The following is an 88,601-nucleotide window of genomic DNA, read 5'->3' on the forward strand; positions in this document are numbered from 1 at the left end:
GACGATCCTTCCCCATTTCGCCTCCCGCATGCTCGGCAGGAGGCGCCTAATGATCCTGACGGCTGCAAGGACGTTTCGATCGTAGCCAACCGCCCAGGTCTCGGCGCGCGTCGTTACCCAGTCCTCCGTCTCGCCAGAGCCACCCGCGTTGTTGATGACGATCTCGATGGGTTTAACGAAAGCCTGCGCCTCGTCGACGAGGCGTTCTACCTCGTCTTCATTCGTCAAGTCGCCGATGACAACATAGGCATGTCCGCCATGAGCGATAATGTCGTGAGCGACTTCCTCTGTCTTCGTCTTGTTCCGGCCATGGACGATGACGATCGCCCCCTCGCGCGCAAGTCCTCGGGCTACGCCTTCACCGATGCCCTTGCTGCTGCCTGTGACCAGCGCAACTTTCCCATCCAATTTCAAATCCATCACTTAATTCCCATGTTAGCATCATGACCTTATGAGGACAGGACGATGAGCGAGGCAATTACGCACTTAAAAGTGCCTGTCGACCGGGAGGAAAGAGACGGTTGCCTCGGCCCGGATGGTTCGGTTGCCCATGTGACCAGAGTGCTTCGCATGATCAGCGGACGATGGAAGCTCCCGATCTTGTTTCGCCTGTTCGCAGAACCGTCGATGCGAACCTCGCAGTTGTTGCGAGATATGCCAGACATCTCGCAGAAAATGCTTACGCAGCATCTTAGGGAGCTTGAGAACGACGGGCTTATAGCGAGACGAGACTTTGGCCAGCAACCACCACGTGTCGAGTACGGTCTTACGAATCCAGGTCGCAGTCTCATGCCGATCCTGATGTCAGCAAGGGAGTTTTCTCGTCTTCATCCCGAGAAGGCTGGTTAGATACCGAGCTGAGCGGATGACCGCTTTATCCACGACCACGAGCGGCGGGCCGGCCTGGCCGGCGCCAATAATGACAGCGTCAAACTGGCGGACCATTTCAGCTTGCCGCCTGGGTGGACTTGCGCCGCGCGTCGCTCACCGTCAGCCAGACAGCGGAGACAAGGAAGTAGAAGGCGCCGAAGGCGGCATAGGGTGCGACATTTGTGATGTCGATCGTCGTCAAACTGCCCGCCATCTTCACAAAGAAAATGCCTGCCAATGCTGACTGAGCGCCGCTCAGCACCATTGCCCACTGCGCGCCAGACTTCCAGCGCCGGATCGCGGTTGCGAGCTGAAAGACGCCCGACAGGACCGCCCAGACGCCGAAGACTGCGAGCACCGCATTCATGCTTTTGCCGAGAGCAATGGCGACTGCCACTGTTGTGATGATGCTGATGACGAAGTTCAGCAGCTGCGTCTTGTTGCGGTTCAAGCCGCCGGTGCGCTGGCCGTCGGTAAAATTGGCCAGCGCATCCCAAGCCGGGTAGGCGACCAGCATGACGGCTGCCAGGGCAGGCATCGCCTTGGCGACCGTGAAGGCCAGGATCACCCAGGCGGCGGAAAAGGCAAAGCGCACAAAATAGTAGCTCTTAAGCCAGGTAGCTGAGGCTCGAACCAGGTTGGTTTCATTCGTGATAGCAAGCATTTCGATTTCTCCTTCTTGTTTATGATGCCTACCTACTAGAAGGTAGATAATATAATGTCAACCGTTTTTCTTGTGCCATCCAAAACGACGGAATCGGTTTCTGGAAGAATTGACCCAGGACCCGGCGCAGTGGTGACCAGGACGCGTCTCCAGATCAATTCAACTGGTTAGCAGCATTGATAACTGCCGGCCGAGCGAAGCTTCAACTCGGCTTGGAGCAAAAAAACATCGCCATCTGAATGGCGAAGGTGCCGGCCGTAGCTTGGGGAAGTGCCGGTGCAACCAGACGAAACTCCTTGGCCACGCTCCGGCCAGTGGAGCGGAGTTTCTCGTCACGGGGCAGCGGACAGAGGCGATTGGCTTTCACCTTCTCGAACCCTGCGGTGATCTTAGACTGCCGCCGCGCGATCCAGGCATTAAAGGCATCCGACGTTATCGAGTTGGTGCGGCAAATTGCGACGCCGGACGATGCCGATGTCGGCCTGATGGCCGAAACCTTCTGTACCGTACCTGTAGTCGAGCGAGAGGCCATGTTCGGACGTCCTTATCAGCATCAAGGTCAGATCATCCGGCGCATTAGTCGGGTGCTTGCTGCCCCGAGGAGCAGCCGGTGCCGCCCGAACCGTGCCGGCTGTGCTTACGAATCAAAACCCTTCCCGCGCTAAGACGGGAGCTGCCGAACGGCGGTCAAAGCGCAATCCCGACCGACTTTCACATCGGCGGGACGACGCCGTCTTTGCCGACAACCACCTGGTGACCGAGCACGCCGCTTGCGGCTTTCTCAGCAACAATGAAAACCACAGCGCCTGTTGCGAGATCGGCCTTTGTGGCACTGGCGATGGTGACAACTGGCGTGCCGTTGGGAATGGCGATTTTCTTTTGCTTGCCTTGGTAGGAAACGGTTACGGTCCGGCCCTGGACGCCCTCAACCGCATCGGCGACCGTGGCATTCGTCATGCTGCTATTGGGCTTGAGATCCCAGCCGTAACTTCCCTCGCCGGCACCCCGCAACGCAGGCGGGAAGATGAGAACCTCAAGCGCGCCGTCACCGCCCTCGGCCCTTGGCTGAGAGGCGATCCCGACAAAGTCGCTAGGCTTGATGTCGGTGACCTGTGCCCGTGCCACGGCGAAGATTTTCCAGCCATCGGCCAAAGCGACGTCAACTGTTGCGCCCTCCCGGGTCTTTACTTTCAGTACCGATGGACTGAAGGTCTCAACTGTCCCCCTGATATGGAGTTCCGGGGCCTTCTGGTCCTCCGCCTGCGCAGTGCGGGTTAGCAGCGGAAATGCAGCAAAGCCCGTGGCGACAAGCGCGGGCAAAATTTTACGGATCATGGTAGTCTCCTTACCTACTGGTTGGTAGTTACTCGACGTATGATAAGCCTTCGGTGGCTGGGGTCGCCGCCGCAGCCGCGCAAATAACTTGTTAGTGGACCTTCGCTGCCAAACGCTGGACGGTCGGCGTCAGGATGGCGTCAAAGAGGGCGGGGTTGCCATAGGCACGCGCCGACAGCATCGCGCCATGAATAGTTGCCATAAAGGTCTCAGCCTCCAACTCCGCAGACCCGGTGAATTTGAGAACACCCTGCTCGGCGCCCCGCTCCATCACCTTCGTCAACCAGGACGACAGAAACCGAAAGTAAGCCCGCACCTCGACCGCAACCTCAGGCGGGAGTGCCGGGAGCTCGCTGGCAAGCAGCGCGCAGACGCAAAACGGGATGCTCGCGTCTTCAATGCATCTTGCCCAGTGCCCAGCATAGGTTTGAAGCAGTGCAACCGGGTCAGGGACTTTGCTTTCCAGATCCGCCATGCCGGCCTCCGCACGCTCGCGATGGCGCTCCACAAGAGTACGGACAAGGTCGACTTTGCTCGGGAAATGGTGGTGGATGCTCGCCTTACGAATTCCCACCACCTCAGCGATATCAGCATAGCTGAATCCGTTGTAGCCACCCGATACAATGAAGTTCTGCGCGGACGCTAGGATCTGGTCGGAGGTCATTCCAAGATTGCTCATATTGCCACGTGCCTTTTCGCTGTATATCTGATTTAGCGTGATACCTACCTTCTAGTAGGACCGTTGTCAATGCAGGATTGCCGAAGGGGCAGTTACATTGTCGGAGAATCCGGCGGGCGGGTTCCGTACGTCCGGTCTTGCGTCATTCGATAGCAAGGCTGTGATCGTCCGGGACGGACGCCCGCCCCTTTCTGAGCAGGAAGACAAGCGGCATAGCAGCGAGCGACAGCAGCATCAGGAGTTTGAAATCATCCAGATAGGAGATCAGCGTAGCCTGCTGGGTGATGATGCTGTCAAGTTGAGCCAACCCGGACGGTGTCAACGGATTAAGATACTCGTGGAAGTTCGGCTGATCGAATATCCTGTTGTAGGGCGTCACAGAGGCAACGAGAGACTCGTGATTCCGCTGGGTGTTCTCGACGAGCAAGGCCGTCAGCAGCGCGATCCCTACCGATGACCCGATATTGCGCGACAGGTTGAACAATCCAGTCCCTTCACCACGAGCTGCCGGCGAAAGGGTAGAAAAAGCGACTGTGGTCAACGGGACAAACAGGAAGCCGAGCCCGGCCCCTTGAACGAAGCCGACGTAAGCGACGGTCCACTGCGATACATCCAGCGTCCAACCCGTCATGTCGTACATTGCCCAGGCCGTAAGACCGAAGCCGACCAATAACAACAGCCGCATATCGACTTTGCCGATTAGACGTCCCACGACAAACAAACAGAGCATTGTTCCCAGCCCACGCGGCCCAAAGACGAGACCCGCTGTGATGACCGGATAACCCACAAGCGTCTGCAGATAGGGCGTAAGCAGGGCTAGCGACGCCAGATAGGTGATGCCAACGATGAAGATGAAGATCATGCTGAGAGCAAAGTTGCGGTCGAGGAAGAGCCTCGGACTTATAAACGGCTTGTCTGCAGTTAGCATGTGAACGACCAGGACGTAGAAGGCGCTGGCGCCGACTATCGCCTCAATCAGAATCTCGCCGGACGAGAACCAGTCGAGCTGCTCGCCCCGGTCGAGAAACAGCTGCAACGCGGCAATGGACACGCTCAGCATCCCAAAGCCGAACCAGTCGAGGCGGGTGTGGCCGTTCGCCTTGGTTTCCAACACAAAAACGGTGATTCCCCAGTATGCCAAGGCCCCTATCGGCACGTTGATATAGAAGACCCAGCGCCAGCTCAGATTGTCAGTGAGCCAACCTCCAAGTATCGGACCCAGGATTGGGCCGACCATGATCGAAATCCCAAAGAGGGCCATGGCGGGCCCGCGTTCCTTGACGCTGTAAATGTCGAGCAAGATGCTTTGGGCAATAGGAACCAGACACGCACCGAAGACGCCTTGCAACAGCCTGAAACCGACGATCTGCGCTAACGACTGGGCCAGACCGCACAAGATCGAGGCGAAGACGAAACCTGCGATTGCCGTAAGAAGTATCCGTCTGCGACCAAAGCGGGTCGAAAGGAAGCCGGATAGCGGCGTCACAATAGCAGCGGCCACGATATACGAAGTCAAAACCCAATTGATCTGATCTGCCGAGGCTGCGACGCTGCCTTGAATGTAGGGCAACGCGACATTGGCAATCGTTGTGTCCAGGGCCTGCATGATGACTGCCAGGATCACACACGCGGTGATCGCGCCGCGATTGGCTACCGCTGGAGTGTTGGTTAGAGAGACGTCATTCATGGCTACAACTCGCCCTTCTATCTACTAGTTGGTAGCCTAAAGGATCACACCTGAGGCGGTGACTTCTGAAGACCGGCGGACATGCGAGCCCTTCAATTACCTTCTAGTAGGTAGACTGTCAACGTCGATGAGGCTCGACGTTTGGCAGCTTGAACTTGAGGGATACGAAACAGCGAACTTAGCTGCCAGCGACCTCTGACGTCTGCTTTCAGGCGGTGACGTGATGATGAGCGGCGACTTGCGGCGCAAAGCTGACGTTCGCAGCGATCAGGGAAATCTGTGCCCTGGCCAATAGGCGACACGGCTCTGTCCGGCAATCGACCGTTTTCAGGACATGACCAATCTGACATCCACTAGCAATGAAGGCCGGCTTGTTTTTGACGTACGACCAATAAGTGCTTGGTCAGAAATAGGGGGTTCGAGTCCACGTCGTGGGCCTCTTCAGAAAATGGTATAAAAATCAGCCACTTACGTGGTCGTTTTGGTGGGCCCGGAGGGTCATCGTTTTCGACAGGAAATCAATACGTTAGCGGATGGTTCGCCAGCCCATTTCCTTCGTATTCTCTCGTATGGTCTGGCGAACCCAAGGACGATGAACGCGACTAATTACAGGCTTCGAGATATCGCCGATTTAGCCGCAGGTCGCCAGGAACTCCCTTGTGGTGAATGACCAAAATTGGGCCGTTACCGGACCGTCCGGCTTGGATCCAAAGGAGCTGCAAGCTGCCGTTCGGCCGTGACCCCGCCATGCGCCCTGTTTTCTTGGTCTACGCCGTAGCCGATCTTCGAAGGGGTTCCTCTCTCCCCGATTATCGTCTACGCGCCTCGCCGGGCCACACGCTGAGCGATATGACGACGCGCTTACGCCCCCTCTCCTCAAGTTCTTACGGACGAACGCGGATGACCGTCTTCCCCGTGTGTCGCTCGCTCGCGTTGAAGGTTGCAACGGCCTCGTCGAGGGCCGAAACTTTGCCGATGTTCGTCCGCAGTCGCCCGTCCCGCACCCGCTGGACGATCTCACTCCGTTGGGCGCGATCGGACTCGACAACGAAGTCAACCGCCAGGCCGTCTGCGGGCCGCGCCTCGGCCGGGCCGACGACGGTCACCAGCGTTCCTCCGGCCCGGATCAGAGCTGCGGACCGCTTCTGGATGTCCCCGCCGATGACATCGAACACCAGATCGACTCCACCGACGTCTTCCAGGGCGTCGTTCTCGAGGTCGATGAATTCATTTGCGCCGAAATCCAGTGCCTTCTGTCGGTCGGCGGCGCGTCCGGTGCCGATGACATAGGCGCCGGCCTCTCGTGCGAGTTGCGTCACCATCGAACCGACCGCGCCGGCTGCGCCATGTGCAAGGACGCTCTGCCCCGCCTGAAGACGGCCGTGCTGAAAGAGTCCCTGCCACGCGGTCAGACCCGAGATTGGCAGGCTCGCGCCTACTGTGAAATCGACGTCGCCTGGCAGCGGCGCGAGGTTGCGTGCTTCCATGGCAATATACTCCGCCAGTGTGCCGTCGCGATACCAATCCGCGAGACCGAACACCCGCTGTCCCACTGAAAGACCCGTGGTGCCGTACCCCAGGGCAGTGACCACTCCGGCCAGTTCGTGTCCAGGGATCGATGGCGTACGCGCCTGGTCGCGGCGGTCGGTCCAAGTCGAAGGCCACTCCAACTCGGTCGGGACGAAGCCCGACGCATGAACCTGAACGACGACGTCGTTTATCGCTGCCTGTGGCTTGGGCCGCTCCACCAGTGTCATGCCGGCCGTTCCCGCAGACTGGTTCGTCACAATGATCGCTTTCATGGGTGTCGTCTCCTCAGACATTTGTTGGTTCAGGGTAAATTGCAGGCGCGGAAGGGTCTTTTCGATCTCACGCAACCAGTTATCGACTCGACACTTTCCGCGACGACCTTGATGTCAATTTGCTCGTGTGCCGCAGCGACACGGATCGCCATTGGGGAGCGAACCTGCGTGGTTCAAGCACCGGCGGCGACCGAGGGTTAACTCGGCCGCTGCCGCATGATGTTAGCAAAGACTCTAAGGGTGCGCCGTCTTCAGCGCGCGCTCCCCGCTTTCGGGCGCGTTGAGCGCGAAGGTGACGAGGAGAACCGCAGCACCGTTCGCCCAGTAGTACCAGGCGTCCAGCCCCTGCAGGCCGAGCACGAAGGGCACGGCGACGAAAGTAATGCCGACGAGGCGGTCAACCGCGACATGCAGCCCAAATGGCAGCACTCGGACTACACCGGTCCTGTGATTGGTGAACAGGGTCAGAATGAGGGCGGCGACGCCGGTTGCGACCGACACCCAAAGCGCAAGCGGATTGGCATGGCCGAGTCCGAGCAGGAACGGCGTTGCCATCAGGCTCAGCGCGACGGGATAGTCGAGGAAGGCGTGAACGGTCTTTGTGACGAAGCGAATATTCATGAGACTCTCCGGTTGATTAAGGACTGGGGACTTGCACACCGCTCATATGGAAGACTATGGGTGACGCTTGGTGCCAATAACTTTGCTGATCGTCCCGATGGACCCCTTCGCCGCCCTGTTCGCCCATGTAACGCCGACGGCCCGGACGTTCTTCACCGGGAACCTGTGCCAGACGTTGCAGTTCACTGGCGTGGGCCATTTGCACCTGTTCAAGGCAGGCGCGCTCACGGTCACCCAGAACGGACAAGCCGACCTCGAACTCGTTGAGCCGACCCTGCTGTTTTTGCCGCGCGGGCGGACCCACAGTTTCGCAGTTGATCCCGAGCGCGGAGCCGACCTCGTATGCGCGACCGTCGAACTCGGGGGTGCGGAGGGCAACCCGATTGGCCAGGGCCTGCCTGAATGTGTGGTCCTGCCGCTCGCAGCTCATCCGGCGCTGGGCCCGGTTTGTGATCTGCTGGTCGGCGAAGCCTTCTCCGAAGCTGGTGGCCGCCAGGCGGCGCTCGACCGGCTGTTCGACTATCTCCTGATCCTAATCGTGCGTCACGTCGTTGAGAGCGGCGCCATTTCGACCGGCGTGCTCGCCGGGCTCGCCGACCCACGCCTGGCAAAGGCGCTGACCGCGATGCACGAGGCGCCGAAGAAGCCTTGGAAGCTTGAGGATCTGGCCGACGTTGCGGGCATGTCACGCACGCGGTTCGCCGATCATTTTCGGACGCTGGTCGGCCTGACGCCCATTGAGTACCTGACGGTATGGCGCATGACGATCGCGCGCCAGCTTCTCCGCAAGGGCAAACCGGTCAAGAGTGTCGCGGCACAGGTCGGCTACGACAGCGCGGCCGCCTTCTCGCGCGTGTTCAGTCGGGTGACCGGGCAGCCGCCGCGGAGTTCGACGCGCTCCGGGATGGATCTCGCTAATCGATGAACTCGGCACTAAGCGTCCGTACAATCAACGGCAGCTTGTGGAGCTTTGCGGAGGAGAATTGAAGTTAATTGTTCCGCGCCGCGGATGTCCGGTCGCAGGCGCAAGGCCGTCCGACAGCCTTGGGGCCGCAAGCGGAACGTCCGCGTTCGGGATGATTGGGTTAGAAAGCCAACCGTTGCATAGGAGTCTTCTATGGCAACTCGACGGTTTGACATCCAAGACTAAGCGCTAAAGGCGGTAGACAGCATTCTAGGAAAAGTGTTCCTCCAGATAGACACGAAACTCGCGCTCGAACTTCTCCTGCAGCAGTGAGGACATATGGGTGCGGCTGCGCGTCAGGTAGACATGACAGGGAACGTAGGGCAAAAACGGCTTGATGACGAGCGTTCCGCGCCAGCGTTCCGCCGAGAACTTGTCGACGATGGAGACGCCAAGCCCCTCGGCCACAAGAGCACAAGCGGCGTCGCTGTAGTGAGCCTCGAAACGAGTCTCGACGCGAACGCCCGCATCGTCGAGACTGCGGTTGACGGCCTGACGCGATCCGTCCTCGCGCCCCAAGGCGATGAAGCTTTCGTCGCGTATGTCGGAGGCTTCGACCGTCTGCTTCCCGCTCAACGGATGTCCCGCAGGCAGCACGCAGACGGAAGCCGTCTCGAAGATGAGGTCGCAGGTCGTCGCCGGATCGATTACCGGCATCGTCATCAGGCCAATGTCGAGTTGCTTGCTCGCGGCGAGCTCGGCGATCCGCACTGAAGCTTCGGGTTCCAGCGCCAGCCGCAGCTTCGGGTGGCGCCGGGCGAACGCCCCGATAAAGCGGGGTAGCGCGTAGCTGGCCAGTGCCGGATAAGCGCCGATGATCAGCCGACCCGCCTCCAACTGCTGAATGTCGGCCGCTAGACGCCGCAGTCGAGCCATACCCTTTACGACATGACCGGCCTCCTCGTGCAGCAGGTAGGCCTCCGCGGTCGGAGCCAGCCGGCCGCCTTGTCGCACGAACAACTGGATCTTCAGCGTGTGTTCGAGGTTGGCGATGTGGGCGCTAACGGAAGGCTGCGAGATATGCAGGACATTGGCGGCGCCTATCACCGTCCCCGCATCCATCACCGCGCGAAACGCCTGCAACTGTCTGTAGTTCATTTTCTTTGGGTCCAGACATATAGGAAAAAGCTATAGAGAATGAACCTTTTCATATTTGTCAATTGCCCTGGATTTCGCTCTATTCTCCACCTGCTGGAACGAGCTTCCAGCCAAGTTGGCGCCGGGATTGGCCATCGCGGCACCGCAAACAACCACTGCGCAGAGACTATCGCGATTGCGTCACTGCTCTCCGATCGATGGATTGAGGTGGCCTCTTCGCGCGCGCAGCCAAACACAAAGAGGGTAACAATGAAAATGGGACTGTTACGGTGGATGGGCCTTGCGGCCAGCGTGTTTATCTTCCTCACAGGCGCCGCGCATGCGGATAACGCTGGGCAATGGTCGAAGATACGCATCGCGACCGAGGGCGCCTATGCCCCTTGGAACTATACGTCCTCTGACGGCAAGCTCGCGGGCTATGAGATCGACCTCGCCCAGGAACTGTGTCGCCGCATGAAGGCCGAGTGCGAGATCGTGGCGCAGGACTGGGATGGCATGCTGCCGGCGCTCAATGCCGGAAAGTTCGACGCCATTATCGCGTCCATGTCTGTGACGCCCGAGCGGCAGAGGGTTGCTTCCTTCTCAGTACCTTACGCCAAGGCGCCCAACGCCTTCATGATGATGAAGGATAATCCATTGGCCTCGGAGCTTGGTCCCAGGGTCGACTACAGCCTGAAGAAGGACCCGGATGGCGCCAAGAAGGCGATCGAGGCGATGGCCGCTTCGCTCAAAGGCAAGGTTCTCGGTGTTCAGGGCTCCTCGACGGCGGCGACATTCGCCACGGCCGAGTTGAAGGACATAGTTGAGATCCGCGAGTACAAGACAACGGACGAGCACAACCTTGACCTTGCCGCCGGGCGCGTCGACCTGGTCATGGGCAACATCACCATGTTGAAGGCAGCCATGAAGCAGCCCGACCTCGCAGGCGCCACGCTTGCCGGCCCTACCTTCATCGAAGGCGTCCTCGGCAGCGGCACGGCGAATGTGGCCATGCGCAAAGACGACACCGCGCTCAAGGCCAAGTTCGACGCGGCCATCGGCGAGGTCAATGCTGACGGGTTCAATCGCACCCTGACGGACAAGTGGTTTGGGGTCGACATCACGCCCAAGGATTGAATTCAGCCGGGCGGGTCCAAGCTTGCGGCCCGCCCATACTGTCCATCGGAAAAATTGATAGCATGACCCAGTTTGTTGTTGTGGGTGCCGGGATCATCGGCACGTCGATCGCCTATCGCCTCGCCGAGCGGGGACATTCGGTAACAGTTGTGGAGCGCGTCCATCTAGGCGCCGGCACGAGCGGTTCGAGCTTTGCGTGGACCAACTCGAACGAAAAGACGCCTTACAGCTACCACTTGATCAATGCGCTGGGAATGCGTGCGCATAGAGAGCTGGAGAACGAGTTCGGCGACTGCCCATGGCATCATGGCGGGGGCGCGGTCGAATGGCGCTCGAACACGGATGAAGCACAGGAACTCAACGAGCGCGTCGAGCGCCTGATCGGCTGGGGTTATCCGGCCGAATGGATTTCGGCGCAAAGGCTGCACCGGCTGGAACCAGCGCTGGTCCAGGGAGCATCGGGCGATGCGAAGATCGCCTATTTCCCCGACGAAGGCTGGGTGGATCCCAGCGTCTATATAGAATTCTTCCTCGGCAGGGCGCGCTTCCTCGGAGTGAAGCTGCGCTGCGAAACCGTCACCGGCATCGACCTGAAGGCCGACAAGGTCATCGGCGTCAGGACGGCATCTGGCAAGACGATCGGGGCCGACGTGGTTGTCAACTGCACGGGCCGCTGGGCAAACGATCTCGGCCAGGATGTGCGCCTGACTTTCCCATTGGCTCCCACGATCGGCCTTGTCGTGGTGACGGCTCCCGCCGCATCGGGTGTGCGCCGAGTGATCCGGACAAGTGGCATCAATTTGCGCCCCGACGGGGCGGGCCGGATCATGCTGCACAGCGAGCACGACGAACAGGGCCTCACGCTGGAAAGCGGTGCGGACGCGACCGACCCTGTGGCCGCCGCAATGATCGAGCGCGCGGCGAGGCTCTATCCGGAACTCTCGGGCGTCAGGCCAGAGGCGATGCGCCTGTCGCACCGGGCCATCCCCGGCGATGGCGTGTCGGCCGTCGGCCCGGTCCCGCAAGTCAGCGGCTATTATGCCGCCGTCACCCACAGCGGGGCGACGCTGGCGCCCTGGCTGGGGCAAGTGGTTGCCGCTGAACTGGTGGGAGGGGCCCCGGAAAAGGCGCTCCAGGACTTCCGGCCCGCCCGGTTCTACTGACGACGAAACGACGTAACCCCAGCCGTCATCAGAGAGGCAGCATGTTTCGACGACTTTGGGCAGATGACTTGTCTGCGACGATCTTCTTGGACGGGCGGCCCGTGCTATGCCGGCCAGGCGACAGTGTTGCCGCGGCATTGCTCGCGGCCGGCGTCGAGCGATTTCGCACAACGCCGGTCAGCGGGGCCGACCGCATGCCCTATTGCATGATCGGCAACTGCTTCGACTGCCTGATGGAGATCGACGGGCAAGCCGACCGGCAGGCGTGCCTGGTGACTGTTGCTGAAGGAATGCAGGTCTGCTCGCAGTTCGGTACCGGGAGCTTCGGCACCCTATGACCGTCGCGCGCACCAATTGCGAACTTGCCATCGTAGGCGGCGGCCCCGCAGGTCTGGCCGCCGCCGCGCTTGCCGCCGAGTTGGGCGTGGAAACGGTGCTGTTCGACGAGCAGCCGACGCCGGGTGGACAGGTCTACCGCAACATCGAAGCCAACAGCCGCAGGCATGACGCGTTGCGCGATATTCTCGGCGGCGACTACGCCAAGGGACTTGCGCTGGCGGAACGCTTTCGCAGGAGCGGCGCCGGCTACGAACCGCTGACCGCTATCTGGCAGGTTTCGGCTGGCGGCAAGCTCGGCGTCTCTCAGAACGGCAAGGCCTATCTGACGAAGGCCGGCAGGGTCATCCTGGCGACCGGCGCGATGGAGCGCCCGTTTCCAATTCCGGGATGGACACTTCCAGGAGTCATGGGAGCGGGAGCGGCCCAGACGCTCATGAAGGCGTCCGGCATAGTGCCTGACCGGCCGACTATCATCGCTGGCTCGGGGCCTCTTACCTATCTCGTGGCCTTCCAGCTTTTAACGGCCGGAGCACCCCTGCATGGCATTATCGACACCTCCGAAAAAGGCCTGTTCGAGACGGGGCTGGCCGCGCTGCCTTTACTGTCCAGCTTTGCCGGCGATTTGCTCAAGGGCCTGTCCTGGATCGTCGCGCTCGGGAAGGCGCGCGTCCCCTTCTTCAGGGGGCGGAACCTTGCGGCCGAAGGCGTTTCTCGCCTAGAGGCCGTCAGCTTCGACAGCGGCGGCAGGCGGCACAGGCTGCCGGCATCGCTTTTGCTTGTTCACGAAGGCGTGGTCCCCAACAACCAGATCACTGCAAGCCTGCGGTGCAGGCACGTCTGGGACGTGGGTCAGACGGCATGGCATCCGCAGACGGACAAATGGGGCGCGACGAGCACGGAACTTATCGCCGTCGCGGGCGATGGCGCAGGCATTGCTGGCGCCAGGTCGGCAGTGCACCGCGGGCGGCTGGCGGCACTCGATGCTGCCTGTCGCCTGGGCCGCATTTCCCGGACAGAGCGCGACGAACGCGCGCTTCCCGAGCGTCGGGCCGTTCAGCGGGAGAACCGGTTCCGTGCGTTCCTCAACAGCGCCTATCACCCGACCGAGGCTGTACGCTGGCTGGCCGACGACACAATCGCCTGCCGCTGCGAGGAGGTGACGGCCGGCGAACTGCGCGCGCTCATCTCCGAGGGCTTCACCGACATCAACCAGTTAAAATCGTTCTCCAGGTGCGGCATGGGCCAGTGCCAGGGCCGAATGTGCGCAGGCACCGTCGCCCGCCTCATGTCGGACAGCCTGAAAAGCGACATCGAGTCGGTCGGCTATTACCGGCTCCGTCTGCCCATTAAGCCGTTGCCTGTCGCCCAGCTTGCGGAACTCGGCAACGCAGACCGCGATTCCAGACCTTTGCTGCCCGTCGTCGAGGGCGATCCGAGCCAGCGCATTTAAGCGATGCAGAGCGGAAGCGACATGATGAGACGGAATGGAAAGCTACAATGACCGCGACGAACGCAATCGTGATCGGAGGCGGCATCCACGGTTGTTGCACGGCACTCCATCTCGCGCTCCGGGGCATGCGCCCCATTGTGCTGGAGAAGAACACCGTCGGCCGCCATGCCTCGGGCGTCAACGCGGGCGGCGTGCGGCAACTCATGCGCCATGCGGCGGAAGTCCCGTTGTCCATGGCTGCAATGGACAGATGGGAGCGCCTGGACGACCTGCTGGGTCCTAAACTGGCAAAGGACTGTGAATTCATCGGCGGCATCGGGCAGATAGGGATCGCCGCAAGTGAAGCGGAGATGGATTGGTGCCAGACGCGGGTGGCCGAAATGCGCTCACTCGGCCACGCGTTCGAGGAAGTGATCGACGCCAAAGAACTCAGGCGTCTCGTTCCCGGGGCAGCCGATATTTGCCGCGGCGGCATCATCTCGCGCCGAGACGGTCATGCGAACCCTTTCCGCACCACGCAATCCTTCCGCTTGCGTGCCGAACAGCTTGGCGTTCGCATCATGGAGCGGACGCGCGTGACCGGGCTCGAGCAAGGCGACGGCGGCTGGACGGTCATGACGGATAGCGGCGTCCTCAGGTCGGACATCGTGGTCAATTGCGGCGGAGCCTGGGCCTGGCAGGTGGCGGCGATGATCGGTGAGCATTTTCCCAGCACGCATTTCGCCTCAACGCTGATGGTCACATCTCGCATGCCCCACTTCATCGATCCCGTGGTGATCGGCATCGACCGGGTGCTCTCCTTCAAGCAAACGGAAGCCGGCACCGTCGTCATTGGCGGCGGTATCCTCGGCGATCCCGATCTGAATGCCGAAACGGCCGACACGGTTGCAGACCGCATGGTGGTGAGCGCCCAGACGGTCTACGACTTCTTCCCGATTCTGCGCCGCGCGACCATCGTACGAAGCTGGGCAGGGCTGGAAGCATTGATGCCGGACGTCATCCCTGTCATCGGGCCCAGCCAGGTCGCGCGCAACCTCTGGCACGCTTTCGGCTTTTCCGGGCACGGGTTCCAACTCGGCCCTATCGTCGGCTCGGTCATCGCAGACCTCGTCGCCGATGGCCAAAGCGCCATTCCGATAGCCGCGTTCAGCCCGGCCCGCTTCTCGGCAGCCACCGGCACGCCGCGATGACGTACGTTCCTAACCGCAAAGTCACGCAGGTAGCTGGCCATGAATGATTTCAGGCTGACGACCGTCTTTAGCTTTGCTCCCGACGGCTGGGGTCCCGCCATGTCAGCGGCAACTGCCATGACAATCGCGGTGGCGGTGACGGGGTTCATCGCCGGGGCGATAATAGGTGCGTTCGGCGCATGGGCGAAGATATCCGGGAGCACCGTCGTCCGTGCGCTCGCTGATGGTTACACAACAGTCCTGCGCGGAATTCCCGACCTCCTGGTCATCTACCTTTTCTATTTCGGCTCCAGCGCCATCCTCACGCCGATCGGCCGGCTCTTCGGCGCCCAAGGCTTCCTAAGCCTGCCGGCCTTCTTCGCTGGCGCCATGGCGATTGCCATCGTGTCAGGCGCCTATCACACGGAAGTCTTCCGCGGCGCGTACCAAGTGGTCGCGCGCGGGGAGATCGAGGCAGCCTACGCTACGGGTATGTCGCCTGCGCTAGCCTTCCGTCGCATCATCGCGCCTCTGACACTGCGTTTCGCCGTGCCCGGACTTGCGAATATCTGGCAGCTCGTCCTGAAGGAATCGTCGCTGATCTCGGTGACGGGGCTCGTAGAAATCCTGCGTCAGGCGCAGATCGGTGCAGGTTCGACCAAGCAGCCCTTCTCCTTCTTCCTGGCGGCGGCAATCCTCTATTTGCTCATCTCTTCCGCTTCGGGATGGGCGCTGCAATACGCCGAAAGACACTTCACCCGCGGTCTCAGGAGAGGATAATGGATTTTTCCTTCCTTCTCGTTGCCTCTCAGCGGCTGCTGCCCGGCGTTCCGTTGACCCTGCAATTGATGTCCATCTCGGTGGCGCTCGGAATGGTCCTCGCCCTGATCCTGGCGCTGCTACGGCTTTCGGGCATTCGGCCGCTCGAGTGGGCTGCGAGGGCCTACATCTTCGTGTTTCGCTCGACCCCGCTGCTGGTGCAGATCTTTCTGATCTACTACGGCCTCAGCCAGTGCCCGACGCTTCGCTACAGCATGCTGTGGCCGATCCTTCGCCAACCTTACTGGTGCGCTATCATCGCGCTTGCTCTGAACACGGCCGCCTATGGCAGCGAGATAATCCGGGGCGGCCTGCAGTCCGTGCCGGAGGGCCAGATCGAGGCCGCCCGTGCCTGCGGCATGAGCCGCTTCACGGTGTTCCGACGCATCGTCCTGCCCCTTGCCATCCGCCAGGCCCTGCCTGCTTACGGCAACGAAATCATCCTGATGGTGAAGGCGACGGCGCTGGCTTCGGTGATCACCATGATGGAAATCACCGGCCTTGCGGCCAAACTGATTTCCGAAACCTACCGCGCGGTCGAGGTCTTCGTCGTCGCGGGAAGCATCTATCTGATTATCAATTATGTTATCACGCGCGTCATCCACTTCCTGGAACACAGGCTGACGCCGCATCTGAGGTCTGCTCCGAGGCCGATCGTCATCGAGAGGGAAGACGCAGTATGAGTGAAATGCAGTCGCAGCAAAGCCCTCTTGCCGGTGCGGTTCCAGCCGTTCGCATCCGCGACCTGCGGAAAGCCTACGGGGCTTTCGACGTACTGAAGGGCGTTTCACTGGACGCCTGTGATGGTGATGTCGTCTCGATCCTCGGATCCTCCGGCTCGGGCAAGTCCACGATGCTACGCTGCATCAACATGCTGGAAATCCCGACCGGAGGCGAAGTCTCCATCGGCGGCGAGATGATGCGGATGAAGCAGACGAAGTCCGGGCCGCGGCCTGCCGACCGGGCACAGGTCGACCGCCTGCGTGCCCGCATCGGCATGGTCTTTCAGAGTTTCAACCTCTGGTCGCACAAGACGATTCTGGAAAACGTCATCGAAGCCCCGGTTCACGTCCAAGGTCGCCCGCGCGCAGAGTGCGTTGAGGAGGCGAAGGAGCTTCTTGCTAAGGTAGGCATCGCGGATAAGATCAATCACTATCCGATACACCTTTCCGGTGGCCAGCAGCAGCGTGCTGCCATCGCCCGTGCGCTCGGCCAGCGCCCCCGCGTCATGCTGTTCGACGAACCGACGTCCGCGCTGGACCCCGAACTTGTCGGGGAGGTACTGAAAGTCATGCGTGCACTGGCGGAAGAAGGGCGGACCATGCTGGTGGTCACGCACGAGATGGGCTTCGCGCGAGACGTTTCGAGCAAGGTCGTCTTTCTTCATAAGGGGATCGTCGAAGAGCAAGGGCCGCCGGAGGAAGTCTTTAGCTCAAGCCGATCGGAACGTTTCCGGCAATTCTTAACGCGGTGATGAGCAATCCGCGCTTCACCGCTGTCGCCTCATCGGTTGCACATGCGAAATCAGACAAGACGTTTGGATGCCGGCTATGGGGCCGAGAGCCGACTTTCCGCTTCCCGATATTCGACTGGAAAAGCAGCCCTTTCCAAGAAGCCTAATGCTTCAAAATCTGGCTGAGGAACAACTTCGTTCGATCATGGCTCGGGTTGCCGAAAAACGCGTCGGGCGTGCCCTCCTCGACGATCTGCCCAGCGTCCATGAAGATCACCCGGTCGGCGACCGCACGCGCAAAACCCATCTCGTGCGTCACACAGACCATGGTCATGCCGTCGCGAGCCAATCCCGTCATCGTCTCTAGCACCTCGGACACCATTTCCGGATCGAGGGCGGAGGTCGGTTCGTCGAACAGCATGACAGCCGGCTTCATGCACAGGCTGCGGGCGATCGCCACGCGTTGCTGCTGGCCGCCGGACAGTTGGATGGGGAACTTGTTCGCCTGCTCGGGAATGCGGACCCGCTCGAGGAACTTCAGCGCGGTCTTGCGCGCCTCCTTTTCCGACACGCCCTTCACCCACATCGGGCCGGCCATGCAGTTCATCAGCACCGTCATGTGCGGAAACAGGTTGAAGTGCTGGAAGACCATGCCGACGTTGGAGCGCACGGCGGCGACGTTGCCCATCTTGCCATGCAGCGCAACGCCGTTGACGGTGATATCGCCCTCTTGATGCGCCTCCAGGCGATTGAAGCAGCGGATGAGCGTCGATTTGCCGGAACCCGAGGGCCCGCAGATAACGATCCGCTCGCCCTTGTGGACGGTCAGGTTAATGTCCTTCAGCGCGTGGAACTGGCCGTACCATTTGGAAACGGCCTTGGCTTCAATGATGGCCGGAGCGCTCATCGCACCTTGCTCCTGTGGTAGTGCCGTTCGATCCGCGACTGAACCAGTTCGAGGCAGATCGACAACATCCAGTAGATCATGGCTGCCGAAATCAGCATCTCCATGTGCTGGAAGGTCTTCTGGCCGAGGGTGCGCGCTAGGAACATCAGCTCCCAAACGCCAATGACCGAGACCAGCGAGGAATCCTTCAGCATCGAGATGAACTGGTTGCCCGTCGGCGGAATGATGACCGGCAGCGCCTGCGGCAGGATGATCCGGCGCATGGTCAGCGCGAAGCCGAAGCCCATGGAGCGCGACGCCTCCCATTGGCCGTGATCGATGCTCTGTATGCCGGAGCGGAAGATCTCGGTCATGTAGGCGCCGTAGCAGAGCGAAAGCGCCAGGATGCCAGCAGGCACGGCATTGATGACGAAGCCGAGTTGCGGCAGGCCGAGATAGATCAGGTAGACCTGCATGAGCAGCGGAAGGCCGCGGAAGAAGGAGGTGTAGAAGCTGGCGATGGCGTAGGCGAAGCCATTGCTGGAAAGCTTGGCGACCGCGCCGGCGACCGCGATGACGGAAGCGATGACAATCGAGATCGCCGAAACGTAGAGCGTGGTGACAACGCCCTGGCTGATCAGAAACGGCAGCTTCTCCCTGATGAAGGGCAGGCTGAGATGGAAGGTCTCGAAGAAGGCAATGAACAGCAGCAGCAGTTCGAGCCAGACGATGCCGATCTGGAACTTGAGCGGCGCGAAACCGATCAGCACGACGTTCAAGGTGAAGATCACCGCGATGGCGAAGGCAATGGCAAAGCGGCCGTAAAGGCCGCTCACCGACGGTTCGCCGATCACCGGACGCATCAGTTCGGCAAAGCTGGTGCCCGACATGTTGAAAGCCATGAAGAGAAGCAGAACGACGCCGAACATCGTCGCCACGAACCAGGGTTTGTGGACAAGGATTTCGGCTTCGACGGTATCCGGATAAAGCATCTTGAGCACCGGCTGTTCGGCGACCTGCCGGGGCAGGCCGCCTTTTTGAGGGGCTAGTTTGTTTTCGAATAATCCTGCCCGTACCATTTTTCGGAAAGCTTGCTCAGCGTGCCGTCCTCCTTCATTGCTTTCACGGCGTCGGCGATCTTGGCGCAGAGTTCGGGATCGCCGCGTTCGATGGCGACCGCCAGCGGCTCGTAGAAGACCGGATCGCCCAGCTGCTTGATCGGGTAACCGGCCTTCTCGGCATCGAGGATCGACGGCAGCGAAGAGACCACCGCATCCAGGCGCACGCCGTCGCCGAGGCGAAGGTCGTCAAAGGCGGTCGTCGAATTCTCGTAGGAGTGGACCTCCTTCGGGTTGAGCTTGTACTCGAATGGCGGCGCGCCGGCGGCATCGAGTGTCAGATCCTTCTTGGCATAGGCCTCGAAGGTGGAGGTGCTGGTGGCGCCGACCACCTTGCCGTCGAGGTCCGCCGGCGTCTTGGCCTTGCTGTCCTTGTGCACGGCAACGGCCGCCGGTGTGTAATAGTAGACCGCCGGAAAATCGAAGATCTCGGCGCGCTTCTTGGTCGGCGTCATCGAGCCGGCATGCATGTCCCAGCGCCCTGCCCAATGGCCGGCGGTGATGATGTCCCAGCCGGGCGTGATGAACTCGACCTTGACGCCGAGGTGCTTGCCGATCGCTTTGGCGACGTCGACATCGAAGCCGTCCAGCTCGTTGCTGGCATTCACGAAGGACTGCGGCGCCCAGTTGGCATCGGTCGCCACCTTGAGGGTGCCGGCCGCCATCACGCGGTCGAGCACCGCGCCTGCGTGAGCAGGATATGCGCCGAGCGCAAGCGCCACCGCGGCCATCGTCACGTGTCGTCTGTTCCAGATTGTCATGTGCGTATTCCCCTGTTGTTGTTCAGTCCCTTGCGGTCACGATGGTTCAGCCGGTCGTGACTTCGCAATTTCGTGCCGACCAGGTCGGCGTCCTCTCCCAAAGGCTCGCGGATTTAGCGACCTCGCGGCCGGTCCGGTCTTCCGATGCCGCGGAGGATGTTTGCCGTCGCCATTCCCCCGATCACAGGGAAGGGGCCGGCCTGATGCCGGCAAAGTGTCGTGTGAAGCTTGGGGCCGGCGTCGCTCTCCTGCCTCGCGAAGGTTGCTATCCATGGGCCGCCGCCCTCTTGCCACCTTGACCCAACAGAAAAACGTCCATCACCGCGGCAATCCGAGCCGGCGCCTCGATCAGGATCGAATGGCGAAGTCCGGGCAGGATGGCGAGTTGCGACCCTTGCACCTGTTCGTGCATCAGCCGTGCCATGCGCGGGCTGGAACCCTGGTCGTCCTCGCCGGTCACAATCAGCGTCGGGCAGGTGATGCGGTCGAGAACGCCGCCGAAATCGGTTTCGGCCAGAACGCGATAGGCGGCCGCATAGCAGTCGCGGTCGTTTTCAGCGTCACGCCGGCGCAACTCGGCGATGACCTCCGGGTTGCTGTCCTGAAAATCCTCCGTCAGCCAGCGCGACAGCGAGGCGGCATGATGCGCCGAAGCGTCACTCGCCATCAGCGCCGCCAGCCGGCCACGCACCGCGTGCCGTTCCTCGGGCGTGCGGCCGGCAACCGTCGACAGCAGCACCAGTTTCTGCAGGCGCTCGGCATGCGTCAGCGCCAGGCGCTGCGCGATCAGGCCACCCAGCGAAAACCCCGCCAGATGGAAGGTGGCAAACCCCACATGGTCGGCCAGCGCCAGCGTCTCCTTGACGAAATCGTCGATCTCGTAGCGGCCCTTGACCCGGCTGGAGCGGCCATGACCGCGCAGGTCGAAGGTGAGGACCGCGAAGCGATCTTTCAGTTGGCCCGCCACGCCATTCCAGGCTTCGAGATAGGAGCCGACACCATGGATGCAGACCAGCGGCACGCCGCCCTCACCCTCAAGGCGCCAGTTGAGCAGCACACCCTCGACATCGAGCTGGCCGGAGCGCGCCATGGTCACGCCCTCGCCGCCTGTCGCGCCCTGTCGCGCTCCCGGGCCGCAAAAACCGGCATCACCTCGTCGACCCACAGCTTGATCGTCTTCTTCTGCAGCTCGAATGGCAGGTTGAACGTCAGGCCGAGGCAATATTGGTCGACGCCCGCCGCTTCATAGTCGAGCAGCTTCTCGATCACCTCGTCGGGCGTGCCGAACATCAGGTTGCGGCGGATGTTTTCCGGATTGTAGTTGTCCTTGCCCTTGACGCTCTCGTAGGGGACGGCTTCGGGAAAGCCGTTTTGCACGGTGCCGATGTTCTGGAACAGGTTCTCGAAGGCGCGGCCGTAGTCGATGGCATGCCCGACCGCGATCTCCCAGTCCTGCGCCCGTTCGTAGACGCAGGTGCGCCGCTGCATCATCAGGCGCGGGCGCAGCACCTCCGGATGATCGGCGACGGCCTTGCGGAATTTCTCGCCGAGCACGGCGATCTCGGCCGCCGGCGCCGACAAGGGCGTCGACAGGATCGAAGCGCCGATGCCCACCGCCCAGTCGAAGGTGCCGGGATCACGCGCGGCCACCCAGATCGGCGGATGCGGCTTCTGCAGTGGCTTCGGCACGCCGGCGGCGAGCGGGAACTTCCAGTAATCGCCGTCATGGGCATAATCCTGCGCCCACAGCTTCTTCACCGCCGGCACCAGCTCCTTCAGATAGGCAACGCCTTCCTGCTGTGGCATGCCGCCGGCCATGCGGTCGAACTCGTATTGGTACGAACCGCGCGCGATGCCGAACTCCAGCCGACCGCCGGTCAGGTGATCGCAAAGTGCCGCCTCCCCCGCCAGCCGGATCGGGCTCCAGTAGGGCGCGACCAGCGTCGAGGTGCCGAGCCGGATCTGCTCGGTATGCTGGGCAAGCCAGGTCAGCGTCATCAGCGGGTTGGGCGAGATCGTGCATTCGATCGTGTGATGCTCCGCCGTCCACAGCGTCTCGAAGCCACCCTCATCGGCCAGGCGCGCCAGGTCGAGCAGATTGCTCTTCACCTTTGCCATCGGCATGTCGGGCGAGAAGCGTTCCATGGTCAGCGAAACGGCGAATTTCATGTCGGTCTCCCGGTCGTTGCGTCGTTGGTCAGCGAAGGCGGATGATGAAGGGGTCATGCATGGCGCCGGAGTAGTCGATGACGACGTTCTTCAGGCGCGAGAACTCCTCCATGGCGTCGAAGCCGCCGCGCCGCCCGTAGCCGCTCTCCTTGAAGCCGCCATTGGCGGACATGAAGGAGGAAGCGCGGTAGGTATTGACCCAGACCGTGCCGGCCTCGACATTCCTGGCGAAGCGCAGCGCGCGGTTGATGTCCCGCGTCCAGATACCGGAGGCCAGCCCATAGCGTGTGTCGTTGGCGAGCTGGATCATCTCGTCTTCCGAAGAGAACGGCATGACGCCGACAACGGGCCCGAACAGTTCCTCTTGCATGAAGTCCATGCCGTTATCGGCATCGGTCATCACGGTCGGCTCGAAATACCAGCCTCCGGCAAGCTCGGCCGCCTGCGGCCGCCTGCCGCCGGCAGCGATGCTCGCGCCCTGGCGCACGCCCGAGGCGACATAGGTTTCCACCTTGGCAAGCTGCGCCGACAGCGCCAGCGGACCGATGTCGGTTTCCTCCAGCGTCGGCGATCCGACCCGCACGCGCCTCGTGCGCTCGACCAGCGCCTCGACGAAGCGATCGTAGACGCTGGCCTCGACGAAACAGCGCGAACCGGCGACGCAGGTCTGCCCCGCCGCCGCGAACACACCGGACACGACGCCGTTGACGGCATGGTCGATGTCGACATCGCCGAAGACGACATGCGGCGACTTGCCGCCGAGCTCCATCGAGCAGGGAATGAGGTTTTCCGCCGCATTGGCGGCAATGCGGCGTCCCGTCACCGTCGAACCGGTGAAGACGAATTTGGCGATACCAGGGTGGCGCGTCAGCGCGTCCCCCGCCACGGCACCGGTGCCGGTGACGACATTGACGACGCCGGCGGGAAAGCCGGCTTCCATGATCAGCTCGGCCAGAGCGAGCGTCGAGGCCGTGGCATGCTCGGACGGCTTGACGACCACAGTGTTGCCGAGCGCCAGGCATGGCGCCAGCGTGCCGGTGAGCAGCATCAGCGGCGAGTTCCACGGCGTGATCATGCCGACGACGCCGATCGGCTCGCGCAGGTTGAAGTTGAGCATGTCGAGCTTGTTGACGGGAATCGTGTCGCCGAGCAGCTTGTCGGCCATCCCGGCGAAATAGGTGTAGCTGTCGGGCATGGCGCGCATCTGCGCCCGCATTTCCTTGAGCAGCTTGCCATTGTCGCGTGTCTCGATCAGCGCCAGCTCGTCGGCGTGCTCCAGCACAAGTTCCGCCAGCCGGCGAACGAGCTTACCCCGGTCGGTCTGGGTCATGCGCCGCCAAGCTGGATTTGCGAAAGCGGAACGCGCGGCCTCGACAGCCGCGCCGACATCCTCGGCATCGGCCTCGGCGAACTGGTACCAGGGCTTGCCGGTGGTCGGGTCGAAACTGTCGATGTACTGCCCGCCTTTCGGGGCCACGAACGCACCGTTGATGAACAGGTTCTGGCGTGAGCCTTCGAGCGATCCGACCGTCGTTTTCATGCTGTCTGTCCTGCGTGGAACATCATTCGGACGCGGCCTGCGTCCACGATTGCGACTGGCCGTCGATCATGGCGACGCGGCCGCCGTCACCGGTGTCGATGTAGATGCCGAAGCGCTTGTCCTGGCGCTCGCGCGCATAGCGGCGCAGCATGGCGCGCAATTCATGCGTGGCGATCCGCTCATAGGGCAGCGCGTCGACGGAAAAGAAGGCGTGGCCATCCGGCAGCGCGGCCTGCGCGCTCTCACGGCTCAGTTCGGCGCGGTAGATCAGATAGCCCGGGTCGCTGTCGGCGACGTCGAACACCGAATAGAGGAAGGTGTTTTCAGGGACGAGGCTAAGCGCCTCGCCGCCATCGAGGACGAGCTGGCTGTCGGCCTTGCGGCGCCGCGCCGTCGGCAGCACCCAGCCTCCCTTGCCATCGCTGCGCAAAAGGATGCGGTTTCCGGCTTCGACCAGATAGCCGATGATCATGTCCTGCGAGGCCAGCCAGCCGGCGGGCAGCGGATCCTTCACGCTGGCGTAACGGCCGCGGCAAAATCCGAGCGGCGCCGATGGGCTGGTGCCGAAAGCCTGGACCTGGCCGATCAGGATGATGTGGTCGCCGGCCTCGATGCGGTTGTGAACGGTGCAGTCGAACCATGTCAGGCTGTCGGTCAGGATCGGCGCGCCGGTGTGGGCGCGGTCATGGTTGACCGACTGGAATTTGTCCGCCGCTTTGGACGCGAACACCGAAGAAATTTCGACCTGGCCTTCATGCAGGAAATTGACCGCGAAGGACCGTGTTTCGTTGAAGGCGGGAAAGCTCGCCGCCGCCTTGCCGACGCAGACCAGGAGCAATGGCGGGTCAAGCGAGACCGAGGTGAAGGAGTTGGCGGTCATGCCGCGCGGATTGCCGTCGCAATCGCGCGTGGTGATGACGGTGACGCCGGTGACGAAGGTGCCGAAGGCACGACGCAAGGCGATCGGATCGATCGTCCTTTGTGCCACCGCGTCCGCCATTGCTTTCCTCCATAGTGTCGGATGAAAGCTAGGCAGGAGCCGGCCGGCGTTCTTCCTCCGGTCTGTAGGAAAGATGGCGCAGCGTGCTGCTGTTATCCCGAGCAAGCGCGAGCGCGGCGAACCTGAGCTTGCGGCGGCTCGCATCGCAACAGTGGTGGCGAGGTCAGGAGAGTCTAGCGGGCTGCCGGCACGCGGCTGTCGATGATGCCGCTGAGACGGATCGCCAGTTCAACCGCGAAGCGCTGTTCGGGCGTGTCGAGACGGATCCCGAAGAGTTCCTCGATGCGCGACAGGCGATAGCGCAAGGTGGTGACATGCAGGCCGATTGCGTCGGCGCAGGCCTGGCTGCGGCAGCCCTCGCGCAGATAGGCAAACAGCGTGTCCAGATAGGGCGTGCCGTGCTCGCGGTCATGCGCGATCAGGGCGCCGATACTGTCCTCGACAAAGCCGCGCACGTCGGGAGCGTCGGCGGCGGCGACCAATATCGGCAGCGGGCCGAAATCCTGGCCGGCGAAGACACCGGTGCGCCCGAAGGAACGGCCGATCCGGATCATGCGGCGGCACCGCTCCCAGGCGATGGGATAATCTCCCAGCGCGGCACAGGCCTCGGAAAGCACGACCACCGGTTCGCGTTCGAAATAGCGGCCGAGCTCGGCCGCGATCCTGTGCGGCAATTTCGCGAAGCGCGCGCCGTCCTGCCCGGCATCGGCAGGAACCAGGCAGACAAGCCCATCTTCCACCGCGATTGCCGTGCCGGCAATGCCGGCCTGCTGCAGGAGACGCATGAGCGCATGATGCGGATCGGCAAGGCCGATAGCACCGTCCTTCGCCTGCTCGGCGAGGTCGACGACGATCATCTTCTGCGCAACGCTCAAGTCGAGCCCCAGCCGGCGGGCGCGATTGACGATATCGGCCTCGTCGCGCCAGCGGCGCTCCGCCACCTCCAGGAAAAGCTCGGTTAGCGAACGCGTTTCGAAACGGAAGCGCACGAAGCTGCGCATCATCTGCACGCTGAGCGCGAATTTGGTGCTGTCGAGCAGCATCTGGTCGAGCTGGCCCGATGCCTGCGGCGTCGGGAAAATCATCAGCGCGCCAACCACTTCGGCGTCGATGGTGAGCGGCTCGATGCGCACCGAAAGCTTGAGCTGTCGCTTGCCGTCATCGACAAACAGCGTCTCGGTGTGGCGCCCGTCGGACGCGCTACGCGCTATCTTGAAGATCTGCCGGCTCAGCGTTCCACTCACCGCCTGCTGCCAGGAGGCGATGTCGAAATGCGCCTCGCTCGGGGAACGGCCGGCGACGACTAGATTGGCATGGAAATCGATCACCACCACCGGATTGGGCAGAAGCTCGCTGACCTTTTCGGCGAGCGAGACCACGGACCCGTCCGACAAGGCCTGCTGCAAAAGCGAGGTGTGCGCCGAAAGCGCGCGTTGCAGGCGTTCGCCAGCCTGCTTCTCCTGGCGCAGCCGATGCTGCTTCTCGACCGCGATCTCGCCCAGATGCACGATCATGCCGATGAAGGCGATATCCTCCGCCGTCACTTCGGTGATCTCGCGCGAGACGACGGTCAGCACCATCGGCCGGCCGTCTTCGTCGACGCAGTTCATCGGCATAACCAGCACGCTGCGGTAGTCGCGCTCGAAGGCCTCGCGGCGATAGCCCGGGAATTCCTCTGACACCCGCGCGTCCCTGATATAGACCGGTTCATTGCGGTTGAGCGCGACGATCGAGGGACTGGTGGCCAGTTCCCAGCGGTCCGGCAGCGTGCGGTGAATGAGCGTCGGATCGTGGCGCACGATGACATAGGCGTGGCCATGCGGTGCATCGATGCCCATGATCGAGCCCAACGTCCATTTGGCATGACGGCAGGCCGCCAGCACGAGGTCGCGCAGCACGGACTGGAGATCGCCGCCCGAATTGATGAGGCTGGCGGCGTCCCGCAAGGAGAGAATTTGCGACTCGTGGTCCACGCCTGATCTTCCGCCACTCGCGAAGGGCGAATTTAAGCCGTCGCGGATATACGAACGCTACACCGCTTCCAAGCGGGGCGCACGCCGATTCTTCCTACGAACCGGAGGAATACCCGCCGATTGGCGCTCACTAGATTTGAGCTTCCACGTGGAGAGGCCAAATCATGGAATTGCGAAAAGTCTGTACCTTCATCGAGGAAGTCCACCTTGAAGGCGGCAGGGCGGCCGCCAGGCCGGTGACATCGATCGTCGTCGCCGCCGTCTTGGGCAATCCATGGGCCGGGCGCGGCTTTGTCGAGGATTTGCGGCCGGAGATTGTCGCCATCGCACCCCGGCTCGGGCAGGAACTCACGCGCCGCCTGATTGGGCTGATGCCGGCGGAACGCATCGAAAGCTACGGCAAGGCCGCCGCCGTCGGAACCGCCGGCGAGATCGAGCATGCCTCCGCCATGATCCACACGCTGCGCTTCGGCAATGTTTTCCGCGACGCCGTCGGCGGCACGACCTATCTCGAATTCTGCAACACCCGCAACGCGCCGGGCGCGCTGCTGTCATTGCCGATGATGCACAAGAGCGAGAACGGTCGCCGCTCGCATTTCATCACTGCCAACTTCCAGATCGCCGATGGACCGGCCGCCGACGAAATCGTCGTAGCCATCGGCGCGGCGGATGGCGGCCGCCTCCATCCGCGGATCGCGGATCGTTTTCAGGACATGAAGGAGATGGAGCAGGAAGCAGCGATGTGATGCTTGCGCTGCATCCCCTGCGCTGTCGTCGATGATGTCCGCTTTCGAGAATCGGCGCAGCTGACCTCAACGGCGGACATTGGGCGCGTTGCGGTCCGGCAGCTTTGGGGCCGAGGAACGAACCGGCTGCGCGGGAGGGGCGCTTGCGGTTGAGGTAGAGATCAAGAACCGATCGTCGCGCTCGCGTCGAGCGTCGTTCGGCTGGAGCAGAGCATGGCGGGCTTCTTCAACAAGGAGCCTGACCATGCACCATCCCATTCTCGATGCAGCGATCAGCCCGCTGCGCCAGCGGCTGATCGACGACATGAACATGCGGCGTTTCTCAAACGACGCTTTCGACGAACTTGCCCGCCGCTGGCTGCCCATCCTCAACGATTTCGACGAGCAGGGTGTCGATCTCTGCTTCGAAATCCACCCTTGTGAGGACGTTCACGACGGGCTGACCTTCGAAATGTTCCTCGAGCGCGTCGGCAACCACCCGCGCTGCAACATCCTCTACGACCCCAGCCACTTCGTGCTGCAGGCTTTGGACTATCTGGCGTTCATCGATCACTACCACGAGCGCATCAAGATGTTCCACGTCAAGGACGCGGAGTTTCGGCCCGACGGCAAGACCGGTGCATATGGCGGCTTCCAGCCGTGGTCCAAGCGCGCCGGGCGCTTCCGGTCGCTCGGCGGCGGCCAGGTGGATTTCGGAACCATCTTTACGAAGCTGTCCACCTACGGCTTCGACGGATGGGCAACCCTTGAATGGGAATGCTTCATCAAGAACCCGGAAGACGGCGCGGCGGAAGGCGCCGAATTCATCCGAAAACACATCATCCGTGTCGCCGACCGGGCGTTCGACGACTTTGTGAAATCTGGCGCCAACAAGGACGCTAACCGGGCAATGCTCGGGCTTGACTGAGGCATAGACAGAAATGTCCGACACGACGACGAAGAAACCCCTCCGGCTGGGCATGATTGGCGGCGGCCAGGGGGCCTATATCGGCAACATCCACCGCATCGCCGCTAGACAGGACGGCGCCTGGCAACTCGTCGCCGGCGCGTTCGATGTCGACTCGGCCCGCGGACACGCGTTTGCGGCCCGCGAAGGCCTCGACCCTTCCCGGTCTTATGACGACTACAAGGCCATGATCAAAGGTGAGCTCGAGCGCGACGACAAAATCGACGCCGTTGCCATTTGCACGCCTAACTTCACGCATTTCCCCATCAGCAAAGCATTCCTGGAAGCAGGCTTCGACGTGATTTGCGAGAAGCCGCTGACAGCGACGTTGGAGGACGCCATCGCGCTAGAGAGACTGGTGCGCGACAGCGATAGGTTCATGGGCGTGACCTACACCTATTCGGGCTACCCGATGGTGCACGAGGCCCGACACATGGTCGCCACCGGCCAGCTCGGCAAGATCCGCACCGTTCAGGTCGAATATTCGCTTGAGTGGATGGCGACTGCCATCGAGACGGAGGGTAATGCACAAGCGGCGTGGCGCACCGATCCCAAGAAGAACGGCCGAGGTGGTTCGATCGGCGATATCGGCACCCATGCCTACCACCTGGCGGGTTTCGTATCTGGCCTGAAGCTCGAATCTCTCACGGCGGATCTCGCCACGTTCGTCCAGGGACGTGCCCTCGATGATAATGCTCACGTTCTGCTGCGTTACCAAGGCGGCGCCCGCGGACTGCTGTGGTCCTCGCAAGTGGCGCTCGGATCATCAAATGGCGTGCGTCTGCGCGTCTTCGGCGAGAAAGCTTCGCTGTCCTGGTTCCAGGAGCAGCCGAACGAGCTCGTCCATGCGCGCCTTGGCGGACGAACCGAGATCATCAAGCGCGGCGCCGATGATCTCAGCAAAGCAGCAAAGGCCCGTACCCGCACGCCGCCGGGACATCCCGAGGGATATCTGGAGGCGTTCGCCAACCTCTATGCCGGATTTGCGGAAGCGATCCACGCCAAGCGCGAGAAGCGCGAGCCGTCAGCCATTGGTCGCGATATCCCCACTGCCTATGATGGACTGAAGGGTGTTGCCTTCGTCGACGCTGTCGTTGACAGCGCAAGCGCGCAAGACCTTTCCTGGCTGACGCCTGTGGCTGTGAAGACCTTAATCGCGACGACATGCTAAGTCGCGCGAGCAGGGTTGTGAGCGGCGTACCATGATGTGCCGCGATGTCTTAATCTCCGTAGGCCGGATGACTCACAGCGCCCCGATCCTCGACATTAACCTCGACTAGCTTTGACCTTCAGTTGCTGATTGAGGCTTTGGAGAGCTAAACCGGAGAACGTCAGTTGCGCGCAATGGGGCCGCCTAGAGATGGTTCAGGTCTCCTATGTCCCGCCGGTTTGCACAGCGCCTTCAAGCATCTTGAGCCTGCGGCCGAGTTCAGAACCCGCCTAATTGTACGTCGTTGCCGCCGATCACCGCACGCATCGCTGAAGGGTCTTTCGAAGCCGGGAGTGTTGAGCTACCTGTGACGAGTGCCATCAACGAGACGGAGAAAATTGACGAACGGGCCCAAAACCATTTCACCCAAAGGCAGAGACTTAACCGACAACGCTCAATTCAAACTCAAAGAATTAAGCGTAAGTCACTGATTTAAATAACGATAATGGTGGGCCGGAGGGACGTCGTCTTTTCAACAAAAACAAACAGTTAGCGGGTGGTTCGCCCAGCCATATCCTTCGTATGTTCTCGTATGGTCTGGCGACCCGAAGAAGAGACCCGACTAATGCAGACCCAAAAGCGCGGCCCAGTGGCTCGCGTTATACAGGAGAAATGTACTGGTGATATGGCCCTCTGAGGTTCGATTTATCAGCGCCAACGCAAAAGCGATTTATCAGCCGGACAAGCTCCTCGCCCTGTTCGGCGACGATCTTGCCGCGCTCGTCCGGTCGCGCGTTTGAAAGAGCTTTCCACAGCCGGCTTTGCCGCTCGCAGAGATCCGCGAGGTCGGAGCACTCCTGTACATTTAATTTCAGAAGGTCACGTGCCGTCACCGGTCCAATGCCGGAGGGCGTGGTCACGCCCAGGGAAAGATACCCTTCCGGGACGGTGCCTTTGGCGTTCGTCGCCGATTGGCGGCAGATGACATCGAATATCTGATCGACGGCCTGCCTGGCGCCGGCGACGCGCGAAGGGTGATCCGTATCGGCTGCGGCGTGCGGCAGAAGCTGAAGCTTGCCGCAATGCCTCTCGACCAGGTCAGGGAACTCCTGAACCCCAGCCGGAAGAGAAGCGCGCCCCGGCCGTAAACCCGAAGAAGTCGGTGTTCCCCGATTACATCATCTGCTTGGAAGACGGGAAGAAGTTCAAGTCGCTCAAGCGGCACCTGAGGACGGTCTATGGACTGACGCCGGACACGTATCGCGCGAAATGGGGGCTGCCTGCCGATTATCCGATGGTGGCAGTTAGTTATTCCGAAAAACGTTCAAAATTGGCGAAGGCATCAGGTCTCGGTCGGAAGGCTGCAGTTCGTAGGGGTCTCTTTGAAATTCAAGAGACCCCTATGTCATTGATTTTAAACGACGCAAAATTGCGTCCCGTTAAGTCTTTGATTTTGAACGGTCGAAAATTCGCACCCGACAATGACTCTCCAACTTTGGGGGCTTGGTCGCCGATGCCAACCTTGCTTACTGCAAAGCCGGATACTCCCGCGCCCAATGACAGGTCCTTTACGCCGTCTTGGGCTACTACGTCAAAGTTTGTTGCGAGCCCGTTCTTTCAGTGCTTTAGTCGGCTCTATAAAAATGGGCTGGGGAGCCAAATTAATGCGTATGCGAGTTGGGCCTGCTAAGCGGGAAGGCACGTCTCGAACCATCTTCGATCGACCTTTGATTACTGGCGATGTCAGGTGCGAAACAAGCGGAGCGGTGACCGTGTCGATCGAGGCTGAAGGCGTCTATACCGACGGCTCGAGATACCGATACTCGATTGAATTCACGCTCAATGACCTACAATCTGTGATGGCCGGACGCAGCTGATCGGCTTGCTTTCGGTACGATCGCGTCGCAAACGGTGCGTAGGGGGAACGCTCGGGATGCATGGGAACCACCTCCTTCCGATCCCGCTATGGCGACGAGCAGCAGCTTCCGCGATCGCGCCATTTGTCGTTATTTAGGTTCTGCTAATTTTGGTGCGGCGGAGACCCCTACCCCCGTCAGGCCAGCGCGGCTTACAAGGCAATTGTCTTCACCGGCAACCGCACTGGCCACTGCTACCGCTTCTTGGGCTTCGGGGTGATCTCCTCATCCCGGACCTTGTAGCCAATTTCCGCTCCCAGGGCCAACGCCTTCGCCTTGTCCTTGGTCGTCAACACGGTGCGCCAGAGCGGCTTTTCGAACACGCTCACGACGTAGGTGGTCACGAGATCATCTTCCCGATATCTCTGTACTCCCAAAATCTTTATCCGCACTTTAACTAATGTAGGTAATAATCCTACCAAATGGCGTTCTATCGACTCGCGGGGCTGAGTGGAATGACTGACCTTATCGATGAGGATGAACTTCCAAAAACGATTCCATCCAAACGCTGGCGCACATTAGCTCTGACGACAACGCAGTTCGTCCCACCGATCATTTCGATAGGATGTGCCATGGCAGTCGGTTATTTTGCGTACGCTGTCTCGAACCAAAAGCCGCCAGCCGACATTGCGGCGCTGGCAGTGTCAATCTTAAAGTCCAGCGATGCTTCCCCTGAAATGCGAGACTGGGCAGCGGACGCTCTAGGAATACAGACCGACATTCCAATGCCGGCAAAATCTATCCGGCAGCAATGAAAAACATGCAGAACAACGCAGCCGAATTGCTAGCCGCGCTTGGCGACTGCATCGAAGCCATCAAACTGCACCTTGCTACAATGGACGACGCTCAACTCGAAAAGCTCTTGGATCCCATGCCGAAGAAATCGGCCCCCGGTAGTGCGGAGATGGTGATGCTGGTGATGCTCTATCGGGAGCTCGAATCCCGCAACCATGGGAACGTGCTGCCCTTCCCGGTCGGCAAGGCATAGGCGCACGCGGCCAAACCGAGGCAAACCCCGCCAGTTCACCGCCCGCATAGTGGTGCCCTTTGCACCCGCCGAATGGCCCAGCTTGTCCATAGCGCCCGATGTCGTCGCGAGCGCCCCAGTCCATTCCTCAATTTTTCCCGTGTAAGGAATGTTCACCATCTCATTGATGCGCCTCTGCATAGGAGTCATCGACGCTCTTGCCCATCGTCTCGAATTGCTTCGAGATACCGGCGGTTGACGCTGTAATATCCTGGCCAAGCTGCGTAAGCTGGCGCTTGATGGTGCTGGTGTCCATGCTGATTACAAGGTCGTCGCTGTTGCTGGCCATCGACGCCCCTCACGTCTTCCGCAAGCGCCTCAAGATAGGTCGCCCATTTCTCCTTGGCTTCGCCGAAGACGAAGAGTACTTCGGCGCCTTCCTCGCGGCGGTGCTGGCTGGGTCGACCGACCCGGACAAGCAGGTCATCCAGCGGGCGGCGCGCACGCGAGCAATCAAGCATTGCGGAACCGGATCGAGAGAGCGAAGAGGACCAACCGCACACAGGGCGGTGATGAGAGCGTCATCTGGACTTCCGAGCAGGACCGCGTCCGGAAGGTGGTCGTCAAGAACGCGCGCGGCCACGTATATTACGAGCTGACGGAGGCGATGCTGACCGAACCTAGCCGCGTTTGGTTAGGCCTCTGTGCTGAACGCCGAGCAGCGGACCGCTTTCGACGAAGTGTCGTGGCCCAACACGTGGCCGGAGGTCGGAAGTCGCATGTTGACGCGCCTGCTGACGGGCGAAGACCTCGTTGGCAGTTGGATCATGGTCCAGAAGAGCGTTCATCGCTATGGGGTCACCCAGCGAGACGGAGGGCTGAACACTGCCTGTGAGAACGTATGCGCTTCCGGCCTAGTTTACATTGTCGGGATGGCCCTAGCAGGCGAGGCTCGAACTGCGAGCGGTGACGAAGAGCCAGTGCATGCGCGATAGAGCCGTGGTGATCTCCTCCACCATGCCGTCAGCGAAGTAGTCGTGCGCTGGATCGCCGCTCAATTCTCGAAGGGCAGGACCGCGATCGAGGGTTTGTCAGAAAGCGCTGGCTCCCGGGCCTGAGGCGAGCAGCCTCTCGATGCCCGATGAGATGAATGCGGTCCTCATCGATCACATATCATCGCCGCGATCGTTCGGATGGGGCCGTCGGCATCCGGACCAAGGGCCTTGCGAATAGGCGTCGACGATCTGGCCGTGCTTTCGACGGTGTGTCGGAGCAGTTGTTCAGCCGCCATGTCGCCTTTGAGCCAGGTTTCTCTTTCACGTCTCCGGAAGCCGGATGCGACAGGTGCAAGCGGCCGGCGACGGTGCACATCTTGGTCGAGCCGTACGCCTACGTCTGTCCGGAATGCCTCGAAGACGATCCCGCTCTCACTCAGGACCTGAACGGTTGACGGCGGGTCATCGCTGTCGATCTTTTCCATTCAGGATGGACAGCGGAGAGGATCATCGTATATCGATACTGAGATGCCTCGCGCTCACGGGCATACATGCTTTTGGCGACGAACGTGATTTCCAAGCCGCCGTCAGGGGCCGTTACTGCGTGAGATTAGGTGATCGGTCGGTCGTAAATCGTGGTTGGTTATGTACCTTCGCGCGTCGCAGCGCCGACTTTGACAAGCTTCGAATGGTCCTCCGCTATGGTTGAATCCCCCTTCCCGGTGGGGATGATGGCAACCTAAGATTTTAAGTGTCCAATGCCCGCTGTCATGGGGTTTGCTTCGCGCGTCATTTTAGTTCTTTCTGTAACAAGCTGCTCAACAAGCTCGTCATAGACATCTTCGTGGATGATGGCGCGACACAGCGCTGAGCAAATCTGTCCGGCATGGTAGAAAGCGTCCCAGCGGACGGAATCGACGACCTGATCCAGATCGGCGTCTGCGCGGATGATGGCCGCGGATTTCGAAGCCGTTGCGCCGGTGTCATCCGTGTTCACACTGATGCCGCGACTCGACTTCGCTTCGCCTCCAATGACCGCTTTGGGGCCGTGTATGGACGGCTCTCCGTTGGCAAGGGGTCTTTGAGACTTTGCAGTTGCTGGTTGGTGCGGCCATGTTTCCGACCTATAGGTGCGGCCTGTCATGTGCCGCTGGCCATAATGCCGTTCGCGCGGCTCAGTCCCGATCGAAAGCTCGCACTCGAAGTGCACGGCCCCAGTGGGTTCTCCTGATCCGGCGGTTTCAACCGGCTTTGTGCATTAGCTCCTGTCCGCCTTTTCCAACCTCGTCGGCGATCGCGCGCCTTGTTTCGTTCTATGCGATGACCGGCTCCCTGTAGCGCTCGCCGCCGGTCATCCACGCCCAGACCATGCGGGCTGTCTTGTTAGCCAGCGCAACCGCCGCGACCTTGGTCGTTCGTCGTGCCATCAACTGCACGAGCCATGGCCGCCTGGTCCCGTTCCGCTCAGCATAGCGGATGACCGCCATTGCGCCGGCGACGAGCCACTGGCGTAGATATCGATTACCGGCTTTGGAGATGCTGCCGAGCTTCTCCTTGCCCCCGCTCGAGTTCTGCTTTGGCACGAGTCCGATCCAGGCCGAAAGGCATCGCCCCGACTTGAATGCGTGCGGATCGGCGACGGTCGCGACGAACGCACTCGCCAGCAGCGGGCCGACGCCTGGAATCTCCATCAACCTACGACCCAGCTCGGTCTCTCGCGCACTCGCCCGGACCCGGCGATCGTTTTCGAGGATCTGTTCCTTTACGACCCGGAGCTGTGCCTCCAGCATTTGCAGGCAAAGCCGTGCGTCAGCGGGTATCCTCGCGTCGTTCTCGTCGTTGATGACGGTGAGCAGTTGCTCGATTCCATTGCGTCCGATCGGCGCCACGATCCCGAACTCGGATAGGTGCGCCCGCAACGCGTTAGATATCTGTGTGCGCTGGCGGTTGAGCATCAACCTAACCCGATGCAGCATCATCACACTCTGTTGCTCGGGCGACTTCACCGGCACGAAGCGCATCGTCGGCCGGGTCACCGCCTCACAGATCGCCTCTGCATCTGCAGCGTCGTTCTTCTGCCGCTTCAGATATGGCTTCACATACTGTGCCGGCAGCAGCCGCACATCGTGGCCAAGTGCGATGAGCTCACGAGCCCAATAATGCGACGAACTGCACGCCTCGATCCCGACCAGGCATCGCGGCAGGCTCTTGAAGAATGCCAGCACGCGCCCACGCGTAAGCTTTCTGCGGACGGCAACCTCACCAGCCGCATCCACGCCGTGGACCTGAAACACGGACTTCGCGATATCTAGACCGATCGTCGTAACGTTGCTCATCATAGCGCTCCTCCAGCTCTAATCCCGCGATCATACCGCAGGGAGGGAGGAGAGCCGTCCACCGCACCAAATGCGGACGGTCAACTCTTGGAGTCAGGTGTCTTGAAAGCGGACTTCAGGTCGGCGCGAACAGCATCACGCCGACCCAAACCGCGCGTTTGAGGGCGTCGACGCCGACGGCGATGAAATTCTTTACATAGTCAAGCTGCTTCGCGACGTCTTTTGGCGCGTCTTCACCTGGATGCCGGAGCCTTTTTTGGCTGCCGTCGACGCTGACCAATGTTGGCTTCTGATCCAAAAACGACGACCAGATATCAACTTTCAAGAGGGGACTAGGTTGGCCAGATCCGAAATCGTCCGTCGAATTATCTCTTCCACCTTCGATCGTTCCTCACCGGTGATCGGGTAACGTGGCCTTCGGACATGTTCTGGAGCGCCATAGACCAAGTGCTCAACAAATTTGATGTATTGGACCAGCTTAACGTCGGTATCGAGGTGGAATGCCGGCGTCATCAATCGGTACAAAGGAAGTGCCCCCGCGAAGTCACCGTTGCGTGCCATGTTGAATAACGACACGCACTCTGCCGGCCATGCATTGGTCATGCCGGACACCCAGCCGACGACGCCGAGCGCAAGGCTTTCAAGGATGAGATCGTCGACGCCGCAGAAGATGTCGAAGCGGTCGCCAAAGGCGTTGAACAGGTCGGTTACGCGCCGGATGTCGCCTGTCTCTTCCTTGATGGCGACGATACCGGGTACATCGACCAGCGCCTTCAGGGTTTCGACATCGACATCCACCTTGTAGGCAATGGGGTTGTTGTAGATCATGACAGGCAGATCGCTCGCCTCGGCGACGGCCTTGTACCATGCGACCGTTTCACGGCGATCCGTGCGGTAGGCAAGACTTGGAAAGGTCATCAGGCCCTGCGCGCCGAGCTTCTGATAGTTCCGCGCCGCGGCGATGGCATTATCGGTCGACAGTTCTGCCAGACCTGATAGGAGCGGCACCCTGCCCGCGACAACCTCGCTCGCCGCCGCGACGACGGCGTCGCGCTCCTGCTGCGTCAACGTGGCGTTTTCACCCAGCATCGGCAAGATGATGACGCCCGAGACGCCGTTCTTGATCTGACGATCGATGCTTGCCTGGGTGGCCGGCAGATCGATCGATCCCGATGCCTGCATCTTGGTGGTAACCGCGGGGAAAAGGCCGGTCCAGGTCATGTCTTGATCTCCTCTTGCTCGCGGACGTTTTGCCCGCTTCGTTGAAGTCGAATGGATTCATGGGCTGGCTGAGTCACCCGTTGGTCCCATAATCGGCAGCCGCGCTCGCGGCGGTGATTTTCTCGTTGCGCAGGTCCGTCGCGATCGCCCGGGGATCGCGACGCGCCGGATCGCCCCAGCCACCACCGCCCGCCTGTTCGTGGCGGATGACCGTGTCCTTGCCGATCTCCAGCGTCACCTTGGCCGGCAACACGCGCCATTCGTCGCCCTGCTTGATCAGGTTCCTCGAGCTGGCCGCCGGCCGGCCGCCGAACAGCCCGTAGGGTGGATGCTCGTGACGGTCGGCACGCAATTGCAGGACGGCGGTGTCCGCCAGCGACCGGTATTGCCTGTTCAACCCGAGGCCTCCGCGATACTGCCCGGCGCCGCCGGAATCCACTCGCAGCGAATATTCTTCCATCAGCAAGGGATAGCGTGCCTCGATGGTCTCGATGGGCAGGTTCGACATGTTCTGGCTGGGATTGGTGATGCCCTCGATGCCGTCCTTGTCCGATCGGCCGCCCCAGGCGCCGTTGATCATGTCGACGAAGACGAACGGTTTGCGCTCCGGCCCGTGGTAGCCACCGATAGCGACCACCGTGTTGCCGCCCTCGCCCGCCGCCATCAGCCGCTTCGGTGTGATTTGCGCCAGCGCGCCCATGACCGTATCGACGACGCGATAGCCGGTCAGCGCCCGCGCCGCGACAGGCGCCGGCATGGTCGGGTTCAAGATCGAGCCCTCAGGCGCCGTCACCGTGATGCAGCGGTAGACACCGGCATTGTTGGGTACATCGTGGTCGAGCGCGCAGCGTATAGTGAGATAGGTCGAGGATTTGACGAAGGAAAGCGTCGCGTTGATCGCGCCTTTCACCTGCGGCGATGAGCCAGTGAAGTCGACCCACAGATGGTCACCCTTGACAGTGATCCGACAGACGATCGGAATGGGTACCGGCGAGAAACCATCGCCGTCGATGTAGTCGGTGAAGGTATAGTCCCCATCCAGCCAGCCGGCGATCGCCTTACGCGTCAGCTCCTCGCCATAGTCGATCAGCCGGTCGAAATAGACATCCAGTTCATCGCCGTGGCGTGCGAACAGGCTGAGCATTTCGCGCTCGCCGATATTGCAGGTGGCGTATTGCGCATCGAGGTCGCCGAGCACGAGATCGGGCAGCCGCACATTCTTCTCGATGATCTTGAACAGCGTCTTGTTGGGGATGCCGCGCTCGTAGAGCTTCATCGGCGCGATGCGGAGACCTTCCTGGAAGATCTCGGTCGAGTCGGAGGCATTCGATCCGGGCACGCGACCGCCAACATCGCAATGATGGGCGATGACTACCGAAAAGCCGAGCAGGCGTTCGCTAGAAAAGATCGGCTTGAACATGAAGATGTCGGGAAGATGCATGCCGCCGTCATAGGGATCGTTGAGCACGATCACGTCGCCCGGGAACATGTCGTCCCGAAAGCGCTCGATGATCACGTCCATCGCATCGGGTACGGCACCAAGATGCAGCGCGACCGTCTTGGCCTGGCTAAGGATGCGCCCCTTGGCATCGCAGATCGTCACCGAATAGTCGAGCACGTCGCGCACGATCGGCGAGCGCGCCGTGCGCATAACGGCATAGGCCATATCGTCGACGATGGTGTCGAGGCCGGACTTGATGACGGCGAAGGTGATGGGATCGGTGACGCTCACGAGGCGGCCTCCAAGGTCGCGACGAGACTGCCGGTCGCATCGGGTTCGACCCACGCTCTCGGTGGAATGACGATGGTCGTGTCCGCGCCCTCGATGATCACCGGCCCAGCCACGGTAGCCGTCACCGCCTCGCGCCTTGTGATCGGTGTTTCGGTGGCCGTGATGCGCCCGAAATGCACCATGCGCCTTTCCTCGCCCCGATCGACTTCCGTCAGCGCGGCTTTCAGCGCGGTGAAATCGAGTGGGGCGGAGACACGGGCCTGCGCGTGCAGCCTCAAGGCCACGGCTTCCACCGCATCGATCGGCGTGTAGCCGTAGGTGTTGCGGTAAGCCGCGATGAAGGCCGGTCGCAGCGATGCAGTGTCAAACGGGCCGGAGAACGGGATGGACAGCGACGCATCCTGGCCCTCGAGCCGCAGGTCGATCTGCTCGGTACAGATCACTGTGTCCGCCGCATAACCCTGCGCGACCAGAGCCTCCGTCGCGGCAACGCGCATCTCCTGCCTGAGCGCCGCGACTTGCGACGGGTCCAGACGATCAAGCCTTGCCTGTGCCGATCGCAGTTCATGATGCTCGACGTCGCCGGCAAGCATGCCCATCGCCGTGAACACGCCGGGCGCCGGCGGAAACACCACGCGCACGATGCCGAGTGTCCTTGCCAGGTCGCAAGCGTGTACCGGGCCGGAGCCGCCGAAAGCGAGCAGTGTCAGCTCGCGCGGATCAAGGCCACGCTCGACGGTGACGGCGCGGATGGCTCGAACCATGTTGGCGTTGGCGATCTCGCGGATGCCATAGGCAGCGGCCTCGATGGAAAGGCCAAGCGGTGCGCCGAGCGTCTTGCCAATCGCTTCACGCGCCGCCTCGACATCCAGCTTCAGAGAGCCGCCGGCCAGCCGGGGCGGCAGGTAGCCCAGCACGACATTGGCGTCGGTTACCGTCGGTCGCGAGCCGCCCAAGCGATAGCAGACGGGACCAGGAGCCGCGCCCGCTGAAAGCGGCCCGACGGTCAGCAGGCCCGCCGCATCGATAGCCGCGATCGAGCCCGCGCCATTGCCGACCTCGGCCACATCCACCGTCGGCACCCGCATCATGTAGCCGCCGGCCTTGATGAAGCGTGACGGCACGGACATGCCGGTGCGGAATTCATATTCATGGGTGCGGCTCAGCACGCCGCGATGGACAAGGGCGGCCGAGGCCGTCGTCCCGCCCATATCAAAGGCGACAAGATTCGGCTCCTTGATGACGGCGGCAAGGCGTTCGGCGCCCACGGCACCGGAAGAGCGGCCGGATGAGATGAAGAATACCGGATTCTTCCGTGCGGTGGCGGATGCGGAGAGCCCGCCATTGGAATTGCCGATCAGCAACGGGGCTGTCACGCCGACAACGCGCAACTTGCTTTCCAGGCGGTCGAGGTATCCGCGCAGCGCAGGCAGGACATAGGCGTTGACGACCGTGGTCGAGGTCCGCTCGTATTCTCCGGCTTCCGGCAGCACATCCACGGATGCGGTCAGGGCAATCCGTGGAAACGCCTGCGAGAAGATGCGCGCCGCGATGCGCTCGTTCTCGGGGTTCTTGTAGGAGTTGAGGAAGCAGATGGCGACGGATTCGATGTCTTCGGCCTGGAAGAAGGCGCCGGCCGAGAGCACATCATCCGCGTGTAGCGGAATGCTGACGGAGCCGTCGGCAAGCGTGCGTTCGGCCACCTCCAGGCGGTAGCGCCTGGCAACCAGAGGCTCGGGCTTGTCCCATGTCAGATCGAACATGCCGGGCGTGCGCAACCGCCCGATCTCCAGCACGTCGCGAAAGCCCCTGGTTGTGATCAGGCCGGTGCGCGCGCCAAGCTTCTGCAGGAGCGTGTTCGAGCCAACCGTGGTGCCGTGCAGCACTTCGGTCAGCGCCGCGGGCGCCATGCCGGCCGCAGCGAGGACTACGGCCATGCCCGATATCACCGCGTCCTCGGGCACAGAAGGCGTCGAACTGACCTTGGCCGAGAAGGTCAGCCCATCGCTTGCAAGCAGCACGAGATCGGTGAAGGTACCGCCTATGTCGACGCTGAGCCGCCCTGTCCGGCGCATGGCCAGCTACTTGTCAGCCACCAGCTTCCCGCCGATGCCCCAGTCGTGCTTCTCGACATCCTCGAAGACGATCTCGACCGCGTCAGGCCCACATTTCAGGATGCGGGCAGCCTCGCGCGTCACCACCTCGACGAACTCCCGCTTCTGGTCGATGCTGCGTCCCTTGAGCAGCCTGACACTGATTGTCGGCATGATTTCTCCTCTGATCTATAGCCATGCGTTGACGTGCCAGGGCGCGAACTCGTCGTCGCCATAGCCGAGCAGTTCGCTCTTGGTTGCCTTGCCCGAAGCGGTGGCGATCATCTCGCGAAAGATCACCTCGCCCATCTCTTCGATGGAACAGTCGCCGTCGAGGATCGTCCCGCAATTGATGTCCATGTCCTCTTCCATGCGGGCGAACATCTCGGAATTGGTGGCAAGCTTGACCGAGGGCGCGGGCCGACAGCCGAAGCAAGAGCCGCGCCCGGTGGTGAAGGCGATGAGATTGGCGCCGCTCGCCACCTGGCCGGTCGCCGACATCGGATCGAAGCCGGGCGAGTCCATGAACACCAGGCCTCGTTTGTCGATGGGCCGCCCATAACCGTAGACCTCGACGAGATTGGTGGTGCCGCCCTTGGCCACGGCGCCCAGCGATTTTTCCAGGATGGTCGTCAGCCCACCCGCCTTGTTGCCCGGCGACGGGTTGTTGTCGAAGCCCTGCGGCTCCCTGCTGGTGTACTCGTCCCACCATTCGAGCAGGCCGATCAGCCTCTGCCCGACCTCGTCGCTAACGGCGCGTTCCAGCAGCAGGTTCTCGGCGCCATAGATTTCCGGCGTCTCCGCCAGGATGGCGGTGCCGCCGCAGGCGACGAGCCGGTCGACCGCTGCACCCAGCGCCGGATTGGCGGAGATTCCGGAAAAACTGTCGGAGCCGCCGCATTGAAGGCCGACCATGATTTCACCCGCCGGAATCTTCTGGCGCTGTTTCGTCGCCGCCTTTTCCAGCATGGCTTCGACCATCTCAATGCCGCGCGAGATGCTGGAACGGGTGCCGCCGGTTTCCTGCATCACCAGCTTGGCCAGGCCGTCGCCGAGTTCGAGCTTTTCCTCCTCGATCAACTGGTCGATCTGGTTGTCCTCGCAACCGAGCCCGACAAGCAGCACGCCGGAAAAATTCGGGTGCCGCGCGTAGCCGGCCAGGGTCCGGCGCAACATCTTCATCGACATCGAACCGTCGGCGACGCTGCAGCCGGATTTATGCGTCAGCGCCACCACGCCATCGACGCCCGGATAGGGCAGCAGCCGGCCCGGATCGCGGAAATGATCGGCGACCATCCGCGCCACGAGCGCCGAGCAGTTCACCGAGGTGAGCACGCCGACATAGTTACGCGTGCCGACCTTGCCGTCGGCGCGCAGATAACCTTCAAAGGTCGGGATATCCGAAGGCTCCCTGGCAGGCGCATTCGACAGCCGCGTGCCGATGGCATGCCCGGCCATCGACGCCTCGAAACCCATATTGTGGAGGTGCACATGCGACCCGGCGGCAATCGCGCTGGTGGCGAGGCCGATCGGCTGGCCGAGACGATGGATGACTTCGCCCTGCCCCAGTGGGCGAAGCGCTACCTTGTGGCCGAAGGGGATAGCGGCGGCCGCCCGCAGGTCGAACGGGGCCAGAACTTCGCCGGCAAAGATGTCGCGCAGCGCAACCGCCACCTCGTCGCCGGGCTTCAGCTGCAGCACCGCACTTTTCACTTGCGCCATCACCCACTCCTGTCGGACGTCAATCAAACACAGTTTTGCTTGATTGTCAGCAATCAGCAAACATAAATTTTGATCGAAGCGATAGGCATGGGAACGAGACCGCACATCGCCACTAGGCAAGATCGTTAATTGTCAGCAATGCAGGTTGCGTGGCCATGAGCGGCGGAATATGAAGGGGCATCCGTGGCCATGAGTCGTTTGATGACAAAGCTTACAAGTCTCAAGTCGGAAAAGCGGCTGCTCGATCGCAGAGCCGCCGACCAGATCCGCTCGCATATTCTGGAAGGCGTACTTCCCGCTGGCGAGCGCCTGCTCGAGACCCAGCTTTCCGAGGAGCTCGAAGTCAGCCGCGGAACCGTGCGTTCGGCGCTGGCGCAACTGGCCAACGAGGGACTTGTCCAGCAGGTCGCCTTCACGCGCTGGGAAGTGTCAGGCACCTCCACGGTCGATGCCTGGGAAATCTATACGCTGCGCGGCGCGCTCGAAGGGCTGGGCGCGCGCCTTGCCGCGGCTAACGTGACCGAAGCGGATGGCGCGCGCCTGCGCGGCATCGCCGACGACCTCCTTCACGCCATTCGAGAGGGCCGTTTCCAGGACGCGACAGGCATCGATTTCGACCTGCATACCGCTATAATCGAACTCGCCAAGCATAAGCGCCTGGCTGAACAGCACCGCTTCATCGTCCAGCAGGTTCGCTTCCACATGGTGCAGTCGGGCTTCCTGCCCAACGACTATGAGGAGTTGATCGCCGAGCACAAGGCATTGATCGAAGCGGTGATCGCCGGCGATGCCGACCGTGCCGAAAAGCTCGCGCGCAATCATAACGACGCCGAGGTCAAGCTTCTGGCGAAACTGCTGAAGCAAGGCGGCAGCGCCAAGCCCATTCGCGAAAAGGCATCCTGAAGCTTTCGCTCGTCTGGACCATCTGTCCCTGCAGGCAGCCTAGCACGCCGCCAGCGCCTCGCGCAGATTGTCGCTGAGGATGATCGTCTCCCCGGCAAAGCCACGCAGTGCGGTGCGGATCAGATCCAGATCGATCTCGGCGCTGTGTTCGCGAGAATAACCGCCGAGCGCCTCGGCATCGCCGGGATAGCGTCCGTCAGGGTGCTGGTAGAGGTCCATTCCCGCAACCACGATGCGCTCGGGTTTGAGCGCGGCGGCAATTGCAATCATCAGCGCGCCGTTGGTCGGGATCATCGGCCCGGAAAGATCGGTTAGGGACGGATCGAATTCATCAAGAAAGGCATAGCCAGCCGATGGCGGGCGCATCGCCCTGATATGGCGAGACAAGATGGGTCGGCCGACAGCCGCCGTTGGAAACACGATGACCGGCCGTGCCTCAGGACCGGGAAGATCGGGATCGGCGGTGAACACCACGCCCGGACCGGTCATCCAGCCCCGTCCCCGCCAGTTCCAGTTGACCCTGAACAGCGCGGCATCGCCGAAATCCGCCAGCCTCTGGTCTTCGGATGACGGCCCGTTGCCAAGGCAGATAATCGTTCTTGGCTTTTCGAGCCTTTCGGCAAGACCATCCAGCGAAGCGATGCGCCGACCGCCGAACAGGTCGATCAAGAATGTACCGGTGAAGGACGACTTCCTCGACAAGGCCAGCGGCGGCGGCAGCATCGTCGCAAGCATCGAGGACGTCGTGAGCTGGCTGTTATCGAGAAACCCCGCAGGCCCACTCCTCGCGAGCCAAGTCGGGCCGATCAACAGGACCGCATCCAGTCGCCGTTGCCAATGTTGCATGAAGACGGAATGCGGAACGGGCAGCACGATCTCGTGCGGATAGCGCTTGCGCAATCCATCAACGCCACCGGCGGCGGCCAGGACAAGACGATACTCGGCACGCTGTCTGAGCGCGGCATCCACAGTGGGATAAAGCCGATCTATCTCTTCCGCCGTGCCGGCAAGCACGACCGTCGGCCGGCCCTTGGGCAGAAGCAGCCCGAACCGCTGCAATTCATCGGCAAAACTCATCGCACCGCCTGCGCCGTTGCGGCCAGATTTACGGTCCTGCCGGCAAAGGCGCAATGCCTTGCCGACAGGACCGCGCCCCTGCCCAACGGGAACTCAAGCGTAGTTGACGTAGACGGTCTTCTTCTGGAAGTAGGCGTCGAGCCCATACTTGCCGTCCTCGCCGCCGATGCCGCTGTCGCGGATGCCGGCGTGATACGCATGCACGGCGTCGCCGCCCGGCCTGTTGACGTAGATTTCGCCAAACTTCAGCTCGCGCACCAGGCGCATCACCCGGCGCATGTCCTTGGTGAAGACATAGGCCGAAAGGCCGTAGTTCGATTCATTGGCGAGCCGCAGACCCTCGTCGAAATCGCCGACCGTCATCACCGGCACCACGGGGCCAAAAACTTCCTCCTGCATGATACGCATCTGGTTATCGGCGACCGTCATCACCGTCGGTTCGTACCAGTGCCCGCGCGCGAACTCGCCATCGGTCAGGCGCCGACCTCCCGTCAGCACTTCCGCGCCGGCAGCGCGTGCGGCATCGACCATGCGTTCGACCTTGTCGAGTTCCATGCCGCTGAATTTCGGCCCGACATCGACCATCGTGGTGGGATCGCCGACCTTCAGGGCCTTCACCGCGCGGGTGAATTTGTCCAGGAACTCCTCGGCAACGCGCCGGTGCACATACATGCGTTCGTTGCAGATGCAGATCTGGCCGCAATTCTCGAAACGGGACAGCACCGCGGCACGGACGGCGGCGCCGATGTCGGCATCCTCGGCCACGACAAACGGCGCCTTGCCACCGAGTTCGAGCCGCAGCAGCTTCAGGTCGTCGGCTGCGGCGCGGAAGATTTCCTTGCCGGCGCGCACGCTGCCGGTGAGCGTGATCAGGCGCGGGATGGGATGGCGCACCAGTGCCGCACCTATTCCCTCGCCGGTGCCGCTGACGACATTGATGACACCGGGCGGGAAGTCGAGCTGCGACGATAGTTGCGCGATCTCCAGCGCCGAGATCGGTGTGCCCTCGTGCGACTTGATGACTATGGTGTTTCCCGCCAGCAGCGCCGGTCCCATCTTGCGGCACATCAGCGCCGCAGGATAGTTCCAGGCGGTCAGGGCGATCACGACGCCGTGGGCGACACGCTGGATCCAGATCTGCTCATCGGGCATATCCGAGGGTATGATATCGCCGGTGATGCGGCGGGCCTCTTCCGCGGCATAGGTGAGATAGAGTGCTGCGCCCTCGATCTCGCCGCGCGCCTCCTGGATCGGCTTGCCCTGTTCGGCAACGACGATGCGCGCAAGGCGCTCGCGGTTTTCGAGGATCAGCCGCGCGAGATCCTTCAGCAATTGGCCGCGTGTGGCCGGCGGCAGTGCCTCCCACGCCGGCTGGGCGGCGCGAGCGGCGACCAGTGCGCGGTCGGCGTCATCCTCGCCGCCTCTGGGCACGGAGGCGATGATCGCTTGCGTCGCCGGGTTCTCGACATCGATCCATTCCTTGACGGTGGAATCCACCCACTCGCCATTGATGTAGTGGCGATAGCGGTCGGTGCCCTTAACGAGCTCCTTCATGGCCGGCATGTGCAAATCCTGAACTGGTTCAATGGAACACCCCCTCCGTCACGTAGCCAGCCATTTCCGGCAGCCAGAGCGTGATGTGGGGAACGAAGACGAGGACGAAGAGCGCCACGATCATCATGCCGAGAAGGACCCAGATTTCCCGCAGGATGGCGCCGACCTTGATCCCGGTGATGCCGGAGACGAGATAGAGCACCTGCCCCATCGGCGGATGGATCAGGCCGATCATCATGTTCACCGTCGAGACGACGCCGAAATAGACCGGATCAATGCCGAGTTCGCGAACGGTGGGCATCAGGATCGGTATGACAATCAGCAGCAGCAGCAGCGTATCGAACAGTGCTCCAAGGACGATGAAGAGCAAGGTGACCGCGAACATGAACATGGTCGGGCCCATGTGCAGCGATGCGATCCACACACCGAGCATTTCGGGTAGCTGCTCGGCCGCCACGATATAGTTCATCACCACGGCACCGGCGATGGTGACGGCGACCATCGCGGTCGACTTGGAAGATTCCCGAAGCACCTCGAATAGTTTGCGGGGCGTCATGGTGCGGTACCAGAACACCGCCAGCATCAGGGCGACGAAGGAGGCGACCGCCGCGGCCTCGGTCGGCGTGACCGCCCCGGAATAGATTCCGCCCAGCAGGATGGCTGGCAGCAGCAGCGTCGGCCCGGCGTCGCGGGTCACGGCTATGGCTTCGGCACGCGTCGGCTTGGGTTGCGTCGGAAAATTCTGCAGCCGTGCCTGAACCGCCACGACCCCCATCATCACCAGGGCCAGGAACAGGCCCGGCAGGACGCCACCGAGGAAGAGATAGCCGATCGACGTGTTGGTGACGACGCCGTAGAGCACCATCGGGATGGAAGGCGGAATGATTGGGCCGAGAATGGCCGATGTGGACGTCAGCGCGCCCGCGAAACCCGGCCGGTAGCCGGCCTTGATCATCATGTCGATCGAGATCTTGCCGGGACCCGCGGCATCGGCCAGCGCACTGCCGCTCATGCCCGCGAAGATGACGCTGGCAATGATGTTGACGTGGGCCAGCCCACCGCGGAACCGGCCGACCAGCAGGCTGGCGAAGCCGAACATCTTGTCGGTCATTTCGCCCGCGTTCATCAGTTCCGCCGAAAAAATGAACAGCGGCACGGCCAGCATGACGAAATCGCCATAGATGCCGTTGAGGCTCTGGCTCGCCACCAGCCCGATGTCCTGGCCGGTAATCAGGAAATAGACGATGCCGGATGCAAGCATGGCATAGCCCAGCGGCATTCCGATGAACGTCCAGATAAAGAACAGGACGAACATCACTTCGGCTGCAAAGGACATGAGTGGTTCCTAGAGATGCTGTTCCCAGCCTGGCCGAAAAAGCTGCCAAAGCCGGCGTAACGCATTGACGACGACCGCGACGACGAAGATGAGAAAGCAGCCGAAGACGAGTTGCAGGGGGACATGCAACAGCATCGACCGGCGGCGGCCGAGGAAGGAAATGTAGTCGTATGTCCCTGGGATCGCGGCGAGGAATACCAGCGCCAGCGACAGGCTGATGAAGATTGCGACAGCACGTCTCCCGGCGGGTGGAAACCAGCCATAGATCACGTCGAAGACGATGTGCTGCCGCTCCTTGAGCAGTATGTCGCTGGTCCAGAACACGATCCACACATAGCCGATGACACAGAGCTCATTCGACCAGGCGATCGGCGCGTTGAAAACGTAGCGGGCGAAGATCCCGATCACGAAGCCGGAGAACATCAGGGCAAAAGCCACGACGCTCACCGACTCCGCGAACCGTCTCCAGATGACTGCGAGATTCCCCATCGACCGGTCTTAAGCGGCGCCGATACGGTCGAGCATGCCCTTTGGCCAATTCTTTGAAAAATCTGAATTGACGAAGGCATCCAGCACATGTTTGCGGAAGGCGTCGACATCCGGGGTCGTCACCGTGTTGCCATGCGCCTCGAAGAAGGCCTTGCCGTCATTCTCCGTCGCGATCACGCCGTCGTCGTTTACCTTCTTGGCCGCATCCTCGGCGGCGAGGACCGCTTTCTTCTCGTCTTCGCTCAGCCCGTCCCAGAATGGTTTCGGCATGGTGAAGAAGACATTCGCCACCTGATGACCGGTCAGCACGACCTGCTTCGACACCTCGTAGAACTTCGACGCCATGGCGTCCGGCAGCGGGTTTTCGAGCCCGTCGATCGTGCCTGTCTGCATTGCCAGATAGACTTCTTCGAAAGCCAGTGGCGTGGCGCTGGCGCCCAGCGCGTTGCCAAGGAACTGCCAGGCATCCGAGCCAGGCATGCGCAGCTTCACGCCCTTGAGATCCGTCGGCACCTTGACGGTGCGGGGCGTGCGCAGGATGACATGACGTGTGCCAAGGTATTGGCTTCTGACGATCTGCAGCTTCAGGTCGCTCGCCACCTTGTCCTTGAATTCCTTGCCGACCTCGCCGTCATAGACCGCGTCAAGGTGCTTGGCATCGCGGAACAGATAACCGGTGGTGAAGATCGAGTATTCCGGGATCAACTCCGCGATATCGGACGGTGACGTCAGCGCAACTTCCAGATTGCCGCGCTGCATGGCCTCGATTTCCGACCCTTGGGCGAACAGCGTGCCATTGTAGTGCAGCTGCACATCGAAAGCGCCCGGCATCGACTTGTCGAGTTGCGCCTTGAAGGCCTGCAGTGCCTTCGATTGCCATTCGGTATCGGGACCCGGCGTCGACGCCCGGATGACCTTGCCCGCCGCAAGCGCAAGGCGCGAGACAAAGGGCGCCGCCAAGACGCCGAGGGCGCCGGCAACCACCGTGCGGCGGCCAACGGCTCGATTGAGAAATGAAGTCTCCTGTCTGCTCATGTTCTTCCCCTCCTGCGTCGCTGTTTGGTGCGCCTTAGATGGCGCGCGACCTGACAAGCAGATGTTTTCACTCTCGCCACAAATCGTCAAGCTGAATGTTGACAATAGGCAATCAATCATCATTTGTTTGATCGACGGAGCTCGCCAGCTCCCGCGAACGCGAGTGAATGCTTTGATGAAAACCCTTGCTCTGCCGAGGACCGATTGCCTCATGGTGGCGGCGGCAACGCCATTGACGGCCGACCTTCACCCCGATGTCGGGATGCTCGTGCGGCATATCGGCATGTTGTTCGAGGCTGGCTGCGACGGCATCGCATTGTTCGGCACTACCGGCGAAGGCACAGAGTTCTCAGCCGAGGACCGGATGGGAGGGCTCGACGGCATCATTGGCTCGGGCATCGCGCCGGAGCGGCTTATCGTGTCGGTCGGCGCGCTGTCGATCCCCGACATTGTTAGGTTGGCGCATCATGCGCTCAACTATGCTGTTGACAGCCTGCTGCTGATGCCGCCCTGCGTCTATCGCGGTGGCATCACCGAGGACGGCACCTTTCGGTTCTACGCCACCGTGATCGACCACATCGCGCGGGCCGACCTGAAACTATGCCTCTATCATTTCCCCGATATTTGCGGCGTGCCGCTGACGCCGCGCATCATCCGCAGGCTGGACGAGGCCTATCCGGGCATCATTACCGGCGTGAAGGACAGCGGCGGCGATCTTGATTATACCGAGGCCCTGATCCGCCGCTTCTCGCACCTGTCGATCTATACCGGTTCGGAAATCCATCTGCCGCAGGCGCTGGCGGCGGGCGCACGCGGCACCATATGTGGCCTTGGCAACGCGATGCCACGCCTGATGCGCGCCATGTTGGACGCGCCGACCGCTTTTGATCGCCGCAAGCTGGTGCCGTTGCTCCTAAGTGGCGACGCCATTCTTTCGAGACAGCCTTTCCCGGCGTCGGTGAAGGCCGTGCTCGCGTCGGCAAGTGGCGATGCGGGTTGGAACCGAGTCCTCCCGCCAATGTCGGAAATTGCAATGCCCGACAGAAATTGGCTACTGCAGGATTTCTTCCGCTGGGAGCGAAACCTGCCGCACGAATGGCAGACTTTTCAAGCTAGCGTTCCAGAGGTAGAGTCGCAGGCAATCAAAATCCGGCGGGCCTAGTTGGGTGGTGTATAGCGCAAGATTTCACCGGTAAGAGGGACTTGCCGAGGGCAGCCAGTCTGCTGTGGCCAAACTCCGATACTACAATCTGGTGCATCGAAGTTCGCTTAGGGCATTTCTGATATTCAATCGCGACCCCAAACGAGGTCGACCGTAATGTCCGCTTGTGGCGATGGCCGAGCTAAGTTCAATGGCCAAAATGCGGCGCAGAACGGTCGGCCTCCTAAGTGTTTAGGCCCGGCATTTGATGGATGGGGTCGAGCCTGAAACGTTCGGGCTCTTTTGTCCAGCTCCTGCAGATGAACTCGTAGGGTGTAAGGCCTTTGAGGGTCTTGAGCCTGCGCGCGAAATTGTAGGCTGAGACGAAGTCTGCAAGGTGCTGACGCAGTTGATCGTGATCGTCATAGTGGAAGCGCTTGACGGTCGCTTCCTTGATGGTTCGGTTCATCCGCTCGACCTGACCATTCGTCCAGGGATGCTTGATCTTTGTGAGCCTGTGCTCGATGCCATGTTCGTCGCAGACGCGATCGAAGATGTGCTCGAAGGCGTAGCGGTGGCGTTCCTGGCTCGTGAACTGGATGCCGTTGTCGGTCAAAATGGTATGGATTGCATAGGGCACGGCCGCGATCAGGTCACGAAGGAACTGGGCCACCGCCATCTTGCCCGCCGTCTCGTGCAATTGCGCATAGGCGAACTTGGACGTCCGATCGATGGCAACGAAGAGACGCAGCTTGGTAGCCAAGGGCGGTCGCCGATCAAGAACTCCATCAACGCAATAGCGCCCCGTGTCTGACTCGAACTACCTCACTCTTTAAGACGTCATCGCTCACTACTGCGGACAGCTGAGCGAAGAGACGCTTCGCAACTAGCGTTGCATGTGGATCTTCAGCTCAGCGTCGTAACACTGGGCGAGCGCGCCACTTGGCGTCTTCGTACTGGGCTCATATGCTCAATAAAAAGGCCGGTCTCGATTTCCGCCAGCCAGCTTTGCGGGCGGCCGCTTCAGAGCAAAACCACCGCTCCCCCTTCCAAAGGCTTATACGTGTCTGCCAGTAATATTCCTGTCCGGGGAACATGGTAGATGCGCTCGCCTGTGTTGTAGCTGATATTGCCCTTGATGTTGCAGCCTACGAGAGGTGGGCCGATTTCAAGGGTCAGCAAGCCGGCCAGGAATGCGCCGCCCGCAAAGATGGACACCCACCACGACGGGTTGCCAGAACGACGACGGCGTTTGCCGGCGGTACCCTTGCGCCACTGTCCAGAGCGATTGTCGTAGGGGTGCTTGTCCACGCCCCTCTTCCCCCAGGGCAGAATGCGACCTCTTGCCGTTTGGAGTCCAGATGCGGCTAGTTCACCGGCCCTGTGGAGCGCCAATGCTTGAATGTGGCACCGTGCTTTCATCCCCTACCGCCCTGAATTCCTGTATGCTTGGCGCAAAGGAACGACCAAAAATGGCCTTCACTGTCATCTGGTACGGAAGACAGGGCATCGTCGACAAGGAGACGTTCGACGCCGAGAAGACTGCGAAAGACCATGCAATCTCGATGTTCCAGACCCGAAAAGGTGACGATGGAATCGTCGCCGTTGAAGTTCGTAACGACAACGGCGCTGTGGTCTTTAGCCATGCGGAGAACTAGCGATGGCCATCCGGTCTCGCGCAGTCGCTACCCAACCGTAGGGGCGGCTTCACCGGCCCCGTAGAGCCCTACAAGATCCAAAGGGCGGTCTGGGGACTTCCTTCACCGTTTGCAGAAGCACCTGATTCAGAGCCACCAGTGCACGGTGGCGATCTGAACTGGACGAAATTCTCGGCTACTCTGTTAGCTTGATTTGCCTGCCGGCTGAATGTCGACTTTGACCCAAGCGGACATCGGCACTCATGCCACGACCACCCTACGCGGTAGCGACGCACCACCTCCACGATGCGGCATTGGGGCGGAGAGCCAGCGGTCGGCCTCAATATGTGCTTAGGCTCGTCGATCACGACTCACCGATGTCGACGACGGTCGCTAGGTCGCAGATCATCTGAGAGTGGAACATCACGGGCCGGCCGTCCCGCGGATCAATTCCGAAGGAATGCGTCATGACGGGCTCGAAGGCGCCGAGCGCATCCTGCTCCGCGTTGAGGTTGTCCCAGTCCTCGTAGCGGTGCTCCGCGCCTGCCTTGTCCATCTGCTCCCCCATCCGCCGGCTATCGCAAAAATGACAGCAAGGGCGGCAACGGCCCGGCTACCACAGTCGAATACGCGCCCGGGAGCGGTCGACCCGAACTATGCGCAAGACAGGCATATCTTTCGCAGCTAATGTTCCAGCGCTGCAGGGAGACAACGGCCGATGAAGAGCCAAGAAATTCTGGCCAACACCACCCGTCTCGGCCCAGTTCATCTGCGCGTCGTCGACATTCCAGCCGCCTTACCGGTCTGGCGTGACGTGGTCGGCCTCTCGACCCTGACCAGGGACGGCGGGATCGCCGAATTCGGCGTCGACGGCAAGACCCTTATTGTGCTGCACGCCGGGGCAGCAACCGTCCTGCCGTCAAAGTCTCGCGATCTTTTTCATGTCGCCATCCATGTCACGACACGCAAGGAATTGGCCCGAGTCGCCGCCCGGCTGCGGGCCTCCGGCCTGAGGCACAGCGCCCAGGATCACCTGATCTCGGAATCCCTTTACGTTTCCGACCCTTCCGGCAACGGGATCGAGATCTGCTTCGACACGCCCGGGCGCTTCGCTTCTAGGGAAGAGATGGCTGGCGGCGGTGTTTCGCTTGTCGCCAAGGACGGCACAAGGCATTCCGGGCTCGAACCTCTGGATATCGATCGATTGCTGCGGCAGCTCGACCCGGCGGACCGTGTCAAAGTTCCGCTGGCGGCGGATACCTTCATCGGTCACATTCATATGCGCGCGCGGTCGCCCGAAACGCTGATGGCGTTCTACCTCAGCGTGCTTGGCTTCAGGCCACATATCCAGTCTGCAACGTTTGGCCTGTTCGACTGCGGCACCGAGGAACGCCCACACATGGTGGCGTTCAACATCTGGGCTCGCGACGAGCTGAAGGAGCCACCGCTCGGCGCGGCAGGTCTGGAGCATTTTACCGTCGTGCTTCCCACCCGGGAAGACCTCGCGGCCGTCGCGCGACGTCTCGGCGATGCGCACGTGCCCTCGCTACAAACGGACGGGGCGCTGGACCTCTCCGACCCTGAGGGAAACCGCCTGCGGATGGTGCTCGCAAGCGACTGATCTGACGGCTGTAGGCCTGAACCCGGGGGGGACAATGGCGATAAGGGTAATCGGAACGGGCTTTGGCCGGACAGGAACGGATTCGATGCGCGAGGCGCTGACGATCCTCGGCTTCGGCCCCTGTCACCACATGTTCGAAGTCATGGCCAATGAAGACCAGAAGCGGCTTTGGCGTGCGCTGGCGAAGGGCACGGCACCAGACTGGAACCAGCTGTTTGCGGGCTACGCGTCCTGCATCGACTGGCCCTCGGCGCACTATTGGCGTGACCTGATTGAGTTCTACCCGGACGCCCGGGTCATCCTGACATGCCGATCGCCGGAAAGCTGGTGGAAAAGCTTCGAGAAAACGATCCTGGCAGGCATCAGCCAGAGCACGGATCAGGAGTCGCTGGGTCTTGCCTTGATCTCCAGGCAGGTCTTCGGCGGCCGGCCGCACGATCGCGCCAATGCCATAGCCGTCTACGAAGCCAATGTAAGGGCGGTCATTGCGACAGTGCCGCCGGGTCGGCTGCTGGTCCACAATCTGGGAGATGGGTGGAAGCCGATCTGCCTGCATCTCGGTGTGCCGGTGCCGGACCAGTCCTATCCCAATCGCAACAACACCAAGGACTTTCAGTCGGCTCTTGCACAGAACTAGTCAGACCGTCTGCAAGGGGTGGAAGCAGACCTTCGGATCAAAGGACCGGTGACCGTGATGCGCCCACAAGGAGACGTTCGCTGCTGTCGGGTTGTGCAAGCATCGTAAATTGCACCGTTACTAGGGCAGCCCGGCGGCGCGGAGGGCCTCGCCGAGAGAGACCGCGAGCGCCGGCGCGCAATTCACGCCTGAAAATTGCCTCGCTCTCGGCCCGCCCGTGTCGATGAATTTGCGACCTCAATCTGAGTGACCTATGCTCAAGCAATGCAACATCTCAGTTCGTTGACCGCCAGGCCCCCGCATGGATATTCCGACAAAGAACTCGATGCCTTTGTCAAGTTGGTTGTTTCGGAGGGCGAAGTTTCCCACTATGGGCTGCTTGAACGCATCAAGGGTGCGCGGGGCCTAGTCATGCTCTATGACGGTAAGAAGCTGGTCGGAACTGCCGCGATTAAAAATCCAGAGCCGGACTATCGAACCGCCGTCTTTGCCAAATCGAAATCAAATGCGGACGCCGCCGCCTACCCAGTCGAACTAGTGTATGTGGTCGTCGCAGAAAGCCATCGCCGTCATAAATTGGGCTGGCGTCTCGTCGACGCGGCGCTGTCATTCGCAAGCGGATCAGCCGTGTTCGCTACAACGCACAGCAATAATGCCGCCATGCGGCGAATCTTGCCGGCTCGCGGTTTCACGGCCAATGGGTCTCCCTACCCGTCCACCGAACATCCCGGTCAGGAAATTCATCTGTTCCTTCGTGGGTAAGCGCCCTGAGGACCGAACCTGGCCCTATAGCCCGAGCACGCGGTCTTGTTCGACTTGCGGCAGAAAGCTTAGGATCCCTCGAGGAACGACTGCAGCGCCAACCGCGCCGATCCGCCGGTAACGTGCAGAGCCTACGAGGCGCAGCATGGCTAACCCCTCGCCCCTCATGCAACTGTCGTGGCTGACTGATAGGGTGAGCACATGGTCAAATTTCAGCCCGATGGCTGGCGCACCGTCACACCAAGAATCGTCACCGACGACGTCAGGGGCTTGGTCGAATTTCTCAAAACCGTATTCGACGCGACCGGCGAGTATCGGACTGGGGCGCCGGCAGAGATGAAGATTGGCGACTCTATCGTGATGGTCAGCGGCGATGGCGAACGCGAAGCAATGCCGGCTTTCCTCTATGTGTATGTAGAAGACACTGACGAAACGTACCGGCGTGCAATCGGTGCGGGCGGAGAGTCGATTGAGGAACCTAAGGACACGCCTTATGGCGACCGCCGAGCGATGATGCAGGATGCGTGGGGGAATAGATGGCAGATCGGGACACATCGGGAAGACTTGTCAGTCAACGAAATTTGAGAATGCATGCGCGGAAGCTGACTTGTTCCGGTTGGGATGAGTCCTGTCCAACCGCTCCGCCCTAGCGTGTTAACGCTAATCAGAGGCACGGACACATCAATCTTCTTTAGCGGACTTTTTCAAACCGGCCAGCATCATCGTCCAATTTTTCTTGAGTTCGGCCTTGGTCTTTTCGTCAACCTTGGCAGCAGGACCCATGTCGATCAGCCCCCACGTCACCCTTGTCTTGTTCTCGTCCGAGTCGAGCGCAGCGGAAATCGATCTAGCTCGGATCACTCCTGGCCTTGAAGCGTGCTGCCTCTTCCGAACCGCGGGTGGCGTCTCCCACGCTGTAGGAATGCGCACCGGCGCCGGCGAGCTTGCCGCCATCGACGATCAGATATTCCTCACGGATCGGCCGGCCTTCGAACCAGCATTCGAGAATTTCGCGGGTGCCTGCGGCGTAGCGCGCCTGGGCGGAGAGCGACGATCCTGAAATGTGCGGCGTCATGCCGTGATGCGGCATCGATCGCCACGGATGATCCTTGGGAGCCGGTTGCGGGAACCAGACGTCGCCGGCATAGCCAGCGAGTTGGCCACTCTCCAGCGCGCGGGCGATGGCGTCACGATTGCAGATCTTGCCGCGCGCCGTGTTCACCAGATAGGCGCCGCGTTTCATCCTGGCGATCATCGTCTCGTCGAAGAGGTTCTCCGTCTCCGGATGCAGAGGTGCATTGATCGTGACCACGTCGCAGACGCCGACCATGGATGCGGGATCCTGGTGGAAGGTGGCGCCAAGTTCTTTCTCGACCGCCTCAGCCAGTCGGTGGCGATCGGTGTAGTGCAACTTGACGTCGAACGGCTTTAGCCGGCGCAATACCGCGCTGCCGATCCGGCCGGCGCCGACGGTTCCGATCTGCATGCCCTCGATATCGTAGGAGCGTGCGACGCAGTCGGCGATATTCCAGCCGCCTTTCACGACCCACTGGTAGGACGGGATGTAGTTGCGCACGAGCCCCAGGATCATCATGACCACATGCTCGGACACGCTGATCGAATTGCAATAAGTCACCTCGGCGACCGTGATGCCGCGGTCCATGGCGGCCTGAAGATCGACATGATCGGATCCGATGCCGGCGGTGATCGCAAGCTTCAGTCTGCTTGCCTTGGCTATTCGTTCTTCGGTCAGATATGCCGGCCAGAACGGCTGCGAGATCACGATTTCGGCGTCGACGAGTTCGCGTTCAAAAATGCTGTCGGGACCGTCTTTGTCCGAGGTCACTACCAGGCTGTGGCCCGCGCCTTCGAGAAATTTCCTCAGACCGAGTTCGCCCGACACGCTACCGAGCAAGACCCCTGGTTCAAAGTTAATGGTCTTCGGCGTGGGAAGTGTCTGGCCGCCGGGATAGCGGTCGAGCTTCGGCAAGCCGTCCCGCGCATATTTTGTCGGATAACCGTCGACCGGATCGTCATAGAGGACGCAAACGACCTTTGCCATTGTGTATCTCCCTTCGTCTGACAACGAAGAGGAAGACGCTCTGTTGTTAACGCTGCCGGCCAACTATGGCCGGCACGGCGATGCTCTGTTGAATCGCTGGTGGGGAGCAGACTCATCTGCCGGCGCTTCCTCATTCGGAAAGATGTGCGCTATCGCGTATTACATGGAAGACCCGGGCATGGTTTCAAGTGCTGCGGGCGGCACTGGTGCAGCGTTTGAGCTCCTTTGTTTCAGACCTCGCGCACGGTATGCTGACAACAAATGATTGATGCGGACACTTCAGAAATGCCGAGGTTGGGCACCGTGCATCATGATCACTGACAGGTTCCGACTTCCCAGGCCTCAAGGGCTTCTGCATCCCCCAAAGATTGCAAACAACCTGTTAGTCAGCGCTTATCAAGCAGAGGAATCTCGCATCGCTTGCCGCTCAGACGGTATTGCAGCCAGTTCGCAACGCTCACCGATGTCACCTGGAAATGGCGAAAGTGACGAGACAGACAGGCAGCTTATGCAAGTCCTGATCAAGTTCGAGTTGCGGACGCACTAGCCAGCGCTACAAGGCTAGCCTTTCCACAATGCGGGCCGTTTGTTGTCTTTTTACAGAAGATACGAAAACGCCGCTCGACCGGAAGGGAGCGGCGTTTACCAAGTGTGGTGTCCTACCCTAGACGAAACCCCGATTTGGTCGGGGCCGTCGGACTTGAACCGACGTTTCCAGCTTGTTCGCTATCAGTCTATAAGTGGTGTTTTCCTGTCGTCCTTGCAAGCGCCATCGGCGCAGCTTTGCAGGGTGTGCAAGGATAGTCGGAGTCGATACAATTCCATCCGAATTCCGCAATTGAACGACCGCTGCTTTCCGGCTTCCGTGACGCGCACACTTGCTGGTTCTGCCGTCAGCAACGTCATCAATCGACCGGTCGCGTTCGACGCGGCTCGGAACGGCGATGATGCAACGATATCCTGACTCGCCGTAACGGCAGACGCTGGCCCTGTCGCCTAACTGCTCCGCCACTGTTTTCAGCGGAGCCATAAGCCCGCGCCGAAAAATACTAGAAGCCCCGCTCCTGCGGGGTTTTTCGTTGGGGGAAGCGTTGCGGCGACATCGACGGGTGATCCGCAGGAGAGGGAGCAGCGCCAGAGATCAGCGATGCGGCTTGGTCGGCACAAGACGACGGCAGGCCAACCTCACCAAGCCACTCGTCGTAGTGATGGTTTAGGGCCAACAACAACTCGTCTGGCTGATCCATGCCGCTTTGGAACAACTCGATGATTTGACGGCCAAGACGTTCCCTGGCCGGATCACCCACTGCTATCCCGGCCTGATGGCAATAATCATCGACCACTGTGGCCAGTATTGAAAGCTGCTTTGAGTCCGCTGAGTCATTGAACGTCATTATCGCTTCTCCCTTTGTTGGGCGAAAGCGTGGTGGTCTCTTCCACTCGCCGGCTTGCCGGGAAGGTGCAGGCGACCATCGATATATAGTGTGCCGGTTTGGTACATACGACTCAATTTGAACTCGTTGGCAGCCTTCATGACGATGAAGGCCGGACTGTTGATCAGGTCGTGCGCCCTGAGCAGACGATAGACCGAAGCCTCATCGACGCTCGCCCGCCGCCGGTATCGGCGTCATGAAGTTCGAGCGGCAATACTTCACCATGCCCTCGACCTTGCCCTTGTCGTTCCCCTTTGGCGGGAGCGCACTAGCCGAAGAAGCTCTTTAATCAGTGATCCCACAATATCTCCTGGAGCATTTCCTCGAGCGAGTACGGCGAAATTCCAAGTTCTCCAAATCCCGGCATCTCCGGCGATGACACGTTGTCGACCTGCATCAGTTCCACTTGATTCCGAGTGACGGGCGGGCTCGGGAGCATTTCGGCGAACCAAGCCAGCGCGTGCCAAGCGGCAAATGGGATTGGAATCAGTTTGGGCTTAAGACCGGCTTCGTGCGCAACGGCTCTGAGAAATTCCTTGTAAGAGTAGACGCGAGGACCGCCGCACTCATACGTGATCGCATGCGTTTCCGTCCCCTGCAGCACTCTTGCGGTCGCCTCTGCCACATCGCCCACATAGGCCGGCTGCAATCTCGTCAGGCCGCGACCGAACATCGGATAGATTGGAAGCCGGCGGAGAAGTTTGAGGATAATGGTGAAAAACGCGTCATCCGGTCCGAACATCACCGCCGGGCGGATGATAGTGGCGTCAGCAAACGCGGCACGCACCACCAGTTCGCCTTCGCCACGCTTGCGGATGTAGAGCGACGGCGAGGCAACATCGGAGCCGATTCCTGAAATGTGAGCGAGCCGTTCGACGCCAGCTCGGTGTGCTTGGGCTGCAACCCGCCGAGCTGACTCGACATGCACGGAATGAAAGGTCTCCTGTCCCTGTTCGACATAAAGACTGACCGCATTTACAACACCGTAAGCACCGGCAAGTGCATCGGCGATCGCCCGCTCATCGTGGATATTGGCTTCGACCGATTGAAGTTGCGGATCATCAGAACCAAACAGCTTCTTGGCCCGTTCCGGATGTCTTGATGCAATCCGAACGAAAAACTCACCATCGCGGAGATGCCGAACAACGCGGCGGCCGAGAAACCCGGTTCCACCGAACACGGTGACGACGCGATGGTTCATGGCAGCCATGGCTTAGACTTTGTCAGCTCATGTCGGCCGTCTCGACCCGGCGGTTCAGGTCATGTGGGCGGCACGCCTACTGACCACTATCTATCACCTGGGCTACCTCGTACAGATTGGAATCGATCTCGTCCGGCAACTGATCGAAATGACCCCACTCCTTCCGGAATTCCGGCGATTGATGAGCCGATCGCAAGAGATCGCGATTCTGCCATTGGACGTAGCTGACGATGCGCCGCTCGTCGAAGCTGCGATGCAGGCTGATTGAGATGAAGCCAGGCTGGCGCGCCATAAAGCGCGCCCGCTCGGTCATGACGGACAATGCCTCGGCCTGCTTGTCCGGTTCAGAATTGACGATGGTGATTTGGGTGACGGGTTGATTGTCGGTTCGGATGTGTGGCATAGGGACCTCGCTAGATTGGCAATGGATTTGCCGTGTCACTGCTGGCGGTCGAGGGGCCGCCCCGAGCGATCGAGCACCCGATCGATCTTGCTCGCCATGATGAAATCGTTCTCGTGCAGTCCTTTGATCTTCTTGGTGCTCAGGGAAACCGTCACATAACCCCAGCCGAAGCTGATGTCGGGGTGATGGCCCTCGGTTTCGGCGAGCTCACCGATCTCCTGAACAAGGGCGAGCGCGTCCCGGAAATTGCGGCATCGAAAGCTCCGCTGGATGCGGTGGGCATCGTCACCCAGCTCCCAATCAGGAGCCTGTGCCTGGAAGCGTTGGGCTTCATCACGCGTGAGCGGTGGGACGCCGCCGCGACAAGGCGTACATGTTTTCTCGGCAAGAGGGTCGGTCATGTTCTTGTCTCCAAGACCATTTTTAGCAGCAAAAACGACAGCGACGAGCGCCTATCGATCGATCTCCCCGAACACGATGTCGAGCGAACCGATGATCGCCGAGATATCGGCTCGTAAATGCCCGCGTCGCTGGCCTTCCGTCGTCCTGGCTATAGTTTCAGGCGCCGCTCAGTAGTCCATTCCGCCCATTCCGCCCATACCTCCTGCGCCACCCATAGCGGGCGCATCCTTCCGCGGAATGTCCGCGATCATTGCTTCAGCGGTGATCAGGAGCGCGGCAATCGAGCCGGCATCCTGCAGGGCCGTCCGAACGACCTTGGCGGGGTCGACGATACCGGCCTTGATCATGTCGACGTAGAGTTCGGTCTGAGCATCGAAACCTTGATTGTGATCCTTGCTGTCCATGAGTTTCCCAACGACGATCGAGCCTTCGACGCCGGAATTCTCGGCGATCTGGCGGATCGGCGCCTCGAGCGCCCTCAGCACGATCGAAATGCCGGCCGTCACATCGGCATTGGCTCCCGTCAGCCCGTTAAGCGCCGACCTGGCGCGCAGCAGCGCCACACCGCCTCCGGGCACGATGCCTTCTTCCACCGCCGCACGCGTGGCGTTCAGCGCGTCGTCGATGCGGTCCTTTTTTTCCTTGACTTCCGTCTCGGTCGCGCCGCCGACGCGAATGACGGCAACGCCGCCGGCCAGCTTCGCCAGCCGCTCCTGGAGTTTCTCCTTGTCGTAATCCGAGGTCGTTTCCTCGATCTGCAACTTGATCTGCTGGATGCGCGCTGAAATGCCGGTCTTTTCACCAGCGCCGTCGATGATCGTGGTCGTATCCTTCTCGATGAGCACGCGCTTGGCGCGGCCGAGCATGTCGATGGTGACGTTCTCCAGCTTGATGCCGAGATCCTCGGAAATCATCTGGCCGGCGGTGAGCACCGCAATGTCTTCCAGCATGGCCTTGCGACGGTCGCCGAAGCCCGGCGCCTTGACGGCCGCGACCTTCAGGCCGCCGCGCAGCTTGTTGACCACAAGGGTCGCCAGCGCTTCGCCTTCGACGTCCTCGGAGATGATCAGCAACGGCCTGCCGCTCTGCACCACCGCTTCGAGGATCGGCAGCATCGCCTGCAGATTGCCGAGCTTCTTCTCGTGGATGAGCACGTAGGGCTCTTCCAGCTCGACGCGCATCTTGTCGGCATTGGTGACGAAATAGGGAGAAAGATAGCCGCGGTCGAATTGCATGCCTTCGACGACATCGAGTTCGGTCTCGGCGGTCTTGGCCTCCTCGACGGTGATCACGCCGTCATTGCCGACCTTGTTCATCGCCTTGGCGATCATTGCGCCGACGGACGCGTCGCCATTGGCGGCGATCGTGCCAACCTGGGCGATCTCGTCCGAAGATTTGACTTTCCTGGCCCGGGCTTGAACGTCCTTCACCACGGCAGCCACAGCAAGGTCGATGCCGCGCTTGAGGTCCATCGGGTTCATGCCCGCGGCAACGAATTTGGCGCCCTCGCGCAGGATCGAGGCGGCCAGCACGGTTGCCGTGGTGGTGCCGTCACCGGCGAGGTCGTTGGTCTTCGAGGCCACTTCGCGCACCATTTGCGCGCCCATGTTCTCGAACTTGTCGGAAAGCTCGATTTCCTTTGCGACGGCGACCCCGTCCTTGGTGATGCGCGGCGCGCCATAGGCCTTGTCGATAACGACATTGCGGCCTTTGGGGCCGAGCGTCACCTTCACGGCACTGTTGAGGATCTCGACACCGCGCAGCATCCGGTCGCGGGCATCGCTAGCGAATTTGATTTCCTTGGCAGACATGATTTTACGTCCAGTTCAGTCTAGAAATTAGGAGAGCGCAAATCGCCCGGTCAGGCGGCTTTCTTGGCCGCTTTGGTCTTCTCGACGATGCCCATAATGTCGCTCTCCTTCATGATCAGGAGATCCTCGCCGTCGATCTTGACCTCCGTGCCGGACCATTTGCCGAACAGGATGAGATCGCCGGCCTTGACGTCGAGCGGGATCAGCTTGCCGCTCTCATCACGCGAGCCCGGGCCGACGGCGATCACTTCGCCTTCCTGAGGCTTTTCCTTGGCGGTGTCGGGAATGATGATTCCGCCCTTGGATTTGTTGTCGCCTTCAGCGCGCCGAATGACGACGCGGTCGTGGAGTGGTCGGAATTTCATTGGGGGTTCTTTCTGCCGCCGCACATAGAGCGACTGCAACACTTAAGATAGCCCCTTTGGCACTCGAATGATAGGAGTGCCAAATTTTCCAGGCTTGCCTGGCGACGCGTTCATTCACCTGCCGGCAATCGCCCTGCAGAGTTCGGCGCAACAGATGGTGCAGCTCAGCCCAGCCGACCTCGACGCCGCTCTCGAAAAGGACCTTGGATATTCATGACCGTACCATCCCTCATGCAACGCAGCCTTCCCGCGTGGGGAGAGCTTGCCTGCGCTGCGGCTTTCCATGCGAGCCGCTTCAAAAATGATGCTGCGGAACGGCGCTGGCTTTATCCGAGGAACGCGGCGCGCAACCGAGCGAACACGCCGGGCTGTTTCCCGGCACGCACCGCACGGATGTGACGGGCGGCCGTAGCGGCGGTCACCGTCGCGCCAAAATGACAATAGCAGATGATCTCATGCAATTGCCTGTCGGTCAGTTCGAAGAAGCGCTTTGCTTCGCCGTAGTTGTCGTTTTCCAACCCGGCGGCGCGGAGGACAGGATCCTCGAAAGCGACTGAGATCGGCGAGCCGTCGCCGCGCATGGCCACGCGTGCTCTAACCGGCTGATACTCGGTCTGAGGCAGTGTCGAGAGACGCCGGTCAGGGTTCCGTTCGAGGAGCTCTGCCCAGCGTTCAAGACGTTCGCTGCGCGACATGGCTTGGCGCGGGTAGCCCTGATCGATTTCGGCGACGATCTGCAGTTGCTCGATCGTCTGGTGCTTCATGTTGGCCTCCTATTCGAACAATAGTTGGTCCACGTATTTCCTACTTATACCCTGAGGCCAGCGTGACTCCAGCGGATCGTGAAGTCCAATCACGATGATGCCTGGAGGGCTTCGTTCACGCAGATGTGGAGGCTTCGCAAAGATCCGGCCATTAATTTGGCGAACGCGGTCAAACGCGCGGCTGTTCGACGATGTTGGTCTGGAGTCCGTGCGATCGAGGTGATCGACGGGCAGAGTCTGTGCTGGAGTAGCCCGCTCCATTGCTGGCCGGGCAGCGGGATCGAGGGAGTGGCAGTTTAGCTTCGAAACCGCCGAAGGCCGGGCTGATGTGGAGTTCTCCGCCCGGTCGTTAGGCCCTTGTGGCTCCAGTGTACGACTTCCGGCACGACCTAGCGCCTGGCTACTCAGTAGGATCGCAGTTTGTCCGTGTCGAAACCATTATCGAAGTTACCCGGCCCGATGGCGGAGTGTTGCGGATTGCGCGCGATCCAAGGACCGGTCCGTCCAACAAGTTGAGCGGAAGCCATCTCAAAAGCGGTCCAGGCTGTGCGTCGTCAGGATCGTAGCCGAACCAGCGAAACAGCCAATCAGGTGTCCCTTCCTTCGACCTTTAGAGACTGAGCAGTCAGCTGCCTCCAAGCGAAAATGACGATCGCTCTCACTGCTGTGGCGCTGGTATCGGTGTGCCGCCAAACCAACCAGCCGCATACGCAATCGCGACCAATACCACGATCACGGCTACCACGCCGTACCAGAGGCGCCTGTCCTTGAGATCCATCGTTACCTCCTGCCCGCTACGTGTTGGCCACTGTGCGAATTCCTTGAACCTTTGGCCGTCATTTCCCAGATGAGCGACCCATTTGCCCTCTGGTAGGCACACAGTAGGCTGGATAAGGGTCTTTGAGACGCGCGCAATACGACCGCGCCGGCATGATCGCCAGCGGCCGCGACCGATGCCATCCAGCGCCCGTGTGATCGAAGCGGCGCGCGTTATCCTGATCTTCCAGCACGGCTCCGCGCAGCCGCACCCCTCATTAGACCGTTTCGAGCCGACTGAACCGAACTGGGATGAGTTTCCGAGTCTTGAGTTGCCCTGCCGCATCCTTGTCGATGACAGTCAGCAACTGTACTTTTTCAGATCCCACAGGCAGAACCAGGCGTCCCCCTGGCTTGAGCTGCTCAAGCAAAGCCGGCGGCGTCGGCTCAGCCGCCACCGTGACCAGGATCTTCTCGAATGGGGCGTGCTCAGGCCAGCCACGAGACCCGTCTCCGACACGAATGCCGACATTGGAGGAGCCGAGGCCCTGCAGGAGAGACCCGGCATAGCTTGCGAATTCTTCGATGATTTCGACGCTCCAAACTTGCCCGGCGAGTTCCGCGAGGATTGCGGCTTGGTAGCCCAGGCCGGTGCCGATCTCCAGCACTGCCTCGTGCGGTTGGGGAGCAAGGAGATCGGTCATGAGAGCGACGATGAAGGGCTGCGAGACGGTTTTGTCGAAGCCGATCGGCAGCGGCATGTCCTCGTAGGCATAAGGCGCAAACGGGGCTGGCACGAAGCGATGCCGCGGCACCCGCCGCATCGCTGGCATCACCCGCTCATCGAGCGTCGCCTTGCCGAGTTCTTCGCTTGCAAGGTCGGCCTGGATTGCAATCACCTCGACCATGTGCCTGCGTAGAACCGCGAGGTGCTCTTCGTTCATCGGCTTCATGACGGTGGGGCGTTCCTCAACCAGTCTGCTGCCTGATAGCCTTATACCCTGTTCGTCTTGTCACAGTAACCATGTCGTCGAGAACGCGGCTTCGGTTGGGGCGGGTTGTACCGCCCTGCTATTTCGTCCCCGTCCTTGGTGCTCTCCCGTTCCTCGCACCGGGGGGTGGAACGGCGTGCGCATCAGAAGCTCGCCAGCCAGGCGACAACACCGATATTGCGGATCGCCAGCCAGTTGAGCACCAATAGGCCGAACGCCAAAACGACGCCGAACCCTGCGCTGTCGCTCACCGGCTCCTTCCCGTGCTGATCGTGCGTGATCTGGTGATTGACGATGACCGAACCTGGGCGAGCCAGCAGCGCTATTCGCGCTGCAGGCGAGGCGAGGGCGAACGCCGGCACAGCCGGCGCGGCGCTTCCGTTGCATTTACGCCGCCTCCGGACCGTCACTACGGCGCTGTTTGGATGCGCGTTCCGGCCTCCGCTTCCGCCGAGGCCAGCAGTAGCGGCTCATTTCTCGAGCTTCCACGGACAACCGGAATAAAGCTAAAAATCGCGACTCGGTCCGTAGTCGCCGATTGGCGCGACATGCGAGACCAAGCCGGTCTCGGGCGACCAGGCGTGGAGCGCAAAGCCCGGAGGCTCGAGGATAAATCGGGTGGGCTGGCCCGGGCGAAGATCAAGCGCCAGCTGATGCGCCACTCCGGGCACAACGAAGCCGACCGTGCCGGCCCAGCGACGGGTGATGGGGCGATGGTGATGGCCGGCGACCACGCATTCAATTTCAGGATGGCTTTCGACAAGCCCCGCGAATGCGCTGTCGGTTCGGCACATCGTCGCGTCCATCCCGCTGACACCGGTAACGAAGGGTGGGTGATGCATGAAGACCAGCGTCGGGCGACCGTCGCCTTCAGCGAGACGATCGGCAAACCAAGCCGCTCGTGCGGCGCAGATAGCACCGCCGACCTTTTCCGGCACCACCGTGTCGAGGCCGATGAGCCGAACTGGAAAATCCTCGACAACGTAATGCAGAAAATCCTCAGCTTGGCGCAGATAGGGATAGGCCGCGGCGAGGCCATCGCGCATCGCCTCGCGCCGGTCGTGATTGCCCGGAATAACGAATACCGGCATTGCCAGGCGCGACAAGATATCAACCACGAGACCGTACTCGTCCGGGCTCCCGCTATCGGCAAGATCGCCCGTGACGAGGACGCAATCGGGAACAGGGTCCAGGGCAGCGATCGTGGCAATGGCGCGCCGCGTCATGGCATTGGTGTCGATGCCAGCATATACCATTTGGCCAACGGGATGGACATGGAAGTCGCTAATCTGCGCAACGAGCATGGAAAGAAGTCCAAGTGGAGGGATAAGGGGGCGCCGGTTGGCGCCCGTGCGGTGAATGGAGTGGCGCCGATGCGGATCGGTACCTTACCTGCTCCGAAGCCGTGAGCTTTCGGAGCCCTGCTATCTCATCAGAGCCTGAGTTTCCAGGCAAGGCGTTCGGCCCATCCTCGGGGGGAGACCGGTAATTTTGCGGGGGTAAATTCCGCCCCTTGATCGAGGTAATCCATTCGATCGTCGCGACGAAAACGACCGTGTTGGATCGGACCTTGCTGCCAATCCCTGTAGACACTACCCCAGCAAAATTACCGCTCTCACGATTTACATGTCCAAGGCAACAGCTCCGAGGCACGGCTTTCACCATTTGGCCACATCTGTAGCAGCCGAGGGCCACAACTAAGGGATACTCTTTGTTGCCATCAAGATGATCCTCCTTCGAGCAAACGGGAACGGAAAGATCGTGCGCATGCTGACGACAATCGCCGTCCTTTTGGCACTCGGCTGGCGTCGCCAGTTTACGCTCAATCCCCGGGCGCGCAACTTCCCCAAGATGTAACCCAGGCTCCGGCAATTTCGTGTGACCAGACTTCACGAGCGTAGCGGTCATCGACATCGAGGATTTGCCTCCGGAATAGATCGGAGGTCGATGCCGTGATTGCCCAAACGAGCTCGGAAGAGTGGTATATCCTGCAAAGTTCGATCGATGCGACGCCACCTGCCGTGTCGGTGTCGGCAGCGGTCGGGCTGGATTCGTCGCATGTGGTCGCTCATCGGTAACGATGGCCCAGACGACGACTTGATTTGATCGCCGGTCAGGCGCCGCACTTTGCATCGGGCGTTCGAGATCGACTGCGAATTACGAGGCCGGAAGGATTGCCATGGCCGAGGCCGCAATTCGCAACTTCACCATCAATTTCGGACCGCAGCATCCGGCCGCGCATGGTGTCTTGCGGCTCGTGCTTGAACTCGATGGCGAGGTCGTCAAGCGCGTCGATCCGCATATCGGCCTGCTGCATCGCGGGACCGAGAAGCTCATAGAGCACAAGAACTATCTGCAGGCCCTGCCCTATTTCGACCGGCTCGACTACGTCGCGCCGATGAATCAGGAGCATGCATTCTGCCTCGCCGTCGAGAAGCTGCTCGAAATATCGGTTCCGCGACGCGGACAGCTCATCCGTGTCCTTTTTTGCGAAATCGGCCGACTTCTGTCGCACCTTCTCAATGTGACGACGCAAGCCATGGATATCGGCGCGCTGACCCCGCCGCTCTGGGGTTTTGCCGAACGCGAGAAGCTGATGGTCTTCTACGAGCGCGCTTCCGGCGCCCGCATGCACGCGAATTATTTCCGGGTCGGCGGCGTGCATCAGGATCTGCCTCCGAAGCTTCTGGACGACATCTGGGATTTCTGTGACCCGTTCCTCAAGGTCTGCGACAATCTCGAAGTGCTGCTCACAGACAACCGCATCTTCAAGCAACGCAACGTCGATATCGGCGTGATCGGTCTTCACGATGCCTGGGCTTGGGGCTTCTCCGGCGTGATGGTACGCGGATCGGGCGCGGCCTGGGATTTGCGCAAGGCGCAGCCATATGAATGTTACCCCGAGATGGATTTCGACATTCCCATCGGCAAGAACGGGGACTGCTATGACCGCTATCTCGTCCGCATGGAGGAAATGCGCCAGTCGGTGCGGATCATGAAGCAATGCCTGGAAAAATTACGGTCGCCGGAAGGCCGGGGCCCGGTCGCACTTCCAAATCAAAAGATCACGCCACCGTCGCGTGCCGAGATGAAACGCTCGATGGAAGCGACGATCCATCATTTCAAACTTTACACGGAAGGGCATCACGTGCCCGCCGGGCAGGTATACGCTGCGGTCGAAGCACCGAAGGGTGAGTTCGGCGTTTATTTGATTTCCGATGGCAGCAATGTTCCGTACCGGTGCAAAATCCGAGCACCCTCCTTCGCCCATCTGCAGGCAATGGATTTCTTGTGTCGGGGCCACATGATCGCCGATGTCTCTGCGATCATTGGTTCGCTCGACATCGTGTTCGGTGAGATCGATCGTTAAGCCGAGTTGCACATCTCGGCTGCTGGAAGATAGGCCTACAATCGCAGGATCATCCGTGGTTTATCGAAGTCGGGCAAAAAAAGCCCGCCGGAGTGCGTCTCTCTGGCCTGCTGCCGGTTCAGCGGACAGGCAGCAGGCCAAGTTGACCCTACCCAGCCGTCAGGGAATGACAAATTCGAAAAGAACGGCTCGCCCTTTCACAAGGCGGGCCGTTCCTTCGCTTTTTACAGAAGATACGAAAACGCCGCTCGACCGGAAGGGAGCGGCGTTTATCAAGTGTGGCGTCCTAACCCCTAGACGAAACCCTGATTGGTCGGGGCCGCCGGACTCGAACCGACGTTTCCAGCTTGTTCGCTATCAACCTTTAGATGGTGTTCTCCCGTCGTCCTTGCAAGCGCCATAGCATCCTTCCGAAATCCATCCTTAGGTCTCGTCGACCTCAGCGCCGGCGGCCGGCGGCGCTCCAAGGAAGAACGGCGTATAAGCCGCAGTCCTGCGGGCGTCCGCGACAGCGGACGAATGTCGCACGTAGGACGAAGGAAATTCGCCCCCGCCGCGGGCGGTGAGCAGGACAGCCGTAGGAGCGTCAGCATAGCGCCGGCCGCAGGACGGGACGCGGGACCGACTGTCCCGTCCACGGTGGCCCAAATGTTGTGCGGATTTGCGCTGTTTGGTCGTGGCTGCGACGCGGCGTCCGATTCACAGTGTCGGAGTATCATCCAATATAGCGGTGCTGGAATTCCGAATCTGAGGAACGCGGGGAAAGGCGATAGCGCCCCCCATCATCCACCACATCAATCTCATGAGCCGAAGCATCCTATCCGTCCCGAAAAAGGCGGCCATCGGTCACCGCATCATCATCGAGCAGACTTCAATGGCATTTTTTCCACAGAGGGCGCATCGAAATTGGTACGATCTCTTGTGCTTCCGTAGTGCTTCCGCGCAAAAAACGCGAGGACAATTGTCAAAATCATCCTCAGCTAACTATCTGATATTTATTCTGGGGAACTCTTTCGCATCGACGACGTTTTAGATAAGCAGAAATAGTGCCCCAATCAGAGAGGACTTGGCTATGAAGTTCCTGTCCTGCATGGCGGCCGCCTTAGTATCAACCTTTGCGCTAACAAGCGCTGTTTCGGTTGATGCCGCACCGATGTTCTTGCCTAAGGCACAAAGTGTTCAGCCTGGTGTTATCCAAATTCGGGATGGCGTCAGATGGCGCCACCACTTTCGGGGAAGCGGCAATTATGAACGGTACAGGGGTTACTATCGGCCGGGATACGGCGGATATGACGACTCCTTCCCAAGCGGAATTGTGGCCGGAGCACTGATTGGCAGCATGTATTACGGTGGCGGTTATTACGGCGACGACCCGTATTACGAGGCGCAATATCGTCCGTACTACTACCGATACCACCACCGGCATCACCACCGATACTACTACCACCACCGGTACCACCACCACAGGCACTACTACCACAGGCACTACTACCGCTACTGAAATACGACACGTTATCGCATTTGGCCCGCTACCTCACGGTGGCGGGCCACTGCGTTCGTCGGCGCGTTGAGGTGGACTTGGGATTTTGATCACTAGCCGTTGTTTTCGATAACGACTGGATGGTCCCTGTGGTGATAACGGGTCGAGACGACGACGCTATCTGAACGGTGATGCCGTCTTCCATGATCATCGAAGGCAATCTGGCCGTGGTGGCGGTGATGCAGGCGATGGCCGTCCTCGTTGATCACCACGTCGTTGTTGTTTTGGCGATGATGGTGATGTCGATGGGCCTGGATGACCAAGTCACCCTCGGCTGCAGAAGCGAGTGAAGGCGCGGCCAAGCTCAGCGCCAATGCGGCCAAAATTATTGTTTTCATTGAGAGTTCTCCAAATAGGTCCCCTTCGCCGAGGTAAACCCCATTCGCACACTTTGGTTCCGGAACGCCCAAGAGACAGGCGCGCGGCGCTGGCATGTCGGCCGACTATAACGTTACCAAACTGTAATGTTGCCGCAAAGCGTCAGACAGATCGCCTCGTCACAGTGTCCATGGCCGATACGAGCCAAGTGGAGGAAAATAAAAAATGTACAAGAAACTTCTTTCCGCAGCGATTCTAGTGATTCTCGCAACCGCTCCCGCACTTTCGGCGACAGAATATTTCGTCGCCCAGAAAGCAAGTGACAAGACGTGTTCCGTCGCCAAAATCAAGCCTGACGGCAAGACCGTGATGATGGTCGGCAAGACATCTTACAAAACCGAGGCCGAAGCTACGGCGGCGATGAAAGCAGCCACCGAATGCAAGAAGTAGGGTCCCGAAAAATGCCCGATGGCGCCTGGCGACCTGGCAAGCTCTAGCGCAGCTTTGCTAGCCAACCGAGTGCTCTATCGCTTTGGTCAGGCCCGACAGCCCGATGGCCCACGTCTGAAGGCTGTCGGGCCGCCCTTGTGAGGTGAGGCCCTTCTCGCAACGGAGCGAGCGCGCCCAAATGTTCACATTTATTGTCAAACAGGACGCGCTTTCGAGACAGAACGTCCGACCGAGTGTCCAAAGGGCTAGTGATCCACTGAGATTTAATGCAGAGAATTTTTCTCTGGGAAGCAAGCTGCCGATTGGATGATGCCTATGGTGAAGCGGGATAGAATTTTATCGCTTCGAGATCGGTCATATCCGCTGGCCCTCTCATAACCACATCAACCTCGAAGAAGCAGCCTGGTTTGATCGTGCCACTGAATTCGCCAGCGCAACTGTTCAGAATCTTGGCGTATTCCGAGGCGGGAACCCCTTTGACGGTGAGCACTGGCGCGCCTACCGGATCGCCAGTCTCGTTGACGCATAACAGACCCCGAAGCCGATGACAGCGGTTTCAATAGGGCAAAAAACCCGCTTCGTTTGGCCGATATAGTCGTTCGGAGAGACCGCCAGATCGACCAAGTTTTGTCGCTCCTGGCGCATCCCCGCCAGCGCGGCGACTGTGCAATTCCTCGGATTGAAGGAGGAGAAGGACGTGAGTTGGGTGATGCCAAGGCTTACCGCGCACCCGATCCGCACCTTCAGGGAGCGGGTCAAACTGAGTGCGGGCTTCCCACGGGTGCCACGGACCTACATCAATTGCATCGGCGACAAACCACTTGGCCAGCCAAAGAGCGCGCAAGCCGCTAATATCGAGGACTACCACGAGCTGCGAACGGGGCACGACGCCATGGTGACCGCACCAGACGATGTCGCCGAGTTGCTGAGCCGGATCGCGGAGGACACCACTGCATAGCCCCGGAGCATCAGCGGACGCGCAGCAATCCGCTCGAATCTAAACGGCCGCTCTGCACAATTGCGAAGACGCCACTTTTAGTGACCCAACCCATTATGGTCTGCAGCTTTTTGCTTCCTCAAGGGTCGTAGCCCTGTTCACGCAATTCGAGAGCGTGTCAAAATCGGCCTTCATGGCGTTGAAATTGACCACGAGAGAATTGAATTGGCTCACCTTGTCATCAATCTCTCGGACAGCATCATTGAACTTCGATTTGCAAATGAAGCCGTTATAGTCGCAGGCATACGAGTCGAAGCAGACCGCATCTTTTGAAACGCAGGTCGCATTGCTCTTACAGACGACAGCCCCGTAGTCCAAGCAGGCCGGTTCTCCAATTGAGCATGAGAAGGACTGCTGCCCGAAAGCGTCTGTGGCAATGCACATAAACATGGCCGCCGAGTATACAACCCGCCATATTCCCCGTCTCATCGTCGAACGTCCCCTCCTCCTTCGGGACCGCAGGCCTGGTGATACCGCGCCGCTCAGTTCCCTCAAGGACATGCCCCGCCCATACCGTGCCCTGCAGTCTGTACTCCTCTGCATTGGCTGGCACAAATAAATCGATCGTCCAGACGAAACAAAACTACACCCTCGGTACTGATTTGCTCCACTGCTTGCTCGGGGGAGATCAAATGAAAAAAATATCGTTCGTCGTTAGCGCAGCTCTGTGCATCAGCAGCTGCTCTACAAGTCCTATCGTGTCCAACAGTGATCTCACGGCTATGAATACCGTGACGCTATGTCATGCACTGGCTGCTAGTGCTGACGAGCAGTATCGAAGCAGAGTGGCAGCCCTTCTGGTTCGTCGGGGAGCGACGGCGGAGAAGTGCACTAGACTCATCCAAACGGACAATGCTGTGGCAACCGGGATAGCAGTCGCGGGCGTCGCAGCTGCGGCGGGCGCGGCCGCGAAAAATGGTGGCGGGACCTACTACACTCCCCAGGTCTATGGGGTGGCTTGGGATCAATTCTACGACCAGTATCACAACCTCACATGGCGGTGCCGCGACAGGTCCACAGGGCGGTTTGTCGATGACTACTACTGCAACGGCTTACCTATGGTGGACAGCACATGGCCGGGTTGGTCGGCGTAGCATTGGCTATAATCGATCGCGCGACACGCTAACCCATTTCAGGGAAACGTATTCAGACCTGCCGGCCATCCTGCCCGGCCCTGCCAGCAGCTGGTGGACCGCACGTTAAGGGCTATCTTTGCCGCGCAGAACTCTCGCCGTCCGATAGGGCGGCGGGGCCGGCGCCGCAGGGCGGGCTCGGTCCCGTGATGTTGGCTTTCGTGGGGATAGAGGATCGGCTATGGATCTAGCGCGCTCGTTTGCGGGCGCCAATCGCGCAGCAAAAAAGCGAGCCCGGGAGGATCACCATGCATCTGTCGAACGAGAGCATCATTGTCATATTGGTAGTTGGCCTCATCGCCGGGTGGCTGGCCGGGAAGATCGTACGCGGAGCCGGTTATGGCCTGATCGGGGATATAGCCATCGGGATCATCGGCGCGTTCATCGGTGACTGGCTGCTGCCCAGCTTGGGCATCCATCTCGGGAGCGGAACGATCAGCTCGATCGTGAACGCCACCATCGGCGCGATTGTCCTTCTCCTGATCATCAGGTTGGTTGCTGGTGGAGGCCGTTTCGGTGGCGGATGGGGTCGTCGCTGGCGATAATAAGGATGCGGTTTGCCTTTGGGTCACAACCGACCGTGGCCCTTGTCGCGGCGTTTATAATCTGTCTTGCGCTTACCAATGCCGATGCGGTCGATTGGCGGGATATTACAGCCGCTACAGCAAGAAATTTTCCAAGCTGACCGTCGTGGCGACTTCAAAAGTGCCGCCCATGCCGCCGAAGAATGCGTGACGATGGCATCGGCGGAATCCGATAAATTGCCCTATTACTGCGCATACTACCTCAGCTCCGCACTCAAATTGGGGAAGGGCATTCTTCGCGACCAGAATCGCGCCTTCCCTCTTTTAAAGAGCATCACGGCGAAGGATCTGGACGACGAGGCGGCACTGGCCTTGGTGGAAAACTACCTGGACGGAGCGGGCACGCCTCGTGACGCAATTGAGGCGGGGATTGTGTTTTGGCGGGTTCAGCACGGCGCTTGGTCGATTTACAGCGCCTATTGGGGCATGTGTAACGAATGCGAAGAGTTCCGTAAACACGAGCGGATTGTCGCCTACCGGATCGCACGAGAACTTACGGCGGAGGAGAAGCAAACGGCCGAAAGTCTCGCCATTGCGCGTTTCCCTGCAATAGCAGAGCGAGCCAAGCATCGAGACGCCCAGATCAAGCGGATGCAGGCCCTGATACTGGCCCTGATCGCGGTGGTCGGCTGTCTGATTTGGTGGCGGCGGCGGTCACGTAAACAAAGCTACGTAGCACATTAAAGGCTGAAGGCCTCATTCTCACCCTGCTGTGAACGCCCTTGCTCGCATTTCGGACCCGTCTATTCGTCGCACTGTCTGACGATCGGGTTGTTTGGGATGGATCCGTGATCAGAATTTGTAATTCAGGCCGACGACGGCGGTATGTATCTGTGTTTTGGCGCGGACAAGGCTATCAGTCAGGTAGTCATCCGAACCCAGATCGAAATACTTGTATTCCGCCTTGGCTGTCCAATGCTGGTCGAACGCATATTCGGCGCCCAGGCCGACGGTCCATCCGGCTCTCGTTTTCTTTGTATCGAACGTTGTGCCGCCAGAATTACGGTCATAGATGTCGATGGTCCCGTAACCCAAGCCGCCGGTGCCATAGATCAGCAGATCATTCATAGCCAGCCCGAGCCTGCCGCGAACGGAGCCGAGCATGCTTACCTTGGAACCGCAAGTAAAAGTCGGGTTAGGGCACTCCGTGGAGCCGTTGATGTCGGCAGCCGAGATGTCGGCTTCCACGCCGTAAACGATATTGTCGGTCTGGAAGTTGTAGCCAACCTGCAAGCCACCAAGAGCGCCGCTGCCGTTGTGGTTGGCAGGATTGGGTGCGGGCAGGAAGTCAAAATCGACATGGTCCCAGCCGCCACCGGCATGAACGCCGACATAGGCTCCCGACCAGTTGTATGTTGAAGCCACCGGGACCTCGGCCACAGCGTCCGCCGCCACGGCGCCGGTCGCAAGTCCAGCAAGCATGGTTGCCGCTAGAAGGATCGACTTCATTTAAAACCCCCTCACCAAATCACAAATTAATATAGCAGCTTCTAATGAAGAACCCTCGCGTTTGCCAGCGGCGGTTTCCGGAACGTTACTTTCTGTTGCATATTTGGCACAATCATGCGGCAGGACTTTGCCGATTGACGCGAGATACTACAGAATATGAAACATGGACGTCACGCTAAATGCACTTATCGCATACTGCCGATCGTCCGACGCGCCTCCGCAATCACCGCCGCAATTTCTCTACGCTGACCTATGGCCTCACAAGTAAAGCGGCCGTGCTTGTATAGCCCGTGCCCTGATCCTGTTGGCACTCCACCGCCAGCCCCGTGAAATCGGCAGACGTTATGTCCGCGTTTGGCAGGCGCTTTGCAACCAATTCCACTACGCTTGCTACGCGCCCGGCACCGTGGCGCTGCGTGCGCCTTGTCCATGGGGTTACCGTTCATTTTCTTGACCCACCCCACCCCCATGGGCAACGTTGCCGACGATGGCTTGCCCGCCCTTCTCGATCGTGACGCGCTCCACAATCACCCGCTGCTCGCCTTTGCTGCGATAGCGCTTCAACGCCCCCACCTGGGCCGCAAACGTGTCAAACGGCTCCCAAAACTGACCCTCGATCGGCGTCCAATTTTGACCCCCCTTATGTAATGCGCGGCGGTCAGCGTTCGCCCGGGCGGAGTTGGTCAGGGTTGCGCAGCCCGGGCGAGCGCGGATTGCGCTTGGCTGCTTGATTGGGGTGATCAGGCGCGGCTCTTGAAGCGCCAGGACTCGTTTCCGGTCTCGATGATCTCGCAATGATGGGTGAGACGGTCGAGGAGCGCTGTCGTCATGTTGGCGTCGCCGAAGACGGCGGGCCATTCTCCGAACGCCAGGTTGGTGGTGACGATGATCGAGGTCCGTTCATAGAGCCTGCTGATCAGGTGGAAGAGCAATTGCCCGCCGGCTTGCGCGAACGGGAGATAGCCGAGTTCATCGAGCACGACGAAGTCGAGCCGGGTGAGGTAATCGGCGATACGGCCCTGCTTGCCGGCGCGGTGCTCGGTCTCGAGCCGGTTGACGAGATCGATGACGTTGAAGAAGCGGCCACGTGAGCCGTTGCGGATCAGGGCGCGGGCAATGGCGATTGCCAAATGCGACTTGCCGGTTCCGGTGCCGCCGATGAGCACGGCGTTGCGCTGGTCGGCGACGAAGGTGCCGTTGGCAAGGTCCCGGACCAGCACCTCGTTGACCGGCGTGCCGTCGAAGTCGAACTCATCGATGTCCTTGGCGATCGGCAGCTTGGCGACGGTGAGCTGGTATTTGATGGAGCGGGCCTGCTTCTCGGCGATCTCGGCCGAGAGAAGATCGCCGACGATCCTCGGCGGCTCGTGCTGGCGCTTGATGCCTGTCGCCATGACCTCGTCATAGGCGCCGCGCATCCCGTAGAGCTTCAGCGCCCCCATCAGTTCCAGAACCTGCGCGCGTTCCAACAGCTTGCCCTCCTGAGTCTGTCGTAGCGGGCGCAGTCGGCCTGCGGCTCGTGTTGCAGGCGAAGAGCGTCCGGGGTGAGAATGGTGACGGCCGGCGCCGGATCGCGCTGCCGCGCCAGGATGTTGATGATGACGGCGGATGAGCAGACATTCTGATCGAGCGCGTCCTGGCAGGCAGCCTCCACGGCATCGATGCCGTCGGTCAACACCGTGGCCAGGATCGACACCATCTGCCGATCGCCGTCATGCGCCGCTTTTAATCGGCGTCGGATACGCTCCATCGCTGGTGGCAGAGCCCAGTCCCGGAATGGCGCGCCATTGCGCAGCGCACCGGGCTTGCGGGCAAGTACAGGGACGTAATGCCAGGGATCGTAGACCGTCTCGTTCCGCCCGAAGGAGCGGGCATGTTCGGCGACGACCACGCCGTCCTGGCGGATGACGATCCTGTCGGCATAGGCATGGATCTCGACCGGGCGGCCGACGGCCGTCGATAGGACCGAGTATTTGTTGGTGTCGAAGCGAACCGTGCAGGTCTTCGACACCGAGGCCGGCACCGTGTGGAATCCGTCGAAGGGGCCGCGATACTCGACCAGTTTGCCGCGCTCTTCCTCGAACACGTTCCAGATCGTTCGTTCCGGTTGCTCGACGTGACGGTGCGCCTTGGCGTAGGCGACGCACTTGTCCTGCAGCCAGGCGTTCAGCTCCTCATAGGTCTTGAAGCGCAGCCTGGGCGTGAAGAAGCGCTCGCGCACCAGCCCGACCTGGTTCTCGACCTGACCCTTCTCCCAGCCCGACGCTGGCGTGCAGGCGACCGGCTGCACCAGATAATGGCTGCACATCTGCAGGAAGCGGCGATTGTATTGGCGGTCCTTGCCAACAAAGATCGTTTCCACCGCCGTCTTCATGTTGTCGTAGATGCCGCGCGTGCAGGCGCCGCCGAAGAAGGCAAAGGCCCTGTCATGGGCGTCGAACACCATCTCCTGCGTCTCGCGCGGATAGGCCCTGACGAACATCATGCGGCTGTGGCAGAGCCGGACATGGGCGACCTTCACGGTCACTGTCACGCCGTTGATCAGGACGATCTCGTGGCTCCAGTCGAACTGGTAGGCCTCGCCCGGCGCGAAGAACAGCGGCACATAGGCGTCCGCCGTCGCCGACCCCTGCGCCTTCGCCCAGCTCTTCGCGTAGCGGCGGACGGCGTCATAGCCACCCTCGTAGCCGAGACTGCAAAGCTCTTCGTAGATCCGGATCAGTGTCAGTTGCTCGCGCGCCGCCTTGCCACGGTTGCCATTCAAAAACCCGTCAAGCTGATCCTGCCACGGACCGATCTTCGGCTTGGGCTGCCGCTCGCGTTCGTAGGAGAACGATGTCTCATTGGATCTGAGAATCTTGCGGACGGCGTTCCGCGACACATGCAGTTCGCGGCAAATCCGCTTGAGCGACCATCCTTGCACATGGAATGCGCGCCGAACTCGGGCAATCGTATCCACCGACTTCATCCCCACACCATCCGCTCGCCACGACGAGCTGATGGTCGCAAATCAAAAGCATCAGGGGGGTCAAAATTGGACGCCGATTCCCCGGCTTATGGGGTCAATTTTGCACGCCGATTCACAACCAGGTGCCGATTCCACCGGGCTCATACCTGTCATCATGACGGTCGATGACGGACTCGAGGCTACTATTCCGCGAGACTGGTCCCAACGGAACCCGCCCGTATCGCACGACGACCGCGCAATTCGGAGACGCCATAGACGAGGCCTATCGCTGGTCGCCCCGTCCAATCTGCCACTGCCCACGCGCTGTCGTGTGGGAATATCGTAGTTGGAGTCAGAGTAGCTGAAGTCAGAGTAGCTGAACAAGAGGCAACTCTGCGTCGAAATGCAAGTTCGAGGTGCGAGCCGGCAATTCAAACCAGAAGTGATTCTTCCGTAAACTCAAGTGTATTGGTGACTGGCTCGCGAACCTCTCTAAACGGTACTGCGAGAACCGGTTAGACTTGTCGATGATCTTACTGCGCGCGGCCGAGAATCTGTGAAGGCGGCTTACAGGGGCGCGATCTCCTCAGAGGAAGTTCGGCGCAGTGAGCTGTCTGAAGATCACACTGCAACCCGTGAGTAGAGAGCCCATGACCTCGGAGACAGGGCAAATGGAGAAGCAATCAAGCGGGACTGGAGCTTAAGGTGCCGGTGAATCTTCCAGATTGAAGATAGCGCCGAATTCTGGGATCTATCCTTCGGTCTTCTATCGGGTAGGATCCACAAGATCGCATCTGCTCCTTCAAATTGATCACATGCCCCAGATATTTTAATGCGATCGGCGACGCAAAAGGTTCCCGATGCACCTGGGAGGTCACTCCGAAGGTCAGTCCGGTTAGGACATCGAGCCTTTTCCGGTAGGACGGGAACAGCATCGACTCGACGAGCGAGTCCCCTGAAAGGGTCTCAAACTCCATTATGAAGATGCAGTTTCCGAGGTAACTCACGAGTCCTGTGTACTTCGACAGATGCGGCACGGCTTCGGCGGAACCGGACGACCTCTCTATCGTCCGGCTCAATATCTTGCCTTGGCTTTCATAAATATGCGTCAGCGACCTCGTCACATATCCAGCGGTATACGGCACCAGAAAGTGCATGTGGTAGTAGCCCAAGAGCTGCCGCATTTTCTGCAGGTCGCCAGGAAACGCTCTGTCGATCATGCGGGCGACGGAATTGCGAAACGGCAGTTCATGGGGCGCGGGATTTGGATTGTGTACCTGCTTCGTGTTCAGCAGATCGTCGATGCGTATTCCCAGTCCGCGCGCGATGCGCTGAAGGTTATGGTTCGAAGGCCGCGATGTGCCGGCCAGATAGCGGGCGAATTGCTGGCGATTGAAGTCCATCGCCCGGCACGCTTCCGAGACGGACCGGTATCCTGAACAAAGAAGCCGCAAATTTTCCGCCAGAAAATCGCCCATCCACCCCACCTCGCTGTTTTGTGCAGCATAGCTGCAAGTAGCGCAAATTCAACGCATCTCGCTGCGTTGTCAGGCGAACAGGATCTCGGAATCATCAGCGAATACGCTCAAGAGCTGAGTGAGATACTTTTCAACAAGGAGAACTCGTCAGATGGCACATGCCCCGGCTTCATCGCTCTCACTAAGCCGACGGCGACTGCTGCAGTTTTCCGCGGCTGCCGGATTGACGAGCCTCTTCAAAACCAGCGCCTACGCTGAAGCCCCCAAACGCGGCGGGCGCATGATCCTCGGCTCGATGCACGGGTCGACGACCGATTCGACCGATCCGGCGCTGCTTACCAACGCCTTTCAATGGTACCTGGCCTTCGCATTCACCAGCACGCTGACCGAGATACTGCCGGACGGAACGATTGGTCCAGCACTGGCCGAAAGATGGGACAGCACCGACGCCAAGGTCTGGAAATTCAAGTTGCGTGACGGGGTTACCTTTCATGATGGACGACCGATGTCAGTCGCCGATGTCATCGCCTCGATCAATCACCACCGAGCGCCCGACTCGACATCTTTCGTCAAGCCGCTGGCCGACCAGATGGTCGACGTCAGCGGGGACGGCAAAAATGGCGTCGTAATATCGCTCAAGGCGGCGAATGCCGACCTCCCGGCCAACCTGAACACTCCCGCCTTCACCATCTACCCCGCGGCCGGTGAAAAGATCGACTGGCAATCGCGAAATGGGACGGGTGGCTACATATTGCGCGAATACGAGCCGGGAGTTCGGGCATATCTGGAGCGCAACCCGAGATACTGGCGAAACGACCGTGCCTTTGCCGACGAAGTCGAAATGCTTTGCATCGGCGACGCCACCGCTCGAATGAACGCGCTGGTCTCGGGTGAGGTTCATGCAGTGGACGAGGTGGATCTGAAAACCGTCGCCCTCCTGCAGAAGCAGCCGAACATCACTATCGATGAGACTCCTGGCCCACTGCAATATTCATTTCCGATGCGGACCGACGTCGCTCCTTTCGACAATGTCGATGTTCGCCTCGCATTGAAATATTCGATCAACCGGCAGGAGATGCTGGACAAAATTTTGCTGGGGCATGGGAGCCTCGGCAACGATACCCCGATTGGGCCTTCCTATACTTTTCACGCTAACATCGAGCAGATTGCCTATGACCCCGACAAGGCCAAGTTCCACCTGAAGAAGGCCGGCCTTCAGAAGCTGAGCGTCGACCTTCATACCGCCGAGGCAGCGTTCCCCGGTGCCACCGACGCGGCAGTCCTCTATGCCGAGCAGGCTCGCGCGTCCGGAATAGAAATCAACGTGGTGCGCGAACCGGACGATGGGTATTGGGACAACATCTGGCTGAAGAAGCCGTTCTGCGCGGCGTACTGGGATGGATTCCCGATGACCAGTGAGATGTTCGCGGTGGGTTACTCGCCTGGAGCAGCCTGGAACGACACGTACTGGACGAACCAACGCTTCGAATATCTCCGCGTTGCGGCAGCGGCCGAAATGGACGCGAACAAGCGCCGAGACATGTATACGGAGATGCAGAAGATCGTTCGGGACGACGGCGGAGCGCTGATATTTGCCTATGCGAGCTATGTCATGGCTCGCGGGCCATCGATCGGGCACGGGCCGTTATCAACGACCAATCGCTTCGACGGTGCTCGCATTGCGGAGCGCTGGTGGCTGGTATGAGCGCCGATCCATTCGTAGCTGACAAGCAACCTCACGATGGGTGCAGGAAGCTGGGCGGCTATGTTTCCTGCATGTCTTGTGCTCCCTTCAAAGGCTGTCCCAAGTGAGTTATGGCATCTACATAGGCAAGTCTCTGACGGCCGATGGGATCGCGTATCTGGGCGGATACGGCGATGAGCCTTCCAGCCACTGGCTTGAGATCCTGAAGCCAGAGGCTCATCAAAGCGGAACGCTCATCAAAGTCGGCGTCACGCCCGACGCTGATATGCCGGGTTTGATCACGGATATACCTCAGGTCAAGGAGACGGCTGGGCACATCCGCGTCAGCTATAGTTATTACAAGGGAACGCCAGCGCCCCTGACCAATGGGGGACTGAACGAATACGGAGTGGCGGTGCGGGATATCTGGTCTCCATCGAGGCCGGAACTCATCGCGATGACGCCCCAAAACCAGACCGGGCCCAACTACAGCGACCTCTCCCGCATCGTCCTGGAGAGGGCAAGAACGGCCCGAGAAGGGGTCGAACTGGTGGGCCATCTCATCGCCCAGCATGGCCACACCACCTATGGCGGCAATTCGCATATCATCGCGGACTCTGACGAGGCGTGGGTCGTCATTCAATTTGCAGGCGGACAGGGACTTTGGATCGCCGAGCGACTAGACGACCATAGCATTCGCGTTTCCAGGCCCGGCTATATTGGAGACGTGCCGGTCGGCGAGCCGTCAGGCCGCGATTATCTCTACTCCACCAATCTGATCAGCTTCGCAGTGTCGAGGGGCTGGTATGATCCGTCCCGCTCTCAACCCTTCAATGTGAACGCCGTTTATGGCGACGGCAAAGGCAGATGGGCAGGGGTGCTGTGGATGGAAGAAGAAATGGCCCGCCGCGCGGCGGGCTGGGAAAAGATCAAGATCCAGGATGTGATGTGGGCCGTTCGTACCGAAAGGCTGACTGGTGACGCCGCCGGATATGGTCAAGTCGTCCCTCTCGTCAGGACGGACCACAATCAGCTTCGCTTGCTTTGGCACACGCAAGTGGGGGCCGTCGCGGCGCCCTTCGTACCGGTTTTCATGGGCGTCACGAGCATACCCGAGGAATTCAGGATGCACCGCTATCTGACCGACCGGGAAGCAGCGCGCTGTTACGACACCCGCGAGATCAACCGGCGTAACGAGATCTCCGCGGTCCCGCAAGGTATAGAATCGACCAGATCCGCGACCCAGGTATTCAAGAGATTGCAAAACCTGATGTTTGCCAACAGCCAATCCTTCCTGCCCGAGGTCAAAGAGCTTTGGGAAGCCTATGAGACGGATCTGCTGCAAGCCAGCGCTCTTGTCATCGCGTCCGCGAGGGAGTTGTTGCGGGCCGACCGAACAGACTTGGCAGAACATTATCTGACCTATTTCAGTTGCAACGAGTTGGTGAAGGCGCTTGAGGTCGCAGAATCCCTCGCCAAGAGCCTGGAGGTCCGGACAAGATTCCTGTTCGGTATAAGCTCGGACGCCACTCCCGTCGGGCCTGCCCAGATATGGTAGGGCGTTGTCATACTCGGTCCCTTCAGTTCGATCTTTCCTCCCGGCGCGCGATGTTACGCCAGACATCAAAGCATGAGGACTGAACGGGTGTCGCGTCTTATGCGGTCAGTCCGGCAGCGTGCGTCCATGGCGAACGCCATGCATCCTGTAGCGAGCACGATTACGGAGCGATTGGGGCTGGGGTTCCTGACCCTCTTCATCGTCTCGCTCCTTATCTTTTCGGCCATCGAGTTTCTGCCGGGTGACTTCGCCAACACTACCCTCGGGCAGTCCGCGACGCCGCAAACGGTCGCCGCTTTCCAACGGGAGATCGGCCTCGATAGACCTGCCCCGCAACGCTATGTCGAATGGATCGGCGCCGCGCTGCGGGGCGACTTCGGCGCGTCGTTTTCTTCTCGACCGGGTAGTGAGAGGCTGGTGGTCGACATTATCGGGCCGCGGCTGCGCAATACAGTGTTTTTGGCCGTGATTACGGCCCTGGTCGCCGTGCCGTTGGCGCTCGCCCTAGGGATCGCGGCAGCTTTGTACCGGAACAGCTGGTTCGACCGTTTCGTCAACGCCGTGACGCTGACCACGATCTCGGTACCGGAATTCTTTGTCGCTTACATTCTGATGCTGCTGCTGGTGATCAAAATCCCGCTCTTTCAGTCTCTGTCCAATGTCAGGCCAGACATGGGGGTCCTCGAGAGTCTTCCTCACATAGCCCTTCCCGTTATGACGCTTACGCTGGTCATCGTCGCACATATGATGCGCATGACCCGTGCGGCGATCATCGGGCTGCTTGCAAACACCTATATTGAAATGGCGCAATTGAAAGGGTTGTCTCCGGCTCGCATCGTCATTGCGCACGCGCTGCCGAATGCGTGGGCGCCCATCGCCAACGTGATCGCCTTCAACCTCGCCTATTTGGTGGTCGGCATGGTGATCGTGGAGGTCGTGTTCGTCTATCCGGGGATCGGCAGAGCGTTAATCGACGCCGTGCGAGCACGCGATATACCCGTGGTGCAGGCCTGCACGCTGATCTTCGCCGCAACCTATATCCTGCTCAATCTGGTCGCGGACATCATCTCGATCGCCACAAACCCGAGGCTCCTGCATCCGCGATGAGAGCCCTCGATGATCATGCAGAGCCTCGCGCGGACGGGGTCCAGAACCAACGCGGCCTGTTCGCGACTGCCTCGCGTGGTTTGAAGAGAGCATCGCCTGCCGCGTGGTTCGGGGTGATTGTCGTCTTGCTCTATGTCTCGGTCGCACTCCTGGCGCCGGTGTTGGCTCCCTACGGCGAGAGCGAGATCGTCTCCTCGCAGTCATATGCTCCCTGGAGCGAGAAATTCATCTTTGGCACGGATCAGCTTGGCCGCGACTTGCTCTCGCGTTTGATCTACGGCGCGCGTAACACGATCGGGATCGCACTTCTGTCCACAGTCCTGGCCTTCGCTATAGGCGGCGCATTGGGCATCCTGGCGGCCCTTTGGGGCAAGACATTTGACCTGTTGTTGTCCCGGTTGGTCGATGCCCTGATGGCGGTGCCGCAGTTGATCTTCGTCCTGATCCTGTTGTCCGTGTTCGGAAACTCCATCCCCTGCCTAATCCTGGTTGTCGCCGCTCTCACCGCTACCCAGGTTTTCCGACTCGCGCGCTCCGTCGCCATGAATGTCGTCGTGATGGAATACGTTGAAGATGCCAAACTACGCGGCGAGAACCTGGTCTGGATCGTCAGCAGAGAGATACTGCCAAACATCCTGCCGACTTTGATCGCCGAATTCGGCATGCGGTTCTGCTTCGTCTTCCTGACCTTTTCGGCACTGTCTTTCCTAGGGCTTGGAATCCAGCCGCCCACCGCGGATTGGGGTTCCATGGTGCGCGAGAGCGCCACGCTGATATCTTATGGCGACATTACCCCGCTTCTCCCCGCCGGAGCCATCGCCCTGCTTACGGTCGCGGTGAACTTTGTGGTCGACTGGTTCCTGCATTCCGCGAGCGGCTTGCGCGATGAGCACTGACGCTGAGCCCCGCAAGGGCGGAACACTTCTCCAGATACGCGATCTCGTGATCAGCGGGCAAAGCAACGATCAGTGGCATCCAATCGTGAACGGCGTAAGCCTCACCCTAGGCCGTGGCGAGGTTGTTGGCTTGGTCGGCGAGTCCGGCGCCGGCAAGTCTACGATTGGCCTCGCCGCCATGGGCTTCGCCCGCCCCGGATGTCGGTTCGACAGGGGAGAGGTCGTCTTTGATGGTGTGGACCTGCTGAAACTCGAGGAAAGGCAACGACGGAAGCTCAGAGGCACCCGCATCGCCTACGTCGCTCAGAGCGCTTCTGCCTCCTTCAATCCGGCTCACCGCCTCATGGACCAAGTGGTTGAGACGGCGATGGTCAGCGGGTCCTTGAGCAGGAAAGCCGCGGAAGCCAGGGCGATCGACCTGTTCGAGAAGCTCCGGCTGCCGGAGCCGACCGAGATCGGCAAGCGCTATCCGCATCAGGTTTCCGGGGGACAATTGCAGCGCGCCATGGTGGCCATGGCGATGTCTTGCCGTCCAAGCCTCATCATCTTCGACGAGCCTACCACGGCGCTCGATGTCACCACTCAGGTCGAGGTGCTCTCCGCTATCCGCGATGTCGTGGAGCAGCATGAGACAGCAGCGCTGTTCATAACTCACGACCTCGCGGTCGTATCGCAGATGGCGCATCGGATCGTGGTACTCCGCAACGGCGCCGTCGTGGAGGAGGCAAATACGCGAGGCATCCTGGATTCTCCTCGCGAGGAGTATACCAAATCGCTTTGGGCGGTGAGAAAGATCCATAAACCTGAGGCGCCCAGCAGCGACAATGTGCTTGCGATCGAAGGGATAAGTGTGAGCTACGGACCCCGTAACCCGCTTGCACTGCGCAATGTGAGCCTGGATGTGCAGCGCGGGCGTACTCTATCGATCGTCGGGGAATCTGGATCCGGTAAATCGACGCTTGCGCGGGTGATCGCGGGGCTGATGCCGCCGCTCGCCGGCAAATTGGTCTTCAATGGTACCCAACTTCCTCCTGCGGTCAAAGACAGAGACCGAGATCAACTCCGCCGCATCCAACTCATCTATCAGTCGCCCGACGCTGCGCTGAACCCACGGCAAACGGTTCGTACCGCGATCGGCAGGCGGCTCGAATTGTATTTCGGAATGCGGGGCCGTATCCGTGACCGCCGGGTTGTCGAACTCCTGGAAATGATCGACCTAAGCGGGCGATACATCGACCGTCTGCCGAGCGAGTTGTCGGGCGGCCAGAAGCAGCGGGTGTGCATTGCTCGCGCTCTCGCGGCTCAACCAGAGATCATAATCTGCGACGAGATCACGTCCTCCCTGGATCAGATCGTTCAGGCGGAGATCCTGAAGCTTCTGCTGCGGCTCCAGGCGGAATTGAGCGTATCCTACGTGTTCATATCGCACGACATCGCAACCGTCAGCGCTATCTCGGACCAGATCATCGTGATGAACAAAGGCGAAATCGTCGAGCAAGGTTCAAAAACGAGCGTCTTATCGCCACCGCATCCGGCGTACACGGATCTATTGTTGGCGTCGGTACCCCAGATGGACCCAGAGTGGCTGACCCGTCTGTTGCAGCAACGAAGGTCAGAAGTATCGGATGGTTCCGCATCTGGCCGCACCTTCGCAGGCGGGAACGTGGGTGCAGTTCCGCATGAATGGCTCCAGGATCAGCCGCCTCAACGCAGCAACCCGCGCAAAGATGCGTCCGACGTCAATCAGTAATCAATCCAGATACGACCAAGAGAAGGCTAATCCTTTGAACAATGACGACATCTGCTACCTGACCGCGACGGAGGCTCTCGAGCTTTACAGAAAGCGGGAGCTTTCCCCCGTCGAGTTGGTGGAGGCTCAAATCCGGCGCGCCGAGATGGTCGAGCCGACGATCAACGCCTTCACGGACACCTATTTTGATGAAGCCCTGCAGCAGGCCAAGGCAGCGGAAGAGCGCTACATGCGGTCTGATCCGCGCGACCTCCGGCCGCTTGATGGAATCCCCTTGGCGGTGAAGGACGCCCAACGGGTGGCAGGCAAGCGAACCACCTACGGATCATTGCTCTTCGCGGATAATGTCGACGAGCACTCAGATCCGATAATCGATCGGCTGGTTGCAGCCGGAGCCATCATTCACGCCCGCACCACGACGCCCGAATTCTGCCTCTCGGGGACCTGCGAGACCAGGATGTGGGGAAAGACCCGCAACCCGTTCAACACCGGCTATGGCCCAGGTGGCTCCTCGGGCGGCTCGGCAGCGTCGCTGGCGGCAGGGACGTCCGTACTAGCGACGGGCACCGATATCGGCGGATCGATCCGTATCCCAGCGAGTTGCTGTGGCGTGGTAGGCTACAAGCCGCCCAAGGGACGGAACCCGGACGGGCCGCCAGCGAATTTCGATCCCTATAATCACTGCGGGCCGTTGGCGCGATCGGTTGCCGACGCTGCTCTGGTCCAGAATATCGTTTCCGGCCCCCATCCGCTCGACCACAACTCGCTACGCGAAAGGGTTCGCCTGGCCGATGCGGTACAGCCGGTGAACGGGCTGCGCGTCGCCTGGTCGATGAATCTCGGCTATGTCCAGATCGCGACCGAGGTGCGCCGAAACACGCTCGCGGCGCTCGATATTTTCAGGGAACTCGGATGCATCGTGGAAGAAGTCGATCTCCGGTGGAGCTCAGATTGCGACAGGGCGGCCACCGCGTGGTATAACGCCATGCATTTCGGCCGTCAGGCGCTGTGGCACGCGGAAACGCGCGCGGCTCTCATGACGGACTATGCTCTGGCGGCGGCGCAGTCCGCCAGGACGTTGGCGATCGACGACATAGCCAGGTCCTGGGAGACACAGCACGCGATGTATCAGAGCTTCGGGCCGATGATGGAGAGCCACGATATCTTCATCTGCCCTACGGCAGCGATCCCAGCGCCTTCCGCGGACCACAACCCGCTTGACCAAAACTTCAAGATCGAAGGGAAAAAGGCGGATCCGGAATATGGCTGGTCGCTCACGCATCAGTTCAACATGCTCTTCAATTCGCCTGTGATGTCGCTGCCCTCGGGACGGGCCGAGACGGCTGTTCCGACCGGTATCCAGGTCGTGGGAAGGACGTTTGACGATCCGACGGTGTTTCGGGCAGCCTTGGCTTATGAGCACGCTGTAGGAGGCTGGTTCGGCCCGGAGGCTCGGCCGAAATGTTGAACGTACGCTGACGTTTTACGGCATCCTGGATGGGCCACTGGCAATGTTGGCGAGAAGGACATCTGTGTCGAAAATTCGGCTTCGCAACGGCTAGAGTATCCGAAAAATTCTATACTACCAGACAGGAGAGCGGGCGAGATGCGGTTTCAAGACAAGGTCGTGATCGTCACCGGAGGCAATTCCGGAATCGGACGTGGCATAGCGCGGTACTTCGCCAAGGAAGGCGCAAGGCTCGCTCTTGTCGGTCGCGACAGCGCCAAGGGTTCGGAAGTGGAAGCGGAAATCGCGTCCGTGGGGGGAAGAGCTACTTTCTTCCAATGTGATCTGGCAAGCGAAGCGGCAGCGGCGGAATTGGTGGACAAGGTTGCCCAATGGGGCAGACTGGACGTCGTGGTCAACAATGCCGGCGTGGGCTCCCGCCGGTCGGGCATCGAAGCCGATGAGCCGCCCGGCCTGCGCTGGTCGAAGTTGCGGGGCCCCAACCTCGATTCGACATACTTCGTCTCCTCTTACGCGCTCCCCGCAATGCGCGACTGCGGCGGCGGTGCGATCGTAAACATCTCATCGACAGCCACACTGCATGGAAACTGGGGATTGTACGGCGTTGCGAAGGCCGGGGTAGAGGCGCTGACACGTTCGTTGGCGGTCGAAGGCGCACCATTCGGAATTCGAGCGAATTGTGTCAGCCCCGGTTGGATCGCTACCACATTGGATGAAAGCGAACCTGCGTTACGCACGGATAGTTCGGGTGAGTGGGAAACGCCGCCAGGAGTCTTCAATCGCATGGGAACCCCCGACGAGATCGCCGCGGCGGTGGCCTTCCTCGCAAGTGCGGAAGCGTCCTTCATCACCGGTCAATCGCTTGTGGTCGATGGCGGGTTGTCGATCCTTGATTACACTTCTCTGACCCTGCTCAAGACGCGTGGCCCCGCGTTGTTCTCCGGGACGTTGGTGGACACGTCCACTAAGTAGGCGGGACAGCTTGCGACGA

At 60.5% G+C, this 88,601-nt stretch carries 84 protein-coding genes and 7 pseudogenes (1 of these 91 only partly in view); 39 read left to right on the forward strand and 52 right to left on the reverse strand.

The window, feature by feature from the left end:
* Positions 1 to 420: the 5' portion of an SDR family NAD(P)-dependent oxidoreductase gene (locus ABVQ20_RS34590; protein WP_354464315.1), read on the reverse strand. The gene continues 390 nt to the left of window position 1, outside the view; only the first 420 of its 810 coding nucleotides appear in the window; the start codon lies at positions 418 to 420; the stop codon falls past the left edge of the window.
* A 45-nt stretch (positions 421 to 465) separates the two neighbouring features.
* Between ABVQ20_RS34590 and ABVQ20_RS34595 the strand changes: the two genes are divergently transcribed.
* Positions 466 to 849, forward strand: coding sequence for a winged helix-turn-helix transcriptional regulator (locus ABVQ20_RS34595; protein WP_354464316.1), 384 nt, complete (start codon positions 466 to 468; stop codon positions 847 to 849).
* A 97-nt stretch (positions 850 to 946) separates the two neighbouring features.
* Here the strand turns inward: ABVQ20_RS34595 and ABVQ20_RS34600 are convergent, their stop codons facing one another.
* Positions 947 to 1,534: a DUF308 domain-containing protein gene (locus tag ABVQ20_RS34600; RefSeq protein WP_354464317.1), complete on the reverse strand. Its 588-nt coding sequence runs from the start codon at positions 1,532 to 1,534 to the stop codon at positions 947 to 949.
* A 356-nt stretch (positions 1,535 to 1,890) separates the two neighbouring features.
* On the opposite strand from ABVQ20_RS34600, the gene ABVQ20_RS34605 reads away from it, so the two are divergent.
* Positions 1,891 to 2,199, forward strand: coding sequence for a hypothetical protein (locus tag ABVQ20_RS34605; RefSeq protein WP_354464318.1), 309 nt, complete (start codon positions 1,891 to 1,893; stop codon positions 2,197 to 2,199).
* 46 nt (positions 2,200 to 2,245) lie between these two features.
* Here the strand turns inward: ABVQ20_RS34605 and ABVQ20_RS34610 are convergent, their stop codons facing one another.
* The 5 genes from ABVQ20_RS34610 to ABVQ20_RS34630 form a co-directional block, all read right to left on the reverse strand.
* A complete protein-coding gene (locus ABVQ20_RS34610; protein ID WP_354464319.1) occupies positions 2,246 to 2,869 on the reverse strand; it encodes a hypothetical protein in 624 nt (207 codons plus the stop codon).
* 91 nt (positions 2,870 to 2,960) lie between these two features.
* Positions 2,961 to 3,548, reverse strand: a complete 588-nt coding sequence (locus ABVQ20_RS34615; protein WP_354464320.1) for a TetR/AcrR family transcriptional regulator — start codon at positions 3,546 to 3,548, stop codon at positions 2,961 to 2,963.
* Positions 3,549 to 3,690: 142 nt separating this feature from the next.
* Complete coding sequence (locus ABVQ20_RS34620; protein ID WP_354464321.1) at positions 3,691 to 5,235, reverse strand: DHA2 family efflux MFS transporter permease subunit; 1,545 nt, start codon at positions 5,233 to 5,235, stop codon at positions 3,691 to 3,693.
* An 884-nt stretch (positions 5,236 to 6,119) separates the two neighbouring features.
* On the reverse strand, positions 6,120 to 7,037 hold the full coding sequence (locus tag ABVQ20_RS34625; protein ID WP_354464395.1) for an NADP-dependent oxidoreductase: 918 nt from the start codon (positions 7,035 to 7,037) through the stop codon (positions 6,120 to 6,122).
* Positions 7,038 to 7,271: 234 nt separating this feature from the next.
* A complete protein-coding gene (locus ABVQ20_RS34630; RefSeq protein WP_354464322.1) occupies positions 7,272 to 7,658 on the reverse strand; it encodes a hypothetical protein in 387 nt (128 codons plus the stop codon).
* 82 nt (positions 7,659 to 7,740) lie between these two features.
* On the opposite strand from ABVQ20_RS34630, the gene ABVQ20_RS34635 reads away from it, so the two are divergent.
* The gene (locus ABVQ20_RS34635) at positions 7,741 to 8,583 is read left to right on the forward strand and encodes an AraC family transcriptional regulator (protein ID WP_354464323.1); all 843 of its coding nucleotides are present in this window, start codon (positions 7,741 to 7,743) and stop codon (positions 8,581 to 8,583) included.
* 249 nt (positions 8,584 to 8,832) lie between these two features.
* Here ABVQ20_RS34635 and ABVQ20_RS34640 read toward each other — a convergent pair whose 3' ends face one another.
* Positions 8,833 to 9,720, reverse strand: coding sequence for a LysR substrate-binding domain-containing protein (locus tag ABVQ20_RS34640; RefSeq protein WP_354464324.1), 888 nt, complete (start codon positions 9,718 to 9,720; stop codon positions 8,833 to 8,835).
* A 249-nt stretch (positions 9,721 to 9,969) separates the two neighbouring features.
* On the opposite strand from ABVQ20_RS34640, the gene ABVQ20_RS34645 reads away from it, so the two are divergent.
* The 8 genes from ABVQ20_RS34645 (at position 9,970) to ABVQ20_RS34680 (ending at position 17,250) form a co-directional block, all read left to right on the forward strand.
* Positions 9,970 to 10,836, forward strand: coding sequence for a transporter substrate-binding domain-containing protein (locus ABVQ20_RS34645; protein WP_354464325.1), 867 nt, complete (start codon positions 9,970 to 9,972; stop codon positions 10,834 to 10,836).
* A 62-nt stretch (positions 10,837 to 10,898) separates the two neighbouring features.
* Positions 10,899 to 11,999, forward strand: coding sequence for an NAD(P)/FAD-dependent oxidoreductase (locus ABVQ20_RS34650; protein ID WP_354464326.1), 1,101 nt, complete (start codon positions 10,899 to 10,901; stop codon positions 11,997 to 11,999).
* Positions 12,000 to 12,040: 41 nt separating this feature from the next.
* Complete coding sequence (locus ABVQ20_RS34655) at positions 12,041 to 12,337, forward strand: (2Fe-2S)-binding protein (protein WP_354464327.1); 297 nt, start codon at positions 12,041 to 12,043, stop codon at positions 12,335 to 12,337.
* A complete protein-coding gene (locus ABVQ20_RS34660; RefSeq protein ID WP_354464328.1) occupies positions 12,334 to 13,788 on the forward strand; it encodes an FAD-dependent oxidoreductase in 1,455 nt (484 codons plus the stop codon). Before ABVQ20_RS34655 ends, ABVQ20_RS34660 begins: the two co-directional genes overlap by 4 nt.
* A gap of 47 nt (positions 13,789 to 13,835) precedes the next feature.
* Positions 13,836 to 14,978 carry an NAD(P)/FAD-dependent oxidoreductase gene (locus ABVQ20_RS34665; RefSeq protein ID WP_354464329.1) on the forward strand — a complete coding sequence of 381 codons (1,143 nt, stop codon included), beginning with the start codon at positions 13,836 to 13,838 and terminating at the stop codon, positions 14,976 to 14,978.
* Positions 14,979 to 15,017: 39 nt separating this feature from the next.
* Complete coding sequence (locus ABVQ20_RS34670; protein WP_354464330.1) at positions 15,018 to 15,737, forward strand: ABC transporter permease; 720 nt, start codon at positions 15,018 to 15,020, stop codon at positions 15,735 to 15,737.
* The gene (locus ABVQ20_RS34675) at positions 15,737 to 16,459 is read left to right on the forward strand and encodes an ABC transporter permease (RefSeq protein ID WP_354464331.1); all 723 of its coding nucleotides are present in this window, start codon (positions 15,737 to 15,739) and stop codon (positions 16,457 to 16,459) included. Before ABVQ20_RS34670 ends, ABVQ20_RS34675 begins: the two co-directional genes overlap by 1 nt.
* On the forward strand, positions 16,456 to 17,250 hold the full coding sequence (locus ABVQ20_RS34680; RefSeq protein WP_354464332.1) for an ABC transporter ATP-binding protein: 795 nt from the start codon (positions 16,456 to 16,458) through the stop codon (positions 17,248 to 17,250). Before ABVQ20_RS34675 ends, ABVQ20_RS34680 begins: the two co-directional genes overlap by 4 nt.
* A gap of 142 nt (positions 17,251 to 17,392) precedes the next feature.
* Here ABVQ20_RS34680 and ABVQ20_RS34685 read toward each other — a convergent pair whose 3' ends face one another.
* From ABVQ20_RS34685 to ABVQ20_RS34720, 8 genes are all read right to left on the reverse strand, one after another.
* On the reverse strand, positions 17,393 to 18,136 hold the full coding sequence (locus tag ABVQ20_RS34685) for an amino acid ABC transporter ATP-binding protein (RefSeq protein WP_354464333.1): 744 nt from the start codon (positions 18,134 to 18,136) through the stop codon (positions 17,393 to 17,395).
* Complete coding sequence (locus tag ABVQ20_RS34690) at positions 18,133 to 19,107, reverse strand: amino acid ABC transporter permease (RefSeq protein WP_354464396.1); 975 nt, start codon at positions 19,105 to 19,107, stop codon at positions 18,133 to 18,135. The genes ABVQ20_RS34685 and ABVQ20_RS34690 overlap by 4 nt, the downstream gene beginning before the upstream one ends.
* 53 nt (positions 19,108 to 19,160) lie before the next feature.
* The gene (locus ABVQ20_RS34695; protein ID WP_354464334.1) at positions 19,161 to 19,994 is read right to left on the reverse strand and encodes a transporter substrate-binding domain-containing protein; all 834 of its coding nucleotides are present in this window, start codon (positions 19,992 to 19,994) and stop codon (positions 19,161 to 19,163) included.
* Between the two features lie 265 nt (positions 19,995 to 20,259).
* Positions 20,260 to 21,084 carry an alpha/beta fold hydrolase gene (locus ABVQ20_RS34700; protein WP_354464397.1) on the reverse strand — a complete coding sequence of 275 codons (825 nt, stop codon included), beginning with the start codon at positions 21,082 to 21,084 and terminating at the stop codon, positions 20,260 to 20,262.
* 2 nt (positions 21,085 to 21,086) lie between these two features.
* Positions 21,087 to 22,163 carry an LLM class flavin-dependent oxidoreductase gene (locus tag ABVQ20_RS34705; RefSeq protein ID WP_354464335.1) on the reverse strand — a complete coding sequence of 359 codons (1,077 nt, stop codon included), beginning with the start codon at positions 22,161 to 22,163 and terminating at the stop codon, positions 21,087 to 21,089.
* Positions 22,164 to 22,191: 28 nt separating this feature from the next.
* Positions 22,192 to 23,703: an aldehyde dehydrogenase gene (locus ABVQ20_RS34710; RefSeq protein ID WP_354464336.1), complete on the reverse strand. Its 1,512-nt coding sequence runs from the start codon at positions 23,701 to 23,703 to the stop codon at positions 22,192 to 22,194.
* A 22-nt stretch (positions 23,704 to 23,725) separates the two neighbouring features.
* Complete coding sequence (locus tag ABVQ20_RS34715; protein ID WP_354464337.1) at positions 23,726 to 24,703, reverse strand: flavin reductase family protein; 978 nt, start codon at positions 24,701 to 24,703, stop codon at positions 23,726 to 23,728.
* A gap of 173 nt (positions 24,704 to 24,876) precedes the next feature.
* Positions 24,877 to 26,676 carry a helix-turn-helix domain-containing protein gene (locus tag ABVQ20_RS34720; RefSeq protein ID WP_354464338.1) on the reverse strand — a complete coding sequence of 600 codons (1,800 nt, stop codon included), beginning with the start codon at positions 26,674 to 26,676 and terminating at the stop codon, positions 24,877 to 24,879.
* Positions 26,677 to 26,840: 164 nt separating this feature from the next.
* Between ABVQ20_RS34720 and ABVQ20_RS34725 the strand changes: the two genes are divergently transcribed.
* The 5 genes and pseudogenes from ABVQ20_RS34725 to ABVQ20_RS34745 all read left to right on the forward strand — a co-directional run.
* Positions 26,841 to 27,422, forward strand: coding sequence for an amino acid synthesis family protein (locus ABVQ20_RS34725; protein WP_354464339.1), 582 nt, complete (start codon positions 26,841 to 26,843; stop codon positions 27,420 to 27,422).
* 331 nt (positions 27,423 to 27,753) lie between these two features.
* Positions 27,754 to 28,329: pseudogene (locus ABVQ20_RS34730) on the forward strand (sugar phosphate isomerase/epimerase family protein); the annotation flags it as partial.
* A gap of 52 nt (positions 28,330 to 28,381) precedes the next feature.
* Positions 28,382 to 29,539: a Gfo/Idh/MocA family protein gene (locus ABVQ20_RS34735; RefSeq protein ID WP_435528483.1), complete on the forward strand. Its 1,158-nt coding sequence runs from the start codon at positions 28,382 to 28,384 to the stop codon at positions 29,537 to 29,539.
* A 950-nt stretch (positions 29,540 to 30,489) separates the two neighbouring features.
* Entirely contained in the window at positions 30,490 to 30,666 is a 177-nt protein-coding gene (locus ABVQ20_RS34740) for a hypothetical protein (RefSeq protein ID WP_354464341.1), read from the forward strand.
* A pseudogene (locus tag ABVQ20_RS34745) lies at positions 30,657 to 30,884 on the forward strand (Ros/MucR family transcriptional regulator); the annotation flags it as partial. The gene ABVQ20_RS34740 and the pseudogene ABVQ20_RS34745, both read left to right, overlap by 10 nt.
* A gap of 744 nt (positions 30,885 to 31,628) precedes the next feature.
* Here ABVQ20_RS34745 and ABVQ20_RS34750 read toward each other — a convergent pair.
* On the reverse strand, positions 31,629 to 31,778 hold the full coding sequence (locus ABVQ20_RS34750; protein WP_354464342.1) for a hypothetical protein: 150 nt from the start codon (positions 31,776 to 31,778) through the stop codon (positions 31,629 to 31,631).
* A gap of 111 nt (positions 31,779 to 31,889) precedes the next feature.
* On the opposite strand from ABVQ20_RS34750, the gene ABVQ20_RS34755 reads away from it, so the two are divergent.
* A complete protein-coding gene (locus ABVQ20_RS34755) occupies positions 31,890 to 32,189 on the forward strand; it encodes a hypothetical protein (RefSeq protein WP_354464343.1) in 300 nt (99 codons plus the stop codon).
* A gap of 5 nt (positions 32,190 to 32,194) precedes the next feature.
* Positions 32,195 to 32,422, forward strand: coding sequence for a hypothetical protein (locus tag ABVQ20_RS34760; protein WP_354464344.1), 228 nt, complete (start codon positions 32,195 to 32,197; stop codon positions 32,420 to 32,422).
* Between the two features lie 160 nt (positions 32,423 to 32,582).
* Here the strand turns inward: ABVQ20_RS34760 and ABVQ20_RS34765 are convergent, their stop codons facing one another.
* The 9 genes from ABVQ20_RS34765 to ABVQ20_RS34805 all read right to left on the reverse strand — a co-directional run bounded on the left by ABVQ20_RS34765 (position 32,583) and on the right by ABVQ20_RS34805 (position 42,500).
* Entirely contained in the window at positions 32,583 to 32,750 is a 168-nt protein-coding gene (locus ABVQ20_RS34765; protein WP_354464345.1) for a hypothetical protein, read from the reverse strand.
* A gap of 1,385 nt (positions 32,751 to 34,135) precedes the next feature.
* A complete protein-coding gene (locus ABVQ20_RS34770) occupies positions 34,136 to 34,393 on the reverse strand; it encodes an aldehyde dehydrogenase family protein (RefSeq protein WP_354464346.1) in 258 nt (85 codons plus the stop codon).
* Positions 34,394 to 34,709: 316 nt separating this feature from the next.
* On the reverse strand, positions 34,710 to 35,732 hold the full coding sequence (locus ABVQ20_RS34775; protein WP_354464347.1) for an IS110 family RNA-guided transposase: 1,023 nt from the start codon (positions 35,730 to 35,732) through the stop codon (positions 34,710 to 34,712).
* Between the two features lie 115 nt (positions 35,733 to 35,847).
* Positions 35,848 to 36,012, reverse strand: a complete 165-nt coding sequence (locus tag ABVQ20_RS34780) for a hypothetical protein (protein WP_354464348.1) — start codon at positions 36,010 to 36,012, stop codon at positions 35,848 to 35,850.
* A gap of 41 nt (positions 36,013 to 36,053) precedes the next feature.
* On the reverse strand, positions 36,054 to 36,953 hold the full coding sequence (locus ABVQ20_RS34785) for a dihydrodipicolinate synthase family protein (protein ID WP_354464349.1): 900 nt from the start codon (positions 36,951 to 36,953) through the stop codon (positions 36,054 to 36,056).
* A 73-nt stretch (positions 36,954 to 37,026) separates the two neighbouring features.
* Complete coding sequence (locus ABVQ20_RS34790; RefSeq protein ID WP_354464350.1) at positions 37,027 to 38,685, reverse strand: hydantoinase B/oxoprolinase family protein; 1,659 nt, start codon at positions 38,683 to 38,685, stop codon at positions 37,027 to 37,029.
* Positions 38,682 to 40,760: a hydantoinase/oxoprolinase family protein gene (locus ABVQ20_RS34795; RefSeq protein WP_354464351.1), complete on the reverse strand. Its 2,079-nt coding sequence runs from the start codon at positions 40,758 to 40,760 to the stop codon at positions 38,682 to 38,684. Before ABVQ20_RS34795 ends, ABVQ20_RS34790 begins: the two co-directional genes overlap by 4 nt.
* A gap of 6 nt (positions 40,761 to 40,766) precedes the next feature.
* Positions 40,767 to 40,952, reverse strand: coding sequence for a 4-oxalocrotonate tautomerase (locus tag ABVQ20_RS34800; RefSeq protein WP_354464352.1), 186 nt, complete (start codon positions 40,950 to 40,952; stop codon positions 40,767 to 40,769).
* Positions 40,953 to 40,967: 15 nt separating this feature from the next.
* Positions 40,968 to 42,500 carry a UxaA family hydrolase gene (locus ABVQ20_RS34805; protein ID WP_354464353.1) on the reverse strand — a complete coding sequence of 511 codons (1,533 nt, stop codon included), beginning with the start codon at positions 42,498 to 42,500 and terminating at the stop codon, positions 40,968 to 40,970.
* Between the two features lie 201 nt (positions 42,501 to 42,701).
* Between ABVQ20_RS34805 and ABVQ20_RS34810 the strand changes: the two genes are divergently transcribed.
* A complete protein-coding gene (locus tag ABVQ20_RS34810; RefSeq protein WP_354464354.1) occupies positions 42,702 to 43,403 on the forward strand; it encodes a GntR family transcriptional regulator in 702 nt (233 codons plus the stop codon).
* Positions 43,404 to 43,442: 39 nt separating this feature from the next.
* Here ABVQ20_RS34810 and ABVQ20_RS34815 read toward each other — a convergent pair whose 3' ends face one another.
* The 5 genes from ABVQ20_RS34815 to dctP form a co-directional block, all read right to left on the reverse strand.
* Positions 43,443 to 44,480, reverse strand: a complete 1,038-nt coding sequence (locus ABVQ20_RS34815) for a hypothetical protein (RefSeq protein ID WP_354464355.1) — start codon at positions 44,478 to 44,480, stop codon at positions 43,443 to 43,445.
* 93 nt (positions 44,481 to 44,573) lie between these two features.
* A complete protein-coding gene (gene aldA, locus ABVQ20_RS34820) occupies positions 44,574 to 46,043 on the reverse strand; it encodes an aldehyde dehydrogenase (protein WP_354464356.1) in 1,470 nt (489 codons plus the stop codon).
* 19 nt (positions 46,044 to 46,062) lie between these two features.
* Positions 46,063 to 47,370, reverse strand: coding sequence for a TRAP transporter large permease (locus ABVQ20_RS34825; protein ID WP_354464357.1), 1,308 nt, complete (start codon positions 47,368 to 47,370; stop codon positions 46,063 to 46,065).
* A 9-nt stretch (positions 47,371 to 47,379) separates the two neighbouring features.
* On the reverse strand, positions 47,380 to 47,859 hold the full coding sequence (locus ABVQ20_RS34830) for a TRAP transporter small permease (RefSeq protein ID WP_354464358.1): 480 nt from the start codon (positions 47,857 to 47,859) through the stop codon (positions 47,380 to 47,382).
* A gap of 9 nt (positions 47,860 to 47,868) precedes the next feature.
* The gene (gene dctP, locus ABVQ20_RS34835) at positions 47,869 to 48,894 is read right to left on the reverse strand and encodes a TRAP transporter substrate-binding protein DctP (protein ID WP_354464359.1); all 1,026 of its coding nucleotides are present in this window, start codon (positions 48,892 to 48,894) and stop codon (positions 47,869 to 47,871) included.
* Positions 48,895 to 48,955: 61 nt separating this feature from the next.
* On the opposite strand from dctP, the gene ABVQ20_RS34840 reads away from it, so the two are divergent.
* Positions 48,956 to 50,056: a dihydrodipicolinate synthase family protein gene (locus ABVQ20_RS34840; protein WP_354464360.1), complete on the forward strand. Its 1,101-nt coding sequence runs from the start codon at positions 48,956 to 48,958 to the stop codon at positions 50,054 to 50,056.
* Between the two features lie 223 nt (positions 50,057 to 50,279).
* Here ABVQ20_RS34840 and ABVQ20_RS34845 read toward each other — a convergent pair.
* Both ABVQ20_RS34845 and ABVQ20_RS34850 read right to left on the reverse strand, forming a co-directional pair.
* A pseudogene (locus tag ABVQ20_RS34845) lies at positions 50,280 to 50,789 on the reverse strand (integrase core domain-containing protein); the annotation flags it as partial.
* A 208-nt stretch (positions 50,790 to 50,997) separates the two neighbouring features.
* Positions 50,998 to 51,346 (reverse strand): annotated as a pseudogene (locus tag ABVQ20_RS34850) (sunset domain-containing protein).
* A gap of 161 nt (positions 51,347 to 51,507) precedes the next feature.
* Between ABVQ20_RS34850 and ABVQ20_RS34855 the strand changes: the two are divergent.
* Positions 51,508 to 51,693: a hypothetical protein gene (locus ABVQ20_RS34855; RefSeq protein WP_354464361.1), complete on the forward strand. Its 186-nt coding sequence runs from the start codon at positions 51,508 to 51,510 to the stop codon at positions 51,691 to 51,693.
* Positions 51,694 to 52,036: 343 nt separating this feature from the next.
* Here the strand turns inward: ABVQ20_RS34855 and ABVQ20_RS34860 are convergent, their stop codons facing one another.
* Positions 52,037 to 52,228, reverse strand: a complete 192-nt coding sequence (locus ABVQ20_RS34860) for a hypothetical protein (RefSeq protein WP_354464362.1) — start codon at positions 52,226 to 52,228, stop codon at positions 52,037 to 52,039.
* Positions 52,229 to 52,390: 162 nt separating this feature from the next.
* On the opposite strand from ABVQ20_RS34860, the gene ABVQ20_RS34865 reads away from it, so the two are divergent.
* The 4 genes from ABVQ20_RS34865 (at position 52,391) to ABVQ20_RS34880 (ending at position 55,277) form a co-directional block, all read left to right on the forward strand.
* The gene (locus tag ABVQ20_RS34865; RefSeq protein WP_354464363.1) at positions 52,391 to 53,293 is read left to right on the forward strand and encodes a VOC family protein; all 903 of its coding nucleotides are present in this window, start codon (positions 52,391 to 52,393) and stop codon (positions 53,291 to 53,293) included.
* 34 nt (positions 53,294 to 53,327) lie between these two features.
* Positions 53,328 to 53,930, forward strand: a complete 603-nt coding sequence (locus ABVQ20_RS34870) for a sulfotransferase family protein (protein WP_354464364.1) — start codon at positions 53,328 to 53,330, stop codon at positions 53,928 to 53,930.
* A 246-nt stretch (positions 53,931 to 54,176) separates the two neighbouring features.
* A complete protein-coding gene (locus ABVQ20_RS34875) occupies positions 54,177 to 54,692 on the forward strand; it encodes a GNAT family N-acetyltransferase (protein ID WP_354464365.1) in 516 nt (171 codons plus the stop codon).
* Between the two features lie 201 nt (positions 54,693 to 54,893).
* Complete coding sequence (locus ABVQ20_RS34880) at positions 54,894 to 55,277, forward strand: VOC family protein (protein ID WP_354464366.1); 384 nt, start codon at positions 54,894 to 54,896, stop codon at positions 55,275 to 55,277.
* A gap of 262 nt (positions 55,278 to 55,539) precedes the next feature.
* On the opposite strand, the gene ABVQ20_RS34885 is transcribed toward ABVQ20_RS34880, so the two are convergent.
* The 13 genes and pseudogenes from ABVQ20_RS34885 to ABVQ20_RS34935 all read right to left on the reverse strand — a co-directional run bounded on the left by ABVQ20_RS34885 (position 55,540) and on the right by ABVQ20_RS34935 (position 66,185).
* On the reverse strand, positions 55,540 to 56,754 hold the full coding sequence (locus ABVQ20_RS34885) for an NAD-dependent formate dehydrogenase (protein ID WP_354464367.1): 1,215 nt from the start codon (positions 56,752 to 56,754) through the stop codon (positions 55,540 to 55,542).
* A gap of 1,049 nt (positions 56,755 to 57,803) precedes the next feature.
* Positions 57,804 to 58,148: a hypothetical protein gene (locus ABVQ20_RS34890; protein ID WP_354464368.1), complete on the reverse strand. Its 345-nt coding sequence runs from the start codon at positions 58,146 to 58,148 to the stop codon at positions 57,804 to 57,806.
* Between the two features lie 83 nt (positions 58,149 to 58,231).
* A pseudogene (locus tag ABVQ20_RS40580) lies at positions 58,232 to 58,369 on the reverse strand (IS3 family transposase); the annotation flags it as partial.
* Between the two features lie 107 nt (positions 58,370 to 58,476).
* On the reverse strand, positions 58,477 to 59,397 hold the full coding sequence (locus ABVQ20_RS34895; RefSeq protein ID WP_354464369.1) for a complex I NDUFA9 subunit family protein: 921 nt from the start codon (positions 59,395 to 59,397) through the stop codon (positions 58,477 to 58,479).
* A gap of 67 nt (positions 59,398 to 59,464) precedes the next feature.
* Complete coding sequence (locus ABVQ20_RS34900; RefSeq protein WP_354464370.1) at positions 59,465 to 59,791, reverse strand: antibiotic biosynthesis monooxygenase family protein; 327 nt, start codon at positions 59,789 to 59,791, stop codon at positions 59,465 to 59,467.
* Between the two features lie 35 nt (positions 59,792 to 59,826).
* Positions 59,827 to 60,192 (reverse strand): 4a-hydroxytetrahydrobiopterin dehydratase, encoded by a 366-nt coding sequence (locus ABVQ20_RS34905; RefSeq protein ID WP_354464371.1) that lies wholly within the window; start codon positions 60,190 to 60,192, stop codon positions 59,827 to 59,829.
* 51 nt (positions 60,193 to 60,243) lie between these two features.
* Positions 60,244 to 60,318: pseudogene (locus ABVQ20_RS40700) on the reverse strand (NADH-quinone oxidoreductase subunit D-related protein); the annotation flags it as partial.
* A 42-nt stretch (positions 60,319 to 60,360) separates the two neighbouring features.
* Positions 60,361 to 62,004: a chaperonin GroEL gene (gene groL / locus ABVQ20_RS34910; RefSeq protein ID WP_354464372.1), complete on the reverse strand. Its 1,644-nt coding sequence runs from the start codon at positions 62,002 to 62,004 to the stop codon at positions 60,361 to 60,363.
* A 50-nt stretch (positions 62,005 to 62,054) separates the two neighbouring features.
* A complete protein-coding gene (groES, locus tag ABVQ20_RS34915; RefSeq protein WP_258589076.1) occupies positions 62,055 to 62,369 on the reverse strand; it encodes a co-chaperone GroES in 315 nt (104 codons plus the stop codon).
* Between the two features lie 326 nt (positions 62,370 to 62,695).
* Entirely contained in the window at positions 62,696 to 63,133 is a 438-nt protein-coding gene (locus tag ABVQ20_RS34920; RefSeq protein ID WP_354464373.1) for a hypothetical protein, read from the reverse strand.
* 1,034 nt (positions 63,134 to 64,167) lie between these two features.
* Positions 64,168 to 64,842 carry a protein-L-isoaspartate(D-aspartate) O-methyltransferase gene (locus ABVQ20_RS34925; RefSeq protein ID WP_354464374.1) on the reverse strand — a complete coding sequence of 225 codons (675 nt, stop codon included), beginning with the start codon at positions 64,840 to 64,842 and terminating at the stop codon, positions 64,168 to 64,170.
* 182 nt (positions 64,843 to 65,024) lie between these two features.
* On the reverse strand, positions 65,025 to 65,243 hold the full coding sequence (locus ABVQ20_RS34930) for a hypothetical protein (RefSeq protein WP_354464375.1): 219 nt from the start codon (positions 65,241 to 65,243) through the stop codon (positions 65,025 to 65,027).
* Positions 65,244 to 65,387: 144 nt separating this feature from the next.
* Positions 65,388 to 66,185 carry a phosphodiesterase gene (locus ABVQ20_RS34935; protein ID WP_354464376.1) on the reverse strand — a complete coding sequence of 266 codons (798 nt, stop codon included), beginning with the start codon at positions 66,183 to 66,185 and terminating at the stop codon, positions 65,388 to 65,390.
* 875 nt (positions 66,186 to 67,060) lie between these two features.
* Here ABVQ20_RS34935 and ABVQ20_RS34940 point away from each other — a divergent pair.
* The 7 genes from ABVQ20_RS34940 to ABVQ20_RS34970 all read left to right on the forward strand — a co-directional run bounded on the left by ABVQ20_RS34940 (position 67,061) and on the right by ABVQ20_RS34970 (position 73,957).
* Positions 67,061 to 68,251 carry an NADH-quinone oxidoreductase subunit D gene (locus tag ABVQ20_RS34940; RefSeq protein ID WP_354464377.1) on the forward strand — a complete coding sequence of 397 codons (1,191 nt, stop codon included), beginning with the start codon at positions 67,061 to 67,063 and terminating at the stop codon, positions 68,249 to 68,251.
* A 1,072-nt stretch (positions 68,252 to 69,323) separates the two neighbouring features.
* Positions 69,324 to 69,752 (forward strand): hypothetical protein, encoded by a 429-nt coding sequence (locus ABVQ20_RS34945; RefSeq protein WP_354464378.1) that lies wholly within the window; start codon positions 69,324 to 69,326, stop codon positions 69,750 to 69,752.
* A gap of 182 nt (positions 69,753 to 69,934) precedes the next feature.
* Complete coding sequence (locus tag ABVQ20_RS34950) at positions 69,935 to 70,081, forward strand: hypothetical protein (RefSeq protein WP_354464379.1); 147 nt, start codon at positions 69,935 to 69,937, stop codon at positions 70,079 to 70,081.
* Between the two features lie 253 nt (positions 70,082 to 70,334).
* The gene (locus ABVQ20_RS34955; RefSeq protein WP_354464380.1) at positions 70,335 to 70,559 is read left to right on the forward strand and encodes a hypothetical protein; all 225 of its coding nucleotides are present in this window, start codon (positions 70,335 to 70,337) and stop codon (positions 70,557 to 70,559) included.
* Positions 70,560 to 71,268: 709 nt separating this feature from the next.
* Positions 71,269 to 71,517: a hypothetical protein gene (locus ABVQ20_RS34960; RefSeq protein WP_354464381.1), complete on the forward strand. Its 249-nt coding sequence runs from the start codon at positions 71,269 to 71,271 to the stop codon at positions 71,515 to 71,517.
* A 1,420-nt stretch (positions 71,518 to 72,937) separates the two neighbouring features.
* Positions 72,938 to 73,234, forward strand: coding sequence for a GlsB/YeaQ/YmgE family stress response membrane protein (locus ABVQ20_RS34965; RefSeq protein ID WP_354464382.1), 297 nt, complete (start codon positions 72,938 to 72,940; stop codon positions 73,232 to 73,234).
* Positions 73,235 to 73,312: 78 nt separating this feature from the next.
* Positions 73,313 to 73,957 (forward strand): hypothetical protein, encoded by a 645-nt coding sequence (locus tag ABVQ20_RS34970; RefSeq protein ID WP_354464383.1) that lies wholly within the window; start codon positions 73,313 to 73,315, stop codon positions 73,955 to 73,957.
* A 108-nt stretch (positions 73,958 to 74,065) separates the two neighbouring features.
* On the opposite strand, the gene ABVQ20_RS34975 is transcribed toward ABVQ20_RS34970, so the two are convergent.
* The 5 genes and pseudogenes from ABVQ20_RS34975 to ABVQ20_RS34995 all read right to left on the reverse strand — a co-directional run bounded on the left by ABVQ20_RS34975 (position 74,066) and on the right by ABVQ20_RS34995 (position 79,147).
* A complete protein-coding gene (locus ABVQ20_RS34975; RefSeq protein ID WP_354464384.1) occupies positions 74,066 to 74,722 on the reverse strand; it encodes an outer membrane protein in 657 nt (218 codons plus the stop codon).
* Between the two features lie 435 nt (positions 74,723 to 75,157).
* Positions 75,158 to 75,286, reverse strand: a complete 129-nt coding sequence (locus tag ABVQ20_RS34980; RefSeq protein WP_354464385.1) for a hypothetical protein — start codon at positions 75,284 to 75,286, stop codon at positions 75,158 to 75,160.
* A 176-nt stretch (positions 75,287 to 75,462) separates the two neighbouring features.
* Entirely contained in the window at positions 75,463 to 76,191 is a 729-nt protein-coding gene (gene istB / locus ABVQ20_RS34985; RefSeq protein WP_435528482.1) for an IS21-like element helper ATPase IstB, read from the reverse strand.
* A pseudogene (istA, locus tag ABVQ20_RS34990) lies at positions 76,124 to 77,690 on the reverse strand (IS21 family transposase). The gene istB and the pseudogene istA overlap by 68 nt, the downstream one beginning before the upstream one ends.
* A gap of 662 nt (positions 77,691 to 78,352) precedes the next feature.
* On the reverse strand, positions 78,353 to 79,147 hold the full coding sequence (locus tag ABVQ20_RS34995; RefSeq protein ID WP_354464387.1) for a helix-turn-helix domain-containing protein: 795 nt from the start codon (positions 79,145 to 79,147) through the stop codon (positions 78,353 to 78,355).
* A 151-nt stretch (positions 79,148 to 79,298) separates the two neighbouring features.
* On the opposite strand from ABVQ20_RS34995, the gene ABVQ20_RS35000 reads away from it, so the two are divergent.
* The 7 genes from ABVQ20_RS35000 (at position 79,299) to ABVQ20_RS35030 (ending at position 88,582) form a co-directional block, all read left to right on the forward strand.
* Positions 79,299 to 80,852, forward strand: coding sequence for an ABC transporter substrate-binding protein (locus ABVQ20_RS35000; protein WP_354464388.1), 1,554 nt, complete (start codon positions 79,299 to 79,301; stop codon positions 80,850 to 80,852).
* Between the two features lie 103 nt (positions 80,853 to 80,955).
* Complete coding sequence (locus ABVQ20_RS35005) at positions 80,956 to 82,389, forward strand: C69 family dipeptidase (protein WP_354464389.1); 1,434 nt, start codon at positions 80,956 to 80,958, stop codon at positions 82,387 to 82,389.
* A gap of 138 nt (positions 82,390 to 82,527) precedes the next feature.
* Positions 82,528 to 83,496 carry an ABC transporter permease gene (locus ABVQ20_RS35010; RefSeq protein WP_354464398.1) on the forward strand — a complete coding sequence of 323 codons (969 nt, stop codon included), beginning with the start codon at positions 82,528 to 82,530 and terminating at the stop codon, positions 83,494 to 83,496.
* Complete coding sequence (locus ABVQ20_RS35015) at positions 83,493 to 84,392, forward strand: ABC transporter permease (RefSeq protein WP_354464390.1); 900 nt, start codon at positions 83,493 to 83,495, stop codon at positions 84,390 to 84,392. Before ABVQ20_RS35010 ends, ABVQ20_RS35015 begins: the two co-directional genes overlap by 4 nt.
* On the forward strand, positions 84,382 to 86,142 hold the full coding sequence (locus tag ABVQ20_RS35020; RefSeq protein ID WP_354464391.1) for an ABC transporter ATP-binding protein: 1,761 nt from the start codon (positions 84,382 to 84,384) through the stop codon (positions 86,140 to 86,142). The genes ABVQ20_RS35015 and ABVQ20_RS35020 overlap by 11 nt, the downstream gene beginning before the upstream one ends.
* Positions 86,060 to 87,610 carry an amidase gene (locus ABVQ20_RS35025; RefSeq protein WP_354464392.1) on the forward strand — a complete coding sequence of 517 codons (1,551 nt, stop codon included), beginning with the start codon at positions 86,060 to 86,062 and terminating at the stop codon, positions 87,608 to 87,610. Before ABVQ20_RS35020 ends, ABVQ20_RS35025 begins: the two co-directional genes overlap by 83 nt.
* Positions 87,611 to 87,748: 138 nt before the next feature.
* Positions 87,749 to 88,582, forward strand: a complete 834-nt coding sequence (locus ABVQ20_RS35030; protein WP_354464393.1) for an SDR family NAD(P)-dependent oxidoreductase — start codon at positions 87,749 to 87,751, stop codon at positions 88,580 to 88,582.
* Positions 88,583 to 88,601: the final 19 nt, after the last annotated feature.

It is taken from the genome of Mesorhizobium shangrilense (assembly GCF_040537815.1).
Taxonomy (GTDB): domain Bacteria; phylum Pseudomonadota; class Alphaproteobacteria; order Rhizobiales; family Rhizobiaceae; genus Mesorhizobium; species Mesorhizobium shangrilense.

Excerpts from the sequence above, each read along its gene's own strand:
- ABVQ20_RS34595 (WP_354464316.1), top strand. The coding sequence starts at position 466 with ATGAGCGAGGCAATTACGCACTTAAAAGTGCCTGTCGACCGGGAGGAA.
- ABVQ20_RS34600 (WP_354464317.1), bottom strand. The coding sequence starts at position 1,534 with ATGCTTGCTATCACGAATGAAACCAACCTGGTTCGAGCCTCAGCTACC.
- ABVQ20_RS34610 (WP_354464319.1), bottom strand. The coding sequence starts at position 2,869 with ATGATCCGTAAAATTTTGCCCGCGCTTGTCGCCACGGGCTTTGCTGCA.
- ABVQ20_RS34615 (WP_354464320.1), bottom strand. The coding sequence starts at position 3,548 with ATGAGCAATCTTGGAATGACCTCCGACCAGATCCTAGCGTCCGCGCAG.
- ABVQ20_RS34620 (WP_354464321.1), bottom strand. The coding sequence starts at position 5,235 with ATGAATGACGTCTCTCTAACCAACACTCCAGCGGTAGCCAATCGCGGC.
- ABVQ20_RS34625 (WP_354464395.1), bottom strand. The coding sequence starts at position 7,037 with ATGAAAGCGATCATTGTGACGAACCAGTCTGCGGGAACGGCCGGCATG.
- ABVQ20_RS34630 (WP_354464322.1), bottom strand. The coding sequence starts at position 7,658 with ATGAATATTCGCTTCGTCACAAAGACCGTTCACGCCTTCCTCGACTAT.
- ABVQ20_RS34640 (WP_354464324.1), bottom strand. The coding sequence starts at position 9,720 with ATGAACTACAGACAGTTGCAGGCGTTTCGCGCGGTGATGGATGCGGGG.
- ABVQ20_RS34645 (WP_354464325.1), top strand. The coding sequence starts at position 9,970 with ATGAAAATGGGACTGTTACGGTGGATGGGCCTTGCGGCCAGCGTGTTT.
- ABVQ20_RS34650 (WP_354464326.1), top strand. The coding sequence starts at position 10,899 with ATGACCCAGTTTGTTGTTGTGGGTGCCGGGATCATCGGCACGTCGATC.
- ABVQ20_RS34655 (WP_354464327.1), top strand. The coding sequence starts at position 12,041 with ATGTTTCGACGACTTTGGGCAGATGACTTGTCTGCGACGATCTTCTTG.
- ABVQ20_RS34660 (WP_354464328.1), top strand. The coding sequence starts at position 12,334 with ATGACCGTCGCGCGCACCAATTGCGAACTTGCCATCGTAGGCGGCGGC.
- ABVQ20_RS34665 (WP_354464329.1), top strand. The coding sequence starts at position 13,836 with ATGACCGCGACGAACGCAATCGTGATCGGAGGCGGCATCCACGGTTGT.
- ABVQ20_RS34670 (WP_354464330.1), top strand. The coding sequence starts at position 15,018 with ATGAATGATTTCAGGCTGACGACCGTCTTTAGCTTTGCTCCCGACGGC.
- ABVQ20_RS34675 (WP_354464331.1), top strand. The coding sequence starts at position 15,737 with ATGGATTTTTCCTTCCTTCTCGTTGCCTCTCAGCGGCTGCTGCCCGGC.
- ABVQ20_RS34680 (WP_354464332.1), top strand. The coding sequence starts at position 16,456 with ATGAGTGAAATGCAGTCGCAGCAAAGCCCTCTTGCCGGTGCGGTTCCA.
- ABVQ20_RS34685 (WP_354464333.1), bottom strand. The coding sequence starts at position 18,136 with ATGAGCGCTCCGGCCATCATTGAAGCCAAGGCCGTTTCCAAATGGTAC.
- ABVQ20_RS34690 (WP_354464396.1), bottom strand. The coding sequence starts at position 19,107 with ATGCTTTATCCGGATACCGTCGAAGCCGAAATCCTTGTCCACAAACCC.
- ABVQ20_RS34695 (WP_354464334.1), bottom strand. The coding sequence starts at position 19,994 with ATGACAATCTGGAACAGACGACACGTGACGATGGCCGCGGTGGCGCTT.
- ABVQ20_RS34700 (WP_354464397.1), bottom strand. The coding sequence starts at position 21,084 with ATGGCGCGCTCCGGCCAGCTCGATGTCGAGGGTGTGCTGCTCAACTGG.
- ABVQ20_RS34705 (WP_354464335.1), bottom strand. The coding sequence starts at position 22,163 with ATGAAATTCGCCGTTTCGCTGACCATGGAACGCTTCTCGCCCGACATG.
- ABVQ20_RS34710 (WP_354464336.1), bottom strand. The coding sequence starts at position 23,703 with ATGAAAACGACGGTCGGATCGCTCGAAGGCTCACGCCAGAACCTGTTC.
- ABVQ20_RS34715 (WP_354464337.1), bottom strand. The coding sequence starts at position 24,703 with ATGGCGGACGCGGTGGCACAAAGGACGATCGATCCGATCGCCTTGCGT.
- ABVQ20_RS34725 (WP_354464339.1), top strand. The coding sequence starts at position 26,841 with ATGGAATTGCGAAAAGTCTGTACCTTCATCGAGGAAGTCCACCTTGAA.
- ABVQ20_RS34735 (WP_435528483.1), top strand. The coding sequence starts at position 28,382 with ATGATTGGCGGCGGCCAGGGGGCCTATATCGGCAACATCCACCGCATC.
- ABVQ20_RS34755 (WP_354464343.1), top strand. The coding sequence starts at position 31,890 with ATGACTGACCTTATCGATGAGGATGAACTTCCAAAAACGATTCCATCC.
- ABVQ20_RS34760 (WP_354464344.1), top strand. The coding sequence starts at position 32,195 with ATGCAGAACAACGCAGCCGAATTGCTAGCCGCGCTTGGCGACTGCATC.
- ABVQ20_RS34765 (WP_354464345.1), bottom strand. The coding sequence starts at position 32,750 with ATGGCCAGCAACAGCGACGACCTTGTAATCAGCATGGACACCAGCACC.
- ABVQ20_RS34775 (WP_354464347.1), bottom strand. The coding sequence starts at position 35,732 with ATGAGCAACGTTACGACGATCGGTCTAGATATCGCGAAGTCCGTGTTT.
- ABVQ20_RS34785 (WP_354464349.1), bottom strand. The coding sequence starts at position 36,953 with ATGACCTGGACCGGCCTTTTCCCCGCGGTTACCACCAAGATGCAGGCA.
- ABVQ20_RS34795 (WP_354464351.1), bottom strand. The coding sequence starts at position 40,760 with ATGCGCCGGACAGGGCGGCTCAGCGTCGACATAGGCGGTACCTTCACC.
- ABVQ20_RS34800 (WP_354464352.1), bottom strand. The coding sequence starts at position 40,952 with ATGCCGACAATCAGTGTCAGGCTGCTCAAGGGACGCAGCATCGACCAG.
- ABVQ20_RS34805 (WP_354464353.1), bottom strand. The coding sequence starts at position 42,500 with ATGGCGCAAGTGAAAAGTGCGGTGCTGCAGCTGAAGCCCGGCGACGAG.
- ABVQ20_RS34810 (WP_354464354.1), top strand. The coding sequence starts at position 42,702 with ATGACAAAGCTTACAAGTCTCAAGTCGGAAAAGCGGCTGCTCGATCGC.
- ABVQ20_RS34815 (WP_354464355.1), bottom strand. The coding sequence starts at position 44,480 with ATGAGTTTTGCCGATGAATTGCAGCGGTTCGGGCTGCTTCTGCCCAAG.
- aldA (WP_354464356.1), bottom strand. The coding sequence starts at position 46,043 with ATGCCGGCCATGAAGGAGCTCGTTAAGGGCACCGACCGCTATCGCCAC.
- ABVQ20_RS34825 (WP_354464357.1), bottom strand. The coding sequence starts at position 47,370 with ATGTCCTTTGCAGCCGAAGTGATGTTCGTCCTGTTCTTTATCTGGACG.
- ABVQ20_RS34830 (WP_354464358.1), bottom strand. The coding sequence starts at position 47,859 with ATGGGGAATCTCGCAGTCATCTGGAGACGGTTCGCGGAGTCGGTGAGC.
- dctP (WP_354464359.1), bottom strand. The coding sequence starts at position 48,894 with ATGAGCAGACAGGAGACTTCATTTCTCAATCGAGCCGTTGGCCGCCGC.
- ABVQ20_RS34840 (WP_354464360.1), top strand. The coding sequence starts at position 48,956 with ATGTTTTCACTCTCGCCACAAATCGTCAAGCTGAATGTTGACAATAGG.
- ABVQ20_RS34855 (WP_354464361.1), top strand. The coding sequence starts at position 51,508 with ATGGCCTTCACTGTCATCTGGTACGGAAGACAGGGCATCGTCGACAAG.
- ABVQ20_RS34860 (WP_354464362.1), bottom strand. The coding sequence starts at position 52,228 with ATGGACAAGGCAGGCGCGGAGCACCGCTACGAGGACTGGGACAACCTC.
- ABVQ20_RS34865 (WP_354464363.1), top strand. The coding sequence starts at position 52,391 with ATGAAGAGCCAAGAAATTCTGGCCAACACCACCCGTCTCGGCCCAGTT.
- ABVQ20_RS34870 (WP_354464364.1), top strand. The coding sequence starts at position 53,328 with ATGGCGATAAGGGTAATCGGAACGGGCTTTGGCCGGACAGGAACGGAT.
- ABVQ20_RS34880 (WP_354464366.1), top strand. The coding sequence starts at position 54,894 with ATGGTCAAATTTCAGCCCGATGGCTGGCGCACCGTCACACCAAGAATC.
- ABVQ20_RS34885 (WP_354464367.1), bottom strand. The coding sequence starts at position 56,754 with ATGGCAAAGGTCGTTTGCGTCCTCTATGACGATCCGGTCGACGGTTAT.
- ABVQ20_RS34890 (WP_354464368.1), bottom strand. The coding sequence starts at position 58,148 with ATGACGTTCAATGACTCAGCGGACTCAAAGCAGCTTTCAATACTGGCC.
- ABVQ20_RS34895 (WP_354464369.1), bottom strand. The coding sequence starts at position 59,397 with ATGGCTGCCATGAACCATCGCGTCGTCACCGTGTTCGGTGGAACCGGG.
- ABVQ20_RS34900 (WP_354464370.1), bottom strand. The coding sequence starts at position 59,791 with ATGCCACACATCCGAACCGACAATCAACCCGTCACCCAAATCACCATC.
- ABVQ20_RS34905 (WP_354464371.1), bottom strand. The coding sequence starts at position 60,192 with ATGACCGACCCTCTTGCCGAGAAAACATGTACGCCTTGTCGCGGCGGC.
- groL (WP_354464372.1), bottom strand. The coding sequence starts at position 62,004 with ATGTCTGCCAAGGAAATCAAATTCGCTAGCGATGCCCGCGACCGGATG.
- groES (WP_258589076.1), bottom strand. The coding sequence starts at position 62,369 with ATGAAATTCCGACCACTCCACGACCGCGTCGTCATTCGGCGCGCTGAA.
- ABVQ20_RS34920 (WP_354464373.1), bottom strand. The coding sequence starts at position 63,133 with ATGAAGCACCAGACGATCGAGCAACTGCAGATCGTCGCCGAAATCGAT.
- ABVQ20_RS34925 (WP_354464374.1), bottom strand. The coding sequence starts at position 64,842 with ATGAAGCCGATGAACGAAGAGCACCTCGCGGTTCTACGCAGGCACATG.
- ABVQ20_RS34935 (WP_354464376.1), bottom strand. The coding sequence starts at position 66,185 with ATGCTCGTTGCGCAGATTAGCGACTTCCATGTCCATCCCGTTGGCCAA.
- ABVQ20_RS34940 (WP_354464377.1), top strand. The coding sequence starts at position 67,061 with ATGGCCGAGGCCGCAATTCGCAACTTCACCATCAATTTCGGACCGCAG.
- ABVQ20_RS34945 (WP_354464378.1), top strand. The coding sequence starts at position 69,324 with ATGAAGTTCCTGTCCTGCATGGCGGCCGCCTTAGTATCAACCTTTGCG.
- ABVQ20_RS34950 (WP_354464379.1), top strand. The coding sequence starts at position 69,935 with ATGATCATCGAAGGCAATCTGGCCGTGGTGGCGGTGATGCAGGCGATG.
- ABVQ20_RS34955 (WP_354464380.1), top strand. The coding sequence starts at position 70,335 with ATGTACAAGAAACTTCTTTCCGCAGCGATTCTAGTGATTCTCGCAACC.
- ABVQ20_RS34960 (WP_354464381.1), top strand. The coding sequence starts at position 71,269 with ATGCCAAGGCTTACCGCGCACCCGATCCGCACCTTCAGGGAGCGGGTC.
- ABVQ20_RS34965 (WP_354464382.1), top strand. The coding sequence starts at position 72,938 with ATGCATCTGTCGAACGAGAGCATCATTGTCATATTGGTAGTTGGCCTC.
- ABVQ20_RS34970 (WP_354464383.1), top strand. The coding sequence starts at position 73,313 with ATGCCGATGCGGTCGATTGGCGGGATATTACAGCCGCTACAGCAAGAA.
- ABVQ20_RS34975 (WP_354464384.1), bottom strand. The coding sequence starts at position 74,722 with ATGAAGTCGATCCTTCTAGCGGCAACCATGCTTGCTGGACTTGCGACC.
- ABVQ20_RS34995 (WP_354464387.1), bottom strand. The coding sequence starts at position 79,147 with ATGGGCGATTTTCTGGCGGAAAATTTGCGGCTTCTTTGTTCAGGATAC.
- ABVQ20_RS35000 (WP_354464388.1), top strand. The coding sequence starts at position 79,299 with ATGGCACATGCCCCGGCTTCATCGCTCTCACTAAGCCGACGGCGACTG.
- ABVQ20_RS35010 (WP_354464398.1), top strand. The coding sequence starts at position 82,528 with ATGCATCCTGTAGCGAGCACGATTACGGAGCGATTGGGGCTGGGGTTC.
- ABVQ20_RS35015 (WP_354464390.1), top strand. The coding sequence starts at position 83,493 with ATGAGAGCCCTCGATGATCATGCAGAGCCTCGCGCGGACGGGGTCCAG.
- ABVQ20_RS35020 (WP_354464391.1), top strand. The coding sequence starts at position 84,382 with ATGAGCACTGACGCTGAGCCCCGCAAGGGCGGAACACTTCTCCAGATA.
- ABVQ20_RS35030 (WP_354464393.1), top strand. The coding sequence starts at position 87,749 with ATGCGGTTTCAAGACAAGGTCGTGATCGTCACCGGAGGCAATTCCGGA.